Source organism: Nisaea sediminum (assembly GCF_014904705.1).
Taxonomy (GTDB): domain Bacteria; phylum Pseudomonadota; class Alphaproteobacteria; order Thalassobaculales; family Thalassobaculaceae; genus Nisaea; species Nisaea sediminum.
This window is the reverse complement of record NZ_JACZCQ010000006.1, coordinates 1-112,108: the sequence shown is the minus strand read 5'-3', so window position 1 is coordinate 112,108 and position 112,108 is coordinate 1. Positions and strand designations below refer to the sequence as shown.

Annotated in this window: 106 protein-coding genes, 1 other RNA gene and 1 riboswitch (1 of these 108 cut by a window edge); of the genes, 54 read left to right on the top strand and 53 right to left on the bottom strand. The window is 64.7% G+C overall.

Features of this window, described 5'->3' with window-relative positions:
• The 3 genes from ssrS to IG122_RS12500 form a co-directional block, all read left to right on the top strand.
• Window positions 1-117, top strand: a non-coding RNA gene (ssrS, locus tag IG122_RS12510) — 6S RNA; it begins 39 nt to the left of the window's first position.
• Window positions 118-188: 71 nt separating this feature from the next.
• Window positions 189-764: a 5-formyltetrahydrofolate cyclo-ligase gene (locus IG122_RS12505; RefSeq protein ID WP_193183978.1), complete on the top strand. Its 576-nt coding sequence runs from the start codon at window positions 189-191 to the stop codon at window positions 762-764.
• 3 nt (window positions 765-767) lie between these two features.
• On the top strand, window positions 768-1,583 hold the full coding sequence (locus tag IG122_RS12500; protein WP_193183976.1) for a TIGR00282 family metallophosphoesterase: 816 nt from the start codon (window positions 768-770) through the stop codon (window positions 1,581-1,583).
• A 24-nt stretch (window positions 1,584-1,607) separates the two neighbouring features.
• Here IG122_RS12500 and IG122_RS12495 read toward each other — a convergent pair whose 3' ends face one another.
• Window positions 1,608-2,438: an isocitrate lyase/PEP mutase family protein gene (locus tag IG122_RS12495; protein ID WP_193183974.1), complete on the bottom strand. Its 831-nt coding sequence runs from the start codon at window positions 2,436-2,438 to the stop codon at window positions 1,608-1,610.
• Between the two features lie 232 nt (window positions 2,439-2,670).
• On the opposite strand from IG122_RS12495, the gene IG122_RS12490 reads away from it, so the two are divergent.
• The 3 genes from IG122_RS12490 to IG122_RS12480 all read left to right on the top strand — a co-directional run bounded on the left by IG122_RS12490 (window position 2,671) and on the right by IG122_RS12480 (window position 8,482).
• A complete protein-coding gene (locus IG122_RS12490) occupies window positions 2,671-4,092 on the top strand; it encodes a M20 family metallopeptidase (protein ID WP_193183972.1) in 1,422 nt (473 codons plus the stop codon).
• Between the two features lie 131 nt (window positions 4,093-4,223).
• The gene (locus tag IG122_RS12485; protein WP_193183970.1) at window positions 4,224-5,345 is read left to right on the top strand and encodes an efflux RND transporter periplasmic adaptor subunit; all 1,122 of its coding nucleotides are present in this window, start codon (window positions 4,224-4,226) and stop codon (window positions 5,343-5,345) included.
• Window positions 5,342-8,482: an efflux RND transporter permease subunit gene (locus tag IG122_RS12480; protein ID WP_193183968.1), complete on the top strand. Its 3,141-nt coding sequence runs from the start codon at window positions 5,342-5,344 to the stop codon at window positions 8,480-8,482. The genes IG122_RS12485 and IG122_RS12480 overlap by 4 nt, the downstream gene beginning before the upstream one ends.
• Before the next feature lie 4 nt (window positions 8,483-8,486).
• On the opposite strand, the gene IG122_RS12475 is transcribed toward IG122_RS12480, so the two are convergent.
• The 11 genes from IG122_RS12475 to IG122_RS12425 form a co-directional block, all read right to left on the bottom strand.
• Window positions 8,487-9,503: an NAD(P)-dependent oxidoreductase gene (locus tag IG122_RS12475; RefSeq protein WP_193183966.1), complete on the bottom strand. Its 1,017-nt coding sequence runs from the start codon at window positions 9,501-9,503 to the stop codon at window positions 8,487-8,489.
• 92 nt (window positions 9,504-9,595) lie between these two features.
• Complete coding sequence (locus IG122_RS12470; protein WP_193183964.1) at window positions 9,596-10,135, bottom strand: hypothetical protein; 540 nt, start codon at window positions 10,133-10,135, stop codon at window positions 9,596-9,598.
• Window positions 10,136-10,145: 10 nt separating this feature from the next.
• A complete protein-coding gene (locus tag IG122_RS12465; RefSeq protein WP_193183962.1) occupies window positions 10,146-11,360 on the bottom strand; it encodes an agmatinase family protein in 1,215 nt (404 codons plus the stop codon).
• Window positions 11,344-12,108 carry an ABC transporter ATP-binding protein gene (locus IG122_RS12460; protein WP_193183960.1) on the bottom strand — a complete coding sequence of 255 codons (765 nt, stop codon included), beginning with the start codon at window positions 12,106-12,108 and terminating at the stop codon, window positions 11,344-11,346. Before IG122_RS12460 ends, IG122_RS12465 begins: the two co-directional genes overlap by 17 nt.
• On the bottom strand, window positions 12,108-12,929 hold the full coding sequence (locus IG122_RS12455; protein ID WP_193183958.1) for an ABC transporter permease: 822 nt from the start codon (window positions 12,927-12,929) through the stop codon (window positions 12,108-12,110). Before IG122_RS12455 ends, IG122_RS12460 begins: the two co-directional genes overlap by 1 nt.
• A 21-nt stretch (window positions 12,930-12,950) precedes the next feature.
• The gene (locus IG122_RS12450; protein ID WP_193183956.1) at window positions 12,951-14,024 is read right to left on the bottom strand and encodes a putative urea ABC transporter substrate-binding protein; all 1,074 of its coding nucleotides are present in this window, start codon (window positions 14,022-14,024) and stop codon (window positions 12,951-12,953) included.
• A 112-nt stretch (window positions 14,025-14,136) separates the two neighbouring features.
• A riboswitch (guanidine-I (ykkC/yxkD leader) is annotated at window positions 14,137-14,242 on the bottom strand.
• Window positions 14,243-14,392: 150 nt separating this feature from the next.
• Complete coding sequence (locus IG122_RS12445; protein WP_226893615.1) at window positions 14,393-15,265, bottom strand: DMT family transporter; 873 nt, start codon at window positions 15,263-15,265, stop codon at window positions 14,393-14,395.
• Entirely contained in the window at window positions 15,262-16,197 is a 936-nt protein-coding gene (locus IG122_RS12440) for a bifunctional helix-turn-helix transcriptional regulator/GNAT family N-acetyltransferase (RefSeq protein WP_226893547.1), read from the bottom strand. Before IG122_RS12440 ends, IG122_RS12445 begins: the two co-directional genes overlap by 4 nt.
• A 90-nt stretch (window positions 16,198-16,287) precedes the next feature.
• Complete coding sequence (locus IG122_RS12435; protein ID WP_193183952.1) at window positions 16,288-17,739, bottom strand: inorganic phosphate transporter; 1,452 nt, start codon at window positions 17,737-17,739, stop codon at window positions 16,288-16,290.
• Window positions 17,740-17,849: 110 nt separating this feature from the next.
• Entirely contained in the window at window positions 17,850-18,770 is a 921-nt protein-coding gene (locus tag IG122_RS12430) for a sugar kinase (protein WP_193183950.1), read from the bottom strand.
• Window positions 18,767-19,411 carry a bifunctional 4-hydroxy-2-oxoglutarate aldolase/2-dehydro-3-deoxy-phosphogluconate aldolase gene (locus IG122_RS12425; RefSeq protein WP_193183948.1) on the bottom strand — a complete coding sequence of 215 codons (645 nt, stop codon included), beginning with the start codon at window positions 19,409-19,411 and terminating at the stop codon, window positions 18,767-18,769. Before IG122_RS12425 ends, IG122_RS12430 begins: the two co-directional genes overlap by 4 nt.
• Window positions 19,412-19,519: 108 nt before the next feature.
• Here IG122_RS12425 and IG122_RS12420 point away from each other — a divergent pair, with 108 nt between their 5' ends.
• Window positions 19,520-20,278 (top strand): phytanoyl-CoA dioxygenase family protein, encoded by a 759-nt coding sequence (locus IG122_RS12420; protein WP_193183946.1) that lies wholly within the window; start codon window positions 19,520-19,522, stop codon window positions 20,276-20,278.
• 3 nt (window positions 20,279-20,281) lie between these two features.
• Here the strand turns inward: IG122_RS12420 and pcaB are convergent, their stop codons facing one another.
• The 3 genes from pcaB to IG122_RS12405 all read right to left on the bottom strand — a co-directional run bounded on the left by pcaB (window position 20,282) and on the right by IG122_RS12405 (window position 24,501).
• Window positions 20,282-21,631 carry a 3-carboxy-cis,cis-muconate cycloisomerase gene (pcaB, locus tag IG122_RS12415; RefSeq protein ID WP_193183945.1) on the bottom strand — a complete coding sequence of 450 codons (1,350 nt, stop codon included), beginning with the start codon at window positions 21,629-21,631 and terminating at the stop codon, window positions 20,282-20,284.
• 38 nt (window positions 21,632-21,669) lie between these two features.
• Window positions 21,670-23,469, bottom strand: a complete 1,800-nt coding sequence (locus IG122_RS12410) for a TRAP transporter permease (protein ID WP_226893546.1) — start codon at window positions 23,467-23,469, stop codon at window positions 21,670-21,672.
• Between the two features lie 63 nt (window positions 23,470-23,532).
• A complete protein-coding gene (locus IG122_RS12405) occupies window positions 23,533-24,501 on the bottom strand; it encodes a TAXI family TRAP transporter solute-binding subunit (protein WP_193183943.1) in 969 nt (322 codons plus the stop codon).
• A 148-nt stretch (window positions 24,502-24,649) separates the two neighbouring features.
• On the opposite strand from IG122_RS12405, the gene IG122_RS12400 reads away from it, so the two are divergent.
• The gene (locus tag IG122_RS12400) at window positions 24,650-25,558 is read left to right on the top strand and encodes a homocysteine S-methyltransferase family protein (RefSeq protein ID WP_193183941.1); all 909 of its coding nucleotides are present in this window, start codon (window positions 24,650-24,652) and stop codon (window positions 25,556-25,558) included.
• Here the strand turns inward: IG122_RS12400 and IG122_RS12395 are convergent.
• The 6 genes from IG122_RS12395 to IG122_RS12370 all read right to left on the bottom strand — a co-directional run bounded on the left by IG122_RS12395 (window position 25,546) and on the right by IG122_RS12370 (window position 31,222).
• On the bottom strand, window positions 25,546-26,010 hold the full coding sequence (locus IG122_RS12395) for a GNAT family N-acetyltransferase (protein WP_193183939.1): 465 nt from the start codon (window positions 26,008-26,010) through the stop codon (window positions 25,546-25,548). The two genes, IG122_RS12400 and IG122_RS12395, sit on opposite strands and share 13 nt — an antisense overlap.
• Window positions 26,007-26,579, bottom strand: a complete 573-nt coding sequence (locus tag IG122_RS12390) for a nitroreductase family protein (protein ID WP_319024874.1) — start codon at window positions 26,577-26,579, stop codon at window positions 26,007-26,009. Before IG122_RS12390 ends, IG122_RS12395 begins: the two co-directional genes overlap by 4 nt.
• Before the next feature lie 99 nt (window positions 26,580-26,678).
• Window positions 26,679-28,553: a monovalent cation:proton antiporter-2 (CPA2) family protein gene (locus IG122_RS12385; protein WP_193183937.1), complete on the bottom strand. Its 1,875-nt coding sequence runs from the start codon at window positions 28,551-28,553 to the stop codon at window positions 26,679-26,681.
• Window positions 28,553-29,173 (bottom strand): NAD(P)H-dependent oxidoreductase, encoded by a 621-nt coding sequence (locus IG122_RS12380; protein WP_193183935.1) that lies wholly within the window; start codon window positions 29,171-29,173, stop codon window positions 28,553-28,555. The genes IG122_RS12385 and IG122_RS12380 overlap by 1 nt, the downstream gene beginning before the upstream one ends.
• A gap of 98 nt (window positions 29,174-29,271) precedes the next feature.
• The gene (locus IG122_RS12375) at window positions 29,272-30,432 is read right to left on the bottom strand and encodes a M20 family metallopeptidase (RefSeq protein WP_193183933.1); all 1,161 of its coding nucleotides are present in this window, start codon (window positions 30,430-30,432) and stop codon (window positions 29,272-29,274) included.
• 28 nt (window positions 30,433-30,460) lie between these two features.
• Window positions 30,461-31,222, bottom strand: a complete 762-nt coding sequence (locus tag IG122_RS12370) for an SDR family NAD(P)-dependent oxidoreductase (RefSeq protein WP_193183931.1) — start codon at window positions 31,220-31,222, stop codon at window positions 30,461-30,463.
• Window positions 31,223-31,721: 499 nt separating this feature from the next.
• On the opposite strand from IG122_RS12370, the gene IG122_RS12365 reads away from it, so the two are divergent.
• The 4 genes from IG122_RS12365 to can all read left to right on the top strand — a co-directional run bounded on the left by IG122_RS12365 (window position 31,722) and on the right by can (window position 37,423).
• Window positions 31,722-34,196 (top strand): PAS domain S-box protein, encoded by a 2,475-nt coding sequence (locus IG122_RS12365; RefSeq protein ID WP_193183929.1) that lies wholly within the window; start codon window positions 31,722-31,724, stop codon window positions 34,194-34,196.
• The gene (locus IG122_RS12360; protein ID WP_193183927.1) at window positions 34,189-35,754 is read left to right on the top strand and encodes a DUF3369 domain-containing protein; all 1,566 of its coding nucleotides are present in this window, start codon (window positions 34,189-34,191) and stop codon (window positions 35,752-35,754) included. The genes IG122_RS12365 and IG122_RS12360 overlap by 8 nt, the downstream gene beginning before the upstream one ends.
• Window positions 35,755-35,859: 105 nt before the next feature.
• Window positions 35,860-36,693: a sugar phosphate isomerase/epimerase family protein gene (locus IG122_RS12355; RefSeq protein WP_193183925.1), complete on the top strand. Its 834-nt coding sequence runs from the start codon at window positions 35,860-35,862 to the stop codon at window positions 36,691-36,693.
• 79 nt (window positions 36,694-36,772) lie between these two features.
• Complete coding sequence (gene can / locus IG122_RS12350; RefSeq protein ID WP_193183923.1) at window positions 36,773-37,423, top strand: carbonate dehydratase; 651 nt, start codon at window positions 36,773-36,775, stop codon at window positions 37,421-37,423.
• Here the strand turns inward: can and IG122_RS12345 are convergent.
• Window positions 37,420-38,364: a methyltransferase domain-containing protein gene (locus tag IG122_RS12345; RefSeq protein ID WP_226893544.1), complete on the bottom strand. Its 945-nt coding sequence runs from the start codon at window positions 38,362-38,364 to the stop codon at window positions 37,420-37,422. The genes can and IG122_RS12345 overlap by 4 nt on opposite strands.
• 91 nt (window positions 38,365-38,455) lie before the next feature.
• On the opposite strand from IG122_RS12345, the gene IG122_RS12340 reads away from it, so the two are divergent.
• The 3 genes from IG122_RS12340 to IG122_RS12330 all read left to right on the top strand — a co-directional run bounded on the left by IG122_RS12340 (window position 38,456) and on the right by IG122_RS12330 (window position 40,439).
• Window positions 38,456-39,196 (top strand): ComF family protein, encoded by a 741-nt coding sequence (locus IG122_RS12340; protein WP_319024873.1) that lies wholly within the window; start codon window positions 38,456-38,458, stop codon window positions 39,194-39,196.
• Window positions 39,197-39,288: 92 nt separating this feature from the next.
• Window positions 39,289-39,555 carry a glutaredoxin 3 gene (grxC, locus tag IG122_RS12335; RefSeq protein WP_193183921.1) on the top strand — a complete coding sequence of 89 codons (267 nt, stop codon included), beginning with the start codon at window positions 39,289-39,291 and terminating at the stop codon, window positions 39,553-39,555.
• Between the two features lie 23 nt (window positions 39,556-39,578).
• Window positions 39,579-40,439 (top strand): carbon-nitrogen hydrolase family protein, encoded by an 861-nt coding sequence (locus tag IG122_RS12330; RefSeq protein WP_193183919.1) that lies wholly within the window; start codon window positions 39,579-39,581, stop codon window positions 40,437-40,439.
• 12 nt (window positions 40,440-40,451) lie between these two features.
• Here the strand turns inward: IG122_RS12330 and IG122_RS12325 are convergent, their stop codons facing one another.
• From IG122_RS12325 to IG122_RS24060, 7 genes are all read right to left on the bottom strand, one after another.
• Window positions 40,452-41,573 carry an ABC transporter permease gene (locus IG122_RS12325; protein ID WP_193183917.1) on the bottom strand — a complete coding sequence of 374 codons (1,122 nt, stop codon included), beginning with the start codon at window positions 41,571-41,573 and terminating at the stop codon, window positions 40,452-40,454.
• A 5-nt stretch (window positions 41,574-41,578) separates the two neighbouring features.
• Window positions 41,579-44,317, bottom strand: coding sequence for a ribosome-associated ATPase/putative transporter RbbA (gene rbbA, locus IG122_RS12320; protein WP_193183915.1), 2,739 nt, complete (start codon window positions 44,315-44,317; stop codon window positions 41,579-41,581).
• Complete coding sequence (locus IG122_RS12315) at window positions 44,310-45,296, bottom strand: HlyD family secretion protein (protein ID WP_193183913.1); 987 nt, start codon at window positions 45,294-45,296, stop codon at window positions 44,310-44,312. Before IG122_RS12315 ends, rbbA begins: the two co-directional genes overlap by 8 nt.
• Before the next feature lie 113 nt (window positions 45,297-45,409).
• The gene (locus tag IG122_RS12310) at window positions 45,410-46,366 is read right to left on the bottom strand and encodes an acetyl-CoA carboxylase carboxyltransferase subunit alpha (protein ID WP_193183911.1); all 957 of its coding nucleotides are present in this window, start codon (window positions 46,364-46,366) and stop codon (window positions 45,410-45,412) included.
• A gap of 82 nt (window positions 46,367-46,448) precedes the next feature.
• The gene (xerD, locus tag IG122_RS12305) at window positions 46,449-47,369 is read right to left on the bottom strand and encodes a site-specific tyrosine recombinase XerD (RefSeq protein ID WP_193183909.1); all 921 of its coding nucleotides are present in this window, start codon (window positions 47,367-47,369) and stop codon (window positions 46,449-46,451) included.
• Window positions 47,370-47,372: 3 nt separating this feature from the next.
• On the bottom strand, window positions 47,373-49,283 hold the full coding sequence (locus IG122_RS12300; RefSeq protein ID WP_193183907.1) for a hypothetical protein: 1,911 nt from the start codon (window positions 49,281-49,283) through the stop codon (window positions 47,373-47,375).
• Entirely contained in the window at window positions 49,264-49,452 is a 189-nt protein-coding gene (locus IG122_RS24060; RefSeq protein WP_226893543.1) for a hypothetical protein, read from the bottom strand. The genes IG122_RS12300 and IG122_RS24060 overlap by 20 nt, the downstream gene beginning before the upstream one ends.
• A 226-nt stretch (window positions 49,453-49,678) precedes the next feature.
• On the opposite strand from IG122_RS24060, the gene IG122_RS24055 reads away from it, so the two are divergent.
• The 5 genes from IG122_RS24055 to IG122_RS12280 all read left to right on the top strand — a co-directional run bounded on the left by IG122_RS24055 (window position 49,679) and on the right by IG122_RS12280 (window position 53,887).
• The gene (locus tag IG122_RS24055) at window positions 49,679-50,221 is read left to right on the top strand and encodes a shikimate kinase (RefSeq protein WP_264299724.1); all 543 of its coding nucleotides are present in this window, start codon (window positions 49,679-49,681) and stop codon (window positions 50,219-50,221) included.
• Between the two features lie 39 nt (window positions 50,222-50,260).
• Window positions 50,261-51,391: a 3-dehydroquinate synthase gene (gene aroB / locus IG122_RS24050; protein WP_226893541.1), complete on the top strand. Its 1,131-nt coding sequence runs from the start codon at window positions 50,261-50,263 to the stop codon at window positions 51,389-51,391.
• Between the two features lie 22 nt (window positions 51,392-51,413).
• The gene (locus IG122_RS12290; RefSeq protein WP_193183905.1) at window positions 51,414-52,748 is read left to right on the top strand and encodes an HlyC/CorC family transporter; all 1,335 of its coding nucleotides are present in this window, start codon (window positions 51,414-51,416) and stop codon (window positions 52,746-52,748) included.
• A gap of 42 nt (window positions 52,749-52,790) precedes the next feature.
• A complete protein-coding gene (locus IG122_RS12285) occupies window positions 52,791-53,240 on the top strand; it encodes a CBS domain-containing protein (RefSeq protein ID WP_193183904.1) in 450 nt (149 codons plus the stop codon).
• Window positions 53,241-53,320: 80 nt separating this feature from the next.
• Window positions 53,321-53,887 carry a DUF2889 domain-containing protein gene (locus IG122_RS12280; RefSeq protein ID WP_193183903.1) on the top strand — a complete coding sequence of 189 codons (567 nt, stop codon included), beginning with the start codon at window positions 53,321-53,323 and terminating at the stop codon, window positions 53,885-53,887.
• On the opposite strand, the gene IG122_RS12275 is transcribed toward IG122_RS12280, so the two are convergent.
• Together IG122_RS12275 and IG122_RS12270 are read right to left on the bottom strand one after the other, a co-directional pair.
• Entirely contained in the window at window positions 53,869-54,201 is a 333-nt protein-coding gene (locus tag IG122_RS12275) for a ribbon-helix-helix domain-containing protein (protein ID WP_193183902.1), read from the bottom strand. The two genes, IG122_RS12280 and IG122_RS12275, sit on opposite strands and share 19 nt — an antisense overlap.
• Before the next feature lie 142 nt (window positions 54,202-54,343).
• Entirely contained in the window at window positions 54,344-54,610 is a 267-nt protein-coding gene (locus tag IG122_RS12270; RefSeq protein ID WP_193183901.1) for a BolA family protein, read from the bottom strand.
• Between the two features lie 114 nt (window positions 54,611-54,724).
• Here IG122_RS12270 and IG122_RS12265 point away from each other — a divergent pair, with 114 nt between their 5' ends.
• The 6 genes from IG122_RS12265 (at window position 54,725) to IG122_RS12240 (ending at window position 60,906) form a co-directional block, all read left to right on the top strand.
• Window positions 54,725-55,303, top strand: coding sequence for a J domain-containing protein (locus IG122_RS12265; protein ID WP_193183900.1), 579 nt, complete (start codon window positions 54,725-54,727; stop codon window positions 55,301-55,303).
• Between the two features lie 69 nt (window positions 55,304-55,372).
• Complete coding sequence (gene cobS, locus IG122_RS12260) at window positions 55,373-56,374, top strand: cobaltochelatase subunit CobS (protein ID WP_193183899.1); 1,002 nt, start codon at window positions 55,373-55,375, stop codon at window positions 56,372-56,374.
• A 27-nt stretch (window positions 56,375-56,401) separates the two neighbouring features.
• Complete coding sequence (gene cobT, locus IG122_RS12255; protein WP_193183898.1) at window positions 56,402-58,273, top strand: cobaltochelatase subunit CobT; 1,872 nt, start codon at window positions 56,402-56,404, stop codon at window positions 58,271-58,273.
• Between the two features lie 87 nt (window positions 58,274-58,360).
• Window positions 58,361-59,893, top strand: coding sequence for a bifunctional metallophosphatase/5'-nucleotidase (locus IG122_RS12250; protein ID WP_193183897.1), 1,533 nt, complete (start codon window positions 58,361-58,363; stop codon window positions 59,891-59,893).
• A gap of 122 nt (window positions 59,894-60,015) precedes the next feature.
• Window positions 60,016-60,339 (top strand): NIPSNAP family protein, encoded by a 324-nt coding sequence (locus tag IG122_RS12245; RefSeq protein ID WP_193183896.1) that lies wholly within the window; start codon window positions 60,016-60,018, stop codon window positions 60,337-60,339.
• Between the two features lie 126 nt (window positions 60,340-60,465).
• On the top strand, window positions 60,466-60,906 hold the full coding sequence (locus tag IG122_RS12240; protein WP_193183895.1) for a dihydroneopterin aldolase: 441 nt from the start codon (window positions 60,466-60,468) through the stop codon (window positions 60,904-60,906).
• 9 nt (window positions 60,907-60,915) lie between these two features.
• Here IG122_RS12240 and IG122_RS12235 read toward each other — a convergent pair whose 3' ends face one another.
• Window positions 60,916-61,599, bottom strand: coding sequence for a DUF1028 domain-containing protein (locus IG122_RS12235; protein WP_193183894.1), 684 nt, complete (start codon window positions 61,597-61,599; stop codon window positions 60,916-60,918).
• Window positions 61,600-61,612: 13 nt separating this feature from the next.
• Window positions 61,613-62,458, bottom strand: coding sequence for a branched-chain amino acid aminotransferase (locus tag IG122_RS12230; protein ID WP_193183893.1), 846 nt, complete (start codon window positions 62,456-62,458; stop codon window positions 61,613-61,615).
• A gap of 165 nt (window positions 62,459-62,623) precedes the next feature.
• Between IG122_RS12230 and IG122_RS12225 the strand changes: the two genes are divergently transcribed.
• The 4 genes from IG122_RS12225 (at window position 62,624) to IG122_RS12210 (ending at window position 66,205) form a co-directional block, all read left to right on the top strand.
• Window positions 62,624-62,989 carry a DUF952 domain-containing protein gene (locus IG122_RS12225; protein ID WP_193183892.1) on the top strand — a complete coding sequence of 122 codons (366 nt, stop codon included), beginning with the start codon at window positions 62,624-62,626 and terminating at the stop codon, window positions 62,987-62,989.
• A 7-nt stretch (window positions 62,990-62,996) separates the two neighbouring features.
• Window positions 62,997-64,064 carry a quinone-dependent dihydroorotate dehydrogenase gene (locus tag IG122_RS12220; RefSeq protein ID WP_193183891.1) on the top strand — a complete coding sequence of 356 codons (1,068 nt, stop codon included), beginning with the start codon at window positions 62,997-62,999 and terminating at the stop codon, window positions 64,062-64,064.
• 22 nt (window positions 64,065-64,086) lie between these two features.
• The gene (locus tag IG122_RS12215) at window positions 64,087-65,292 is read left to right on the top strand and encodes an EAL domain-containing protein (RefSeq protein ID WP_193183890.1); all 1,206 of its coding nucleotides are present in this window, start codon (window positions 64,087-64,089) and stop codon (window positions 65,290-65,292) included.
• A 61-nt stretch (window positions 65,293-65,353) separates the two neighbouring features.
• The gene (locus IG122_RS12210; RefSeq protein ID WP_193183889.1) at window positions 65,354-66,205 is read left to right on the top strand and encodes a TIGR01459 family HAD-type hydrolase; all 852 of its coding nucleotides are present in this window, start codon (window positions 65,354-65,356) and stop codon (window positions 66,203-66,205) included.
• A 24-nt stretch (window positions 66,206-66,229) separates the two neighbouring features.
• On the opposite strand, the gene IG122_RS12205 is transcribed toward IG122_RS12210, so the two are convergent.
• Window positions 66,230-66,613 (bottom strand): ribbon-helix-helix domain-containing protein, encoded by a 384-nt coding sequence (locus IG122_RS12205; RefSeq protein WP_193183887.1) that lies wholly within the window; start codon window positions 66,611-66,613, stop codon window positions 66,230-66,232.
• Between the two features lie 208 nt (window positions 66,614-66,821).
• On the opposite strand from IG122_RS12205, the gene IG122_RS12200 reads away from it, so the two are divergent.
• The 3 genes from IG122_RS12200 (at window position 66,822) to rpmB (ending at window position 68,040) form a co-directional block, all read left to right on the top strand.
• Window positions 66,822-67,334 carry an Lrp/AsnC family transcriptional regulator gene (locus IG122_RS12200; protein ID WP_193183885.1) on the top strand — a complete coding sequence of 171 codons (513 nt, stop codon included), beginning with the start codon at window positions 66,822-66,824 and terminating at the stop codon, window positions 67,332-67,334.
• Window positions 67,335-67,428: 94 nt separating this feature from the next.
• On the top strand, window positions 67,429-67,623 hold the full coding sequence (locus tag IG122_RS12195; protein WP_193183883.1) for a hypothetical protein: 195 nt from the start codon (window positions 67,429-67,431) through the stop codon (window positions 67,621-67,623).
• 123 nt (window positions 67,624-67,746) lie between these two features.
• Window positions 67,747-68,040, top strand: a complete 294-nt coding sequence (gene rpmB / locus IG122_RS12190) for a 50S ribosomal protein L28 (RefSeq protein ID WP_193183882.1) — start codon at window positions 67,747-67,749, stop codon at window positions 68,038-68,040.
• 85 nt (window positions 68,041-68,125) lie between these two features.
• Here the strand turns inward: rpmB and IG122_RS12185 are convergent, their stop codons facing one another.
• A complete protein-coding gene (locus IG122_RS12185) occupies window positions 68,126-69,406 on the bottom strand; it encodes an ArgE/DapE family deacylase (protein WP_193183881.1) in 1,281 nt (426 codons plus the stop codon).
• Between the two features lie 261 nt (window positions 69,407-69,667).
• On the opposite strand from IG122_RS12185, the gene IG122_RS12180 reads away from it, so the two are divergent.
• Window positions 69,668-72,022 carry a tetratricopeptide repeat protein gene (locus tag IG122_RS12180; protein WP_193183880.1) on the top strand — a complete coding sequence of 785 codons (2,355 nt, stop codon included), beginning with the start codon at window positions 69,668-69,670 and terminating at the stop codon, window positions 72,020-72,022.
• 22 nt (window positions 72,023-72,044) lie between these two features.
• Here IG122_RS12180 and IG122_RS12175 read toward each other — a convergent pair whose 3' ends face one another.
• Both IG122_RS12175 and IG122_RS12170 read right to left on the bottom strand, forming a co-directional pair.
• Window positions 72,045-73,112 (bottom strand): COX15/CtaA family protein, encoded by a 1,068-nt coding sequence (locus tag IG122_RS12175; RefSeq protein ID WP_319024872.1) that lies wholly within the window; start codon window positions 73,110-73,112, stop codon window positions 72,045-72,047.
• A gap of 93 nt (window positions 73,113-73,205) precedes the next feature.
• Window positions 73,206-73,469, bottom strand: a complete 264-nt coding sequence (locus tag IG122_RS12170; protein ID WP_193183879.1) for a Usg family protein — start codon at window positions 73,467-73,469, stop codon at window positions 73,206-73,208.
• A gap of 369 nt (window positions 73,470-73,838) precedes the next feature.
• Here IG122_RS12170 and groES point away from each other — a divergent pair, with 369 nt between their 5' ends.
• From groES to IG122_RS12155, 3 genes are all read left to right on the top strand, one after another.
• Complete coding sequence (gene groES, locus IG122_RS12165; RefSeq protein ID WP_193183878.1) at window positions 73,839-74,129, top strand: co-chaperone GroES; 291 nt, start codon at window positions 73,839-73,841, stop codon at window positions 74,127-74,129.
• A gap of 17 nt (window positions 74,130-74,146) precedes the next feature.
• Complete coding sequence (gene groL / locus IG122_RS12160; protein ID WP_193183877.1) at window positions 74,147-75,793, top strand: chaperonin GroEL; 1,647 nt, start codon at window positions 74,147-74,149, stop codon at window positions 75,791-75,793.
• Between the two features lie 158 nt (window positions 75,794-75,951).
• Window positions 75,952-76,527: a PAS domain-containing protein gene (locus IG122_RS12155; RefSeq protein WP_193183875.1), complete on the top strand. Its 576-nt coding sequence runs from the start codon at window positions 75,952-75,954 to the stop codon at window positions 76,525-76,527.
• Window positions 76,528-76,541: 14 nt separating this feature from the next.
• Here the strand turns inward: IG122_RS12155 and IG122_RS12150 are convergent, their stop codons facing one another.
• Genes IG122_RS12150 through IG122_RS12135 form a run of 4 tightly spaced genes read right to left on the bottom strand, consistent with a single transcriptional unit; the run spans window position 76,542 to window position 79,290 of the window.
• A complete protein-coding gene (locus IG122_RS12150) occupies window positions 76,542-77,291 on the bottom strand; it encodes a sulfite exporter TauE/SafE family protein (protein WP_193183873.1) in 750 nt (249 codons plus the stop codon).
• A gap of 45 nt (window positions 77,292-77,336) precedes the next feature.
• A complete protein-coding gene (locus tag IG122_RS12145) occupies window positions 77,337-77,963 on the bottom strand; it encodes an HAD family hydrolase (RefSeq protein ID WP_193183871.1) in 627 nt (208 codons plus the stop codon).
• Entirely contained in the window at window positions 77,960-78,868 is a 909-nt protein-coding gene (locus IG122_RS12140; RefSeq protein ID WP_193183869.1) for an NAD(P)-dependent oxidoreductase, read from the bottom strand. Before IG122_RS12140 ends, IG122_RS12145 begins: the two co-directional genes overlap by 4 nt.
• A gap of 17 nt (window positions 78,869-78,885) precedes the next feature.
• The gene (locus IG122_RS12135) at window positions 78,886-79,290 is read right to left on the bottom strand and encodes a tellurite resistance TerB family protein (RefSeq protein WP_193183867.1); all 405 of its coding nucleotides are present in this window, start codon (window positions 79,288-79,290) and stop codon (window positions 78,886-78,888) included.
• Between the two features lie 205 nt (window positions 79,291-79,495).
• Between IG122_RS12135 and IG122_RS12130 the strand changes: the two genes are divergently transcribed.
• From IG122_RS12130 to IG122_RS12115, 4 genes are all read left to right on the top strand, one after another.
• Complete coding sequence (locus IG122_RS12130) at window positions 79,496-80,884, top strand: amidase (RefSeq protein ID WP_193183865.1); 1,389 nt, start codon at window positions 79,496-79,498, stop codon at window positions 80,882-80,884.
• 100 nt (window positions 80,885-80,984) lie between these two features.
• Window positions 80,985-81,506, top strand: a complete 522-nt coding sequence (locus IG122_RS12125) for a sigma-70 family RNA polymerase sigma factor (RefSeq protein ID WP_226893538.1) — start codon at window positions 80,985-80,987, stop codon at window positions 81,504-81,506.
• 1 nt (window position 81,507) lies between these two features.
• Window positions 81,508-82,290: an anti-sigma factor family protein gene (locus IG122_RS12120; RefSeq protein ID WP_193183863.1), complete on the top strand. Its 783-nt coding sequence runs from the start codon at window positions 81,508-81,510 to the stop codon at window positions 82,288-82,290.
• Window positions 82,291-82,384: 94 nt separating this feature from the next.
• Window positions 82,385-82,825 carry a nuclear transport factor 2 family protein gene (locus IG122_RS12115; RefSeq protein ID WP_226893537.1) on the top strand — a complete coding sequence of 147 codons (441 nt, stop codon included), beginning with the start codon at window positions 82,385-82,387 and terminating at the stop codon, window positions 82,823-82,825.
• A 35-nt stretch (window positions 82,826-82,860) separates the two neighbouring features.
• Here IG122_RS12115 and IG122_RS12110 read toward each other — a convergent pair whose 3' ends face one another.
• Together IG122_RS12110 and IG122_RS12105 are read right to left on the bottom strand one after the other, a co-directional pair.
• Window positions 82,861-84,462 carry a SulP family inorganic anion transporter gene (locus IG122_RS12110; RefSeq protein WP_193183861.1) on the bottom strand — a complete coding sequence of 534 codons (1,602 nt, stop codon included), beginning with the start codon at window positions 84,460-84,462 and terminating at the stop codon, window positions 82,861-82,863.
• Between the two features lie 302 nt (window positions 84,463-84,764).
• Window positions 84,765-87,062 carry a heavy metal translocating P-type ATPase gene (locus IG122_RS12105; protein ID WP_193183859.1) on the bottom strand — a complete coding sequence of 766 codons (2,298 nt, stop codon included), beginning with the start codon at window positions 87,060-87,062 and terminating at the stop codon, window positions 84,765-84,767.
• An 86-nt stretch (window positions 87,063-87,148) separates the two neighbouring features.
• Here IG122_RS12105 and IG122_RS12100 point away from each other — a divergent pair, with 86 nt between their 5' ends.
• Genes IG122_RS12100 through IG122_RS12090 form a run of 3 tightly spaced genes read left to right on the top strand, consistent with a single transcriptional unit; the run spans window position 87,149 to window position 89,204 of the window.
• Window positions 87,149-87,583 carry a cyclic nucleotide-binding domain-containing protein gene (locus tag IG122_RS12100; RefSeq protein WP_193183857.1) on the top strand — a complete coding sequence of 145 codons (435 nt, stop codon included), beginning with the start codon at window positions 87,149-87,151 and terminating at the stop codon, window positions 87,581-87,583.
• A complete protein-coding gene (locus IG122_RS12095) occupies window positions 87,580-88,455 on the top strand; it encodes a BKACE family enzyme (RefSeq protein WP_193183855.1) in 876 nt (291 codons plus the stop codon). The genes IG122_RS12100 and IG122_RS12095 overlap by 4 nt, the downstream gene beginning before the upstream one ends.
• Window positions 88,452-89,204, top strand: coding sequence for a hypothetical protein (locus IG122_RS12090; protein WP_193183853.1), 753 nt, complete (start codon window positions 88,452-88,454; stop codon window positions 89,202-89,204). Before IG122_RS12095 ends, IG122_RS12090 begins: the two co-directional genes overlap by 4 nt.
• Window positions 89,205-89,420: 216 nt before the next feature.
• Here IG122_RS12090 and IG122_RS12085 read toward each other — a convergent pair whose 3' ends face one another.
• From IG122_RS12085 to IG122_RS12075, 3 genes are all read right to left on the bottom strand, one after another.
• Window positions 89,421-89,828 (bottom strand): RidA family protein, encoded by a 408-nt coding sequence (locus IG122_RS12085; protein WP_193183851.1) that lies wholly within the window; start codon window positions 89,826-89,828, stop codon window positions 89,421-89,423.
• Between the two features lie 300 nt (window positions 89,829-90,128).
• Window positions 90,129-91,931, bottom strand: a complete 1,803-nt coding sequence (gene lepA / locus IG122_RS12080; protein ID WP_193183834.1) for a translation elongation factor 4 — start codon at window positions 91,929-91,931, stop codon at window positions 90,129-90,131.
• A 91-nt stretch (window positions 91,932-92,022) separates the two neighbouring features.
• The gene (locus tag IG122_RS12075) at window positions 92,023-93,024 is read right to left on the bottom strand and encodes a lipid A deacylase LpxR family protein (RefSeq protein WP_193183832.1); all 1,002 of its coding nucleotides are present in this window, start codon (window positions 93,022-93,024) and stop codon (window positions 92,023-92,025) included.
• Window positions 93,025-93,181: 157 nt separating this feature from the next.
• On the opposite strand from IG122_RS12075, the gene pcaD reads away from it, so the two are divergent.
• Window positions 93,182-93,967: a 3-oxoadipate enol-lactonase gene (gene pcaD / locus IG122_RS12070; RefSeq protein WP_193183830.1), complete on the top strand. Its 786-nt coding sequence runs from the start codon at window positions 93,182-93,184 to the stop codon at window positions 93,965-93,967.
• 178 nt (window positions 93,968-94,145) lie between these two features.
• On the opposite strand, the gene IG122_RS12065 is transcribed toward pcaD, so the two are convergent.
• Entirely contained in the window at window positions 94,146-95,348 is a 1,203-nt protein-coding gene (locus IG122_RS12065; protein ID WP_193183828.1) for a pyridoxal phosphate-dependent aminotransferase, read from the bottom strand.
• Between the two features lie 196 nt (window positions 95,349-95,544).
• On the opposite strand from IG122_RS12065, the gene IG122_RS12060 reads away from it, so the two are divergent.
• From IG122_RS12060 to IG122_RS12030, 8 genes are all read left to right on the top strand, one after another.
• Entirely contained in the window at window positions 95,545-96,024 is a 480-nt protein-coding gene (locus IG122_RS12060; RefSeq protein ID WP_193183826.1) for a hypothetical protein, read from the top strand.
• A gap of 45 nt (window positions 96,025-96,069) precedes the next feature.
• On the top strand, window positions 96,070-97,323 hold the full coding sequence (locus IG122_RS24045; RefSeq protein ID WP_226893536.1) for an MFS transporter: 1,254 nt from the start codon (window positions 96,070-96,072) through the stop codon (window positions 97,321-97,323).
• Entirely contained in the window at window positions 97,320-98,219 is a 900-nt protein-coding gene (locus tag IG122_RS12055; protein WP_319024871.1) for a metallophosphoesterase, read from the top strand. Before IG122_RS24045 ends, IG122_RS12055 begins: the two co-directional genes overlap by 4 nt.
• A 13-nt stretch (window positions 98,220-98,232) precedes the next feature.
• A complete protein-coding gene (locus tag IG122_RS12050) occupies window positions 98,233-98,457 on the top strand; it encodes a hypothetical protein (RefSeq protein ID WP_193183822.1) in 225 nt (74 codons plus the stop codon).
• Between the two features lie 177 nt (window positions 98,458-98,634).
• Window positions 98,635-99,168, top strand: coding sequence for an inorganic diphosphatase (gene ppa, locus IG122_RS12045; protein ID WP_193183820.1), 534 nt, complete (start codon window positions 98,635-98,637; stop codon window positions 99,166-99,168).
• A gap of 137 nt (window positions 99,169-99,305) precedes the next feature.
• A complete protein-coding gene (gene glpK, locus IG122_RS12040; protein WP_193183818.1) occupies window positions 99,306-100,817 on the top strand; it encodes a glycerol kinase GlpK in 1,512 nt (503 codons plus the stop codon).
• Window positions 100,814-101,443 carry a DUF2238 domain-containing protein gene (locus tag IG122_RS12035; protein ID WP_319024870.1) on the top strand — a complete coding sequence of 210 codons (630 nt, stop codon included), beginning with the start codon at window positions 100,814-100,816 and terminating at the stop codon, window positions 101,441-101,443. The genes glpK and IG122_RS12035 overlap by 4 nt, the downstream gene beginning before the upstream one ends.
• A gap of 153 nt (window positions 101,444-101,596) precedes the next feature.
• Window positions 101,597-102,745 carry a GGDEF domain-containing protein gene (locus IG122_RS12030; RefSeq protein ID WP_193183814.1) on the top strand — a complete coding sequence of 383 codons (1,149 nt, stop codon included), beginning with the start codon at window positions 101,597-101,599 and terminating at the stop codon, window positions 102,743-102,745.
• Here IG122_RS12030 and IG122_RS12025 read toward each other — a convergent pair.
• From IG122_RS12025 to IG122_RS12000, 6 genes are all read right to left on the bottom strand, one after another.
• Entirely contained in the window at window positions 102,732-105,113 is a 2,382-nt protein-coding gene (locus IG122_RS12025) for an ATP-binding protein (RefSeq protein ID WP_193183812.1), read from the bottom strand. The genes IG122_RS12030 and IG122_RS12025 overlap by 14 nt on opposite strands.
• A 289-nt stretch (window positions 105,114-105,402) precedes the next feature.
• Window positions 105,403-105,783 (bottom strand): sensor histidine kinase, encoded by a 381-nt coding sequence (locus tag IG122_RS12020; protein ID WP_193183810.1) that lies wholly within the window; start codon window positions 105,781-105,783, stop codon window positions 105,403-105,405.
• Window positions 105,738-108,191 carry a histidine kinase dimerization/phospho-acceptor domain-containing protein gene (locus IG122_RS12015; RefSeq protein ID WP_193183808.1) on the bottom strand — a complete coding sequence of 818 codons (2,454 nt, stop codon included), beginning with the start codon at window positions 108,189-108,191 and terminating at the stop codon, window positions 105,738-105,740. The genes IG122_RS12020 and IG122_RS12015 overlap by 46 nt, the downstream gene beginning before the upstream one ends.
• Window positions 108,191-108,454: a hypothetical protein gene (locus tag IG122_RS12010; protein WP_193183806.1), complete on the bottom strand. Its 264-nt coding sequence runs from the start codon at window positions 108,452-108,454 to the stop codon at window positions 108,191-108,193. Before IG122_RS12010 ends, IG122_RS12015 begins: the two co-directional genes overlap by 1 nt.
• A 3-nt stretch (window positions 108,455-108,457) precedes the next feature.
• A complete protein-coding gene (locus IG122_RS12005) occupies window positions 108,458-108,829 on the bottom strand; it encodes a response regulator transcription factor (RefSeq protein WP_193183804.1) in 372 nt (123 codons plus the stop codon).
• A 101-nt stretch (window positions 108,830-108,930) separates the two neighbouring features.
• Complete coding sequence (locus IG122_RS12000; protein ID WP_193183802.1) at window positions 108,931-110,421, bottom strand: helix-turn-helix domain-containing protein; 1,491 nt, start codon at window positions 110,419-110,421, stop codon at window positions 108,931-108,933.
• 246 nt (window positions 110,422-110,667) lie between these two features.
• Between IG122_RS12000 and IG122_RS11995 the strand changes: the two genes are divergently transcribed.
• Window positions 110,668-112,023 (top strand): substrate-binding protein, encoded by a 1,356-nt coding sequence (locus tag IG122_RS11995; RefSeq protein ID WP_193183800.1) that lies wholly within the window; start codon window positions 110,668-110,670, stop codon window positions 112,021-112,023.
• Window positions 112,024-112,108 lie beyond the last annotated feature (85 nt).

The window sequence follows — 112,108 nt, the reverse complement described above, 5'->3', positions numbered from 1 at the left end:
GCTATAAACGATCCTTCGGGAGCTGTCTCTGCCGGGACCGTGGTTCCGGTATGCGGCGCCCACCTGCTTTGCAGGCCACAGAGGATTATTACGGCCAACGGTCGTGGCGGCGCCGTTCAGATTTTTTTCCAGACGAAAGACGGCCCTTGCCGGATCCCGCCTCGAACTCCAGGACATCGACTGACCGCATGGCCGCCGAGAAGGTCGCCCTGCGAAAGATGATCGAGGAGCGCCGGCAGCGGGCGCATGCCGAGCTTTCGGAGCGCGCCGGCAATCTCGTTCGTGACAGTTTCCTCGAAAATTTCGAGCTTTCTCCGGCGTCCGTCGTCGCCGCCTACTGGCCGTTCCGCTCCGAGATCGATCCGCGGCCTCTGATGCTCGCTCTGCATGCGCGGGGACACCGGATCGTGCTGCCGGTCGCGGTGCAGAATGCGGCACCGCTTGCTTTCAGGCTTTGGGGGCCGGGGGCGTCTCTGGTCAAACACGGCTTGGGCGGTCTGGTGCCCGATGTCGGCGCCCCCGAACTCGAGCCGGGCACCCTGCTCGTCCCGATGCTGGCTTTCGACGATGCGGGCTACCGTCTCGGCTATGGTGGCGGATTCTACGACCGGACACTGGAGAAACTCCGCGCGGCGGGTGCCGTCCGCGCGATCGGCCTTGCCTATGAAGCGCAGCGCGTCGCCGCGGTCCCGCGCGAAGCAACCGACCAGCGGCTTGACGCCCTGCTGACCGAGGCCGGCGCCACTCATTTCGGAAAGGGCTGAACCGTGCGCGTACTTTTTCTTGGAGACGTCGTCGGCCGTGTCGGACGCGAGGCGGTGCAGGACCGGCTTCCGGAACTGCGCGAACGGCTTGCCGTCGATTTCGTCATCGTCAACGGCGAGAATTCCGCCGGCGGCTTCGGCATCACGCCGGAAATCGCCGAGGCTTTGTTCGATGCCGGCGCTGATGTCGTCACCACAGGCAATCATGCCTTCGACAAGCGCGAGATCCTCACCTATTTCGACGCCGAGCCGCGCCTGCTGCGCCCTGCGAACTACCCGCCGGAGACCAACGGCAAGGGCAGCGGTCTCTATCCGACGCAGGACGGTCGCCACGTGCTCGTGGCCAACATCGCCCTGCGCCTCTTCATGGACAGCGCCGAGTGCCCCTTCCTCGCCGCGGAGAAGATCGTCGAGGAATGCCCGCTCGGCTACGGCGCGGATTTCATCTTCATCGACATGCATGGCGAGGCGACGTCGGAGAAACTGGCACTCGGGCATTTTCTCGACGGACGGGCGAGCGCGGTCGTCGGCACCCACACCCATGTTCCGACCGCGGATCACATGGTGCTGCCCGGCGGCACCGCCTACATGACCGATGCCGGCATGTGCGGCGCCTATGACGGCGTGATCGGCATGAAGAAGGAAGCCCCGGTGGAGCGCTTTCTCTCGAAGACCGCCCGGCCGCGTCTGGAGCCCGCCGAAGGTCCGGCGTCCGTCTCCGGCGTCCTGATCGTCAGCGACGACGCGACCGGCCTCGCGACGGCGGCGGAGCCGGTGAGGCTGGGCGGCCTGCTCTCCGAGACTATGCCGCAGATCTGACGGGCCGCGTTGTTGAGGGTAGCGTCAGCGCTTTTCCGCTGACATGAGCTGACTGATTTCCCGGTCCGGAATTGCATCGGCGGCGTATGTGAAGGTCCCGTTCCGCAGCACCTCTTCCGCAGCCCGCCGCAATGCGCCGAGTGCCGCTCGGGCGAAAGAGCCGCCGACGCTGATGCGCCGGACACCTGCGTCCGAAAGCTCCGAGACCGTGTAGGTCGCGCCCTGCAGCCCCATGACCACATTCACCGGCTTGTCGACCTCGCGGCAGACCGTCCGGATGGCTTCCAGACCCGGCAGGCCGGGCGCGTAGAGCACGTCCGCCCCGGCCTCGGAAAATGCCTGAAGGCGCTTGATCGTGTCTGCGAGATCAGGCCGTCCCCAAAGGAAATTCTCGGCTCTGGCCGTGAGAAGGAATGACCGCCCTGCCGCGGCTTCGGCCGCCGCACGCACACGATCGGCGGCCTCCGCGGTCTCGAAAATCGGTGCCTCGCTGTCTCCGGTCGCGTCCTCGATGGAGCCGCCAACAAGACCGGCCTCGCAGGCCAGCCGGATGGTTTCGGCGCAGGTTTCCGGAGCAGACCCGAAACCGTCCTCGAGATCCGCCGAGACCGGGAGCCCGGTCGCATCGACGATCATTCGCGCGTTCTCCAGCAGCTCCTCGCGCGTGAGGCCGGCGAAGGAATCGCGCTTGCCGACCGAGAAGGCATAACCCGCGCTGGTCGTCGCCAGCGCCTCGAAGCCGCAATGGGCGAGCAGGCGCGCGGATCCCGCGTCCCACGGGTTCGGCATGACGAACGCGCCATCCCGTTCATGCAGCGCCTTGAAGCGGTCGAATTTCTCTTCACGTGTTTGCATTTCTGCGGCCTCCAGCTCTCAGGAAATGCAGTCTAGCGTATAGAACAAAATAAGAACATATCGGATTGGCGCGTGCCCGGAAAGACGCTCTTCCCGGCCCGGACGGGCCTGTTGCGCTTGACCGCCAATTTCACCGGGCGCATCGTTTCCACCCTTCCTATTCACTCCGCGCGGCTCCGTTTTCCCGCCTGTTCCGCGCCGGTCAAAAAATGCGTCCAGGAGAGAGAACGCCATGTCGAATGCCGAACTGATCTGGGATCTTGTCGACGAGCATCGCGAGGATTTCATCGGCCTGTCGGACCGGATCTGGGGCATGCCCGAGATCGCCTATACCGAATACCGCTCCGCCGAGGAGCACCGGAAGATGCTGGAGCAGTACGGCTTCCGCGTGACGGAGAATGTCGGCGGCATTCCGACGGCGGTCATGGGCGAGGCCGGCGAGGGCGGGCCGGTGATCGCCGTGCTCGGCGAGTACGACGCGCTTCCCGGCCTCAGCCAGGTCGCCAATATCGCCGAACCGAAAGAGGTCGAGGCCGGCGGCCACGGCCATGGCTGCGGTCACAACCTGCTCGGCTCCGCCGCGCTGCTCGCCGCCGCGGGTCTCAAGGACTGGCTGGAGAAGACCGGCACCCCCGGCCGCGTGCGCTATTACGGCTGCCCGGCGGAAGAGGGCGGGGCGGCGAAGGGCTTCATGGTCCGTGCCGGCGCTTTCGACGACGTGGACGCGGCGGTGACCTGGCATCCGGCCGGCGTGACCCGCGTCGGGCTCGCCAACTCGCTCGCCAACACACGGATCGATTTCTCTTTCCACGGCCGCTCCAGCCATGCCTCGAGCGCCCCCCATCTCGGCCGCAGCGCCCTCGACGCGGTGGAGCTGATGAATATCGGCGTCAATTACATGCGTGAGCACATGCCCTCCGACGCCCGCATCCACTACGCCATGCTCGATGGCGGCGGGGTCGCGCCGAACGTGGTGCAGGGCTTCGCCAAGGTGCGTCATGCCGTGCGGGCGCGCGATCTCGCGGGCATGCAGGAACTGGTCGAGCGCGTGAAGAAGGTCGCCGAGGGCGCGGCGCTGATGACCGAGACCAAGATGACCTGGAAGATCGTCAGCGCGGTCTCCAACATGCTTGCCAATTCGCCGCTCGAAAAGGCGCTCTACGAGAACATGCAGCGCCTGGGCCCGGTGCCGTTCGATGCCGAGGACCGGAAATACGCGGCCGAGATCCAGGCGACCCTCACCGAACAGGACATTGCCAACGAATACCGCAAGGCCGGGGTCGAGGCGCGAGAGGACACCCCGCTTTGCGACTTCATCGTCCCGCTCGACGTCAAGGGCGTCTCGATGCCGGGCTCGACCGATGTCTCCGACGTCAGCTGGGTGGTGCCGACAATCGAGGCGCGGGTCGCGACCCAGGCGATCGGCACGCCGGGCCATTCCTGGCAGATGACGGCCCAGGGCATGGCGCCTGCGGCGCACAAGGGCATGATCTATGCGGCGAAGGTCATGGCGGGCACCGCCGTCGACCTGCTGCGCGACGAGGAGCTCATGGCGGCGGCCAAGGCGGATCATGCGGCGAAGACCGCGAAGACACCCTACCGCTGTCCGATCCCGGACGATGTCCAGCCGCCGATCCAGCCGCGTCCGGAATAGAAACCGGGCGGGGTCCGAGGCCCGGCAGGTTTTCCACGATTAATTTTTCGTCCGATAGACTTTGGACGGCGACGGATTACACTCTCTCGAACGTTTCCAGTCTTTGCGGAAGTTTGTGCGGGGCCGTGCCGATGAGTGTCTGGCGTCAGTTGTTTGTGGTGGTCTTGGCTGCCGGTCTTCTGGTCGGAGGCTGGACCTATCTCGGTCCGTATCTCGGCCTGAAGAACGAGGCGGGAGAGGCGCGCGGCAAGGGGCGGGAGCAGTCCGCCGCGGTCGTTGTGGCGGATGTGGATTTCGTGAAGGAACGGCTGCGGACCGAGGCGGTGGGGACGGCCCGCGCCTATCAGTCTGCGCGCCTGCACACGGCTGCCGACGGACGCGTCACCGCGACCGCGCTCAAGACCGATGCCGAGGTTTCCAAGGGGCAGGTTCTGCTTGAGCTTGAACGGAAGAGCGAGCGGCTGGCGGTCGATCTGGCGCGGGTCCGGCTCGAGGCGGCACAGAGGGTTGCCGAACGTCTCGGCAAGCTGCGCGGCAGCGGCGCCTCGACCCAGGCCGCGCTGGACGATGCGCTCACCGCGCTCGATGCGGCCAAGATCGATCTGGAGCAGGCCCAGATCGCGCTTCAGGACCGCGTTCTGCTCGCGCCCTTCTCGGGCCGGATCGGCATGACGGATGTCGAGATCGGCGACCGGGTCGACACCGATACGGAAATCGCCGTGCTCGACGACCGCTCGAGCCTGCTGGTCCGCTTCGAGGTTCCCGAGGGGTTGCTCGGCAGGATCAATGTCGGAGACCCGGTCAAGCTCGCGCTCTGGACCGGCGATACCGCGCCGATCGAGGGCGGCGAGATCTATGATATCGGAAGTCGGATCGACGAAGAGACGCGGACTTTCGTGGTTCGTGCCCGCATTCCCAATTTGGACGACAGTCTCCGTCCCGGCATGAGTTTCCGGGTGACGCTGGATGTCGAGGGGCAGACCCGCGCCAGCATTCCCGAAGTGGCGATCCAGTGGGGCGGGGACGGTTCCTTCGTCTGGGCCGTGTCCGACGGGGTCGCCCGGCGTCAGCCTGTCTCGATCGTACAGCGGCAGGGGGCGACGGTTCTGGTCGATGCCAATTTCGCCGACGGCGACAAGGTGGTCACCCAGGGGCTGCACCGGATGCGTCAGGGCACGAAGGTCGAGATTCTTCCCGACGGCGGTCCGGACCGGGCTCCGGTGAAGGCGCGGAAAGACGCGACCACGTCATGATTCCGGGCAGCGGCGGTTCCGAGAACGACCTTCCGTCTCTCAGCGTCCGGCGCCCGTGGCTGGCGCTGGTTCTCAACCTGCTGATCGCGCTCGCCGGCGTCGCCGCCATTCTGGCGGTCGAGGTCCGCGAACTGCCGAATGTGGACCGGCCGATCGTTTCGGTGCGCGGCATTCTCGACGGCGCCTCGCCGGAGACCATGGACAGCGAGGTGACAAGCCTCGTCGAGGGCGCGGTCGCGCGCGTCAACGGGGTGCAGCGCATCCGTTCCTCCAGCGAGGAGAACAATTTCCGACTGCATGCCGAATTCAGTCCCTCCGCCGATCTCGACGTCGCGGCCTCGGACGTGCGCGAGGCGGTCAGCCGGGTGCAGCGGGAACTGCCGGAGAATGTCGAACAGCTGACGGTGATCAAGGCCGACGCCGACGCGAGCCCGATCATGCAGCTTGCGGTTTCCGGCCATGGGCTCACGGATGACGATCTGACCCGGATCGTCGAGAATGACGTGATCCCGGAACTGATCTCGATCGACGGCGTGGCTGACGTGAACCTTTACGGCGAACGGTCGCGTCTGCTGCGCGTCGTGCTCGACCCGATGCGGCTGAGCGCCTTCGCGCTTTCGATCGCCGACGTCATCGCGGCGCTGAAGAACGCGCCCTTCGACATTCCGGCCGGCAGTTTCGCATCGCTCGACCAGGAATTGCTGGTCCGTGCCAACGCGACGGTGGAATCGGCGAAGGAGGTCGAGGATATCATCATCCGGGGCGCCGTCCGCGTCGGCGACGTGGCGCAGGTCTTTTTCGGGCCGGAGGATCCGGAAAGCCTCGTCCGGGTCAACGGCGAGGAAACCATCGGTCTCGGCATCGTGCGGCAGGCGCAGTCCAACACGATCGAGATCTCGAAGGCCGTGCACAAGGCGGTCGCCACCCTGAACAAGCGTTTCGACAATCTTGAGGTGATGGTCACCTCCGACGATGCGCTCTTCATCGAGGGATCGGTTTCAGAGGTTCTCTTTACCCTGCTGCTGGCGGTGCTCATCGTCATCGTCACGCTCTGGGTCTTTCTCGGCTCGCCGGCGGCGACGCTTGTGCCCTGCATCGCCATTCCGGTCGCTCTGATCGGCTCCGTCGCGGCGATCTGGGCCTTCGGCTTCTCGATCAACATCCTGACCCTGCTCGCCCTCGTTCTGGCGACCGGCCTGATCGTCGACGACAGCATCGTCGTGCTTGAAAACATCCAGCGCCGGCGCGCCCAAGGCCTTGGCGGAAGGGCAGCCGCGGTGCTCGGCACCCGTCAGGTGTTTTTCGCCGTCGTCGCGACCACGGCGACCCTGATTTCCGTCTTCGTGCCGATCTCCTTCCTGCCGAGCACGGCGGGGCGGCTGTTCCGCGAATTCGGTTTCGTGCTGGCCATCGCGGTGCTGATCTCCTCTTTCGTCGCGCTCACGCTGGTGCCCGCGCTCTCGGCCCGGCTCGCGGCTGCCGGCGAGGACCGGATCGGGCTGCGCACCTTCATGGGGCGGATCGGAGACATGCTGGCGCGGGTCTACGGGGCGACGCTGAGGGCGACACTGTCGGTTCCGGTCATCGTCATCGCGGTGTCGCTCGCGGTGGCAGCTGGTGCCTGGGTTACCTTCAAGGCGCTCGATCAGGAGCTTCTGCCCTCCGAAGACCGAGGCCGGATCTACATCTTGGGAACCGGTCCGGACGGCGTCGGTCTCGAATACAGCAACAAGCAGGCCGACCTCATGGAGGCGGTCCTGCAGCCCTATGTCGACAGCGGCGAGATCACATCGGTCTATACCGTCGTCGGACGCTGGGACCTGAACCGGGTCTATATCTCGGCCCCGCTCGCGTCCTGGGAGGCGCGGTCGCGCTCGCAGCAGGAGATCATGTCGGAGATCCGGCGCAAGCTGAACCAGATCCCCGGCATGCGGATGCGGGTCTATAGTCCGAACAGCCTGAACCTGCGTTCCGCCGGCGGCGGCCTCGAGGTCGCACTGGTCGGCAACGATTATCTGCGCCTCTTCGAAGTGGCGCAAAAGCTGGCGCGGGCGATCGAGGACCGGCTGCCGAACCTGTCCGATGTCCGGATCTCCTACCAGCCGACCCAGCCGCAGCTCTCGGTCAAGATCGACCGTCGGCGGGCTTCAGACCTTGGGGTCGATCTCGACGATCTGGCCGACGTGTTGCAGGTCAATATCGACGGGCTCGAAGTCGCCGATCTCAACGTCCGCGACGAGACCATTCCGATCCGGCTCGAGGCGATCGGCGGAGCGATCAACGATCCGACCGATTTGATCAATCTCTATGTGCGCACGGACCGGGGAAAGCTGATCCCGATCTCCAGCCTCGTCACCCTGAAGGAAGAGGGCGTCGCCGCAGAGCTCGATCGCCACGTCCAGCGCCGTGCGGTGGAGATCGACGCGGACCTGAAGCCCGGCATGCCGCTCGGCGATGCCGTGCGGGCGGTCGAGGCGCTCGCGGACGAGATCCTGCCCGGCGATGTCAGCCTGATCCTGCTTGGCGAGGCCGAGGCGCTCGAGGAGACGTCGCACGAGGTCGCGATCACCTACGGCATCGCGATCATCGTGGTCTTCCTCGTGCTCGTCGCCCAGTTCGAGAGCGTGACCAGCGCCGCCATCGTCGTGCTGACCGTGCCGTTCGGGATCGCCGCGGCGATCTATGCCCTGCTGCTGACCGGGACCTCGGTGAATATCTACAGCCAGATCGGTCTCGTCATGATGATCGGGCTGATGGCGAAGAACGGCATCCTCATGGTCGAGTTCGCCGACCAGCTGCGCGATCGCGGTTTCTCCGTCCGGCAGGCGGCCGAGCGTGCCGCGCTGGTTCGCCTGCGTCCGATCGCCATGACCATGGTCTCCACCGTTCTCGGCGGCCTGCCGCTGATCCTCAGCTCCGGTCCCGGTGCGGAGGCGCGGAGCGCGATCGGCTGGGTCGTGTTCGGCGGTCTGGGCCTGGCGGCGGTCTTCACGCTCTATCTGACGCCGGTGCTCTATGTCGTTCTGGCACGGCTTTCCTCCGCCCGGGCGGATGCGGCCGGCAAGCTGGAGAGGGAAATGTCCGAGGCGAAGCACATCCCGGACATCGCCGAGGCCGAGGAGCAGCCGGCCGAGTAGAGCGTCAGCCGCCCGAGAGCAATCTCATGGCGCGCTGTTTCGCCGGCTCCCAGGCCGCCGGGTTGACGATGTCTTCCGGACGTTCTCCGGAAAGCGCCTGCAGCATCTTCGTCGCCACGGCCATCGCGCTGCCGGACATGAAGCTCTGCGTCAGCCCGCCGACATGCGGCGAGAGCAGAAGATTGTCCAGCGACAGCAGCGGATTGTCCGGGCCGACCGGTTCGACCTCGTAGACATCCAGCGCGGCGGCGCGGATCCAGCCCTCGGTCAGCGCCTTCAGGAGCGCGTCCTGGGAGACGATCTTGCCGCGCGCGGTGTTGACCAGACAGGCATGCGGCTGCATCTGCCGGATTGTCGTCTCGTTGAACATGTGCCGGGTCTCGTCGTTGAGCTCGGCATGGACCGACACATAGTCCGCGCGCGACAGGACCTCTTCGAGTGTCGGGCAGAGTTTCGCGCCGACGCCGGCGGCATGCTCCTCGGACACATAGGGGTCGTAGGCCAGCACCGTCATGTTGAAGGCGGCGGCGCATTTACGTGCCATCTCGGTCCCGATCTGTCCAAGGCCGACGATCCCCAGAACGCCGTCCTGCAGATCGCGGATCGTGTTGTGTTTCTGCAGCCGCTCCTGCCAGCCGCGCCCCGCGCGCATCATCGCGTCGTGCTCGCGTCCGTGCCGGGAGAGGCCGAGCAGCATGAAGAGCGCGTGTTCCGAAACCGGCACCTTGCCGAAGCCCGGATTGTTGCAGACGATGACGCCGCGCGCGGTCGCCGCCTCGACATCGACCGCATCGGTGCCGCGCCCGGACGTGTGGATGATGACCAGGTCCTCCGCCGCCTCGATCACTTCGGCGTCGGCAAGGTTCGGGTAGCGCGGACTGATCGCCTGCGCGGACCGTGCCGCTTCGAGGAGTGCGCGGCGATCCGGCGCGGGCAGCACCGTAAGCTCGCTCCGCGACGCCAGATGCGACTCTCCATCGGGGTGGTAGAGGTGACCGATCAGAAGGACTTTGGGCGGCATGGACTGTGAACTCCGGGACGCGCGGCGAACTTGCCGTGTCCCATGATTCCCAGAAACGCCGCCCGGTACAAGCGACCCTGCGGTGCGGCCGTTCAGTGCCCGCCGGCAGCGTCCGTGTCGTCCGCTTCCAGTGCCTTGGCTTCCGTCAGTGTCAACGTCACGATCCGGTCGCCGGCAAGATAGACGAAATCGAGGCGGTCCCGCCGCGAGGTCATGCGCGCCGGAAGCGGAGCGTAGCGGAAGCTATCGCCGCCGAGATGCGGCGTCACCGTGCCGATATCCGTGCCCTGGTGCTGCTCGACGCGGAGCAGGTGCAGGCGTGTTCCGTCCGCCCGCTTCCCGGTGAAGGGAACGTTGGCGAGACGGAGGAAACTGGTCGGATCGCTGGCCGCGCCGAAGCCCTCGGCGAAGGCCTTCTCGACCAGATCGAGATCCTTCTGCTCGTCGCTGATCGCCTCGCCATGTCCGTGATCGTGGGCGCCGTGGGGCAGGTGCGGTGTTTGCCACTGGGACGCGCCCTGCGGCGGGCTGTTGTGCCCGTGCCCGTGCTGGTGGTCAGGATCATGCGAATGGTTGTGATCGTGGGGATGGTCGTGAGGATGATGGTGATGGCTGTGCGGATGCTTGTGCATGGCGTCCTCCTCAGAACGAGACCGGCTTGTCGATGATCGCCTTGTGGGCGCCCATCTTGCCGTGCGCGACGAGCGAGCCCATCGCCTCGACCGCGACCCGGCAGCCGAGCAGCGCGGTGATGTCGGAGGTGTCGTAGGGCGGGCTGACTTCGACGACTTCAAGGCCGCAGATGCCCTCCGCCGCGATCAGGCCGAGCAGCTTCAGGGCCTCGCGGGGGAGGAAACCGCCGGGCTCCGGCCAGCCGGTGCCAGGAACGAAGCCGCAATCCACGCTGTCGATATCGAAGGAGAGATAGACTGCGTCCGCGTCCTTCCAGGCGAGCTCCAGTGCGATCTCCGCCGTGCGCTCCAGGCCGAGCTGCTCGATATCGTTGATGGTCAACACGTTGGTGTTCTTCTTGAAGGCCTGCTTGACGCCGGGGCGCGGCACCTGCCAGCCGCCGATGCCGAGCTGCACCAGGTTGGTCGCCGGCACGTTGTCCATCTCGGTCGCCCAGTACCAGGGCGTGGTGTGCATGCGCTCGTCGAGATCCTTTTCCTGGATGTCGATATGGCGGTCGAAATGGATGATGCCGATCCGCTTGGAGGTGCATTGCGCGATGCCGCGGACGCACGGAAAGCCGATCGAATGGTCGCCGCCGAGCATGATCGGCAGGGCACCGGAGGAGAAGATGTGCGAGACGCCCCTTGTGATCTGGTCGAAGCTCTTCTCCAGGTTCGCCGGGATGGTGAAGACGTCGCCCGCGTCACAGAGCGTCATCTGCTCGCGAAGATCGACGCCCATCTCGTAGTTGTAGGGCGTGTAGAGCGCCGAGATCCGCCGGATGCCCTGCGGTCCGAAGCGGGTTCCCGGCCTGTAGGTGGTCCCGGAATCGAAGGGAATGCCGACGACGGCCGCGTCGTATTTCGCCACGTCGCGGACATTCTCTACGTAGGGGGCCTTCAGGAAGGTGTTGATGCCGGCGAAATGGGGCAACTCACCGCGGGCGAAGGTCGGAATCGACTTGTCGGTCAGACTGTCCGAGCCGGGTAGACCCATCTCCAGCGCCCATTTCTGCTCCTGGCGCCAGCCGTCTGCCGAGAGTTCGGCTTCGGCTACCAGGGCCTTCCAGCCCTGCATCTCGCGCTTGTTGAAATCCGGGTGGTGAAAGCGCCGGTCGTTCCGTACGGGATCGGAGGCACCGGCACGGCGTGCGCATCTGCGTCCGTTACTGGATGTCAGCATCGGGGTCTTCCTTTGGCAGGTTGTCGGGAAAGGCGGAACCGTCGGCGGCCAGGTCGTAGGTGATCGTGGCGCCGTAGGCGTTGGGGAATTGCGGGTCGATCCGGACCTTGTCGAAGGCCAGCACCCTTGTGCCGAGCTTGAAGGCTTCGGATAGGTCGTGGGTCACCATGAAGATCGTCATGCCGTGTTCGCGCCAGAGCTCGAGCAGCAGCTCGTGCATCTCGACGCGGACGCCGGGATCGAGGGCGCCGAAGGGCTCGTCGAGCAGGAGCAGGCGGGGCCGTTTCATCAGGGCCTGGGCGATCGCGAGGCGCTGCTGCATGCCGCCCGAGAGCTGCGCCGGGTAGCGGTCGCGGGCGGGGGCGAGGCCGGTGCGCTCCAGCAATCCGTCGGCCATGCGTTCGGCCGCTATGCGCCGCTCGCCGACGGCCCGCGCCAGAACCGGGCTGGCCTCGAAATCGTGGGCGAGGAGCAGGTTTTCCCGTGCGGTCAGGTGCGGGAAGACGGAGTAGCGCTGGAAGACGATGCCGCGCTCCGGCGTCGGTTCCGGCGGCAGCGCCTCGCCGTCGAGCAGGATCTCGCCGCGGCTCGGCGCTTCCTGGCCGAGCAGCAGGCGCAGGAAAGTGGACTTCCCGCAGCCCGAGGCGCCGACGATGGCGCAGAAGGCGCCCTCCTCGACCTCGAGATTGACGCGCTCGAGCACCGGCAGGTCGCCGTAATCTTTCTCGAGCCCCCGCACCGCCAGCATCAGAAGGATTCCCCGGAAAGATGGGCCCAGCGGAACAGTCGCTTCGAGCTCTTCAGCAGGGCCCGGTCGAGGAGGAAGGCGATCAGCGTGATCCAGGCGACATAGGGCAGGATCACGTCCATCGCGAGATAGCGCCGGACGAGGAAGATCCGGTAGCCGAGCCCCTCGGTCGAGGCGATGGCTTCGGCGGAGATCAGGAAGATCCAGGCCGGCACCAGACCAAGCCGGATCGCGGTGAAGAGCTTCGGCCAGATCTGCGGCAGCACCACGCGCAGGATGATCTGCCATGTCGAGGCGCCGAGAGTCTGGGCCTTCACCAGCAGCTCGGCCGGCAGTTCGGCGACGGCGAGCGCGATGGCCCTGATCATCACCGGCGCGGTGCCGATGATGATCAGGGCCACCTTCGAGACCTCCCCCAGCCCGGCGGCGATGAAAAGGATCGGCAGCACGGTGATCGGCGGGATGAGGGAGAAGGTGGCGATGAAGGAGGAGAGCAGGGCGCGCACATTCGGGATCAGCCCGATCGGCACGCCGAGCAGGAGGGCGAGCAGGGCCGAGATCCCGATCCCGACGCCAAGCCTCGAGAGGCTCGCCGCCGTGTCCTTCCAGAGCAGCAAATCGCCGGACCGGCGGTCGGGCTCCGCCGCCATGCGCCAGAAGGCATCGCCCATGCTGGCGAGAGAGGGCAGCAGCTTGTCCTGCGGATTTTCCGCCAGCCGCACCTCGCTCGCCGAGACATAGAGAATGAGGATCGCCACGAAGGGCAGGGCGGCCAGCAGGAAGCCGGCCGGCCGCGAGACCTTCTGGTTGATCAGGCGCATGGCAGGGCGACCCGGGGCGGCCTAGAGCTTCCCGGCGGCGGCCATCGCCATATAGGATGGATCGAAGCGGAGCTTGATGTTGCCCGTGTCACCGAGGGTCTTGCCCCCGGGGAATGCGATCCCGACGAAATCGACACTGGTCGCGCCCTCTCCGAGGATGCCCTTCTCGAACAGGAACTTGCGCACGAAGTCCATGGTCGTGATCAGCGCAGGGGCCTCGGTGAAGGCGACGGCCTCCGCGGGGGAGAAGAACATCGCGGTGGAGGCGAGCTGGTCGTCATAGCCCGCGAGATCGGTCCCGGAGGCCTTGGCCATCGCGGTCCGCATGTCCACGCCGGCGGAATCGCTCTTCGACATGATGGACATCATCTCGTACCAGGCGCCCACCAGCGCCTTGCCGAAGTCCGGGTTGTCCTTCAGGACCTCGGTATTGACCATCATGATGTCGATGATCTCGCCCGGGGTCTGGCTGCTGTCGAACACCTTGGTGCTTTCCGGCATGCCGGCGATCTCGGAGAGCAGCGGGTTCCAGGTGACGACGGCGGAAACGTCCGGCGTGCCGTAGGCGGCGATCATGTCGGCGTCGGAGGTATTGACGACGGTGAGGTCCCTCTCCGCGAGGCCGATGCTGTCGAGCGCCCGCACCAGCAGGTAATGGGAGACGGAGAGCTCGACCAGGTTGACGGTCTGGCCCTTGATGTCGGCGAGCTCTTTCTTGCCCTTCAGCACGATGCCGTCATTGCCGTTGGAATAGTCGCCGACGATCAGTGCGGTGGTGTCGACACCGCCGCCCGACGGGATCGAGAGCGCGTCCATGTTGGTCATGGTGCAGCCGTCGAACTCGCCCGCCGTGTACTGGTTGATCGACTCGATATAGTCGTTGATCTGCACGATATCGACGGAGATGCCGTATTTGTCGGCCCATTTCTTCATCAGACCGGAATTCTGGATCTCGCCCCAGGGCATCCAGCCGACATAGATCGACCAGCAGACCTTGAACTCCTTCTTCGGCGCGGCCTCGGCGCCCGGCGCTGTCAGCAGGACCGAAACGGCGAAGGCGGCGGAAAGCATCTTCAGAAACGAATGGCGAAACATGTGACGGCTCCTTTCAAAGCGATTGGTCAAAGGCTCCCCCAAGGAGCCGCTGTCGCCTGGGCCGCCGAGCACATAACCGGGAGAGATTTGCGCTCGGCAAACCTGTGCAGTGATCTCCCGGGATTTTGCCCCGCCGTGTCTCCGGCCCTGTCACCTCGCCGGAGTGCGTCTCTCGGACCAGCGCCGCGATTGCGGCCGGAACCCTAGACGCGCTGCACAATCTCCATGCTGCACGGGCCGTGCCAGATGGTCGCCTTAAGGTAATTGTCTGGAATCAAACACTTTCAATGCGTGTGGCGGGCAATGCGAATTTCCCGCGGCGCCGCATTTTTGGTCAGGCTCATGCTGCAGTGCTCAATATCCGGGCATCACCTTGTGGCGACGATGAGCCCGAGAACGACCGTCGCCGTGCCGAGCGCGGTGGCGGGCGTGAGCGGCTCGCCGAGCAGCAGGACGCCAAGAACTGCGGCCGTCACCGGACTGAGCGAGAGGAAGACCGTCACCTTCGTCGGCGAGGCATGTTTGAGGGCGCCGAGCCAGAGCAGATAGCCGGCGCCGCTGGAGAGCCCGATGAAAAGCACCGATGCCCAGCCGAGCCCGTCGAGCACGGGTGGCGCGCTGAAAAGTCCCTCCGGCCAGGAAAGCGGAGCCAGGAAGAGGACCGAGGCGGACATGGCGATGGCGCCGACCCAGAGGGTCGGGCATCGCCCGAGATAGGGGCGGTAGAGGACGGAGCAGACCGCGCCGCAGAGCGCCGAGCCGAGCACCGCAAGAGCACCGATCCATTCTTCCTCGCCGGCGGGCGAGAAGATCGCCTCGCCGAGCGCGATCCCGACACCGGCGAGGGCCAGCAGCACGCCGGCCGACTTCCGTCTGGTCAGGCTTTCGCGGCCGAGCGCGGCGGCGACCAGCATGGTGAGCAGGGGGAAGGTCGCGAAGAGCAGCGCCGCCCGCGTCGCCGACATGTGGCGGAGGCCGAAATTGAGCAGCGCGATGAGCAGGCCGAACTGGACGATGCCGAGCAGGGCCACGGCCAGGGCATCCCGTGGCGCGATCCGCGGGCGGCCGGAGGCGATCAGGAACGGGACGAGGCAGAGCACGGCGAGCGCGTAGCGCATGCAGGCGAGCGAGGCGGGGCCGACCTCGCCCGCGACGTAGCGGGTCGCCACCATGGCGGCACCCACCTGCACCCCCGTCACCGCCGCGGCGGCGAGGGCCCACCCGGAACGGTCGGTACTCAGAGCTTCAGATCCCAGTTCTGGCCGACCAGATCCTTGCCGAAGGAGTGGTGGCGCTCCTCCTCGACCAGCTTGAAGCCGGCGGCCTGGTAGATGCGGCGGGCGGAGACGAGGATGTCGTTGGTCCAGAGCGTCAGCGTCCTGTAGCCCTTGGCGCGGGCGAAGAGGATGCATTCCTCGACCAGCTTGCGGCCGATCCCGAGGCCGCGCGCGGAGGCCTCGACGAAGAGCATGCGCAGCTTCGCTACCTCTTCGTCCTGGCGCACGACGAATACGCTGCCGACGACCTCGCCGTTCCGCTCGGCGATCCAGCAGCGCTCCTTCGCCGGGTCGTACTTCTCGATGAAATCGGCGGCGATGCGCGCCACCAGGGCCTCGAAGGTGATGTCCCAGCCGTATTCCTGGCTGTAGATCTCGGCCTGGCGCCGGATCACCTGACCCATGTCGCCCGGCCGCGGGTCGCGCAGGATGAAGGGCGCATCAGTCGGGGAGAGGCCGCCGAGTGTCGCCTGGATGCGGGTCATGGATTTCAGCAGAGCCGTGCGCTCGCTCGTCGGCAGCGGTTCGATCAGGGCGCGGATCTCGTCGCGTGAGGCCTGCTCGAAGGGACGGAAGACGGTGTGGCCCTCGTCCGTCATGGAGAGGATGCTCTGACGGGCATCGTTGTCGGAAGGTCGCCGCCGGATCAGGCCGCGCTTCTCGAACTTCTTCAGCATCCGGCTGAGGTAGCCATTGTCGAGCCCGAGATCGCGGGCGAGTTCCGTCGCAGTTACCTCGTCGCGGTGCGCCAGCTCGTAGATCACCCGCATCTCGGAGAGAGAATAATCGCTTTTCAACAGCCCTTCGTTCAGCAGGCCGATCTGCCGCGTGTAGAATCGGTTGAAGGCCCGGACGGCATCGATCTGGGGCAGCAGGTCATCCGTCGCATCAGGCATGGCAATCCTCCATTTGATTGCCACCGTCATCTATTTATTTGACTTTGTCAACTAAATGAAAATTTAGGCGAGGCCCGCACTTCGTGCAGGTCAGAGATCGAGCAGGAAGGAAACCAGGGCGAAGAGCGCGCCGGATATCAGCGCGGCTGCCGGGAAGGTGACCGCCCAGGCAATGAGGATGCGGGCAACGTCGCCGCGCCGGATCAGCAGCCGGCGGCGCTTCAGCTTGGCGCCCTCCTGCAGGACGGCTTTCTCGGCATCCTTCCGGGCCCGGAATTCTCGGTAGATGCCGATCCCGAAGATCGCGCCGACGGCGATCTGCGTGGTGCTGACTGGCAGGTCGATCCACGACGCCATCGTCACCGTCGCTGCGGTCGCCATGGCGACGGAATAGGCACGCACCGGGTTGATCTTGGTGATCCGCATCGCGACGATCCGGACCATCGGGCTGCCGAAGAGCAGCAGGCCGAAGGCGAGGCCGAGCGCGCCGACCAGGAAGATCCAGAGGGGAATACCGGGGGCGATCGCGAGGTCGGAGGTCGCCTGGACATGCAGGATCGCGGTCATTGGCCCCGCGATATTCGCGATGTCGTTGGCGCCGTGGGCGAAGGCGAGAAAGGCGGCGGCTGCGATCAGCGGTACGCGGAACAGCTTGCGCACGGTCTGCGGACGGTTCGCAAGGCCCATCGACGTGCGGCGGATGTAGGGGCCGGCGAGCGCGAGAGTCGCGATCGAGGCGGCCAGCACCGTCGTGACCAGCACCGGCTTCGTCGGCTGCCAGAGATTGCCCAGCCCCTTGTTGATCAGGAAGAGTGTGAAGAGGGCCGACATGGCCGCGACCAGGATCGGGATCCAGGTCCGTGCCGCGCGGACCTTGTCCTGCACGCTGAGCATTTCGCGCTTGATGAAGGCGAGAATGACGATGGCGACGAGGCCGCTCGCCACGGGGGAGACGAACCAGCCGAGCGTGATGGCGACAATCTCGCCCCAGTTGATCGCATGCACGCCGAGGGCGAAGAGACCGACTCCGACGATGCCGCCGATGATGGCATGGGTGGTGGAGATCGGAGCGTGCAGCAGGTTCGCGGCATTAACCCAGAGCGCGGCGCCGGCGAGTGCCGCCGCCATGCCGAAGACGAAGCCGGTCGGGTCGCGCACCATGTCCGGATCGACGATGCGGAAGGCGATCCGTCCGACGATATGGTCGCCGGCGAGGAGCGCGCCGGCGATCTCTGCGCCTGCCGCAAGCAGCAGGGCGGCGCCGAGTGGCAGCGCGCGGGCGCCGACCAGCGGGCCGACGGAGTTCGCCACGTCGTTCGCGCCGACATTGGCCGCCATGTATCCGCCGAGCAGGGCGACGGCGCCGGTGAGGACGGCGTCCTCCGGCGTTCCGTTCACGTAACCGATCAATGCCGCAGTGCAGGCGAGCGCGATCGTCACCAGAAAGAGCTGGATCGGCGGGAGAACGGACGGGTGACGCGGGCCGCCGAGAAGCAGCATCCGTCCGAGAGGCGCTTCGGGCGCTGTGCTGTCGCCTTGCATGTCCATGATCCGTAATGCGTGCTGATCAACAACCGCAAAGCGGGACTGATCGGATCTGATTGTAACGGAAGCGGACCGGCGCCGTGTAGACCTAATCGTCTATACAAATTTCAGCTTTGGTCGAGCAGGGTCTCGACTTTTTCGCGTCTCGGCATCGGCTCGACCGCGCCGTAACCCTGGGTCGCGAGCGCCGCCGCCGCATTGGCATAGAGCGCCGCACGGAACGGATCGCCGGTGCGCAGGTACTCCGCGAGAAAGCTGCCGTCGAAGGTGTCGCCCGCGCCGGTCGCGTCCCTTGCCGCGACCGGACGTCCCGGGATCCGCTGTCGTCCGTCTGCCGTTGCCACAAGGCACCCTTCCGCCCCGAGAGTCAGCGCGACGATGCCGGCGCCGAGTTCGAGATAGAAATCCGCGATCTCGTCCGGTTTCTCCTTGCCGGTCAGTGCGACGGCGTCGTCGAGCCCCGGCAGGGCGATGTGCGCCTCGGCCATTGCTGCATGTATCACCGCGCGGGCGCGGTCCAGCGGCCAGAGCTTCAGGCGCAGATTGGGGTCGAAGGAGACTTTCACGCCGGCCTCCTTCGCCAGCGCGATGGCTGCGAAGACGGTGTCGGCGGCGCTCGCGGAGATCGCCTGGCTGATCCCGGACATGTGCAGGATCTTCGCGGCGCCGATCATCTCGCGCGGGAGGAAATCCGGTGTCATCCGGCTTGCGGCGGAGCCGGCACGGAAATAGCTGAACTGGTGCCCGTCGGGACCGTGGGTGACGAAATAGATCCCGGTATGCCCGTCCTCCGCCGCCTCGACGCCGCGCATGTCGACGCCCTCTGTCTCCCAGAGCTCCCGGAAGCTCTCGCCGAAGGGATCGCGTCCGATGCGGGTGAGGTAGCCGACCGAGGCGCCCTGCCGGGCCGCCGCGATGGCGGCGTTCGAGGTGTCGCCGCCATGGCCCGCGAGATAGCGTCCATCCCGCTGCTGGTTGAATTCCAGCAGCGGCTCGCCGAGGCAGAGCAGGTCGGGATAAGCGCTCATGAGGCGACCGCGGCGAAGGCGCGGGCGACGGCATCGCGGATCGGCGCCGGGTCGTTCGCCTTCAGGGCCGCGACCGAAACCAGCTCACCGCCCATGCCGAGGCAGAGCGCGCCGGCCTCGAGATAGGATTTCGCGGTTTCGGGAGAGACGCCGCCGGTCGGCATCAGCGGGATCTCCGGATAGACCGACTTCACCGCCTTCAGGAAACCGGGTCCGCCGCATTCGCGGGCTGGGAAGATCTTCACCAAAGTCGCGCCCTCGGCCCAGCGGGCCTCGACCTCGCTCGGCGTGGCGGCTCCGGGCAGATACGGGATACCGAATGCCCTGGCGGCTTCGGCAACTCCGGCGGCGGCACCGGGCGAAACCAGGAAAGCGGCACCGGCATCGGCCGCCGCTTTCGCCTGCTCCGCCGTGCGCACCGTGCCGGCGCCGATCAGCGCGTCCGGTGCGGTGCGGGCGAAGGTCTCGATGACGCGGTGCGCATCGGGCGTGGTGAAGGTCAATTCCAGCGTCTGCATACCCGCGTCCAGCAGCCATTCGCAGGCGCGGATCGCGAGATCCGAGGTTGGCGTCCGGATCACCGGCACCACCTTCAAGGCCGCAAGGCGCGTCCGGAGCGCTTCGCCACGATCAATCGTCATTGTCAGTTCCCCCACTCGAATCCCGCAGACTCTCCATCATTCCGCGCGCCGGGACAAGCATGGCGGTAGGCGCTAAGCTCGTGGAAAAAGGTATCAGGGGAGGATGCCATGCTGACCAAAGACCAGGTCGCCCGCTACCACGAGGATGGCTATGTCATCCCGGATTTCCGTCTCTCGCCGGACAAGCTGGAGCGGATCAAGCAGCTCCATGCTGCCCTGCTGGAGCGCCATCCCGAATTCAAGGATTACTGCAACGCCCTGCTCGACTACGAGCCGAGCTTCCGGGAGTTCGCCGAGGATCCGGAAATTCTCGACATGATCGCGCAGGTGATCGGCCCTGACATCGCGCTCTGGAACATGAGCTTCTTCGCCAAGCCGGCGCATGGCGGCAAGCGCACGCCCTGGCACCAGGACGGCGAATACTGGCCGATCCGTCCGCTCGCGACCTGCACGGTCTGGCTCGCGGTGGATGCGGCGACGCCGGAGAACGGCTGCCTGAAATTCATCCGCGGCTCGCACAAGGACCAGCGGCTGAAGGCGCACAACCGGACCGACGCGACGGACGTGACGTTGAACCAGGAACTCGATCCCTCGACCTACGACGAGGCGGAAGCGGTCGATCTCGTGCTGGAACCCGGGCAGATCTCGCTGCACGACGTCTATCTGCTGCACGGCTCCGAGGCGAACCATTCGGACAAGCCGCGCCGCGGCATGACCATGCGCTTCATGCCGACGACGAGCCTCTTTGACCGCGATCTCGCGAAACAGAAGGCCGAGGCCCAGAAGGTCCGCGACCAGTCGAAGCAGAAGGTGTTCCTGATGCGCGGCTCTGACCGGACAGGCCGGAACCTGTTCGAGAATGCCTGAGCCTCAGCCGCGCCGTTTCAGCAGTAGGCGGCGCACCATTTCCGGCGCCTCGCCGAGATAGTTCTCCGGCTTCGTCAGCGCCTCGACCGTTCCCCGGTCGAGCGTGTCGGAAATCGCCTTTTCCTCCATCAGCGCGTCGAGGAACGTCGCCTCTCCGGCGAGCGCCTTGCGGCAGCAATCGTAGACCACGTCATGGGCGACCTGGCGGCCGATATGGGGGGCGAGGCCCATCATCACCGCTTCTGCGACGATCAGGCCCCTGGTGGTGTCGAGCACCTTGCGCATGGCGTCCGGGCGCACTTCCAGGCCCTCCAGCACTTCCGCCGCGGCGGCGAGCCCGCCGGAGGCGACGATGAAGGCGGTCGGCAGGGCGTGCCATTCGACGTGCCATTGGCCGGTGGCTCGCTCGTGGTCCTGCACCATGGCGTCGAGCATGGCGCTGTGCTGCTCGCGCACGATCTTGGAGGAGGCGAGCATCATCTCCGAGGAGATCGGGTTGCGTTTCTGCGGCATGGTCGAGGAGGCGCCGCGTCCGGCGACGAAGGGCTCCAGCACTTCGCCCGTTTCCGTCTGCATCATCAGCATGATGTCGTAGCCGATCTTGCCGATGGTCCCGGTGACGAGCGCGAGGAAGCCGGTGACTTCGGCGAGCCCGTCGCGGATCGTGTGCCAGGTGATGTCCGGCACACCGAGGCCGAGCTCCTCCGCCAGCGCCGCCTGGGTCGCGAGTCCGTTGCCGGAGAGCGAGGCCAGCGTCCCGGCGGCGCCGGAGAACTGCACCACCTCGACCCGGGGACGCAGTTCCTTCAGCCGCTGCAGGTGCCGGTCGATGGCGGAAAGCCAGGTTGCCGCCTTGAAGCCGAAGCTGACGGGGAGGGCATGCTGCAGATGGGTGCGCCCCGCCATCGGGGTTTCCGCATGCGCCTCTGCGAGTTTCGCCAGCGCGGCCGCGATCCGCTCCAGATATTCCTCGACGATATCGAGCCCGGCGCGGACCTGCAGCACGTCGGCCGTGTCCATGATGTCCTGCGTCGTCGCGCCCCAGTGGCAATATTGCCCGAGCCCGTCCGGTGCCCAGTTCGAAAGCTGTTCGACGAGCGGCAGGATCGGGTAGCCGACGATCTGGGTGCGGGCGGAGAGCCGCTCCATGTCGATCCTGTCGACGTCGGCGGCCTCGGTGATCGCCTTCGCCGCGTTCTCGGGGATCAGCCCGAGTTTCGCCTGTGCCCGCGCCAGGGCGGTCTCGACGTCGAGATAGAGGCCGAGGATGGTGCTGTCGGCGAAGAGGCCGCGCATGTCGGCGGTGCCGAACATGTCGCCGTAGATGGCGGATTTCACGACGATCGAGGACATGGGAGAGGCTCCGTTTGCTTGGACGGGAGGAGACTAGATCAGATACCGAAGGCGAAGACCACCGCCACACCTGCGGCGAAGGCGGCGAGGGCGCGCAGGCCGGCTTTGATGTTTACGAGCCCCCAGCTCATCAGCGCGAGACCGACGCCGAGCTTGAGGAAGGCGCCGAGGGCGAAAACCGGCGTTTCGGTCAGCGCGATCAGCGCCGGGTTCGCGACAATGCCGAGCGGGACGATATAGAGCCCGATCCCGAGCCGCATGGAATGGCCGGCGACCTGCAGCCAGGGCGCGTCCGCCATCCCTGCGGCGATGAAGACCGTGCCGCAGACCGGCGGCGTGATGGTCGAGAGCAGGGCGTACCAGAAGACGAAGAGATGCGCCGTCAGCGGCGGCAGCCCGAGTTCCTGCAGGGCCGGACCCGCGACCGAGATGCAGATAACATAGGCCGCCGTCGTCGGCACCTCCATGCCGAGGATCAGGCAGGCGAGCGCGGTCAGAAGCAGCGCCGCCCAGAGCTGGCCGCCGGAGAAGGAGAGGATCGCCGAGGTCACCTTCACGCCGAGCCCGGTCATGTTCAGCACGCCGATGATGATCCCGGCGCAGAGGATGATTGAGGCGATCATGGCGATCTGCCGGGCGGCGTCGATGCTGGCGGTGGTGACGCGCTCCCAGGTGACGCGGAGCCCGGCGAAACCGTCGGTGTTCAGCGGCAGCATGGCGGCGGCGGTGAAGATCGCGATGCCGGCCGCATATTGCGGCGTGTAGCCGGTGCCGAAGAGCACGATCAGCAGCGCGCCGAACGGAATGGCGAAGAAGGGCAGCGTGGTCAGCACGGCGCGGCGGTCCGGGATTTCGGTCTCGTCCATCGGCCGTAGGCCGTTGCGCGCGGCGAACCAATCGATGCCGAACCAGACGGCGAGGAAGAAGAGGAGGGCCGGCAGGATCGCGGCGGCGACGATGACGTCGTAGGTGGTCGAGAGCAGCTCGACCATGACGAAGGCGCCGGCGCCCATCAGCGGCGGCATGATCTGCCCGCCGGAGGAGGCGACCGCTTCGACCGCGGCGGCGAGCGAGCGGGGATAGCCGAGCCGCTTCATGGTCGGGATGGTGAAGGCGCCGGTCGAGGCGACGTTGGCCGAGGCCGAGCCGCTGATCGAGCCGAAGAGGGCCGAGGCGAGCACGGAGACCTTGGCCGCCCCGCCCTTGAGGCGCCCTGCGAGCCGCGTCGCCACATTCATGAAGCCGGTGCCTCCATGGCCCGCGCCAACCACGGCTCCGAGCACGATGAAGACGGCGACGACGTTGACCGAGACGCCGGTGAGCGGGCCCCAGAGCCCGCCTTCGGCGATGGTCAGGGTCCCGAGCAGGCTGTCGAAGGGCAGGCCCGGATGGCCGAACTCTCCCGGCAGATGCTGACCGAAGAGGCCGTAGAGCAGGGCGATCACCGCCAGCGACGGGAGCGCGAGCTTGACCGCGCGGCGGGCCATCTCGAGCACCATCAGGAGGATCAGGATGCCGCCGAGCCGCTGTATCCAGCCCTCGGTATAGCCGTACTGGTCGCCGAGCGCGTCCGCATGGAGCGCGATATAGAGGCAGATCGCGATGCCGGCTCCGGCGCAGAGCCATCCGGTGGCGCGCTCGAACAGGCTGCCGCGCGCGCCGATCACGAAAACCCAGGGCAGCGCGAGCGCAAGGTGCAGCGGCCGGACGACGAGGTTCGGCAGCAGTCCGGTGAAGATCAGGGTGACGTGAAAGCCGACCGAGAGGAAGGCGAGTAGGGTGACGACGGCGGTCGCGATGCGCGGCGCGGCGCTCCGGTCGTCTGCGGGCATGGACATTTGCGGGGACCCGGTCGGGTGGGAAGATCGGCGGAAGGCGCCGGAGCGCCTTCCGCCAGAATGTTATTTGATCGCGTCGGGAACCGCGATTCCGGCTTCGGCGTAGTAGCGCGCCGCGCCCGGATGCAGCTTGCCGATTACGTTGGCGAGCATCTCCGGCTTGACGCCGTTCCACCACTTGGCGCTGTTGGCCATGTCCGCCTTGGCTTCCCAGAAGGCCTTGGTCAGGGTGTAGGCGTCATCGTCGCTCATGTTGGTGGTGCTGTAGGCGACCACCGGCAGCGAGGTGGTGGTCACGTCGTAATCGACGCCCGGATAGGTCCCGGCCGGGATCACCAGCTTGGTGCGCTTGGTCATCTTGACCTGATCGTCCGTCATCGAGAGCAGGCGCACCTCGGTGCCGGCGGCGGCCTCGATCACGTTCGGGGCCGGATAGGAACCGGCGGTGGCGAAGCCGTCGACCTGGCGGTTTTTCAGGGCGGGGACGGCGGAGTTGAGTTCCGCGTCGACCAGCTGGACCTTGCCGGTCAGGCCGAACTGCTCGAAGTTCGCGGCCGCTTCCTTGGCGCCGAAGCTGCCCTTGCCGATGATGAAGCTCTTGCCGTCGAGGCCTTCGAAGCTCTCGACGCCGCTGTCGGCGCGGACGACGAAATGCATGGTCAGCGACGGGATTGGGAAGAGCGCGCGGATGCCGGAATAGTCGCCGTCACCCTCGAACATCTTCTGGTTGCCGGTGGCCAGCTTGACCAGCGCCGGCGGGGTGGTGAAGACGTAGTTGCCCGGGCGGCGTGCCGCTTCCTTGACGTTCTGCACCGAACCCTGGCTTTCCTCGACGGTCAGCACCATGTTGCCGCCGGTCGCCTTCTTGACCGCTTCGGCGACCTGCACCGCCATCTGATAGTAGGACGAGGTCGATTTCGCGGACTTGTAGGTCACGCGGGTTTCGGCCGTTGCCTCCGGCGCGAAAAAGGCCGGCGACACGATCGCGGCGGCGAGCAGGCCGGAGCAGAGCAGCTTTCCGAATTTGGTCATTTTTCCTCCCGGGAGATCAGCTTCGTTAGGTCGAGTGGTAAGCATCTTGCGGGTCCCGGGCAATAGGCTTATCGGGATGGGTGCCGTGCCGCGCGCAACTGCGACGGAAAGGCCGACTACCCGGATATGACAGCAGGCGAGGGCCCCCATGATGCAGGAGGATATCGTCATTCTCGACGGCGGCATGTCGCGCGAGCTAGAGCGGCTCGGCGCGCCGTTCCGCCAGCCCGAATGGTCGGCGCTCGCCCTGATCGAGACGCCTGAGATCGTCGAACGCGTCCACGCCGAATTCATCGATGCCGGCGCCGAGGTGATCACGACCAACAATTACGCGGTCGTGCCCTTTCATATCGGGGAGGAGCGGTTCGCCGCCGAAGGGGGCCGGCTGATCGAATTGTCGGGGCGGTTGGCGCGGTCGGCCGCGGATCGGAAGACGGGAACCCGCGTCGCGGGCTCGATTCCGCCGGTCTTTGGTTCCTACCTGCCGCAGGATTTCGATCCGGCCCACGCGCCTGCGCTACTCGGCAAGATCGTCTCCGGCCTCGCGCGCCATGTCGATCTCTGGCTGATCGAGACGACGAGCAGCATCGAGGAGATGAAGGCTGCCGCAAAGGCAACCTCGGCGGCACCGAAGCCGTTATGGGTGTCCTATACGCTGGAGGACGGCCATGCGGATTCGCAGATCCCGACGCTGCGCTCCGGCGAGCCAGTCCGCGCGGCGGTCGAGGCCGCCGTTGCGTCAGGTGCCGAGGCAGTGCTGTTCAACTGCAGTGCGCCCGAAGTGATGGAGGCTGCGGTGAAGGTGGCCGTTGCCGCGGTACCGGAAGGTGTCCGGATCGGTGTCTATGCCAACGCCTTCGCGAAGCCCGCCGACGAGATACCGGCGAATGACGGCGTCGACGAGATCCGCCACGACCTCGATCCTGCCGCCTATGCCGCATGGGCGCGGCGCTGGAAGGCGCTGGGCGCGACGCTCATCGGCGGTTGCTGCGGGATCGGCTGCGGCCATATCGCGGCCCTTCGCCGGACGCTGAAACCGGCGGATCAGTCCTCGTAGACGAAGCGGTGGGCGGGATAGACGTTGCCGAAGATGACCTGGTCGACATCTTCCGCCTGACGCATCCCGGCCTTGCGGTAGAACCCGATCGCGCGGTCGTTTCCGGCGAGGCAGTACAGCTCCATTCCCGGTCCGGCGTGCCGGCGGCAGAAGGCGAGGAAGCTGCGGCCGATGCCGCCGCCATGTGCCGCCGGATCGACATGCAGGGATTCGAGCTTCCTTCCCTCCATGATGGCCATGGCGACGATGCGGCCGCCGTGTTCGGCGACGAAGAAGGAGACCGCCGGGTCGGTGAGCAGTTCCTGCCATTTCGGCCGGTCGGGGGCGGCGCTGGCGATTACGTCCGCGTCGGGGACGATGCCGCCATAGGCCAGCAGCCGCGCATCCCGGTAGATCTCGGCGATGCGCGGGATGTCCGCTGCTTCAGCTTTGCGGATATTGAGATCGCTCACGCCCCGGTCCATTCGGAGACCACGGTCGCGAGGTCGGGCCGGACGCGCTCCTGCGGTGCCGCGGCGGCGCTGCCGATATAGATGAAGCCGATGATGTCGGTCTCTGGCGTATGGCCGAGAGCCTGTTTCACGCCCGCGTCGAAGGCCGGCCACTCGGTCAGCCACTGGGCGACATAGCCGAGCGCATGGGCTGCGTTCAGCAGGTTCATGCAGACCGCGCCGCCGGACATCTGCTGCTCGATCAGCGGCACCTTGTGGTCCGGATGCAGGTCGGCGGTCACCACGAGGAGAACCGGCGCACGGCTCGGGCGGGCGCGCTCGAAGGCGATCATATTCTCGGTCGCGTCCTCGCCCCAGATCTCCGCGAAGCGGCTAGCGAAGACCTCGCCGAGCGCCGCCTGACCCTTATCGTGCAGCACCTGGATGCGCCACGGGCCGATCTTGCCGTGATCCGGGACCCGGATCCCGGCGGTCAGGATTTTCTCCAGTTCCGCCGCGTCGGGGCCCGGCCCGACCATGTCCTTGACGACGACGGAACGGCGGGTCAGCAGAAGGTCGATGGCTTCCACGGGTAATGTCCTCTGAGTGGGTGGAATTAATAGAGACCAGATTGGTTCTATTTTATTTCGAGCAAGCTGAAAAGTCTCAGGAGGGAACGAAATGCCGTTTCAACGTTCGGAGTCCTCTGCCGGCGGCGGGGTCCATTCCCGGTCCGGCATGTTCCGGCCCGCGATCCTGTCCGAGCGCATGACCTGCATCAGTTCGTCGAGCCGCTCGCGCACCGCGTTCAGGTATTTCTTCCCCATGCCGCCGGTCCAGTAGTCCCGGAGCACGTCGACCGTTTGCATGTCGTGGCGGCGGAAGGCGCGGACCTTCTGCTCCGCGCGGAACGGGTGCAGGCCGAGTTCCCGCAAAGTGCGCTTGCCGAGCGAGAGAGCACCCTCGAAGGCTTCGCGCTCGATCGCATGCGCGCCGGCTTTTTCCAGTTCGTAGAGGTGGTGACGGTCGTAGGCACGGGCGACGATGCGGCATTTCGGATAATGCTCCGCCACATGCCGGACCATGGCGGTCTGCTGGTCCTGGTCGTCGAGCGCGGCGACGAAGACCTGCGCTTCGGCAAGGCCGGCGGCTTCGAGCAGGTCCGGCCGGGTCGCGTCGCCGTAATAGCTGTGGACGCCGGTCTGCCGCATTCGGTCGACGAGGTTGGGGTCGTGGTCGAGCACCACGATCTTGTAACCCTCCGCCATCATGAGGCGGGCGATGATCTGGCCGACACGGCCGACGCCGGCGATGACCACGGTGCCCGGTTCCGGGATCTCGTCCGCCGGGCGCGAGACGGAGCTGACGGTCCTTGGCACGACATAGCGCTCGAACAGGATGAAGAGCAGCGGTGTCAGCAGCATGGTGAAGGAAACCGCGAGGATCAGGATCTCGACGAGACTTCCCGCAAGCGCGCCACTGGAGCCGGCAAAGCCGAACAGCACGAAGGCGAATTCGCCGGACTGGGCGAGGCCGAGCCCGAACATCCAGGTGTCCTGCCACGGCAGGCGGAAAATGCCGGCAAGCGCGAGGAGCACCAGCGCCTTGACGAGAATGATCCCGAGCGCGATGCCGATGATCAGGAGGAATTCGGAGAACAGCAGGCCGAAATCGATCCCGGCGCCGACCGAGATGAAGAAGAGGCCGAGCAACAGGCCCTTGAACGGGTCGATGTCGCTCTCGATCGCGTGGCGGTATTCGCTGGTCGAGAGCACCACGCCGGCGAGAAAGGCGCCGAGCGCGGCGGAGACCCCGACCAGATCCATCAGCAGCGCAGTCGAGACCACGATCAGTAGGGCGGCGGCGGTGAAGAGCTCGCGCATCCGGGCGGCGGCGATGAGACGGAAGGCCGGCCTGACGAGGAACCGTCCCGCGAGAATGATCGCGGCGATGGTGGCGACGATGACGAGCGTCTGGAACCAGCCGGGGAAACCGTCGAGCATGTTCCCGTGCGCGCCGGGTGCGGCGGCTCCGTCGACCGGGACAGGCGCCCCTACCGCGAGCAGCGGCAGGATGGCCAGCATCGGAATGACGGCGATGTCCTGGAAGAGCAGGACCGAGAAGGAGGATTGCCCGCCTCTCGATCGCATCCAGCCTTTCTCGTTGAGCGTCTGGAGGACGATGGCGGTCGAGGAGAGGGCGAGCGTCATGCCGATGACGAGCGCGGCCTGCCACGAGAACCCGATCGCCATCACCGCGGCGGTGAGCGCCGCCGTCGTCAGCAGCACCTGGAGTCCGCCGAGCCCGAGAAGCTGCCAGCGCATCCGCCAGATCATCTGAGGCTCGAGCTCGAGGCCGATCAGGAACAGCATGATGACCACGCCGAACTCGGCGAAATGCTTCACCGACTCCGTTTCCGAGCCGCCCACATAGCCGAGTACCGGTCCGATCGCGATGCCGGCGAAGAGATAGCCGAGCACCGAGCCGAGGCCGAGCCGGTGCGAGGCTGTCACGGCGACGACTGCGGCGAGGAGATAGATGAAGGCGTCCTGGAAAAAACCCATTATTCGGCCGCCGCTTCCGAGGCGATTGCCTCGTCCAGAGCGTCATTCAGGAGCACGGCGGCTTCGGCTTTCTCCAGGTCGAGCGTGCCGTCCCTGAGGGCGCCGAGAAGGCGCCGGTAATCGGCGACGATGGCGTCGAGCCGTCCCTCTGCAGCCGCATCCTCGGCGGAAAAGACCCCGAAGGGAGCGAGATAGCGCATGCCGCAGAATTTCGCCGTCTGCTCGAAGGGAGAAAACAGGGTGCGCAGCTCGTTCTCGTATTTGCCTTTCTTGCGGTAGGCCTCCCGGGCCGTGCCGCAGGTCGCAATCTGCAGCAGCGGCTTGTCGACCAGCGCGGTACCCTCGGAGCCGTAGGCGAAGTCGTATTCGAGCACCAGATCCTGCCATTCCTTCAGCAGGGCCGGGCAGGAGTACCAGTACACCGGATGCTGCAGGACAATGCTGTCCGCCGCGACCAGCCGCTCTTGCTCCCGGTCGATATCGATGTCGAAATCGGGATATTCGCCGTAGAGGTCGACGAGTTCGATGCCTTCCATGGCTCGCGCCGCCGCAACCAGAGCGGTATTGGCGACGGAACGATCGGTTCTCGGATGCGCGAAGAGAACCAGAACGTGCGCCATGACAGGAATCTCCCCCGATAAGCCAAACCCTTATAGAGAAATGCGGTGTGCGGCCGGGAAAGTCCAGACGAACCCGCGCCGGGTTTGGTTCGGTACTGTCAGGCGTTGAGCCGGGAAATCGCCAGGGCGACGGCCTTCGCCCGGGGGACCATGGTGTCGAGGCGGCAATATTCCTTGATGCTGTGCGCGCCGCCGCCGACGGGCCCGGTGGAGCAGAGCGTCGGGGTCCCGACCTGCGCGGTGAAGCCGCTGTCCGCGCTGCCGCCGGAATATTCCCCGTCGATTTTCATGCCGAGTTCGGCCGCGCCGTCGACATAGAGCTTGAAGATATCCTGGCTGTCTCCGGACATGGTCAGCGGCAGGAAGCCGCGTTCCTGGACGACGCGGGTCTCGGTGCCCTTCAGGTGCGTGGTGTCGAGGATCGCCTGGATGTCCTTCCAGACCTGCTCGCGCTGCTCCATGGTTTTGAAGCGGACATCGACCTCGGCCGTGCAGTGCGGGGCGACGGTATTGACCGAACTGCCGCCGGAGATCAGGCCGACATTCACCGTGACCCCGGTCTCGAAATTCGTCAGCGCGTGCAGGGCCTGGATCTTGCGCGCCATCTCCTCGATCGCGCTGACGCCGCGTTCGGGCTGGCCGCCGGAATGGGCGGCGATGCCCGTGATCTCGAACTTGAAGAAGGACGCGCCCTTGCGCCCGGTCACGACGTTGCCGGTCTCGCGGCCGGGCTCGGCATTGAACACCGCCCGCGCGCCGCGCGCGGTCGACTCGATCACCGGGCGGCCGGAGGGCGAACCGATCTCCTCGTCGCCGGTATAGAGCGCGACCAGCGGGAAGGGCGCGCCGCCGAACTTGTGGAAGGCCTCGATGATGAAGGTGTTCATCACCAGGCCGGACTTCATGTCGGCGACGCCAGGCCCGTAGGCGATGTCGCCGTCGCGGGTGAAGGGGCGGTCGGCGACGGTGCCGTCCGGGAAGACGGTGTCGCGATGACCCATCAGCACGATGTGCCGGTTTGCGCCGCCCGGCGCGGCCGAGATCTCCGCCCGGATGCAATCGCCGAAATCATCGGCACCGACGCGCTCGGTCTTGATTCCGGCGGCGTTCAGATGCGCCTCGATCTTCGCTCCGACCGCATCGACACCGGCCTTGTTGTAGGAGCCGGACTCGGTGTTCACCAGCTCTTCCAGCAGGTCGGTCATCGCCTCGCGCTGGCCGTCGAGCCAGTTCAGGACCTCGTCAATATTGGCTGTCATTTCAGTTCCTCGGGATTCGGAGAATGGGTCAGATATTCACGGAGAAGCCGCCATCGACCGGGATGGCCGTGCCGGTGACGAAGTCGGAAGCAGGGCTCGCGAGGAAGGCGGCGATGCCGGAAAGATCATCGGGGTTGCCCCAGCGGCCCGCCGGCGTGCGGCTTTCGATACGTTCATGCAGCCCGTCGACGTCAATGCGTGCCTGCCGGGTCAGGTCGGTATTGATCCATCCGGGCAGGATCGCGTTCGCCTGGATATTGTCCGGCGCCCAGGCGATCGCCTGTGACTTGGTGAGCTGTACGATGCCGCCCTTGCTGGCGGCATAGGCCGCCCCGTAGCTCGACCCGAAGATCGAGAGCATGGAGCCGATATTGATGATTTTGCCGCCCTCGGCCGAGAGCAGCGGATAGGCGGCGTTGCTGCAGATGAAGGCACTGGTGAGGTTGGTGGAGATCACCGTCTGCCAGTCCGCGAGGGAGAGCTTGTGTGGCACGTTGCGGATATTGGTGCCCGCATTGTTCACCAGGATGTCGAGACGGCCGAATCGCTCCTTTGCGGCCGCCATGGCCGCCGCGCAATCTTCCTCGCTGGTGACGTCGGCGGCCACCGAGGCGGCCTCCACCCCATGCTTCCTCAGTGTCTCTTCAGCGTTCCGGTTTTTTTCCGCGTTCCGTCCGATGACAAGAATGCTGGCGCCGGATGCGGCCAGACCTTCCGCCATCGCCAGCCCGATACCGCCGTTGCCGCCGGTCACCGCGGCGACCCGGCCGCTCAGATCAAACATACCCATCCCTGCCCCCAAATTCATTTTATGGCCATTCGGTTGATCGGGACACTCTGAGTGTGGCCGGCGCAAAGCACAATATCCGCTGCGGAAGGAGAGCGGTGCAGCCCGGAAGATTGTTCGGCACGGAGGATAATCTGGTGCCGTCGGACAGATTGTTCGCGGAGCCTTGCAGAAACGAATGTCTTCAACGCATTCGTCGCCGTTGCCTGCCGATCTTTTACGGCTTCTTAACGACCGGACCGTTAGCGTCCGGTTTCGGTGCCGTTCGGGGATTAGAGATCGGATGCAGCGCGCGGCGTGCGTGAGAAACTGGCGCAGATTGGGTGTGGGGCTCGCCGGTGCGGCCGCCACTCTTTGCTTGAGCCTTCTCTGTTTTCTCTGGTTTACGCCGGACCAGGCAGCTGTTTTCGTGGGTCTGCCGCGGGACGAGGCTTGGATCGCTGCCGTTTCCGCCGGTGTTGCCGCACCTTTCTTTGTCTTTTTTGGATCCACCCAGGGCCGAATGACACCTCCGCCGGACGGAACCGGTGTCCGCAAGAGTCTGCCGGATCAGATCGCCCAGCGCCACGCGGAGAGGATCGGGCAGATCGGATCCTGGTACTGGATTCTCGAAACCGACGAGATCGTCTGGTCGGAAGAAGCCTATCGCATCCTCGGCCTCAGCCAATCCGACACCGTACCCAAATGGGCCGAGTTCATAAAAATCGTCCATCCGGACGATCGTGCTGTGGTGGACGAATGGTTCCGGCGCGTATGGAAGACTGACGACGAGAACGCGATCGAGTGCCGCATCGTGATTGCCGATGGAACCGCCCGCTGGGTGGAGGCCCGCGAGGGACCGGTTTTCGAAGGCGGAAAAAAGACCGCAATCTTCGGCACCCTGAGGGATGTCACCGAACGCGTGGAGCAATTGGCCGAAATCCAGGCACTCGGTTCGCATCAGGAAGAACTCGTTGCCATCCGGACAGCCGAGCTCGAGGCTGAGATCGCCAAGCGCAAAGCGGTACAGGCCGAGCTTGAACTGAGCGAGGCGGTGCATCGCAATATCGTCGACGGCGCGGCCGAAGCGATCATAACGGTTGATATAGACGGCAAAATCATCTCCGCGAACAGGGCGGTACGGACGATGTTCGGTTATGAACCGGATGCGCTCGTGGGAGAGCCTGTCGCCGTCCTGATGGAACGCAGTGTCGCCACGGAACACCAGCGTTTCATCAGCAACTATCTCCTGACCGGGAAGAGCCGGATTCTGGGGGGCACCTCGGAACTGTCGGCGCAGCGCGCGGACGGAGAAGTCTTTCCGATCGAACTGTCCGTTAACGAGGTGAATGTACCCGGCCAGAAGTTCTTCTGCGCGATCGTGCGCGATATCAGCGAGCGGAGTGCCGCCGAACTGGCGCTCAGGCAGACTGCCGAGCGTCTGAAGGAAAGCGAGCGCAACCTCAAGCAGTTGCTGGATCTCAGCCCTGTCGGAATCACGATCGTCGAATCGGATGTCGAAAGCCGGCTCTACGCGAACGAGGCAATGGCCAGAATGTTTGGTATTCCTCCGGGCATGCCGCTTGCGGAATGGGGGGCGGCGGAAACCTTCGCCGATCCGGAAGCTCTTGAATACGTCCGCAGCATAGATTTCGCGAGAAACCCGGTTTCGGATCTGGAACTGCTGCGCAGACGCCACGATGGAACGACTTGGTGGTGCCTTCACTATTCCCGCCCGATTGTCTTTGCCGGTAAGGAGGTCGCCATCGTCTGGCATCTCGACATTTCCAACCGAAAGGCGATCGAGGCGGAGTTGTCACGCAAGGAGGCGCAGCTCCGTTCCACCATCGACAATGCGCCGGCGGGCATCGTGTTGACCGACAAGGATCAGAACATCGTTCTGCTTAACGAGGAGCTTCGTGAAATCCTCGATGTCCCCGATGGAATGCTCGAACCCGGCAAATTCTACGGCGATGTGCTGCGCTACATGGCGGAGCGCGGCGACTTCGGCGTCGGAGATATCGAGCGGAAATATCAGCGTGCGTTTCATGCCCTGCGCAATCCAAGTTCCGGGATTTACGAATACAGCTCCATCTCCGGGAAAGTCTTCGGTGTGCGCCGGCATGAAATCGGCGACGGGAGCGTGGTGACGATCGCGGTCGACGTTACGGAGCAGAAAGAAGGCGAGGAGCGCCTGCGGCAGGCGTTGTGGGACCTCGAGCTCGCGCAGGACGAACTTGTCCATTCGGAGAAGATGGCGTCTCTCGGAGGGCTCGTCGCGGGCGTCGCGCACGAGATCAACACGCCCGTCGGGACGGCGGTGACGGCCGCCAGCCATGTCCGCGAGGAGACGGTGAAAATCAGGGAGGCGTTCGCCCGCAACGAGGTGAAACGCTCGCAGTTCGATAATTATCTTTCGGCCGCGGATGAGGGGACACGGATCATCGAGAGTAACCTGAACCGCGCGGCGCAGCTGATACGCAGCTTCAAGCAGGTTGCCGTGGATCAGTCCAGCGAACTGCGCCGGAGCTTTAATATCGATGCCTATGTCCGGGAAACCGTCGACAGCCTGATGCCGCAGCTCAAGCATTATCCGAAAGTCGAGCTGCAGTTGGAAATGGATGCCGATGTTTCCATCAACAGCTATCCCGGCGCGTTCGCGCAGATACTCTCCAACCTCGTCGTCAACGCGCTGTCACACGGGTTTGGCCAGGACAGGAGCGGAAGCATTCTGATCCGCACCGTGACATTGGACAAACAGGTGAAAATCACCTTCGAGGACGACGGGGCCGGAATGGACGCCGACACCCGGACCCGCATATTCGAACCGTTTTTCACGACCAAACGCGGCTCCGGCGGCAGCGGTCTCGGCATGCATATCGTGTACAATCTGGTAACGACCCAGCTTTCCGGAACAATTCGCTGTTTCAGCAATCACGGGGAGGGAACGCGCTTTGACATAACGATCCCGCTGACCCCGGAGACGGAAAATGAGTGAGAATGATGAGCTGATGTTCGCGGAAGAGGACGAAGGTCAGATCGAGCCTTCGCGCGACGGCGCTCCGAAGCCCAAATGGAAGGTCGTGATCGTCGACGACGATCCGGGAATTCACGATGTCACCAAGCTGACCCTGGCAGACTTCGAGTTCGCCGGCCGAGGCCTCAGTTTCATCAGCTGCTATTCGGGCGCGGAGGCGTGCGAGGTTCTGGCGGATCATCTCGATGCCGCCCTCATCATCCTGGATGTGGTGATGGAGAGCGAGCATGCCGGTCTGGACGTCGCCCGCTATATCCGCGAGGAGCTGAAGAACTGGCAGTCGCGCATCGTGCTCCGGACCGGGCAGCCGGGACAGGCGCCGGAACGGCAAGTCATCGCCGACTACGATATCAACGATTACAAGGAAAAGACGGACCTTACGGCAACCAAGCTCTATACCTTGCTCTGCAGCTCGCTTCGGTCCTACCGCGATATCGTGACCATCGAGCAGAACCGCCACGGTCTGGAACAGGTGATCAAGGCTTCGGCGAACATCTTCGAACTCAGATCCATGAACAGGTTCGCCAAAGGCACGCTTGAGCAGCTCACGGCGCTGCTGCATTTCGACCCGAGTGCGGTCTACCTGCAGGACGGTGCGGCCCGGGGTGGGCTCTCGGCCACTCTTGCGGGCGAGAAACTCCGGATTCTTGCGGGAACCGGTATTTTCAACGATCTGAGCAGCGACGATGCCCGCGAGGTCCTGCCGGCTCCGGTGGTTGCGCGCCTCGACAAGGCGGTCGCCGCAGAGGCGAGTTCCTTCGAGGGCGGCGATTTTGTCGGCTATTTCAAGGACCGGAACGGGGCGACGAACCTGACTTACATGTCCGGCATCGGAGCGATCGATCCCGTCGACCGTCATCTGCTGGAAATGTTCATCCAGAATGTCGCGATCGCTTTCGAGAACGCGCAATTGCACGAGGATGTCGCCTCTACCCAGCGCGAGATTGTCTACATGCTTGGCGAAGCGGTGGAAACCCGGTCCCAAGAAACCGGCAATCATGTGAAAAGAGTGGCCGAAATCAGCCGGATCCTCGCCGAGGCCTATGGGCTTGACGCAGAGGAGGTGGAGCTGGTGAAGCTGGCGTCGCCGCTGCACGATATCGGAAAAATCGGCATTCCCGATGCGATCCTCAACAAGCCGGGCAAGCTCGATCCGGAGGAATGGGAGGTGATGAAATCCCATGCCCGGCTCGGCTACAACATGCTTGCCGGATCGAACCGGAAGATCCTGAGGGCGGCGGCGATCATCGCGCTCGAGCATCACGAGAAGTGGGACGGCACGGGTTATCCGCACGGCACGGCCGGCGAGGAGATCCATATCTTCGGGCGCCTCACCGCGATCGCGGATGTCTTCGATGCGCTGGGCAGCGACCGTGTCTACAAGAAAGCCTGGCCGATGGACCGGATCGTCGAGCACATGCAGCAGGAAAGCGGCCGTCACTTCGATCCGCGCGGGATCCAGTTGTTCATGGAGAAGCTGAGCGAGATCACGGCCGTTCGGGACCAATACAAGGACTAGCCTGTCCGGAACAGTTTCTCGAAAATTTCTTTGTTCCGGAAAAGCCGCTGGCGGCACACTCGGGTCCATCGATTTCCCGACTGACCTGCAACCGGAGTTCCGCCGATGACGACCACATCAACCACGCCTTTGCCCACGCTGGGAGCGGCCATGCCTGCCCGCATGCTGGAGACCTATCGGGATTGGCTGATCGAGGGGCGGCGTGATCTCGAGCTCCAGGATTTCTTCAAGGCGGACGTGCTGAACGGCGACTCGAAACCGCTTGCGACAGAGATCAGAAAACAGCTCGACGGGCATAAGGGGCGGCTCGGTATCCACGGCCCGTTCTGGGGCTTCAGCATTGCCTCTGTGGACCCCGACGTGCGGCAGGTCGTCCGCAAGCGGATGATGCAGGCGCTCGATGCCTGCGAGGAGATCGGCGCCACGCAGATGGTGGTGCACAGTCCCTTCACGACCTGGGACTACAATAATTTCGACAACAGGCCGGGCTATCTGGAAGACGCCTTTTCGCAAGTGCATGCCACGCTCGACGACGTGGTGGCGCGCGCCGAGCAGGTCGGCGTGACTTTGGTGATCGAGAATATCGAGGATATCGATCCGCGCTGGCGCGTCCGCCTTGCCGAGTCCTTCGCCAGCGAGCGGGTACGGGTCTCGATCGACACCGGTCACGCGCATTATGCGCATGGATCCACCGGTGCGCCGCCGGTCGATTACTATGTCGTTGCCGCCGGAAACATGCTGGAGCACGTGCATCTGCAGGATGCGGACGGGTATGCCGACCGCCACTGGGTGCCTGGCGAGGGAACGGTGCGCTGGCCATCGGTGTTCCGCGCGCTTTCGGCCTTGAGCTCGAACCCGCGGCTGATCATCGAGATCCGCGACCACAGCCGTATCTTCGAGGCGGCTGAGTTTCTGACGAAAGCTGGACTGGCCCGCTAGGCGGCGCTTTTTCTTTCGGTTTATGCGGTAAGCTCCTATACCCATCCGATCCGGAGCCGAACGGATTGGAGGGTAAACGATGCGCGATCTATCGAGTCTTCTGCAGCACAATGTGGCGTGGGCGGAAGGCAAGTTGCGCGAGGATCCCGCCTATTTCGACAAGCTGTCGGGACTGCAGTCACCGGAGTTTCTCTGGATCGGCTGCTCCGACAGCCGGGTGCCGGCGAACGTGATCACCGGGCTCGAGCCGGGTGAGGTCTTCGTGCATCGCAATGTCGCGAATCTGGTCCATCCGGGCGACCTGAACATGCTGTCGGTGCTCGAATTCGCCATCGAGGTTCTCGGCGTGAAGCATGTGATCGTCTGCGGCCATTATGGCTGCGGCGGTGTGCATGCCGCTGTCGACGGCGAGGAGCACGGTATCGTCGACCACTGGCTGCAGCCGATCCGCGATGTCGCCGAACGTTACGGGCACGAACTCGACGAACTTACCGACCCCGAGGCGCGGCACAAGAAACTCTGCGAGCTGAATGTCCGCTCGCAGGTGCAGACCCTGGGGCGGACCCCGATCGTGCAGACGACCTGGAAGACCGGCAAGTCCCTCCAGCTGCATGGTTGGGCCTACGGTCTCGAGGATGGCCGGATCCGTGATCTCGACTGCACCATCAGCGGTCCGGAGGGGCTGATCTCGCGCCGGGTTGCGCTGCCGGGAACCGAAATCGGCTTCTAGTGCGGTTTGCGTCCGGGGGCGGCGGGATCGCCCGCCGGCAATTCCGTGGCTCCGAGCGCGTCTGCAAGCCTGTGTGCCGCGCTCCCCGGCCGGAGCGGTTTCTGCTGCGAGGCGTGCGGCGCCCAGCCGGTCAGGTAGAGGATCTGGAAGCTCGCGGGAATGCGGCCGTCCGGACCCGCGTGGCGGTCGTGATAGATCTCCGCCGCGCGCAGGAAGACGGATTTCGGCGTCATGCCCTTGCGCCGGGCAGCGATGGCATTGCCCTCGCCCATGCCGCGGAGTTCGTGCATCAGCAGGAAGACATTCTCGTAGGTAACTGTCAGCAGGTCGCTGTCGACGACGGGCAGGGCGAATCCCGCCCGCTGCATCAGACCCGCGGCGTCCTGCAGCTCGGCGAAGGGGGAGACGCGCGGTCCGGCGCCGCCGAGGACTTCGGTCTCGGCTGCGGTGAGCGCCGCCCGGAGTTCGTGCAGGGTCTCCCCGCCGAGCATGGCGCCGAGAAAGAGGCCGTCCGGCTTCAGGCATTGTCGCGCCTGCACGAGGGCGCCCGGCAGATCGTTCACCCAATGCAGCGAGAGCGTGCTGACGATGGCGTCGAAGCTTGCAGGCGCGAAGGGCAGCAGCTCTTCCTCGGCGGCGACGGACGGCCCGGTGGATGCCGCGGTCCCGGCGAAACGTTCTGACGGATCGAGGCTGACGATCCACTCGACGCCGAGTTTCGGGTCCAGCTCCCGCCGCGGCAATCCGCCGTGGCTGCCGAGATCGAGCAGGCGCGGAAACCGCCGCTGGATGTCGCCCATCCGGTCGAGGACGCGCTCCCGGATTTCCCGCTTCAGGAAATCGTGCGCGGCATAGCCCGGGGCGGCACGGTCACGGTTGCGCCGGACCTGCTTGCGATCGAAGACGAGCATCTGATCCATCATGGCGCTGGTATAGGCCATCGCGCGGTTCCGGGAAAAGCGCCAATCCGTTCCATTGTCCCGGGGCCAGGGGCTTGGAACCTGGCCTGACCGGAGGAGGCGCGGCGGCGGCGTGATCGGCGGACTCGGAACATTCGCCCTTGAGAGCGGACGACGGCTGTTCGATCTCGTCCTGCCGCCGCGCTGCAAGAAATGCGGCGCGCTGGTGGTGGCGGACGACGCGCTCTGCGCATCCTGCTGGACGGCCCTGACTTTTCTCGGCCCGCCCTGGTGCGCTTGTTGCGGCCGTCCGTTCGAATTCGATATCGGCGGTGATGCGCTCTGCGGCACCTGCATCGCAGAACCGCCGCTTTACGGCCGCGCGCGGGCGGCGCTCGCCTATGACGATGCCAGTCGGGAGATGATCCTCCGCTTTAAGCATGGCGGCGACGAGAGCCTGACAAGGCTGTTCGCCCGCTGGATGGTGCAGTCGGGGGAGGAGCTGTTTGCCTCTGAGCCGCTGATCCTGCCCGTGCCGTTGCATCTCTGGCGGCGGGTGCGGCGGCGCTTCAACCAGTCGGCTCTGATCGCCTCTGATCTGGCACGGGCGACCGGACTTTCGTGGGACCCGCTCTCGCTGGAGCGCGCGCGCCGGACCCCCAGCCAGGGAGGTCTCGGAAAGACCGCGCGGCGCGATAATGTCCGGGGCGCTTTCCAGGTGAGGGCCGACCGCCGGGAGCGCCTGAAAGGACGGCATCTGCTTCTGGTCGACGATGTCTGGACCTCCGGCGCGACGGCGGAGGCCTGCATCCGGGCCTGCCGCAAGGCGGGGGCAGCGCAGATCGATCTGCTCACACTCGCGCGCGTGCTCTAGTCGGGGGCTTGCATCCGCTCCGGCGCCATGCTGGATTTGCGGCGGTCGCGCACCATCTATGGGCAATACAGCATCGAGGGAGAGTTGCCTCCATGGCCGAGGTCGAAATCTACACAACCATGTTCTGCCCCTTCTGCGTGCGAGCAAAGAAGCTGCTCGACAGCAAAAGCGTCGCCTACACCGAGATCGACGTCACCATGAGCAGCTCGAAGCGGGCGGCGATGGAAGAGCGCGCCGACGGACGCTACACCGTGCCGCAGATCTTCATCGACGGCGTCGGCATCGGCGGCTCGGATGATTTGGCGGCGCTTGAGGCAAGTGGTAAGCTCGACGAAATGCTGGCCGCACAAGCCTCCTGAAACGCCGACCGGGGATCCGTCAGATGAGCAAATTCACCGTTGCCTGCGTGCAGACCAATTCGAAGCCGGACCCGGCCGTGAACATCGCCGAGGTCTCGCCGATGATCCGCGAGGCGAAGGCGCGGGGCGCCGATTTCATCACCACGCCGGAAATCGTCGGCATGTTCGAGCCGGACAAGCCGGCCGCCCGCGCCAAGGCCAAGGTGGAGGAGGAGCACGAGGTGCTCACCGCCTTCCGCGGCCTTGCCGCCGAGCTCGGCATCTGGCTCCATGCAGGCTCCCTCTCGGTCAAGCTGACGGACGACGAGCGGCTGGCGAACCGCAGCTTCCTGATCGCGCCGGACGGCTCGATCGCGGCGCGTTACACCAAGATCCACATGTTCGACGTGCAGGTCGGCGACGGTCAGACCTACCGGGAGTCGGCGTCCTACAAGCCCGGCGAGGAAGGTGTGCTGGCGGAGACGCCGTGGGGCACCTTCGGGCTGACGATCTGCTACGACATCCGCTTCCCCTATCTCTATCGTTCACTCGCCAAGGCGGGCGCCAAGGTGCTGTTCGCGCCGGCCGCTTTCACCAAGGTGACGGGCGAGGCGCACTGGCATGTGTTGCAGCGCGCCCGGGCGATAGAGAACGGTTGTTTTGTGATCTCCGCCGCGCAGTGCGGCACCCATGCGGGCGGCCGCCAGACTTACGGCCATTCGGTCATTGTCGCCCCGTGGGGCGAGGTGCTGGCGGATGCCGGCGAGGAGCCGGGCGTGATCACCGCCGAGATAGATCTCGCCCTGGTGGACGAGGCGCGCGGCAAGGTGCCGTCTCTGACCCATGACCGCGAGTTTGCTGGGCCGAACCTCTACAGCGCCGCCATGCGCGAGGCCGGGGAGTAATCCCCGCCCGTTCTAGCGCGCCGCCATCGAGGCTCGGAACCGAACGAAAGCGAACGCGAAAAACACGCAGCCGATCAAGAGCATGATCGCGAGCTCCGGCCAGACGATCCCGAGCGTCGCGTCGCGGTAGATCACCGCCTGCGAGAAGCGGATGAAGTGCGTCGACGGGGAGACCTGCATCACCGTCTGCAGGATCTCCGGCATGCTCTCGAGCGGCGTATGTCCGCCGGAGAGCAGGTTGATCACGACGAAGACCGGGATGCAGAGCAAAGCGAATTGCGGCATCGAATGGGTGAAGGTCGCCAGCATGATGCCGAGCGCAGTGACGCAGAAGAGGAAGATGCAGGCCCCGGCTGCGAACAGCTCGATCGAGCCGTAAAGCGGCACGCCGAGCCCGCGCCGGACCACGAATTCGAGCGAGAGCAGGACCGCCGCGAGGATCACCAGGCCGTTCGCCCAGATCTTCGAGATCATGATCTCGACGGCGCTGACCGGCATCACCAGCAGATGTTCGATGGTGCCGTGCTCGCGCTCCCTGATCACCGCGGCTCCGGTCAGGATGATGGCCATGACGACGATGTTGTTGATCACCTCCATCACCGCGTTGAAGCGCACGGCCTCCAGGTTGGGATTGTATTTCACCCGGACCTTGAGGAGCGCCGGAGGCTCCGTGTCCGGTTCCGCCCGGCTCACGAATTTGGCTATCTCGTTTGTCAGGATTTCCGAAATATATCCGGCGCCGTTGCCCGCGATGGACATCGCCGTCGCATCGACGCTGAGCTGGATGACCGGCTCCCGCCCGCGCTGGATGTCGGCCTCCAGGTCCGCCGGGATGTCGACCACGAAGGTGTAGAGCCCCTTGTCGAGCGCCCGGTCGACCTCGTTGATGCCGATGATCGCAGGCGGTTTGAAATAGGGCGGCAGGAAAGCGCCGCGCAGCCGGTGGGAGAGCGCGGAATCGTCCTCGTCGACGATGGCGACCGCGGCGTCGCGAAGCTCCGTCTCCACCCCGTCCGCGACTGTGTAGACGCTGATGCTGAAGGTGTAGACGATCAGCCCCATCAGGACCGGGTCGCGGGCGAGGCTGTAGATCTCCTTGATCCCGAGCCGGAGGATGATGAGCAGGGCGCGCATGGTCGCTACCTTGCCTGTTTCGGCAGGGCGGCCGAGGAGAGCGCCCAGTAGACGAGACAGAAGAGAGCGAGCGCGCCGAGGTTTGGAAGCAGATCGGCGGCGCTCAGGCCCTTGTTGAAGACGCCCGCGCTGATCTCCTGGAAATAGGCGCCGGGGAACGAGCGGCCGATGGTGCGTCCGGTCGTGTCGAGCGTGGCGACCGGATGCAGCATGCCCGAGAAGTTGATGGTCGGGATCAGCACGATGATCGCGGTGGCGAAGATTGCCGCGACCTGCGAGGTCACGACGGTCGAGACCAGCAGGCCGAACCCGGTCGTCGCGATCGCGTAGAGCACGGCGCCGAGGAAAAGCATCGGCAGGCTCGCTTTCGGAGTGAGGCCGAACAGCAGGATCATCATCGCCAGCATGGTGAGGAAGCTGATCAGCGCCACCGCCACATAGGGCAGCTGCTTGCCGGCCAGGAACTCGAAGCGGGTCGCCGGAGCCGCATGCAGGTTGGTGATCGAACCGAGTTCCTTTTCACGCACCACGCCCAGCGCCGTCAGCATCGATGGGATCATGATCATGAGCATCATCAGGATGCCCGGCGGGATCGCCTCGAGGGAGGTGAAGCCCTGGTTGTAGCGGAAGCGGGTCTCGATCGTGGCGAGCGCGGGACTGCTTTCCGCCGTGCCGTCCTCTCTTGCCAGTTCCGCGAGGAAGGACTGGAACGCGCCCTCGACATAGCCGCGCGTCGTCTCGGCGCGGCTGGTCATGGCGCCGTCGAGCCAGGCCGACAGCTCCGGGCGGTGTCCGGCGGCGAGATCGCGTCCGAAACCGGGCGGGATCACCAGCGCGAGGCCGATCTCTCCCCGCTGCATCCGTTCCTCGAGCGATGCCATGCTTGATAGTTCCGGCGCGGCGGAGAAATAGCGCGAGCCTTCGAACTGGCGCAGCAGCGCCCGGCTTTCCCGGCTGCGGTCCTGGTCGAACGCGGCATAGCGCATGTCCTCGACGTCGAACGTGATGCCGTATCCCATAGCGAGCATGAGAATGAGGGGGCCGAACAGGGCGAAGGCGAGACGGATCGGGTCGCGTACCAGCTCGAAACTCTCGCGCCGGGCAACGGCCCAGAGTCGTGCCGCGGAGAACCAGGCCGGGGCGCCGATCGGGGCGGCTTTGCCGTCGAGTACCGGGGTACTGTCGGTCGCGGCCTCGGGTCCGTCCTCCGTCTCCGCTTCGAGAAGGCGGATGAAGGTCTCCTCAAGGGTCTCGCAGCCTGAGTCGGCGACGAGCGCTTTCGGTTCGCCCATGGCCAGCACCTTGCCCGCATGCATCAGCGAGATCCGGTCGCAGCGCTCGGCCTCGTTCATGAAGTGGGTGGAGATGAAGATCGTGACACCTTCGTCCCGCGAGAGCTCCGTCAGCAGGTTCCAGAATTCGTCTCGGGCGACTGGATCGACGCCGCTGGTCGGCTCGTCCAGGATCAGCATTTCCGGCCGGTGCAGCACCGCCACTGCAAGCTGCAGACGCTGACGGATGCCGAGCGGCAGCGCGTCCGGCCGCATGTCCATAACGTTCGCGAGTTCAAAGCGGTCCGCGAGCTCGCGGATACGGTCGCGCTTGGCGGCGCCCTCGACACGGAACAGGCCCGCATGCAGGTCGAGGTTCTGTCCGACCGTGAGTTCGGAATAGAGTGAGAAGGACTGGGACATATAGCCGACGCGGCGGCGCATCTCCATCCCGCCACCATTCATCCGTTCACCGAAGATGCGGGCCTCGCCTTCGGTCGGGGTGAGGAGGCCGGTCAGCATCTTCATCGTCGTGGTCTTGCCGCATCCGTTCGAGCCGAGAAATCCGAAGATCTCGCCCTGTTCGATGCGGAAGTCGACGGCATCGACCGCGGTGAAATCGCCGAACCGCATCACCAGGCCATGGGCCTCGATCGCGGCGATATCCGCCTCCGCGGCTCCGCGCTCGGGTTTCGGTCGCGGCGTGAAGCGGGTCTTGTCGCGGCCTTCGGGAAGCAGGGCGAGGAAGGCATCCTCGAGGTTGTCGGTCCCGGTCTGGCGTTTCAGGTCCTCCGCCGTGCCGTCGGCCAGGATCGCCCCGTCGTTCATCGCGATCAGGCGGTCGAAATGCTCGGCCTCGGACATGTAGGCGGTGGCGGTGATCACGGTCATCCAGGGCCGCCGGGCCCGGATGCGGTCGATCAGCTCCCAGAACTGGCGGCGGGAGAGCGGATCGACGCCGGTGGTCGGCTCGTCGAGGATCAGCAGGTCCGGGTCGTGCACCAGGGCGCAGCAGAGCGCCAGTTTCTGCTTCATGCCGCCGGACAGCTTCTCCGCCGGGCGATCACGGAAGGGCGCGAGACCGGTTGCCCGGAGCAGTTCATCCGCACGGCGCTGCCGTTCGCCTTCGTCCTGACCGTATAGCCGGGCGAAGAAGTCGAGGTTCTCGGCGACGGACAATGTCGGATAGAGGTTCTTGCCGAGACCCTGCGGCATGTAAGCGATGCGGCCGCAGACCCGGCGCCGGTGGCCGCTCTGCCGGAGGTCGCCGCCGAGCACCTCCACGCTCCCGCTCTGGATCTTCTTGGTGCCGGAGATCAGGGCCAGAAGAGTGGACTTGCCGACACCGTCGGGGCCGATCACCGCGATCGCGCTGCCAGGGGCAATTTCCAGCGTGATGTCGCGGAGGGCGGCGGTCCGGCCATAGCGATGGCCGACGCCGGCGAGACGGATCGGCGTGCCGCCGTCAGCCATTGCGCGCCGGCAGATTGATCGCGAATTCCTCCGGCCAGGGCAGCTCCGCCGCCGTCCGGACGATGGCGATGCCGGGCAGGCCGGCCTTCACGATGCGCTCGTAGCCGTCGAGGATCTCCGGCGGGATCGAGACCTTGATCCGGAACATCAGCTTGTCGCGCTCGCTCTCCGTTTCGACATAGCGCGGGGTGAACTGCGCTTCGGAAGCGACGAAGGTGACCCGCGCCGGGATCACGTATTCGGGCGCGGCATCGAAGATCAGCCGCGCCTCGGCGCCATAGGCGATCCGGCCGGCATCGCGTGTCGGCAGATAGATCGTCATGTAGACGCGGGTCAAATCGAGCATGGTGACGATCTTGCCGCCGGCGCCGACGATCTCTCCCGGTTCGGCGAGACGGTACTGCACGCGGCCGGAAACCGGCGCGGAGATCTCATATTCCTGCAGGTCGGCGCGGATGCGTGCGACCGTTGCCTTGCGGGCCTCGATTGCTGCTTTGGCGCGTGCGATCCCCGCTTCGGCGGAGGTAAGCGCGGCCATCGCCGTGGCGCGCTCGGTCCGCCGCCGATCCAGCGTCTCGCCACTGGCGAAACCCTTCGCGCCGAGAGCCTCGGCGCGCTTCATCTCCAGATCGGCGAGAGAAAGTTCGCTTTTGCGCTGGCTCTGCAATGCGAGGGCTTCGTTCAGGGCCTCCTCGGCCTGGATGACGGCGGCTTCGGCTTCGCGCAGCTGCGCGGTGATTTCGGTCGCATCCAGCCGGGCGACGACGGTCCCCGCCTCGATATGCGCACCCTCGGAGACCAGAACCTCGCTGATCCGGCCGGAGAACTTGCTGGCGATATCGACCCGCTCGGCCTCAAGCCGCCCGTTGCCGCGGGCAAAACCGTCCGGCGGGCCGTCCTCGCGGTGCGTGTACCAGTAAGCACCGCCCGCGAGGGCCGCGAGCAGGAGCGCGATGAGAAGGGTGCGATAGCCGAGCATTCTGCGGTCCCCTGGATCCTGTCCGGTCGTCCGGTGCCGGAGCGGGTCCGCAATCACCTAGCGCGAAACGGGAGCAAGCGTCACGTAACTTTGCTGCGGCGCGGCGAAGGGCCTCAGGCGAGACCCTTCTTGCCGATCTCGAGGAACTTGCGCCGCCGGTCGGCCTTCAGCCTGCCACCGTCGGTCCCGACCAGTTTCCGGAGCGAGGCCTCGACCGCGTCGCCGAGGGCCGTGAGGGCCGTTTCGGCGTCCCGGTGTGCGGCGCCGAGCGGCTCCGGCACGATCTCGTCGATCACGCCGAGCTTCTTCAGGTCCTGCGCCGTCAGCTTCAGCGCTTCCGCGGCATCCTTCGTATGTTCGCCGCTGCGCCAGAGGATCGAGGCACAGCCTTCCGGCGAGATCACCGAATAGATCGCGTGTTCGAACATCAGTACCCGGTTCGCCGCCGCCAGTGCGACCGCGCCGCCGGAGCCGCCTTCGCCCACGATCGAGGCGATTACGGGTACCTGAAGAGAGAGGCAGGCTTCGATCGACTTGGCGATGGCTTCCGCCTGGCCGCGTTCCTCGGCGCCAATGCCGGGATAGGCACCGGCGGTGTCGACGAAGGTGAGAACCGGGAGGTTGAAGCGTTCGGCCATTTCCATCAGCCGGCGCGCCTTGCGGTAGCCCTCGGGCTTCGCCATGCCGAAATTATGCCGGATCCGCTCCTCGGTGGTGCCGCCCTTCTCGTTGCCGATGATGACGGCGGAGAAACCCCGGAAGCGGCCGATGCCGCCGATGATGGCCTGATCCTCGCCGAAGGCACGGTCGCCCGCGAGCGGGGTGAAATCCTCGACCAGATGCGAGAGAACCTGCTTGAAATGCGGCCGGTCCGGATGCCGGGCGACCTGCACTTTCTGCCACGGGGTCAACTTCTGATAGGACTGCTTGAGCTGCCGCTCGACCTTGCTTTGCAGCTTGCCGACCTCTTCGGCGATATTGATATCGCCCTCGGAGGAGAGGTGCCGCAGTTCTTCGATCTTGCCCTCAAGGTCGGCGATCGGCTTTTCGAAGTCCAGAAAGACGCGCATATCCGTCGAATCACTGTGTTTGGGAGCGCCGCACCATAAACGTCCGGGCGGCGGGTTACAACGGCTGGATTACGCTTCCGCGTCAGCTTTTTGCCGAGGCTTTCGCCAGCGGATGATGTTCGGTAACCAGCGATTTCAGGCGTTCTGCCAGGACGTGCGTGTAGATCTGCGTCGTCGAGATATCCGCGTGTCCGAGCATCTGCTGGACGCTGCGGAGATCCGCGCCATGGTCGAGTAGATGGGTGGCGAAGGCATGGCGTAGCACGTGCGGCGAGACCGAGGCAGGGCGCAGGCCGCATTCGGCGGCGAGTTCCTTCAGAAGCTGCCCCATGCGCCGCCGGGTCAGATGACCCTCGCTGCCGCGCGATGGGAACAGAAACGGCGAGGTCGCGCCTTCCGGCAGATAGCTGGCGCGCACCTCCTTGAAGGCGGCGATCGCCTCGCGCGCGGCCTCGGTCAGCGGCACCATGCGCTCCTTGCCGCCCTTGCCCCGGACGATCAGCACGCGCGGGTCGCGGGCGACCGAAGCGAGCGGCAGGGAGACGAGCTCGGAGACCCGGAGCCCGCTCGCATAGAGAATTTCCAGCAGGCAGGTCAGGCGGATCCCGTCGGGACCGCCGCGGCCTCTGGCAGCGGCGAGCAGAAGATCGACATCGCCTTCACTCAGGATCTTTGGCAGCGGCCTGCCTTGGCGCGGGCTGTCGATCACGGTCGAGGGATCGTCCGTCCGGTCACCTTCGCTGAAGAGGAAGCGATAGAACTGCCGGATCGCCGAGAGCCGCCGGGCTGCGGTCCGCGGCGCCATGCCCGCCGACTCGAGTCCGGCCAGGTACGCCCGGATATCATCGCTCCCGGCATCTGTCAGGGTCCGCTTACGGGCCTTGAGGGTCGCGGCGAAGTCGGTCAGATCGCGGCGATAGGCCTCGATCGTGTTGGCCGAGGCGCCGCGCTCGGCGAGCAGCATTTCAAGAAACCGTTCGACCGATCCGGCGTCCCGGCCCATGCGCTACTCGTTCGCCGGAGCTGCCGGAGCCGAGGGCGCCGACGCGAGGTAAATGTCGAGCGCGAGGCGGTAGGCATCCTGTTCGAGCCCGAGTTGCGAAAGCGTGCGGACGCAGCTCGTCAGATGGGCGGGATCGAATTCGGTCAGCTCCGCGCCGGAGAGAGAGAGGACGGTGAGCAAGGCGCCTTCACCGAGCTGCCCCCCGGCCGCGGCGGCCCGCCGGGCCCATTCGAGCGCCGGCGGGGGCGATTTGTAGGCGAGGGGCAGGGCCCGGTCGACCAGTCCGCGCCAGACGGTGCCCGGCGTCTCCGCGCCGGTCGCCTCCAGAAGCCCGAACAGCAGAGCCGCACGGGCCGGGGCCTGCTCGCCAGCGGCGCCGCGCAATCCGTCCCACCAGCTTTTCAGGAACCCGTTGTCCAGCGGCACGCGTTCTCCCGCCGCGAGACGGGCCATGATGACGGCTTCGCGCCAGGCCGTTGCCTGCTCTTCACCGAGCCGTGCTTCCCGTTCGGCAAGCGCGAGCCAGGGATCCGCAGCCTCGGTCATGCCGGCCGCGATATACGCTCCCGCCGCGTCCGCGGCGAACCAGGAGTGCGGTGAGGTCGTCGGGATCTCGTTGATCAGCGGCGCGTAGAGCCGTGCGGTCTGCGCGTAGAGGCCATCGCGCCGGGCGAGCTTCAGGGCTTCCTGGATCGCCTGGGCCCGAGACAGCGGCAGGGTCTGGCTCGCGGTTGCACGATAGAGCAGGGCGCGGCCGTTGGCGCTAGGGTCCGCGGCGGCGACGCTCAGCGCGTTGGCCATCTGCGAGGGGGCGATCTCCACCAGCTCGTAGAGCGAGATCAAATCCTTCCGCGCGACCAGACCCAGCCGTTCGCCGCGCTCGGCAAGACGGAGGCGATCCTCGAAGCTGATCGCCTGGAACTTGATCAGCACCGGAATCAGAGCCGCTGGGACGGCTTCCGTGTCGGGCATCGCCGGGGCTATGCCCGAGACTCGCATCATCGCGATGTCGAGCGGGCGCAGCTGGGCAGCTTCCGGCATCTGCGGCAAGGTCGAGGCGGTGCCGCTGACGGCGCGCATCAGCTCAAAGAAGCGTTTGTCCTCTTCGCCGAGTTCCAGCATCAGGCGGAGATTGAACTCGACGCTCTCCCATTCGTCCGCCAGTGCGAGGCAGAAGGTGCCCGCTTTCTGCCAGTAGCGGTCCTCCGGCACCGAGAGCATCGCGTCGCGGGCGATGGCGCAGCCGGTATCGGTATCGCCGGTGAGAAAGCCGGCATCGGCCATCAGACGCGCGCGGAGGGCCGGCGGCAGCACGGTGTCGGTGCCTTCCGGACCGGCGGCGGGCGCGACGTTGAGGAGGCGGACATAGTGATCCCAGGCGCCGATCCGCTCGAGGGCGTCGATCCGGGCGTTGACGATTGATCCGTGGTCGGCCGGGTCTTCCGCTTCCGGAACCGCGGCCGGGCTCAGAAGCACGCGCTCAAGCAGGTTCCGCACCGTCGCATTCGCCGGCGGCGCGCCGACCAGCGTCAGCATGCGTTTGATCGCCGAACGCGGGGTACCTTCCCACATGCTTGCGGGGAGCGCGTTCTCGTCCGGGCCGATGGTGCCGACAGTCTCGACGGAAACCGCGTCCAGAGTGTCGACGGCGATGCCTTCCTTCAGCGGGTCCTCGTCCGTGGCGGGAGCGCTTCCGGTGGCCGGAAACGGTTGCTCGGGCGTGCCCTCGGCCGGTGCGGCCGGCTGTGGCTGGACCAGCAAGGGTTTCGGCGCACCGAGCGCGGGCAAGAGCGGTTTCGGCGCGCCTTGCGCCAAGCTTTCCGGGGCGTTGAAGGAAAGACCGAGAAGCAGCGCCGCGGCGGCGAGCGCCGCCCGCGTTCCCCGCGCCGGGCGATCAGCGGGGGAATTGTTCATTCGGGAGAACCTGTTCGATCTGGCTGGTCGGTGCCGGGATATCCCAAGTGGAGAGAAACGCGAAGCCGCCGCCGAAGAACAATGCTATGACGACCACAACCCAGAGCGTCAATTTCATGCCGTGGACCCATGGAATTACTGTTTCGCGCGCCCCCGGTCCTGCCGGCATGCACGCACCTGACCCAAGGCGTTTGCAACGCCATATACGGAAAGTTATGCTACCGGCGGATTATGACGCGTTTGCGGCAGCATACCGGCCGCATGGAGCGAGTTCAACGAGGGAGAGGTAAAGAGAGGTACCGGATGTATCAGACAAGCGACCTTTGCTTGCCATCCGGTGCCGCGGCCTGCTTCCCATGGTGATTCACTCCGATCTGGCGCATTCCCCGGAACAAATGACGAAAAGCATCGTTCTGGTCGGCCTCATGGGCGCCGGCAAGAGCAGCGTCGGCCGCCGGCTTGCGCAAAAGCTGCAGATGCCTTTCATCGACGCCGATCAGGAGATCGAACGCGCCGCAGGCTGCACCATTCCCGAATTCTTCGAGCGATTCGGCGAGGAGGAATTCCGGCGCGGCGAGCGACGGGTGATCCAGCGCATTCTGGACGGACCGCCCGTGGTGCTTGCGACCGGCGGCGGGGCCTTCATGGCCGAAGACACGCGGGCCGCGATCGCGGCACACGCGGTCTCGGTCTGGCTGAAAGCCGATCTCGACGTCCTTTACGAGCGTGTGAGCCGGCGGCAGGGCCGGCCCCTTCTCGCGAAGAATAATCCGCGTGAGGTACTGAGGAAGCTGATGGAAGAACGCTACCCGGTCTATGCGCTGGCAGACCTCGAAGTGGAGTCCCGCCGCGGGCCGATCGAAGCCACCGTCGAGCGGGCGTGCGAGGTATTGGCGGATTATCTCGACGGCGTGACCGACACCGTTCCCGCGGAATGAGAACCGCGACCGCCGCTCTCGATAGGACAGGACATTGAAATGACAACCATCCAGACGGTCCCCGTAGCCCTCGGAGAGCGCAGCTACGATATCCGGGTCGGACCGCATCTGATCGAGAATGCGGGAGCGGAGATCGGCGCGGTCCTGCGTGGAAAGAAGGTTTTCATCGTCACCGATTCCTCGGTTTCGGGCTTCTGGCTGGAGCCGCTGATCGCGTCGCTGAAAGCCGCTGGCATATCCTCCACCACGATCGCCGTGCCGCCGGGCGAAGGGTCGAAGAGCTTCGAAAGCTACGAGCATGTGGTGACGAAGATGCTCGAGAGCGGCGTCGACCGGCGTACCGGGGTCGTGGCCCTCGGTGGCGGGGTGGTCGGTGACCTTGCCGGATTTTGCGCCGCGTCGGTCCTGCGGGGACTCGATTTCATCCAGATTCCGACGACCCTGCTGGCGCAGGTCGACAGTTCGGTCGGCGGCAAGACCGGGATCAACACGGCTCAGGGCAAGAATCTGGTCGGCGCCTTCCATCAGCCGCGCCTGGTGCTCGCCGACACCGGCGCGCTCGCGACGCTGCCGAAGCGTGAGATCCTCGCCGGCTATGCCGAGGTGGTGAAGTACGGACTGATCCGCGACGTGGCTTTCTTCGAATGGCTTGAGCAGCACGGTGCCGCGCTCATCGCGGGCGACGAGGCGGCGCGGATCACGGCGGTGGTCGAGAGCTGCAAGGCGAAAGCGGCCGTTGTGGCTGCAGACGAACACGAGGCGGGGCTGCGGGAACTGCTGAATTTCGGCCATACCTTCGGGCATGCGCTGGAAGCGGCGGCGGGCTATGACGGCTCGTTGCTGCATGGCGAGGCGGTTTCCATCGGCATGGTCCAGGCGCTGGAGCTGTCGCGCCGTCTCGGCCTCTGTCCGGGTCAGGACACGGAGCGCGCGCGCAGCCATCTGGCCGGCATGGGACTGATGGCGCGGGTCCGCGACATTCCGGGAGCGGAAAAATGGAAGGCCGGGGATCTGCTGGCCTCCATGCGCAGGGACAAAAAAGCGCGGGACGGAACCATCCGTTTCGTGCTGGCCCGCGGGATCGGCGAGGCTTTCACCAGCGACGATGTCGCGCCCGACGCGGTCCAGGGCATGCTTGAAGAAGACCTGTCGGCAGCGGCCGGCGCCTAGAGTCAGGGAGAAATAGCGGATAATGGACGCCGAATTGCTGCTGACCATTGGCAGTATCTTGCTGCTGATCGTGTTCTCGGCCTTTTTCTCCGGCTCGGAGACCGCTTTGACCGGTGCCTCCTATGCCCGGATGCACCAGCTCGATCGCAAGGGCGAGAAGCGCGCACATCGCGTGCTCGCGCTGCGCGAACACAGCGAGACCATGATCGGGGCGATCCTGATCGGCAACAACATCACCAATATTCTGAGCTCGGTGCTCGCGACCACGATCTTCCTGCATTTCTTCGGGGAGACCGGAGTCGCCTACGCGACGCTGGTGATGACCGTGATCGTCGTGATCTTTGCCGAGGTCCTGCCGAAGACCTACGCGCTGAACAATTCGGACCGCGTGGCGCTCGTGGTGGCCCCGCTGGTCAATGTCATCGTCTTTATCCTTAGTCCGATCGCAAAGGCGGTCCGGTGGATCGTCCGCGGCATCCTCGCGCTGTTCGGGGTCAAGATCTCCGAGGAGTTCGGTCACTCCGAGCAGGAGGAGGAGCTTCGCGGGCTGATCGAGCTGCACGGTCATCGGGTCGAGGTCGACGAGGAGGAGGTCCGCGAGGAGCGCGCCATGCTGCGCTCCATTCTCGATCTGAGCGAGGTCTGGGTCGAGGAAATCATGACCCACCGTCGCCGGGTGGAGATGCTGGATGCGGACGACACCCTGGACAACCTGATCTCGCAGATCATGAAGAGCCCCTATACCCGCCTGCCTCTCTTCAAGGGGGACCATGAGGAAATCGTCGGCGTGCTGCACGCCAAGGCGGTTCTGCGTGCCGTCAAGGGACTGAGCGCCGAGGAACTCGAGAAGCTCGATATCAGGGACATCGCTGCCGACCCGTGGTTCATCCCCTCGACCACCACTCTGCTCGACCAGTTGCAGGCCTTCCGGGCCCGGCGCGAGCATTTTGCCCTGGTGATCGACGAATACGGCGCGTTCCAGGGGATCGTGACCCTGGAAGACATCATTGAGGAGATCGTCGGGGACATCAGCGACGAGCACGATGTGGCGGTCGCGGGCGTGCGTCCCCAGCCGGACGGTTCCTACGTGATCGACGGCACCGTGACGCTGCGGGACCTCAACCGGGAATTCGACTGGAACCTGCCCGACGAGGAGGCCTCGACCATCGCCGGACTGGTACTGCACGAGGCCAGGACCATTCCGAACGTCTCCCAGGAGTTCGTGTTCCACGGATTCCGCTTCAAGATCCTGCGCCGACACCGGAACCAGATCACCCTGCTCAGGATATCGCCGGAGACGCGCGTCGAGGCGGGAAAGGAAGCCGCCGAAACGAGGCAGCTACCAGACGCGTCCTGATTTGGTATATCCTGATAGAAATAACCTATCGGGGAGAATGCCATGTCCAGACACATCGTACCCGACGTGGTCGATAAGCAGGATCTCTCGTCGCTCAGTCCAAGCGATACGGTTCTTGCCGCCGCCAAACTGATGACCAGCCGCAAGATCGGCGCGCTGCTTATTCTCGAGGGCGAGGAACTGGTCGGCATTCTTTCGGAACGCGACATCGCGGGACGGCTCGTCGCCCAGGAACTGCCGGCGGCGGAGACGAAGATTTCGGCGATTATGACGGCGAATCCCGAAACCATCGGACCCAAGGCGTCGGTGATGGACGCCTTGCAGCGAATGCAGCAAGGCAAGTTCCGGCATCTTCCCGTGGAGGAGGATGGAAAAATCATCGGCATGGTATCGATCCGGGACATCTACGCGGCCGTCCGCGAGGACCTGGAGGAAGCCGTCCTGGAGCGCGAGGCCTTCATTTCGGGATCCGGAATGGCCGGCCTGCCGTAAACCGGCGGTGCCGAGGGAATTGACTTCCGCGCGGCCCGGACTGATTTTTGCTGCAAAGCAATATCACTCCGGAGAGTTCCATGCCCTTGTCAGATCCGGCGCCGCGCCGGAAAGTCCACACGCGCCGTGTCACCTGCGAGGGCTTCCGGCGGGATGACGGCCTGCTCGATATCGAGGGCCGCATCACGGACGTGAAGACATACGAGGTTCCGAACAAGTTCCGGGGCGGGATTCAGCCGGGCGAGCCGATCCACGACATGTCGATCCGCTTGACGGTCGACGACGATCTCACAATTCACGCGGTCGAGGCGGTGACGGATAACGGGCCGTTCGAGATCTGTCCGGCCATAACGGGCAACTTCCAGCGCCTTAAAGGCGTGCGCATCGGTCCCGGCTGGCGCAAGAAGGTGCTGTCGTCGCTCGGCGGTGCGGAAGGCTGCACCCATCTCGTCGAACTGCTCTGGCCGATGGCGACGACGGCCTATCAGACGCTCTACGGCGAGCGGGCTCGTCTCCGGCGGGAGCGCGGCGAGAAGGAGCCGGAACGAGAAGGCACCCCGCCGCTGCTCAATTCCTGTCACGCGTTCGGAGAAAGCAGCCCGGTGGTGAAGGAGATCTGGCCGGATTACTACAAGGAGCCGGCGTAACGCCCAAGTTGCGGCGAGTTCCGGAACTCTTCCGTCTGGCGGAACACCATATGGATGATCGATTCCTCGGAGCCGACCGCAGGCCTTCGTTCCAGGTTATCCGCAAGGATCCGAAAGTAACCCAGTATGAAGACGCGGATCGCGGAGGTGAGCGACGTGTTCATCCGGTGCCGGTTCACGATCCCGCAGATCTGATGAACGGTAAGATTTTCGCGCGCGGCGATCTGGCCGAGGGCGTCCCACATCGCCGGCTCGAGCCGCATGCTGGTGCGGCGTCCGTCGACCAGAACATTCTTGCTTATGAGCGTTGACAAACCGATACCCGCATATTCAGACCGTACTGCCGTTCTGGAGCACGTGCTCCGATGTATCAGCGTATGTAATTTTTACGCAACTAAAAAACGATTCAGTCATAAGAAATCCCTTTTTGATTGCATCGCTTGGGTCTCACTCCGGTTACTCGGCCGGTGACTTGGCCTTGATCGACAAGGCATGCACGCGATCGGCCAGTTCGGCCGCGAGGATTTCATGGACCATCCTCTGCCGCTCGATACGCGACTTTCCCGCGAAGGCGTCGGAGACGATTTCGACATTGAAATGGGTCTCTCCACCCTCGCGCCAACCGCCATGTCCGCGATGACGGTGGGAGTCATCAACCACCTCGAGATGCGCTGGAGCGAGGGCTGCGGTTAATTTCACTTTGATCGTCTCGGTCACGGACATTAATTTAACTCCTTTGGCCGCTCGCGCGGCCTTTCCGGATTTTGTGCGGGGCGATAACCCCCAGTTTCGAACGACCTGCAAATGCGGGGCCAGAGCTAATTTGGAAACCACGGTATGCGGAAGGCGCAAAGCGATTCCCTGAAAATCGACAGCTACGCTGCCGAATCCGGATTCCGCCGGTGCGATGCGCCCGGCTGCCGCGAGCGGGGAGAGCACCGGGCACCGAAGGCGCGCGACCGTCTGGAGGACTATTATTGGTTCTGCCTCGATCACGTGCGCTCATATAATAAGCAATGGAACTATTACGAAGGCGTATCGCCTGAAGAACTCGAACAGGCGATCCGCCGCTCAACCACCTGGGACCGGCCGACCTGGCCGCTCGGTGCCGCGGCGGCTTATCGCAAGTTTGTTGCCGGGGATTACAGAGACCCGTTCGGCGCGCTCAATGGTGACGAGGAAATGGGGGCAGCCTCCGGTGCCGGTCCGACCCGTCCTGGAGCCGAGACGGCGGAAGGAAAAGCTTTCGCAATCATGGGGTTGGAGCCGCCGGTTTCGGAAGTGGAGCTGAAGGCCCGGTATAAGCAGCTCGTAAAAAAGCATCATCCGGATGCGAATGGCGGCGACAAGCAGGCCGAAGAACGGTTGAAAATCATCAACGAGGCCTATACGACTTTGAAGAAGTTTCTATCTTGAACGCGTGGGAACCTCGCTGACGACGTTCCGGCGCCGGAGAGTCACCCACATCACTTGGGAATGAAGGCCATGGCGGCAGCACATGTTTACGAGCGCAAGCCCGCGCACCATATCGAAGCGCCGGACACGGAAGTGTCGGTCCGCGAGACCTTTGGCATCGATGTCGACATGATGGTTCCGGCGTTCAGCGAGGCGAGCGACTACGTTCCGACGCTGGACCCGACCTATCTCTTCGACAAGCAGACGACGCTCGCCATTCTCGCAGGCTTCGCCCACAATCGGCGGGTCATGATCCAGGGCTATCACGGCACCGGCAAGTCGACCCATATCGAACAGGTCGCGGCCCGCCTGAACTGGCCCTGCGTGCGCGTCAACCTCGACAGCCACATCAGCCGTATCGACCTGATCGGCAAGGACGCCATTGTCCTGCGCGACGGCAAGCAGGTCACCGAGTTCCGCGAAGGCATCCTGCCCTGGGCGCTGCAGAATTGTGTCGCGCTCGTGTTCGACGAATACGATGCCGGCCGCGCGGACGTGATGTTCGTGATCCAGCGCGTGCTGGAGACGGACGGCAAGATGACCCTGCTGGACACCAACAAGGTGATCCACCCGAACAAGTATTTCCGCCTCTTCGCGACCGCCAACACGGTCGGTCTCGGCGACACGACCGGCCTCTATCACGGCACGCAGCAGATCAACCAGGGTCAGATGGACCGCTGGAGCATCGTCACCACGCTGAACTATCTGCCGCACGATCGCGAGGTCGACATCATTCTCGCCAAGCTGCCGAGCTACGACACGCCGGAAGGCCGCGAGACCGTCGCCAACATGGTGTCTCTGGCGGATCTGACGCGGGCCGGTTTCATGTCGGGCGATATCTCGACCGTCATGTCGCCGCGTACCGTCATCACCTGGGCCGAGAACGCGAATATCTTCGGCGATGTCGCGACCGCTTTCCGCCTGACCTTCCTCAACAAGTGCGACGAGGTCGAGCGGAGCACGGTGTCCGAGTTCTACCAGCGTTGTTTCGGCGACGACCTGCCGGAAACCAGCATTCGCGCGGCGGAATAACAGGCCGTACGGCTCGGAAGACCTGACATGGCATCATCGGCGGACGACGACCGGCTTGAGGATTTCAAGCGTGCGACAGCTTCCTGCGTGCGTGCGATGGCGCACGAGAAGGAGCTGGAGGTCACCTATGGGGCGGACACGGCGAGCGCTTCCGGCGACCGCGTGCGTCTGCCCTCGCCGCCGCGCGGCCTCAAGGCCGAGGATGTCGCCCGGGTCCGGGGCGAGGCTGACGGTCTTGCTCTGAAACTCCGCTACCACGATGCCGCGACCCATGCCCGGCGGCAGCCGACGGGGCAGGCCGCGCTGGAGATCTTCGACGCGGCCGAACAGGCGCGGGTCGAGGCGCTCGGCTCGATGCGGATGTCCGGCGTTGCCCGGAACCTCGAAGCCGCGATGGAGCAGCGCTACGAGAAGCAGGGCCTTGCCAACGTCACCGAGAAGGAAGACGTGGCATTGTCGGAAGTGGTCCGACTGATGGCGCGCGAGGCGATCACCGGCGAGGCGCCTCCGGAATGCGCGCGCGGTGCGGTCGATCTTTGGCGGCCCTGGGTCACCTCGAAGATCGGCGAGACGCTGACCGAGCTTTCCCGGCACATCGACGACCAGGAAGCCTACGCGAAACTTTCCCGTCAGCTGATCAGCGATCTCGATCTGGAGATCGGGGAAGAGGGCATGACGGAGGAATCCGAGTCGGATTCGGAGGCCGAGGACGATGGCGGCGAAGGTGAGGAGCTGAACGACAGCGGGACCCGCGGCACCGCCGAGGACAGCACCTCCTCCGAGATGGTTCCGTCCGACATGGAAGCGGGCGACGAGGCCGGCGAGGGCGAGGACAGCGAGGACGGCGATTTCGAGCCCGGCGAGGGTGACGATCAGCCGGCCAATCCGGGTACGCCGCCGCCGATGCACAACGCCGACGACGCCAACCGCATGCAGAAGGCCTATCACGCCTTCACGACCGAATATGACGAGGTCGTCCTGGCCGAAGAGCTCTGCGATGCCGAGGAACTGGCGCGGCTCCGTGCCCTTCTGGACCAGCAGCTCAGTCACCTCCAGGGCATGATCGGAAAGCTCGCCAACCGGATGCAGCGCAAGCTGCTGGCGAAGCAGAACCGGTCCTGGAACTTCGACCTCGAGGAAGGCATCCTCGATGCCGCGCGGCTCGCCCGCGTCGTGGTCATGCCGGAAAGCCCGCTCTCCTACAAGATGGAGAAGGACACCGACTTCCGCGATACCGTGGTCACGCTGCTGATCGACAATTCAGGTTCCATGCGCGGCCGGCCGATCTCGATCGCCGCGATGAGCGCGGACATCCTCGCGCGGACGCTCGAGCGCTGCGGCGTGAAGGTCGAGGTGCTCGGCTTCACCACGCGCGCCTGGAAGGGCGGGATGTCGCGCGAGAACTGGATCCAGGGCGGCAAGCCGGTCAATCCGGGCCGTCTTAACGATCTCCGCCACATCATCTACAAGTCCGCCGACGCGCCGTGGCGCCATGCCCGCAAGTCGCTCGGCCTGATGCTGCGCGAAGGCATCCTGAAAGAGAATATCGACGGCGAGGCCCTGCTCTGGGCGCATCAGCGCCTGCTGGCCCGGCCGGAAGAACGCCGCATCCTGATGGTGATCTCCGACGGTGCGCCGGTCGACGATTCAACGCTGTCGGTCAATCCGGGGAACTATCTCGAGCGCCATCTGCGCGAGGTGATCCAGTATATCGAGACCCGGTCCCCGGTGGAGCTGATCGCGATCGGCATCGGCCACGACGTGACCCGCTACTATCGCCGTGCGGTGACGATCGTGGATGCGGAACAGCTCGGCGGTACGATGATGGATCAGCTGACCAACCTCTTTGACGAGGACACGCCGAAGGCCCGCCGTTCCGGCATGCGTCGCGCCGGATAAGCGGAAGAATCGTTCTTTCATACGGGATTAGGTGAAATTTACCGAAAAAGCGGCTAGGCTTGGCCGTTATCTATTCGGAGAGATTTCATGCGTGTGCTGCTCCGCACGGTTTTACCCGCTTTGCTCCTTGCGACCTTCGCGTCTCTCGCGGGATTCTCGGTATTTGCGGAGCCGCTCCGGCTCTCCATCGTTCATGTAAACGACTGGGACCGTCTCGATCCGAAGGATCGGGCCGGCGGGGCGGCGAAAATCGCCAGCATCGCCCGCTACGAACGGGATCGGGTCGAAGCCGAAGGCGGGCAGGTTCTGCTGACCTTCGGTGGCGACATGATCTCGCCCTCGCTCCTCTCCGGGTTCGACAAGGGCGCGCACATGGTGGCGCTCGCCAACGCCATCGGCTTCAACGCGGCGGTCCTCGGCAACCATGAATTCGACTTCGGGCCAGAGGTCCTGATCGACCGGCTGAAGGAGGCGAAATACCCGGTCCTCGGCAGCAACATCTCCTACAAGGGCAAGCCCGGATTTCCGGGTGCCGACCGTTCGCTTCTGATCGAGGCGGGGGAATACAGGATCGGCCTGCTCGGGCTGACGACCACAGACACACCGAGCCTGTCGAGTTCCGGTCCGGACGTTGCCTTTACGCCACTCGCAGAGACGGCAAAGGAGACGACAGAAGCGCTCCGCGGACAGGGGGCGGATCTGGTGGTTGCGCTGACCCACGCGGTCTATCAGGAGGATCTCGAGACTCTGCGCCAGGTTGCCGGCATTGACATCGTGCTCGGCGGTCACGATCACCTGGTGCTGATCCTCTACGACGGCAAGCAGGCGATCCTGAAGTCCGGCAGCCAGGGCAATTTCGTCGGCATCATGGACATCGTGATCGACCGGGTCGAAGGCCGGGGCGGGCCGCAACTGGTCTGGCAGCCGAGTTTCTCCATGGTCAACACGCTCGATGTCGAGGAGGACCCGGAAATCGCGCAGCGGGTCGCCGGATACATGGCGGAACTCGACAAGGAACTCGCTGTCGACATCGGTCCGACCGAGGTTGCGCTCGATACCAGGCGGTCCTCGGTGCGCAGCGGGGAGAACGCCTTCGGCAATCTCGTCGCCGACGCGATGCGGGCGGCGACGAGGGCGGACGCCGCGCTGACCAACGGCGGCGGGATCCGGGGCGATACGACCTATGTCGAAGGCCGCGTGCTGACCCGCAAGGACGTCCTCACGGAACTGCCCTTCGGCAACAAGACGGTGACGATGCGCCTGAAGGGATCGGACCTGAAGGCGGCGCTCGAGAATGGGGTCTCCAAAGTCGAGGAGGCCGCGGGCCGGTTCCCGCATGTGTCGGGGATCAGCTTTGCCTATAGCGGAAACAAACCGGCCGGATCGCGGGTCTCCGACGTCAAAGTCGGTGGATTGCCGCTTGATCTCGGTAAGGTCTATGTCGTCGCTGTGAACGATTTCGTCGCGCGTGGCGGTGACGGATACACATCCCTCGAGAACGGCGAACCGGTCGTCGATGCCAGCTCCGCCCGGTTGATGGCGAACCAGGTGATCGATTTCATTCAGGCCAAGGGTGGCGTCAAGATCGGTGTTGAAGGACGGGTTCGCCGCCTCGACTGATCTCCCGGAGCGGGCCGGACTGCCGCGGCTTCGGCCAGTAATCTCTTTCTCGTTCGGCGCTGGAGAGGGCTTCGCCCTCCGCCTATGCTGCCTCCATCAGTATTCCAATGGGAGGAGAAATCATGCTGCTCGACGTGCGCACCTATACCTGCCGGCCCGGCACCATCAAGAAACATCTCGAGATCTACGAGAAATACGGCAAGGCGCCGCAGACCAAGCATCTGGGCCAGCCGCTTGCCTACATGGTGACGGAGACCGGCAACCCGAACACCTACATCCATATCTGGGTCTACGAGAGTGCGGGTGATCGCGAAGCCAAGCGTGCGGCCATGTGGGCCGACCCGGACTGGCTCGAATACACGAAGAAAAGTGCCGAGCTGGGCGGCCTGGTCGAGCAGCAGAACTGCCTGATGAAGCCGGTCGATTTCTTCAAGATCAAGACCTGAGCTGTCGTTCCCGCAGAGAGCAACCGGCCGCGATCGACGGCAAAATGACGCTTTTCGGATGTTCCGACGCGGCCGGATGCGTTACCCATGGGGCTCGGAGCCGCTCGAGAGGAAGGGAGAGTCCCCGTGGCCAGAGAACGGATCGGCGATAATGTGACGCCGCTCGACGTCGTGCGCGAGAGCGCGGCGCAACGGCAGCGCCAGCCGAGCTACACGGTCAGGATCCGCGATCTCGTGCTCAACATGTTCATCGGTGTGCACGAGTTCGAAAAGGCGAAGCCGCAGCGGGTGAAGATCTGCGTCGACCTGACTCTCGATTACCCCGAAGAGGGGATCGGCAACCATTACAGCCGGGTGTTCTGTTACGAGACCTTCATCGGCCGCATCCGGATGATCGCCGAGGCCGGCCACGTCCTGCTGGTCGAGGGTTTCGCGGAACGGATCGCCGATCTTGCGTTCGACGACCGGCGCGTCAACGCGGTCAAGGTCGAGGTAGAGAAGCTCGATATCTTCAGCGACGCCGCGGGTGTCGGCACCCTGATCGAGAAGTTCCGCCCGCAGGACTGAGCCGGGGCCTTAATTTTTCGAGTGCCCTTCGAGGTCTTCCGTTGCCGGCGCAGTCGCCGGCGAGAGGGCACGCTCGATATAGCCGGGCATGATCGGCTCCCATTCCTTCCAGGCTTCCCTGAGATCGGCGACCGGCTCTTCCGAGCGGTCGATCCGCAGGTCCACCATGGCAAAGCCGTTGCGGCCATGTACACCGAGCGCGGCCGAGCGGAGCGGATCGAGCTCGCCGCCGGCGGCGACCGCGTCCTCAATGGCGCGCAGCAGCCTTTCGGCGAGCGGCAGGAACGGATCCTGGCCGAACCCCGAGACCATCGCGGCGACCACCGTTTCGTCCTTCACCCAGTTGCCCGCCGCCACGCAATGCTTGGCGGTGATGGCATCGGCCGGCGCGGAGACCCGCTGACCTGTGTGGAAGGCGCCATTGCCGTCCTTGTCCAGCACGGCCAGTTGGCGCCAGTCGCGGTCCGGACTGGAGGCGACGAGAGAGGCCACGGTCTCCTCCGCATTGTGACCGCTCCGAAGCAGGGCGAGACCCTGCGGACCGAGCCGGGGATCGGTCCGCGCTTGGGTCAGCACGACCCCGACACCCCAATGGGCGAAGGCGACGCGCCCGCCGGCCGCGATGCTGGAGGTCGCGAGCGCGCAGCCGATCTGGCCGGTCTCGGCACAGTATCCCGCGATGGAGAAGGTCACGGGGGACGGCGCCCTAGAAGGAGGCGCCGGTCTTGGCGTAGGCCCAGTAGAGTTCGCGGGCCTTGGTCGCCATCGGGCCCGGCTGCATCTCGCGCTCCTCGAAGCGGGTCACCGGCATCACCTTGGCGTGGTTGCCGGTCGACCAGATCTCGTCCGCGGCACGCAGGTCCGCCGGCGTCACGGTCGCTTCCTCGACGGTCACGCCCTCGGCACGGAGCAGCTTGATCACACGCTGGCGGGTGATGCCGTTGAGGAAGGTGCCGTTCGGCGTCGGGGTCTTCACCACGCCGTCCTTGGCCATGAAGATGTTCGCCGTGGCGAACTCGGCGACATTGCCGATCGGGTCCAGCATGACCGCATTGTCGAAACCGGCCAGGTTCGCCTCGCGGAGCGCGCGGCCCGCATTCGGATAGAGGCAGGCGGCCTTGGCGTCGGTCGGCGCCTGGTCGGGCGCCGGACGGCGGTGCGAGGAGACGTGCGCGGAGAAACCTTTCGGCTCCGGCAGCGGCGACTCGAAGATATGCAGCATGAAGCGGGTGGTTTCCGGATTCGGATAGATCCACCCGTCCTCCGCCCACATGACCGGCTTGATATAGAGCGCGACGTCGCTCGGGAACTTCTTGATCCCCTCGATCGCGAGCTTCTCGAGCTCGGCCGCGGAGATCGGGGACTTCATCCCCATCTTCTCGGCCGAGGCGCAGGCGCGCTGGCAATGCAGGTCGAGGTCCGGCGCGACGCCTTCGAAAGCCCGTGCGCCGTCGAAAATGACTGCACCCAGCCAGGTCGCCAGGGTGGCCGGACCGAGCACGGCCGGATTGCCTTCGTGCCATTCTCCGTCGAGATAGGTCAGCGATTTCATCGCATTGCTCCAAACTTTTGCATTAGATTACTCGGGGGTCTGCGGACGCGCCCCGGATTTCGGGCAAGCTTAGCCCGCAGGCTCCACGGATGCCAATGTCGCAATTGTCACACTTGCGAGCGGAACAATTTGAGATCGCGCGGGGCGGCGGCTACTCTCCCGGCCATGACAGACACAGCACCCTTCCGGTGGATCTACCACCTTTCCCGGCGCGCCGACTGGGACCGCGCCAAGGCCGACGGCAGCTACGCGGGGTCGCGCGAGGATAATGCCGACGGTTTCCTGCATTTCTCGACCGCGCTGCAGGTCGCGGCCAGTGCCGCAAAGCACCGCGCGGGGGAGGCCGGTCTCGTTCTGCTGGAAGTCGACGTCGACAAGCTCGGGGACGCGCTCAAATGGGAGCCGGCCCGGGGCGGCGATCTCTTCCCGCATCTCTACGGTCCTCTGCCCGTCGCCGCCGTCGCCGCCGAGTTCGATCTTCCGCTCGGCGCGGACGGTCTCCACCAGTTTCCCGACATGAAGGCGGAATAAGACGCCGATGCTCGCCGATCTCGCGCTCCCCCTGTTGCGCTGTCTCGATCCGGAGACCGCGCACCGTCTCACCGTTAGGGTTCTTGGATCGGGCTTCATGCCGGTCGGCACAAGCTGGAAGCCGGATCCGCGTCTGGCGCAGGACCTTTTCGGCCTGCATTTTGCGCACCCTGTCGGGATTGCCGCCGGGTTCGACAAGGACGCCGAGGCCTATGCCGGCGCGCTCCGGCTCGGCGCCGCCTTCGTCGAGGTCGGGACCATGACGCCGAAGGCCCAGCCGGGCAATCCGCGCCCGCGCCTGTTCCGCCTGCCGGAGGACGAAGCGGTGATCAACCGCAACGGCTTCAATAACAATGGGTTGGCATCGGGCGCTGCCCGTCTTTCCGGCCGTGTCAGAGCGGAGGGGATCGTCGGCGCCAATGTGGGTGCCAACAAGGGCGTCGAGACGCCGGAGAGCGACTATGCGGCCGGTGTCGCCGCGATGGCGCCGCTCGCCGATTACATCACCATCAACGTCTCCTCCCCGAACACGCCGGGTCTCCGCGACCTGCAGGCGCCGGGACCGCTGCGCGACCTCCTCAGGGCTGCCAAGACGGCGCGCGCGGAGGTGGTGCCGGAGAACGCGCCCGCCATCCTTCTGAAGATCGCGCCGGACCTCGGAGATGAGCAGCTCGAAGGCATCGTCGGCGTAGTACTGGAGGAGGAGATCGACGGCATGATCGTCTCCAATACGACGATCGCGCGCCCCGAGAGCCTGAGGAATCCGAACCGGTCCGAGACGGGCGGCCTGAGCGGCGCGCCGCTGTTCGGCCCCTCGACCGAGATCCTGCGCAAGACCTATTGCCTGACTGGCGGAAAGATTCCGCTGATCGGCGTCGGCGGTGTCGATTCGGGCGCGGCGGCCTATGCCAAGATCAAGGCCGGTGCCTCCCTCGTTCAGCTCTACACCGCTTTGATATATAAAGGACCCGGTCTCGTCAGACGCATCGCCGACGAACTTGGCACGTTGCTTGAACGGGACGGATGTTCCTCCCTCGCGGAGGCTGTCGGCGTGGAAACCGGGACCGCGCCCTGAACCTGGGAAGGGGACCGCGCCATTGCGTAACGTCCTGATCGCAAGCTTCTACATTCTGCCGGCCATCGCGCTTGCCGTTCTGCTGCCCGAAGTCCCCGTGCTGGCGATCCCCGGCTGGGGTGCCGGACTGGCGCTGCTGACGGTCGGCGGGCTGGTGCAGACCGGCCTTTCGCTCGGCGCGGCGCGTGCCTCCTCGGAACGGCAGCTCGAGGTGCTGGCGCACGAACTCGCGGTCACGCGGCAGGACCTGGACGCCGCGCGAGAGGAGCTCTCCCGAATCCGCGAGGCGATCGAGGAAATGCCGGACAGCGGCCATGTGGTGGCCGAATTGAAGGTCCTGCAGGGCCTGCTCGGGCAGCTCTCCGCAAAGACGCCGGAAAAGCCCAAGGCGAAAGCCGCGGCGGCGAAAAAGGTGGACGATATCGGCCTGCCGGCGGTGGCGGCGGCCGAAAGCCATGGCGAGCCGCTGCTGCTGATCGACGACGCGGAGGTTCTGACCATCGTCGAACAGGCGCTGCGCGAGGACCGGGTCGACCTCTATCTGCAGCCGATCGTGAAGCTGCCGTCGCGCAAGCGGCAATTCTACGAATGCTTCTCGCGCATCGTCGACGACCGCGGACGGGTCATCACGCCGGAGCAGTATATTCCGCTCGCCGAGGAAGCCGGGCTGGTCGCGGTGATCGACAATATGCTGCTGTTCCGCTGCATCCAGCTGGTCCGTCGCGCGGTGCGCGGACAGCCGGATCTCGCCTTCTTCTGCAACATCTCGAACGGCTCGCTGACCGATGTCGATTTCTTCACCGACTTCATCGAGTTCCTCGCGGACAACCAGAAGCTGATTCCGAACCTCTTTTTCGAATTCGAACAGGAAGCGATCGTCAATCCGAGCTACGAGACCCAGGTCAACCTGCAGCGCTTGCAGAATCTCGGCTTCCACTTCTCGCTCGATCAGGTCCGTTCACTCGACGTGGACCTCCCGCATCTGGCGAGTCTCGGCTTCAAATACATCAAGGTTGGCGCCCACATGCTGCACGAGCTTGCCCGGGGGGACGATCCGCAGCTCGATATGCGGCGCTTCAAGGGCGCTCTCGATCGTTGCGCCATGGATCTCATCGTCGAGAAGATCGAGACCGAGGACATGCTGCTCGACCTGCTCGACCTTAAAATCGACTACGGTCAGGGCTATCTCTTCGGGGAACCGCGGCCGACGACGCAGCCCGCCAAGTAAGGCGTCGCCGGACGCCACCCCATCTCAATCTTGAACCGTATTCCGACCGGGAGCCCGTTGAATGCCCGCCACGCTGTCCGCCTTTTCCGAAATCGCCGAGCGTTATGACGGTTTCATCTTCGATGTCTGGGGCACGCTCTATGACGGCGGCAAAGCCTTCCCGGACGCGCTCTCGACCGTTCGGGCGCTGGCGGAGCGGAAGAAGAAACTGCTGGTGCTCTCGAACTCCCCGCGCGTCCCGTCGGTGGTCGCGGAACGGCTGACGGGGATCGGTTTCGAGCTTTCCTGGTTCACGGACATCGTGACTTCGGGCGGTATGGTCGCTGACATCGTGGGCGGCAGGAATGACGCCGAGGCGCGGAGTCTCGGCGAGCGGGTGCTCTGGCTCGGGCGGGCGCGCTTTCCGGACACGCTTCCGGCTGGTGCCTTCACCGAGGTCGCGGAGGTCGGCGAGGCGGACTGGATCCTCAACGCCGGACCGGAGAACCCGGACTCCCGCATCGAGGAGGTCGAGCCGTTGCTCGCCGAAGGTGCCGGCCGCGGTCTGCCGATGGTCTGTGCCAATCCGGACAAATCGGTGTTCCAACTGGGCGTTAGGCAGATCTGTGCCGGCGCGATGGCGGAGCGCTATGAAAGTCTGGGCGGCCGGGTGCGCCATTTCGGCAAGCCGTTCCCGGAGATCTTCACACACTGCCTGGAGCGGATCGCACTCCCTGCGGAGCGGGTGCTCGTCGTCGGGGACAATCTGGAAACGGATATTCTCGGCGCCAACCGGGCCGGCATCGACAGCCTGTTGCTCGGCGGCGGCATCCACGCGGGGGAACTCGCCGGAGATCCGGTGCAGAAGCTCCCGGCCCTGATCGCGGAGCACGGTGCGCGGCCGGCCTATTTCGCCGGATCGCTCGCCTGGTAGGTCCCGACCCGAACCTTCGGAGAGCTAGTGCGCGGCCTGCGCCTGCTCGCTCGTGGCATATTGTTCCTGTTCCAGCGCAAAGCGCTGCAGGGCGGTATCGAGAAAACCGGGGATTGGCGGCTGGACATCTTCTCCCATGCCGCCTTGCGGGGCGGCGCTGAGGCTCTGCTCGATATTCTCCACGACAAGCCTGAAATAGGTCAGCAGGAAGACGCGCAAGGCGGAGGACATGCTGGATTCCTTGCGGCGCTCCGCGACGCGCGTGCAGAGTGCGTCTATGCCGATCTCTTCTCTTTTGCAGATATCGGACAGTCCATTCCAAACCTGTGCTTCCAGACTTACGCTTGTACGCCGATTGCCGATCGTGACGTTCTTTCTGATACGGTCGCTACCGATAACGCGTGCCACTCTTAACGCTCCCAAAACCCCAGCACACAACTGTATGGTTAACGTGCCGCAATTCTACTGGTAGTGCAATAATCAACGCAATCTTCGCGCGTGAGGCGTCTGAACGTCAGGTTCATGCCGCTATCCTTCCGCATTTGCCAGAGGTGCTTTGCAGGAACGGGTCCGGCACACTATCATGCGCGGGTATTGCGGTTATGGGGGACAGCCCATGAGTAGTAACGGCGAAGGTCAACTGGATAAGGTCGGCTGGCAGCTCCTTCGGGTGTTGCAGGAAGACGCGCGCCTCTCCTTCAGCGAACTCGGGCGCCGGGTCGGCCTGTCGTCTCCCGCCGTCGCCGAGCGTGTGCGCCGGATGGAGGATCTCGGGATCATCAACGGCTACCGGACCATCGTGAATCCGGAAAAGCTGGGATACCCGACCACGGCCTTCATCCATCTGAAGACCTCCGGCGAGCACTACAACAAGATCGCGACGGTCGCGCACACCCTGAGTGAAGTCCTCGAGTGCCATCACGTGACTGGTCAGGACAGCTACATGATCAAGGTCATCGTCTCCTCGATGGTGCATCTCGAGCATGTCATCTCCCAGATGCGGAAATACGGAGAGACGACGACCTCGATCGTTCTCTCCTCGCCGGTGAAGGGCAAGATGATCGCGGCAGGGCCGAGCGTCCGGATGGGACCGGCGACGCCGCCGATGTTCCTCGTCGAGAACGAATAGCTCTGCGGCCGTGATCGGCGCGATGCGTTGAAATCCGGCATATCCGCCCGATATGAGATAGGCAGTAGTCAATCCATACCGGAGGAGGAATCGCATGCGTAAGCAGATGACAGAAACCCGGCCGTCGGTAGTGGAGCTCGACCGCGCACGCAGGTCGATCCAGGCGAAAAGACGGACCGGCCTCGACAAGTTGAGGCTGGCCGCCCGCAAGCCTGGTGAAACGACGGGTGGCACGACCATGACGGAGATCTTCGACCGCGCGGTCAGAGGCTTCGAAAAGCAGGTCTGAAGGCTCGAAAAATCCCCGGAATCCCCTTGACGGGAAAAAGGGCCTCGCGTATATGCCCTGCTTCCTCGTGCGGCCTCGGCTGCGCGAAAAGCAATTCTATCGAGTTGACCGAGGATTAGAGAAATGGCGCGTCGTTGCGAAATCACCGGTAAGGGTGTCCAGACCGGCAACAATGTGAGCCACGCGAACAACAGGTCGCGCCGCCGGTTTCTTCCGAACCTGCAGCAGACCTCGCTGATGAGCGATGCGCTCGGCAAGATGGTCCGCCTGCGTCTCACCACGCATGCGATCCGCTCCATCGAGCATAATGGCGGTCTCGACGAATTCCTGATGAAAGCCAAGACTGCGCAGCTCGGCGTCGACGCCCGCGCGCTGAAGCGGCGCATCGAGAAGGCCGTTGCCGCGAAAGCCGCCTAAGGCTTTCCCGTCTTTCAGACTTATGAGAACGCCCGCTTCAAGCGGGCGTTTTTCTTTTGTGCGGATATCGAGGGCCGGGACCCGGCTAGATCTTCTCCAGTCCGCACCAGTCGGCGATGAAAAGCGCCATTGCCGCGGTCACGCGCCGGACCGACGGCAGGTTCACCCGCTCGTCGAAGCCGTGCACATTCTCCGCGATCGCCCCGTAAACATAGGCCGGGGTCTTGTTGTAGATCCCGTGGAAGCGCGAGTCGGTCAGCGCGGTCGAGGCGCGGCGGCCCGCCTGGTTGGCGAACACCGTCTCGTGACATTGGTCGAGCAGCGCCTCGCCCGGCGTGCCCTCAGGCAATACGTAGCCCGGCGACAGGAAGCCCTGCCATTCGATTTCGGGCGGGTTGTTCGCGAGAAAGGTATGGGACCTGGAGGCGGTGGCGATCGTCTCGGTCAGCCGCTTCTGGATCGTCGCCGGATCGACCCCGGGATAGAGGCCGACGCGCACCTCGAAGGTGCACCAGGCGGGCACGCTGGAGGTCCAGTCACCGCCCTTGATCTGCGAGATCACCACATTGACCGGGTGCGGGTTGTCGGCGAAGGCCGGGTGTTTGTTTTCCGGCAGGTTGAACTCTTCCTCCAGCTCGTGCAGTGCGTTCCAGAGCGGCACGCAGGCCTCGATCGCGTTCTGTCCGCTGCCGGCATGGGCGACATGCACCGGGATCCCGGCGACCTTCACCCGCATCCAGACGACGCCGACCTGCGCCGAGGTCAGGCGCTCCCCGGTCGGCTCCGGGATCAGCACCGCGTCCGCCTTGTAGCCCCGCACCAGGGTCGAGAGCGCGCCGTTGCCGGTGCATTCCTCCTCGATCACGGACTCGAAATGCACCGGCGCCGCCGGCCTGTAACCGGCGCGCCTCAATCCTTCGAGGGCATAGAGGGCACTCACCGTGCCGGTCTTCATGTCGCCGGCGCCGCGGCCATACATCCAGTCGCCGTCGATCTCGCCGCCGAAGGGCGCCCGGGTCCACATCTTCTCCGGGCCGATCGGAACCACGTCGACATGTCCGTTCAGGATCAGCGAGCGGCCCTTCGGGGTCTCCGGCCGCCAGGAGGCGACGACCGTATAGGCGTTCTCGTAGGACACATCGACCGGCGAGAAACCCGGATGTTTCGAGATTTCGTCCGGGTCGATCCGCCACATGTCGACCGCGTAGCCGAAGTCCCGGGCGGCGCGCGCCATCAGATCCTGCGCAGTCGCTTCCTGACCCCGCGTGGAAGGGCAGCGCACCAGTTCCTGGCTCAGTTGAAGCTGTTCGTCGAATCCATCATCTACCGCCCGCAGGATAGCGGTCGCAACGCTCTGGTCTGGCATGCTCAATCCTTCAACTGGTCTTGCGATCGGCCTCGTCCGGTTCGGTCTGCCGTCGCAGGTCGAACAGGGAGAGCCATCGCCGGTGGGAAGTCGCTTACGTGTGGGTTGCAATCGGACGATCACCGTTCGATCCTGTCGCATCGTTTGCGCTGTGGCAAATGTCTCGATTCATAATCAAGCATGGCGAGCACGGATTTGACGGCTGGAAATTCCCCGATTCACGCTTCGGATGATTCCCGGAAGGCCCTCCGTGAAACCTACTTGCGGGCCGTCCGCGCCTACCGGGCGAACGATCTGGCGGCGGCCGCCAGGCTTCTGCAGGACGTTCTCGCCGCCGATCCGAACAATATCGACGCCCATGAATTGACCGGTATCGTACTGCTCGCCGGCGGGAACCATGCATCGGCCTTCCAGATCCTGAAGGCGGTGGCAGGTGCCAAGCCGGCGGATGAGTTGGCGCAGTTCCGGCTCGCCGAGGCGGCCGAGAATGTGGGGCAGGCCGATGTAGCGGATCGCGCTCTGCGCCGAGCCGCCCTGGCGCATCCGCAATCCGGCGGTGCGCAGCTCAGGATTCTGAAATTCCTGGCGGCGCGCGGCGCGGCGACGAATGCTCTCGTTCATGCCCGGCGGAACGTCATCCTCGGTGATTTCTCCAGCCAGGCATTTTCCATCCGCGCGAAGATCCAGTTCGGTCAAAGCGATGTTGGGTCCGCGCGCAGCGATCTGAAGCGGTCGCTTGTCGTGTCGCCGGAACTTTCCGGAGATATGCTGCCGCTGGCTCAACTTTATCAGAATGCAAACGACGTCAACGGCGCCGAGAAGCTTTACCGGCGGTTCAGCAAGATCCTGCAGCCGAGGGATCCGCAGGGCTGGATCGCCTACCAGGACCTCTTGTGGAGCCGGCGGCGCGGCGGCGAGGCGACGCCCATGCTGAAACGGGCACTGATCCTGGCGCCTGCGGAGCCGATCCTGTGGCAGCGGATGGTCGACGCCGAATGGAAGCACGAGGACCCCAGTTTCGCGGCCACTGCGGCGGCGATGTGCGGCCGGGAAAATCCGCGCGCCTGGATGCTGGTGATCCAGTTGCTGGCGGGGCACCGTCGGGGACGCGAATTCGCCGCGCGGGCGGTCGAGGCCTTGCGCCGCGTCCGGCTCGGGGCAGGGCGCTCTCCGCAGATGCGGTTCTTCCTCGCGGAGATGGCCTTTGCGATGGGGGATCTGGGAGCGACAGAGGTCGAGCTGCTGCGTTTTTTCCGGGAGGTCAGGGACGGCCTCGAGCGACGCGACCCCTCTATGGAGCACGATATCGGGTGTCTGTTGTTCCTGTATTTCCTGCTGTTCCAGGGAGAAATCGAGGACTGCGCCCGGTTCGCGGACTTGCTCGATCCGGCGCTCGGCGGCGATCCGGACAGCCAGTTCAATTTCAGGAAGCTGAAGCTGCTTCTCGGTCTGCTGACCGCTTACAAGGAACAGCCTCACAGCTGGAGCTCAAGCAAGCGGCGCATTATTTCGTTGCCCGTCTGGGGGGCGAAATATGTCGACATGTGGCTGAAATACAGCCTGCCGTCGCTGTTCGGGGCGCGGAACCGCAAGCTCTGGGAGACCGGCGAGACGGTATTCCATTTCTTCACCACGCCGGAAGACTGGAAGCGGTTGCAGGCCGATCCGGTGTTCCGGAGTTTTTGCGGCCGGCACCGGACGGTCTTCCTCAATGTGAGCCCGATCCTGCAATCGGGTCTCCAGGCAAGTTCCTATCAGGCGCTGTCCCTCAGTCACTGGGCGTCCATGTTTCTGGCACGCGACGAGGGCGCGGACTTCATCGGTCTCGTGGCCGACTATATCTTCTCCGACGGCTCGATGGCCTACCTCTTGGAACGGGCGGAGACAGCCGGTCTGAAAGCGGCCTTCACCGTCGATCTCTGGGTTGCCGGGGAGGCGGCGGAACCAGTTTTCGACGGCATGATCGCCGCCGACGGGTCTCTCAGCATATCGCCGGAGGAGATGGTCCGGGTCTTCGCGGGGAACAGTTCCGCGCGGATCTATTTCAACGCGGCAGGCCCGACGCTTGATTCCATCCCGTCCGATCCGTCACGGCTGTTCACGCGTCTGCCAAACGGGCTTCGGATCGATAATCTGCAGCCGCAGCTGTTCTTCGCGACGGCGGATGTGTTGAAAGGCTTCTGGTTTCCGCGTCTGCCGATGACGGACAACGGGCTGGTGGATTTCGTCCTCATGTCGACCGGCAGTCTGGATGACAGCGAGGTTCTGGTGGATCCGCAGAGGTTCGGCTGCATCGTTCTCGACTACAACGAGGAAGAGCGCGCGAAAACGGGTCATTACCCGGCCCGGCTGAAGAGCCGGAACAGCGTTCGGGATCTTGCGGAGCAGATCGTTCGCAGCAGGCTCTGGAGCCCGGGCAGGCAGTGGGCCCTGCGCAATCCGCTCTATGTCTCCTTCGACGGCGAGCCTCCGCAAACGCAGGATGCCGATCGTTTCATGGAGGCCGTTCTGTCCTACCTGCCCGAACCGCGGTCCTTCGATCAGGTCGATATGGTCGCGAAGGTCGGGCGCGACGCGTTCCGGCGCTTCCTTGCGGAATGGAAGAGCACGGACTGAGGTCCGCCGGCGGAGGCGTCGCTCAGCGGGCGCCGCGCGGACCCGACAATTCGAAAAGCACCCAGACCGCGGCTGCGAAGGTTAGCGCCGCGCCGCCCTGATGCGCCGCGCCGAGCCATACCGGGACCTGGGCGAGCAGGGTTGAGATCCCGAGTGCGACCTGTATCGCACCCATCCCCGCAAGCGCGTGAACGGCAAGCCGGGTGCGGGGCGCAAGGTCTTCGGAACGCATGGCCCGCACCAGGAGCCAGACGATCGCGGCAAAGGTGAGGATGGCAATGACGCGGTGATTGAATTGCACCGTCGCGGGATTCTCGAAGATGTTGATCCAGAACGGCTCGGCGAAGGCGTAGTCCGGCGGGACGACATGCCCGTTCATCAGCGGGAAGGTGTTGTAGATCAGGCCCGCATCGAGCCCGGCGACGAAGGCGCCCGCGATCACCGTCAGGGCGATCAGATGCAGCACCGCGACGGCATGGCGCCTGAGGTGCCTGTCCCCTTCACCGGGGAGACGGAGCAGGCCGAGTACGGTCCAGAGCAGCACGCCGAGAATGGCGAAGGCGACGCCGAGATGGATCGCGAGCCGGTACTGGCTGACCGCCGGATTGTCGACCAGGCCGCTCTTCACCATCCACCAGCCGATCGCGCCCTGCAGGGCGCCGAGCAGGAAGAGCAGGCCGAGCCGCGGGTAGAGCGCGCGGCGGATCTTGCCAAAGACGGCGAGGATCAGGAACGGGGCGGCGAAGGCGATTCCGATCAGCCGCCCCCAGACGCGGTGCAGATATTCCCAGAAGAAGATCTGCTTGAAGTCCTCGATGGTCATCCAGGAATTGACCTTCTGGAATTCCGGCGTGTCCTGATAAAGCGAGAAGACCCGATACCATTCCGCCTCGCTCAGGGGCGGGATCCAGCCGATGAAGGGGCGCCATTCGGCCATCGATAGGCCGGACTCGGTCAGCCGCGTGATGCCGCCGATCACGATCATCAGAAACACCATGACGGCGACCCCGGCGAGCCAGTAGGCGACGGACCGGTCGGCTGCGGCGTGTTCCGGCAGGGCGGGGCTGTAGGACGGGCTGGACGGGTTCACGCCACTCTCCGTTTGGACAAAACGACCGGCGGAATGTGGCGTCGGGTGCGGCGGAGGTCAAATGGATGCAATGCCGCACCCGCGCGGGTGGTGTCAGTGAAGCCGGAATTCGATGTCCGCGGCGTTGAAGTTGGCCGTCCCGGTCAGGGAGCCGGCGCAGATCTGAACAGAGTGAATCTGCGCTTCGATATTGAGCCGCCAATGATCGAGGAAGCGCCTCAGACGCGGGAATTTCGGAACGACGTCGTGTGTCTGCCAGACGAAGCTTTGCAGCAGATCCGGATAGTCCGGCATGCGGTAGAGAATTTCCGCGGTCGTCACGCGGCGCTCGAACAGGACGACAGGCTCAATCGACATTCATGAACTCCATCAATTGTGATTGCGGAAATTTTGATGTAGAACAGCGGCGCCTCGCAATAACTAAATAAAATCAATTGATTAGCAGCAAATCGGTTTGATTGCTGCTAGGGGTCTCTCACCGCTATTCCGCAAGATTCCGTTTGGAAATCCTCCCCGGCGGCCCCATCTGCCGGTCTCGTGTGGACCGCGTCCCGCCTCTTCTCGGTCCGAAAATTTTTCCAGACTCGCTTGGCTATTCCTTGACAGTGGTTTCGCGCTTCCCTACATCGTCAGCACTCGCCGTTGGTGAGTGCTAATAATTAGGTTCGCCACGGCGAGCGCTCAGTTAGAAAACGTCACTCAGACGAGTTTTTCGGAGGTTATGGCATGAAGTTCAGGCCATTGCATGACCGGGTTGTTGTCCGTCGCACTGAAGGCGAGGAGAAGACAGCCGGGGGCATCATTATTCCCGATTCCGCCAAGGAAAAGCCGATGCAGGGCGAAGTTGTCGCCGCTGGCTCCGGCGCGCGCGACGAGACCGGTAAGGTCCAGCCGCTCGACGTCAAGGCCGGCGACAAGGTTCTGTTCGGCAAATGGTCGGGCACCGAGGTCAAGATCAACGGTGAAGAACTGCTGATCATGAAAGAGTCCGACATCATGGGCGTTCTGGAATCCTAAGAAAGGACTGATCCATCATGGCTGCTAAAGACGTCAAGTTCGGCACCGATGCACGCGCCCGCCTTCTCAAGGGCGTGGATGTGCTCGCGGATGCCGTCAAGGTTACCCTGGGCCCGAAAGGCCGCAACGTCGTTCTCGACAAGTCCTTCGGTGCCCCGCGCATCTCCAAGGACGGCGTGACCGTTGCCAAGGAAATCGAACTGTCCGACAAGTTCGAGAACATGGGCGCACAGATGGTGCGCGAAGTCGCCTCCAAGGCGAACGACATCGCCGGTGACGGCACCACCACCGCTACGGTTCTGGCTCAGGCCATCGTGCGCGAAGGCTCCAAGGCCGTCGCCGCCGGCATGAACCCGATGGACCTGAAGCGCGGCATCGACACCGCCATCGAGGCCGTCGTTGCCGATATCCAGAAGCGCGCCAAGAAGATCTCCACCTCCGGTGAGGTCGCTCAGGTCGGCACCATCTCCGCCAACGGCGAAGCCGAAATCGGCGAAATGATCGCCAAGGCGATGGAGAAGGTCGGCAACGAGGGCGTGATCACGGTCGAGGAAGCCAAGTCCCTGCACACCGAACTCGACGTTGTCGAGGGCATGCAGTTCGACCGCGGCTATCTCTCCCCGTACTTCGTCACCAACGCCGACAAGATGACCTGCGAGCTGGAAAGCCCGTACATCCTGCTGCACGAAAAGAAGCTCTCCAACCTGCAGGCGATGCTGCCGGTTCTCGAGCAGGTCGTGCAGTCCGGCAAGCCGCTCCTCATCATTGCTGAGGACGTCGAAGGCGAAGCGCTCGCCACGCTCGTCGTCAACAAGCTGCGTGGCGGCCTGAAGGTTGCCGCCGTCAAGGCTCCGGGCTTCGGCGATCGCCGCAAGGCCATGCTGGAAGACATTGCCATCCTGACCGGTGGCACCGTCGTCAGCGAAGACCTCGGCATCCAGCTCGAGAACGTTACCGTCGACATGCTCGGCACCGCCAAGCGCGTCCAGATCTCCAAGGACGAGACGACGGTCGTCGACGGCGCCGGCAAGAAGAAGGACATCGAGGCCCGCTGCAACCAGATCCGGGCGCAGATCGAGGAAACCTCCTCCGACTACGACCGTGAGAAGCTCCAGGAGCGTCTCGCGAAGCTGGCTGGCGGCGTCGCGGTGATCCGCGTCGGCGGCGCCACCGAGATCGAGGTGAAGGAACGCAAGGATCGTGTCGACGACGCGATGCACGCGACCCGCGCCGCGGTCGAGGAAGGCATCGTTCCGGGCGGCGGTACCGCCCTGCTCTATGCCGTCAAGGCTCTCGACAAGATCAAGCTGGAAAACGAAGACCAGAAGATCGGTGTCAACATCGTGCGCAAGGCCATCCAGGTCCCGGCACGTCAGATCGCCGAGAACGCTGGTGAAGATGGTTCCGTCATCGTCGGCAAGATGCTCGAGTCCAAGGACACCGACTGGGGCTTCGATGCGCAGAAGGGCAAATTCACCAATCTGGTGAAGGCCGGCATCATCGACCCGGCCAAGGTCGTTCGTTCCGCGCTGCAGAACGCCGGCTCCGTTGCGGGTCTGCTGATCACCACGGAAGCGATGGTCGCCGAGAAGCCGGAACCGAAAGGTGCCGGCGGCGGCATGCCGGGTGGCGGCATGCCGGACATGGGCGGCATGGGCTTCTAAGTCAGCCTTCCGCATAAATCCAAGAAACCCTCCAGGGAGCTCCCTGGAGGGTTTTTTGTCGTTCTCTGGCAAAAATTTGCGTCAGATCAAAATTTTGGTAGGGTGGTCGGGCTGCATTCCGTGACTTGAACTTTCTCTTTCGGGATTGGTCGCTGGATATGGAGGGTGACGCGTCTGCAGGGCGTCTGGAAGAGATCGTTCCTCCGATCGAGGATCGGATCGAACGGCTGATCGCTTACTGGCGGAGCAAGAAGTCTGCAGGTGGATTGCCGGGACGGCGGGACATCGATCCGACGGAGATCCCGGATCTGCTCCCCCATATAGGCCTCATTGACGTGCTCGAAGGCGGACAGGCGTTTCGCTACCGGCTTCTCGGCACTCACCTGAACAACATCTTCGGTGAGGATTTCACGGGCAAGGATGTCGGGGAAATCAAGCTCGGCGACTACGGTGCCTTCCTCCTGGATCTTTACCGCTCCGTCTTGACCGCCACGAGTCCGGTCGTCAGTGACAGTGTGTTCGAGTTTCGGGACAAGAATTTCCTGAAGGTGCGGCGCGTCCTCTTTCCTCTCGCGGCGGACGGCAGGACGGTCGATATGATCCTCTTCATAAACGTCTTCCGCAGCAGGTATGAGGAGGAGGTTGAGCCCCGGAAGGCCGGCGAGCCCAGGGGCCCGATGTTCGACCAGACCCTCATCTCGAGCGGCCGGGAACTCTGGCGCCGCCACGTTTGAGCTATGTGTCGGGGTCAGAGCTCTATCGCGCGCGCGGCGATGTAGAGACCGAGCACGAAAATTCCGAGATAGAAGACCCGTCTGAACCGATCCTCGGAAAGACGGCTGCGGATCTTCTGCCCCAGCACCATGCCGAGGAGCGCCGGCACCAGCCCCAATGCCGAGACCATGCCGAGTTCGGCGCTCACGAGGCCGTTCTGCCCGAGCGCGAGGGCGAGGGCCGCGGTCGACAGGAGGAAGAGCATTCCCATTGCCTGCACCAGCATGTCGCGGGTGAGGCCCAGCGCCTGCAGATAGAGGACGCCGGGGACCATGAAGGATCCGGTCATTCCGGTCAGGATGCCGTTGACCGTTCCGAACAGCGGGCCGCTCCAGCGTGCTCTCCTTGGCGAGAGGGAAAGCCGGAACCCCGCGAGGCCGCTGGCCGCATAGGCGACCAGCAGCAGGCCGAGCAGGGCGGAGAGATAGGAGAGATCGACGCGGCTCAGCGCCTGGGCGCCGATCCAGATCGTCAGTGTCGCGGTGGCGAGGAACGGCCAGATCCTTGCGAGGATGGCCCGCGCGTTCCCGCCGACGGAGGCTTGCCAGATATTGGTGGCAAGAGAAGGCACGACCAGAAGCGCCATGGCGCTCGGCAGATCGAGCAGCAGGGTCATGAGGCCAAGCGTGACGGTCGGCAGACCGAGGCCGATCACGCCCTTGACGGTCCCTGCGAGCAGAAATGTTCCGGTGATGGCCGCGAGAAGGGCCGGATCGTATTGCATGGGCGGCAGTCTACCCGCTCCGGGGGACACCGCAATCGGCAGACCCTAGATAAGCGCGCATTTCCTGAAGGCTTCGAGGCACGCGCTCTCGCTGACGAAGTGATGGGTCCGAAAGCCGAGTTCGTCCGCCGCCGCGATGTTACGCGACGAATCGTCGACGAAGAGCGTGCGTTCCGGAACGAGGCCGAAGCGCGAGATGCAAAGTTCGAAGATCCGTGGATCCGGCTTGATGATGCCTTCCTCGCCGGAGACCGCCACGCCGTCGAAATCCTTGAGGAAGCCGAAACGTTCGCGCGTCTCGCGGAAGGTCTCCGCGCCGAAATTGGTCAGGCCGTAGACCGGGATCCCGGCTGTCCTCATCCTTTGCTTGGCCGCGACGATACCGTCGAGCGGGCCCGGGATCATCTCCTGGAAACGGCCATAGAAGGCCTCGATTTCCGTCCGGTGCTCAGGATGAAGCCGGATCAGGTCGGCGATCTGTTCCTCCGGTGGCCGTCCGAGATCGTGCCGGATATGCCACGGGGTGGTGCAAATCGCGCCGAGGAACCACTCCATGCGCGCCTCGTCGGGAGCACCGTCCGGCGTCCTGAAGATCTTTCGATAGAGATGGCGCGGGTCCCAGTGGATCAGAACATTGCCGATATCGAACAGAACGGCCCCGACGGCGCTCATTCCAGGTCCTTCGGCGCTTCGGCGATCTCGAGGATCAGCGAGGAAATGTCGAGTTCGCCCTGCCCCCCGTCGACCAGGGTTTCCCAATGCGCGGCATTGCTGTCGAGGCCGCCGAGCGTGAGGCCCGCGGCGCGGGCGAGGTCCTTGGCTTGCGCGGTCAGTTCCGCCTGCATCCGGACGGTGCGGCCGGCGCGGAATTCGCGGTCCGCCATCCTGCGGCCGGTCTCGTTGAGGACGGCGCCGCCGACCGCGCTGTCGGCAAGGGCGGCGAGCAACGCCTCGGCTTCGACACCGGAGGCGGCGGCGAGCGCCAGACCCTCCGCGAGAGCCTGTACCATCTGGCCGTGGATCGCGGCCCCGCAAGTCCGGATCGCCTGGCCGGAGCCGATCGGGCCTGCATGGAGAACCTTTTTCGAAAGCACGTGGAGGACCGGCCAGATCCGGGCGAAGGCCGTATCCTGACCACCGACGGAGAGCGTGCCGCCGAGAGCCGCCTCGGTAATCGGCGCGTCGATCCAGAGGCGTCCGCTCTGACGCACCCTATCCGCGAATGTCCGTGTGATCTTGGGGCCGGTTTCGCCGATATCGACAATCAGCCCTTCCGGAGGTGTGCCGTGCAAAACCCCGTAACGGTCCTCATCCGGGTCGAAGATCACCCGTTCGAGCGCCTTGTCGCTATTGACCGCGACCAGCGTCGCCTCGGTATAGCGCGCGACATCCCGGGGGCAGGGTTCGACCTCGATCAGCGGATGCGCCTCCGCCAGTCCCACCGCTTTCGCCGTGTTCCGGGTCCAGACATGGAGACGCGCACCGTTTTCGGTCAGTTTGCGCGCAACCGCGAGGCCGCGCCGGCCGAGGCCGATCAGACCGATCCGTCTTCCGTCGAGTGGTTTCTGGGCCGACATGGCGCGGCCCCCTCCGCTTAAGATCTCGCGTAGCGCGCGGCCGAACCGCGCTCGATGGCAGCCGCGGTCAGACGGTCGACATTCAGCTCGTGGCGCAGGATCTCAAGGAACCGCAGTTCTTCCTGCGTGGCCGTGCCGTCGGCGGCGACAACGTCGCAGGCGAGCGCATAGGCGGTCGCTCCGAGATGGTCCGGCAGTGTGCGCTTGATCTGGTCGACCGCCGCGTCGAGCCCATCCGGCTCGCTCAACAGGTCGATGCAGGAGCCTGCGATCTGGCCGAAATTGCCGATCTCGAAATCCTGGAAGATCGGCAGCACATTGATGATTTCGCTGATCGTCTCCAGTTCCTCGTCGTCGACGCTGCCGTCTGCAGCCGCGCTCAGAACCATGGCGTAAATCAGTGCGGAGTGAGTGGTGATCATCGCTCGCCCGGGCTTTCCATTTGCGTTACCTCCCAAGGATATAGCCGCTCGGGAGCGCCAGCGATAGCCTCGAGTGGAGGCAGGCGGCGAATCCCGGATCGCACGGACGGCTCTCTTGCCATGTCCGCGCTTTTGTCCTGACGGCAAGGGACGCTAATCTGCAGACCATTCACGTCAGGAATATGGCAGGCAGGGGGTGAGGGCGATGGCAAGAATTCCGGAAGATCCGTTTGAAAATGGTGGGCTCGCGGGCTTTGCGCGCGACCTGCGCGCGGGGCGAACCAGCAGCGAGGCGGTGACGTTGGCCTGTCTTGAGCGCATCGATGCGCTCGACGGAAAACTCGGTGCCTTTCAGCATGTTGCCGCCGAAACCGCGTTGCAGACCGCGCAGGCGATGGACGGGCTTCTGCGCGCCGGGACCGACCTCGGCCCGCTGATGGGGGTGCCGATCGGGGTCAAGGATATCTACGCGGTGGACGGCATGCCGACGACCAACGGCTCGCTCATCGAGTCCGCCGAAATCACCGGCCCCGAGGGCACCTACGTCCAGCGTCTCAAGAAAGCCGGCGTCGTCATTCTCGGCAAGACCAAGACGGTCGAGTTCGCGCTCGGCGGGACGGGCCAGAACGAGGCCCGCGGCATGCCCTGGAATCCCTGGGATCTCGAAACCAAGCGCATTCCGGGCGGATCCTCCAGCGGCTCGGGTGTGGCGACGGCGGCGGGCTTGTGCGGCTTCGCGCTCGGCTCCGATACCGGCGGGTCGATCCGGATCCCCGCGTCCTTCTGTGGCCTGTCCGGCCTCAAGACCAGTATCGGCCTGATCCCGACGGACGGGGTGTTTCCGCTCTCGCCGACCCTCGATACCGTCGGCGCGCTCTGCCGTTCGGCGGAGGACTCGGCCATCGTGCATGCGGCGACTATGGGCATCCAGGTTCCGGAAGCGGTCTCGCCCGACACGCTTCGCCTCGGTCTGCTGCGCGAGTTCTTCTTCGAGGATCTCGATCCGGAGGTCGAAGACTGCATGGACAAGGCACTGCGGGCGCTGGTTGAGGTCGGGATCACGATCGTCGAACTCGACAAGAGCGACCTGCCGGACCCGAAGGAGCGGGAAACGATCTTCCCGCCGATCGTGGGCACCGAGATCCTGGCGAGCCTCGGCGTCGACCGTTTCAAGGCGGGCCGCAACGGCATGGACAGCGTCACCGCGGCGCGGGCGTCGGTTGGCCTGGATGTCTCCGCGATCGACTACGCGCTGGCGCTGCGCCGCCACGAGACGCTGAAGAAGCTGGCGGACGAAGCGCTGCGTCCGCTGGATGGGCTGATCGCGCCGACTACCCCCATGGTAACGCTGCCGGCGGAGGCGCTGAAGACCGAGGAAGGCGGCGCGCGCGGCATGGCCGCCTCGCGCAATACGCAACCGGGTAATCTCTGGGGCATGTGCGGCATCTCGATCCCGATCCAGCAGTTCGGCTCGGCGCTGCCGGTTGGCCTTCAGGTGCTGTGCCGGCGCGGAATGGACGCGCACGCGCTCTCCATCGGTCTCGCGATCGAGGGCATCGTCGGACGTCCGATGCGCCCCTCTCTCGCGCTCTGAAAAAATTTCCGGTGCCGCGGGAATAAAATGCGCGACGCGCTGTATTCCCCTTATCAGAGCCAGTCTCCGGACCGGCCGGAGATTGGTGGAGGACGCCGCGTTGACGCACCAGAAGGATGCCCGTCTCCTGCTGACGGAGGAGATACCCCATCTCAGGCGATACGCGCGCGTCCTGACCCGTGGGGGGGACGGCGCCGACGATCTGGTGCAGAGTTGCCTTGAGCGGGCGTTGAGCCGGTTCCATCTCTGGCAGCAGGACAGACGGCTGAGGCCGTGGCTGTTTACCATCATGCACAACATCTTCGTCAATCAGGTGCGGAGCCGGGCCGTCCGCCCGGATCTGGTGTCCATCGATGCCGGAACGGTGCAATTGTCCTCCGCCGCGGAGCAGGAACAGCGCGCCGAGGTGCGGCAGGTTCTGGCTGCTCTCGATAGCCTGAACGATGATCAGCGCGAGGCGGTCATGCTCGTCGCCGTCGAGGGGCTGAGCTACGAGGAAGCGGCCCAGATCCTCGGTGTGCGGACGGGCACGTTGATGTCGAGATTGCACAGGGGGCGGGAACGGTTGCGCGAACTCTGTTTCCGCGCGGCCGCGACGCCGGCCATCAGACAGGTGAAGTGACATGCCGACGAACCACGACGACGACCTTCCGATCACCACCGACGACTTTCACGCCTACGCGGACGACAGGCTATCGCCCGCACGCGCGGCGGCGGTCGAAGCCTATCTCTCGGAGCATCCGGACGCGGCGCGACAGGTCGCGGAATACAGATCGCTCAACGAGACGCTGCGCGAAGCTCTGGATCCGGCCCTTGGCGAACCGGCGACGGAGATCGAGTCCGGTTTTCTCGTTCCGCCCCGGCGCCCCCGTTTCCACGTCCGTTTCGCGGCCGCCGCTGCCATTGCGGGCCTTCTGGTCGGCGGAGCATCCGGCTGGTTTGCCAATGGGTATCTGGGAGGTCCGTCGAGTGATGCCGCCCGGATCGCCGACCGGGCCGCGACTGCCTATACGGTCTACGCTCCCGAAGTCCGGCATCCGGTCGAGGTCAGCGGGACGGATGCCGACCATCTCTCGGCATGGCTGTCGAACCGGATGGGCATGTCCTTCGAGATCCCGCGGCTCGAGACCATCGGTTTCACCCTCGTGGGTGGACGTTTGCTGATGGGCGAGGCCGCGCCGGCGGCTCTTCTGATGTACGAAAACGGGCAGGGGCGCCGCATGGTCGTCTATGTCAGGAACGACCTCGCGGGCGCGCGTCGGACTCCGATGCAATACCGGCGCAATGCCGGGGCCGGCGTGGTCTATTGGGTGGACGGCCACAAGGGGTTCGGCCTCTCCGGCGGTTTCTCCGAGCAGGAACTCTCCGGAGCCGCCCGGATTGTACGGGCCCTCTACGAATCGTGACGGGGAGATGGGAAAAAGCCGCAGCGCGAGGGAATAAATTCGATCTCGCGGCGTAGATGCTTTCATTCGCAACCGGTCACTGGAGGGCCAGATAATGAAAGCATTCAAGAAATCCGCACTTCTCGTCGCCGTCGGACTGATGTCCGTTTCGGCTTTCGCGGCGGACGCGTTCGCCGCTTCCGCGCGGGACAGGGCGACGGGTCATTTCGAGGCCATCGGCAAGGGCGCCGTCGAAGCGATCCTCGCCGACTACGCGGACAATGCGACGCTCTACTGGATCGGGGGGCCGCTCGACGGTGTCCATGCGGGCAAGGCCAGTATCGAAACGGTCTGGCGCAAGTTCACCGGCGCCCAGGGGCCGCTGAAGGTCGAGGTGTCCGATGTCGCGGAGCACGCCAATCCGAAAGGCAGCACGGTCTCCGCGAACGTGAAGTTCCTCGGCAAGGGAACCGTGCCGGTGCATTACGTCCTGACCTATCACGGCGACCGTCTGGTCAGCGAGATCTGGCAGATCGACCCCAAGCTCGCGAAATAACCCCGACCGGAAGGGGTGGGTCGGCATTCGGGTAATCAGTGCCCCGTGCCGACCTGACCGATGCGGAGGTCGTAGTCGCTGGCGACCCCGTAGACCGGATCCTCGTCGTCGCGCTCTTCCACGAGCTGTCCCGCCTTGCCGAGGAGTACCTTGCAGTCGCGGCTCAGATGGCGGAGCTGCAGGCGCTTGCCGAGTTCGTCATATCGTTTGGCGAGGCTCTCGATCGCCTGCAGGCCGGAATGGTCGACCACCCGTGAATTCATGAAGTCGATGACGACGCGGTCCGGGTCTTCCTTCGGCGTGAACTGGGCGAGGAAGCTCTCGGTCGAGCCGAAGAAGAGCGGGCCGTCGAGGCTGTAGATCTTGGCGCCGGAGACGTCGATGCCGGAGACGGCATGCATCCGCGTCGCCGCGTTCCAGGCGTAGAACAGGGCGGCCAGGATCACGCCGATCACGACCGCGATGGCGAGATCGGTAAAGACGGTGACGATGGTGACGAGCACGATCAGCAGCGCGTCCTTGCGCGGGATCCGGCGCATGATGGTCAGGCTGCGCCAGGCGAAGGTGCCGATCACCACCATGAACATGACGCCGACCAGCGCCGCGAGCGGGATCTGCTCGATCAGGCTGGAGGCGAAGAGAATGAAGCTCAGCAGGAAGAGCGCGGCGGAAATGCCGGAGAGCCGGGTGCGGCCGCCGGATTTCACGTTGATCACGCTCTGCCCGATCATCGCGCAGCCGCCCATGCCGCCGAAGAAACCGGTGACCGTGTTGGCCATGCCCTGGGCGAGGCATTCCCTGGAGGCGCCGCCCTTGGTCTCGGTCATGTCGGCGACGACGTTCAGGGTCAGGAGGCTCTCGATCAGGCCGATGGCGGCGAGGATCAGCGAATAGGGCAGGATCACTTCGAAGGTCTCGAGCGTCAGCGGCACCATCGGAATGTGGAAGGCGGGCAACCCGCCCTCGATGCTGGCGAGATCGCCGACGCGCGGCAGGTCCAGATCGAAGCCGATGACCACCAGCGAGACGATGCCGACCGCGGCGAGCGGGGCCGGGATGAACTTGGTGATCCTTGGCACGACATAGATCAGCGCCATCGTCACGGCGGTGAAGCCGAGCATCAGATAGAGCGGCTCTCCGCTCATCCAAGTGGTTCCGCCTTCCGGTGTCTTCACCTTGAACTGGCCGAGTTGGGCGAGGAAGATGACGATCGCAAGCCCGTTCACGAAGCCGAGCATGACCGGATGCGGCACCATCCGGATGAATTTGCCCCAGCGCATCACGCCGGCGAAGATCTGCAATAGGCCCATCAGGACGACGGTGGCGAACAGATATTCGACCCCGTGCCTTGTGACGAGATCGACCATGACGACGGCGAGCGCGCCGGTCGCGCCGGAGATCATGCCCGGCCGGCCGCCGAAGACGGCGGTGATCAGGCCGACGATAAAGGCGGCATAGAGGCCGACCAGCGGATGCACATGGGCGACGAAGGCGAAGGCGACCGCTTCCGGAACTAGAGCGAGGGCGACGGTGAGGCCGGAGAGGATGTCCGTCTTGATCTGGCCGGGGGTCAGCTTGTGCTCTTGATTGGTTCCGTCCGTCGCGGATGACAAACGCGTTTTCATCGCCTGCAGCATGGGTGCGCATCTCTCTCGAAATCGATGGATGTCCCGGGATTTCCCGCCCACTCTTCCGACCCCCGTGCGGTTTCGCCGGGAGACGCACGAGAAGGCGTCCGTTCGCGCCTCATAATACAGTAATGCTGACCTATCTCAATATTATTGTGCAGCGCAGCATTGCATGCGTGATGCGCGCGAGGTGGGAGGCTGTTCACGAAACTACAGGGATTTGCTCGCTTTTTCAGCTCCGACGGCGCACACGCGGAAGAAAGGCACCTGTGCTCTACCTGCAGCCGCGTTGCGGAGCTCCGTGTCCGGGTCTAGCCCGCCGCGTAGTCGAAGATGTCCTCTTCCTGGGCGTTGTGGATGCGCACCAGGGCGTCTACGGACTCGATGATGCGCTGGGCGTCGCGGATCAGGTAGCGGTCCGCCTCGTCCTCGCCGACGCCGCTCACCAGCCGGTCGAGCAGGCGGCCGAGGTGCTGGATCTCTCGGTGCGCCCGGCTCATCGCCGCGAGCCCGTGCGCGTTGCCGAGATGGGGCACCAGCTTCGGGTAGACATTGACCTCGTCCTCGCGCTCGTGCGGGACGATATCCTCGTTGATGATCCGGTTCGCCTCGGCGATATGCGCCAGAGCTTCCGCACCCTCCGCATCGTCGAGCGCGTCCGCATGGGCCCGGAGCTGGTCGAGCCAGGCTTCCACTTCCTCATGCTCGTCGCGCAGCCGCTGGGCGGCCTCTTCCGGCAGGCTCGGCTTCATCCCGAGGCCCGGCGGCACCAGGGCGCGGAGCGCGTTCAGGATCACCGCGACATCGATCCCTTCCTGCAGGATGGCACCGGCGACCGGTGTCAGGTAGCCGGCGGCCGCGAACGCCATCGCGACGAGCGACATGACCATGCCGGCGACGATGCTTTCCATCGCGATGCGGCGTGAGCGCTTGGCGATCGCAAGCGCGTCCGCCACCCGGTCGAGCCGGTCGATCAGCACCACGGCGTCGGCAGCCTCCGAGCTGGCGCTGGCGCCGCGCGCGCCCATGGCGATCCCCATGTCGGCGGCGGCGAGGGCCGGTGCATCGTTGATGCCGTCGCCGACCATCAGGGTCGGATGACGCTTCTTCTCGAATTCGACCGCATCGACCTTGTCCGCCGGAACCCGGTTGGCGAGCACCGCGTCGAGATCGAGCGCGGCGCCGATGGTTTCGGCCGCGTCCGCATGGTCGCCCGTCACCATGACGATGCGGCCGATCCCGGCCTCGCGCAGCGCGCGGATGGCGCGTGGCGCTTCCCGCCGGAGGGAGTCGCCGAGCAGAAGGGCGCCGACGAGTGCACCGTCGACCGTCACGAAGACCGACAGCGCGGAGCGCCAGGAGGCCCGGCGCTGGGCGCGGTCGACCCAGGCGGCGCGCTGGTTGCCGCCGGTGGTCATGGTCAGGCTGCCGGCGGCGACCCGCTTGCCGTCTACCGTGCCGGTGAGGCCGGCGCCGAGTTCCTCGCGCACGTCGGTCGGCGGCACGAGCGTCAGGCCGCGGGATTCGGCCGCCCCCACGATCGCCTGGGCAATCACATGATGCGACGCCTGCTCAAGGCAGGCGGCGAGGCGCAGCACCTCGACCGGATCGTGACCCGGCGCGGTCTCTACCGCGACGAGGCGGGCGCCGCCGATGGTCAGCGTGCCGGTCTTGTCGAAGAGGATCGTATGCGCGCGGGCGAGTGCCTCGAGCGCCATTCCTCCCTTCACCAGCACCCCGCGCCGGGCCGCGAGCGAGACGCCGGAAATGAAGGCGACGGGAGCGGCGAGGATCAGCGGGCAGGGCGTGGCGACGACCAGCACCGCGAGGCCTCGCACTGGGTCTCCCGAGAGGAACCATGCGGCGCCGGCGACCGTCACGGCGAGCGGCAACAGCAGCAGGGCGAAACGGTCGGCCATGCGGATGAAGGGGGCCTGTGCGGTCTGCGCGGCGGCGACCATCGCGACGATGCCGGCATAGGTGCTCTCGCTTGCCGTCGCGGTCGCCTGCAGGCTGAAAGGGACACCCGAATTCACCGCGCCGCTCCGCACGGGCTCGCCGGCATGGCGCTCGACCGGGATCGGCTCGCCGGTCAGCGCCGACTCGTCGATGGTGGCCGTCCTGTCGGCCCCGGTCTCGAGGATCACGCCGTCGACGGGAATGACCTCGCCGGTGCGCACCAGCAGGCGGTCCCGCTCCGCGACCTGCTCGACGCCGATATCCTCCAGCGTTCCGTCGACATAGCGGTGCGCGGTACGCGGCGCACGGTCCGTCAGGCTCTTCAGGTTGCGTTCTGCCCGGGAGACGGCGAAATCCTCGAGAACGTTTCCGCCCGCATACATCACCGCGACGACGACGCCGGCGAGGGTCTCCCCGAGGGCAAGCGCGGCCGACATGGAAAGCAGCGCGACGGCATCCACGCCCATGCGCCCGGCAAGCAATGCGCGGGTCATGGAAATGGCGAGCGAGACGACGACCGGTAGCGTGGCGAGGCCCCAGATCCAGATCGAGGCGGTATCATGCCCGGTCTGCCAGGCGATCAGTCCGGCGATCAGCCCGGCGGTCGCGACCGCAATAAGCAAGCGGCCGAGAAGGCGTTCCGATATCATGTTTGTCCCCGACCTCCCGTTGCGCTCTCGTCGAGCTTATCGCAAAAAAGAACAGGGGCGGGAAGCGGCCTGGAGGTGCCTGCGACATGCAGTACAAGGAAGCCAAGACCCGGCGCTACAAAAAGGGGCAGCTTGTCTTCGCCGAGGGTGACGAGGCCTTCGAGGCCTTTATCGTGCTTCTCGGCTCGGTCGAGATCTCGATCGGGGTCGGCAAGAGCCGCAAGGTGCTCGACGTCATCACCGAGAATCAGATGTTTGGCGAGATGGGCGTGATTGCCGATATTCCCCGCACCGCAACGGGCCGATGCCTGGAAGATACCGAGCTCGTCGTCGTCGACCGCTCCCTGATCGAGCCGAAGATCAGGGAGATGGATCCCTATATCCGCTACCTGATGGACTCGCTGATCTCCCGCCTCGTCCGGACGTCCCACGGCATTCGCCCGGAGCGCAAGGGCGTGCCGGGTGAACTGCCTGAGGACGACAGCGCTCTCGATCCTCGGGATGAAGGAGAGAGCAAATGACCAAGGTTTGGCTTGAGGCCGCCGTGAACGGCCCCTGGACCCGGTCGCGGCAACCGTCGATCCCGGTCTCCCCGGAGGACATTGCCGCGGATTGTATCGCCTGCGCGAAGGCGGGCGCGGCGATCCTGCATTTCCATCCCTACGACGTCGCGACAGGCCTGCAGGTCGACACCACCGAGGCCTATGCCGAGGTGATCGAGCGGGTGCGCGAGGTGAACGAGGAGGTGATCATCTACGGCACTCTCCCGATGGCGGGCCTGCCCAACGTCTCCGACACCATGAGCCCCGCCCAGCGCTTCGCCCATGTGAAAGGTCTCGCCGAGCGCCGCCTGATCGAGTGGAGCGTGGTCGATCCCGGCAGCACCAACATCACTCACGATGCCTGGATCGCCGAGGGCCGTGAGGGCTTCACCTATTTCAATCCCGAAAGCCACGTCCGGCACGGGCTCGAGCTCTGCCGGGAGAAGGGGCTGCATCCGAGCTACGCGATCTACGAGCCTGGCTTCATCCGCCAGGGCGCGGCCCTGCATCGGGCCTTTCCGGGATGCCCCAAGCCGCTCTACCGCTACATGTTCTCCGACCGCCTGACCTTCAGCTTTCCGCCGGAGCTCTATGCTCTGGAAGCCTACAACACCCTGCGCGAAGAGGAGGCGCCCGGCGCTCCCTGGATGGTCGCCGGTCTCGCCGTCGACATCCGCCCGCTGATCGCGCCGGCGGTGGAGCGCGGCGGCCATGTCCGGGTCGGGCTGGAGGACCAGCCGTTCGGGGTCGATGTGGGCAACGTCGCTCTGGTCGAGGAGGCGCTGAAGCTGATCGAGGCGGCGGGCGGCACACTCGCGACGCCTGACGAGGTCAGGGCTGGTTTGGTATGATCGGCTCTTCTCATCATCATCATGGCTCCAGAACCGTCAGCCCTAACAAGGTGTGCGAGATAAGGTGGGTTGGGCAGAAGATTGCGGTATTGATGCTTCTGGCTTTCTCCAGCTGCACACTAAACCCGCAACTTGTGGAGCATGGTTCCTGGCTTTCTGCCGGTACGAAAACAGTGCGGGAAAGGGCCGAGGCCTTCGTGGCGATGGACACGCTCTTCGCCTGTGTGCGCGTCGCCCATCCGGATAGGATCGGATGGATCAGCGAGGATACGAGGCTCTATTCTGCCGATCTAAGCACGCGGGATGAACGACAGGTCAGCGTGGTCGGCCTGCGGGACCCGCACCAAGCTATTGATCGTGTCTCCTGGCACAATGGGCGCGCTTACATTGCAGTAGAAAGTGGTCATGTCGCTTCAGAAAGTGTCGTCGGCGACTGCAGGACGCGTGATCCTGTCGGAGAGGATATCAGGCGCAAGTTACTCCGCATGGAGGATGCTGCTGTGGAGCGTCGGACTATCGAGGCCGACGGCCTGGTCCTCGATGTCGCACATGTCCAAACACGGGGTGGACGGGGCAATTGCGTGCTCATCCACGAAGAATTTGCGCGCATCTTCTATGGCCGGCCCGAGAAGTTGACGATCGCGCTCGCCGATTGCGCACCTGCGTTTGGCAAACAAGGCCTGACTCACTCGGGTCTTCTGACTGTCGTCGAAAAAGTTCGGCTCAATGTTGAAAACGTAGTCCGCTGAGGGGCCAGGTAAAGCCTTCAGACGTCGGTTGCGTACGATGTGGCAATGCCGTTTTGGTGACGCCGGATGAGGTCAGAGCGGGGATGCGCTAATCCGCATTGCGCCTATCCGTCATTCCGGCGCAGGCCGGAACCCAGGGATCGAGGGCGATGTTCCACGTTCCCTGGGCCCCGGCCGTCGCCGGGGTGACGACAGAGCTGGTTTTTGGGCCAGCGCTCAATTCACCGCGACGGCCTCGATCTCGATCAGATAGTCTGACCGCGCCAGAGCGGAGACGGTCAGCACGGTCACGGCCGGCGCCCGGCCCTTGCCCCATTTCTCCGTCCGCAGCTTGACCAGATCCGGGGCATCGCCGCTGCGGGTGAGGAAGAAGGTCAGCTTGGCGACATTGGCGAAGGACATGCGGGAGGCGGCGAGCAGCGCTTCGACATTCGCCATCGCCTGCGCCGCCTGGCTGGTGAAATCCTCCGGCAGGCTACCGTCCGGGCGTACGCCGAACTGGCCGGAGACGAAGAGCATTTTCTGGCCGTCCGTCACTTCCGTTGCGTGGGCATAGACCGGTGTGAAGGCCTCCGGAACCTGCCAGAGGGTATCGGGATTGAGCGTGGTGAAACTTGCGGTCATGGGATCGATCCTTTGAATCCGGGCATTAAAAAACCGCGCCGGGGGCGCGGTCGGTGAAACGGTCTGGGAAAAGGCACGGATCATCGTCGTCGCGCGAATGCGAATGTCGGGCTGCGGCGTCGGCGATAGGTCGAAATGATCATGACTACACGTTAGACGTGCGGAACTGGGCGGTCAACCGCGTTCTATTTTAACCGCCGATCCGTCATCCCGGCCGAAGAGCCGGGACCTTTCGGAACGCGAGACCCGACCAAGCTTCGCAAGATCCCGGATCGAAGTCCGGGATGACGATCAACTTCTTTAATTGTCGCCCATCTTGAGGGCTTCGATGAAGGCGCTCTGCGGGATGTCGACATTGCCGAACTGCCGCATCTTCTTTTTGCCTTCCTTCTGCTTCTCCAGCAGCTTCTTCTTCCGCGTGATGTCGCCGCCGTAGCATTTCGCGGTCACGTCCTTGCGCATGGCGCTGACGGTCTCGCGGGCGATGACCTTGCCGCCGATCGCCGCCTGGATGGCGATCTTGAAGAGCTGCCGCGGGATCAGGTCCTTCAGGCGTGCGCACATGGCGCGACCACGGAAGTCGGCCTGGCTGCGATGGACGATCATCGAGAGCGCGTCCATCGGCTCGGCGTTGACCAGGATGGACAGCTTCACCAGGTCGCCTTCCTCGTAGCTTTCCAGCGCATAGTCGAAGCTGGCATAGCCGCGCGAGATGCTCTTCAGACGGTCGTAGAAATCGAACACAACCTCGTTCAGCGGAAGCTTGTAGACGGCCATGGCCCGGCTGCCGACATAGGTCAGCTCGAGCTGCTCGCCGCGGCGCTCGGTGCAGAGCGCGAGCACAGGGCCGAGATACTCGTCCGGCACCATGATGGTCGCCTTGATCCAGGGCTCCTCGATGGAGTCGATCTTCATTACATCCGGCATGTCCGCCGGATTGTGCAGCTCGATCTGTTTGCCGTTGGTCAGGTTGATCCGGTAGACGACGCTCGGCGCGGTGGTGATCAGGTCGAGATTGAATTCCCGCTCCAGCCGCTCCTGGATGATCTCCAGATGGAGCAGGCCGAGGAAGCCGCAACGGAAGCCGAAGCCGAGCGCGGCGGAACTCTCCGCCTCGAAGCTGAAGCTGGCATCGTTCAGGCGCAGCTTCTCGAGGCTGTCGCGCAGATCCGGGTAGTCGTTGGCATCGACCGGAAAAAGACCGCAGAACACCACCGGGATGCTTGGTTTGAAGCCCGGCAGCGGGGCGTCGCAGGGGCGCTTTTCCTCGGTGATGGTGTCGCCGACCTGGCAGTCGGCGACGGTCTTGATCGAGGCGCTCATGAAACCGAGCTCGCCCGGGCCGAGCTCCTTGAATTCCGTCAGCTTCGGCGTGAAAGCGCCGACCTGTTCGACCAGATGCACCGCACCGGTTTGCATCAGCTTGATCTTCTGGCCCTTTTTCAGCACGCCCTGACGCACCCGGACCAGTGCCATGACGCCGAGATAGCTGTCGTACCAGCTGTCGACCAGCATCGCCTGCAGCGGCTTCTCGCGGTCGCCGGTCGGGGCCGGCAGGCGCTGCACCAGCGCCTCCAGAACGGCCTTGATGTTGAGCCCGGTCTTGGCCGAGACCTCGATCGCATCGGAGGCGTCGATTCCGATCACGTCCTCGATCTGTTCCTTCACCCGCGGCACGTCGGCGGCGGGGAGGTCGACCTTGTTCAGTACCGGGATGATCTCGTGATCCTGCTCGATGGCCTGGTAGACGTTGGCGAGGGTCTGCGCCTCGACGCCCTGGCTGGCATCGACGACAAGAATGGACCCCTCGCAGGCCGCGAGCGAACGGCTCACCTCGTAGGCGAAGTCGACATGGCCCGGCGTGTCCATCAGGTTGATCTGATAGGTCTCGCCGTCGTCGGCCTTGTACATCAGACGCACGGTCTGCGCCTTGATGGTGATGCCGCGCTCGCGCTCGATATCCATGCTGTCGAGCACCTGCTCCTTCATCTCGCGGTCGGTGAGACCGCCGCAGAGCTGGATCAGGCGATCCGCCAGCGTGGATTTGCCGTGGTCGATATGGGCGATGATCGCGAAGTTACGGATATGGCTGAGGTCGGTCATATGGGCCGATTGCTGTCATGAGGGTGCTGGCGGGGGAAAATAGGGCCCGCGAGGTCAACTGGCAATCGTGAAACGCTAGCGGCGACCCTGCTCAGAACGCATAGGTCACGCCGAGCGAGCCGAAGGTCGAGAAGTCGTCGTCGCCGCTGAATTCCGGCGTGCGCACGACCTGGGTCAGCGAGACCCGGGCGCGGCCGACATTGAAGACGATCCCGTAGGTGAAATCGCCGACCATGACCTTCTTGTCGACCGAGGGGCTGTCGGTGAAGGTGTTGCCGTCGAGGAAGATGTTGCGCCCGACCAGCCGCCCCTCGATCCCGGCGAAGAGATACCAGCCGAAATCGTCCGCCGGCTCGAAATAGCCGGAGCCCGGAGTACTCGGCTGGATCCGTGGCGGGCCGTAGTCGCCCTGCGGAAGATCCTCGCCGAAGCGCAGCATCATGCCGCCGTTGACATGGGTGAAGACGTTGCCGAGGGCGCCGCCGACATAGGGCGCCGCGTCGATCTGGTAACCGTAGGGCGCGCCGAGTAGCCGTTCGTTCCATTTCTTCTCGAAGGTCAGCAAGAGGGCCGGCTCGTTCTTGATCTGGCTGTCCCAGCCGCGCGGCTCGCGGGTATCGATCACGCTGTGGACGAAGCTCTGCACCGGTTCGCCGAGCGCGGCCGGACCGACCATTCCGAGGCTGAGCTGCAGCGAGGTGACCGTGTCTTCCGTATCAGCGAGAACGCCGACCGCACCATAGAGCCAGGCGCCATACGGCCGGTCGTTCGGGTCCGGGATCTTCCGCTCGATATCCTGCGGCGTGTAGAGGTTCTGGCCGAGCTGGTAGGTGACGCGGATGTCGGCGCTCGGATCGATGAAGGGGGCTGCTGCCGCGCGCACGCTCCAGGGAACCCGGTTCAGCGTATCGGTGTATTGCAGCGCCGCCCCGTTCGTGTAATTCCGGTCGGTACCGTTCACCATGTCGTTTTCGATGGTGAAGTTGAAGGCGCCGGTGACGGGCTCCTTCTTCTCGTCGGCGAATGCCGGGCAGGCGGACGCGCCTGTCGCGGCAAGGACGGCGGCCATGGCCGCGAGGCGGAGAGTCTTCATCTGATGCCGGCTACTCTTTGCAAAGAGCGGGACACTCGCGCCCGCGCGAAAACGATAACGCATGACATTGCCATTGGTTCCCTCTCCCGCGCAAACTGCCTCCTTCTAACGGCCGGTCATCTCCGGCCGCAAAGCAAAAAAACCAGGGGAGGCACCCATGCCGCATATCGACGCCAACGGGATCAGGCTGCATTACCGTATCGACGGGCCGGACAGCGGCCGCCCGCTTCTGCTGTCCAACTCGCTCGCCTCCAATCTCTACATGTGGGACCCGCAGATCGACGCCCTGACCGGCGCGGGTTTCCGCGTGATCCGCTACGACAGCCGGGGGCATGGCCAGTCCGATGCGCCGGAAGGGCCCTATACGATCGAGATGCTGGCCGAGGACGCGGTCGCCCTGCTCGACGGTCTCGGCGTCGCCAAAGCCGATTTCTGCGGCCTCTCCAAGGGCGGCATGGTCGGCCAGATGCTCGGCGTCCGGCATGCGGACCGGGTCTCGAAACTGATCCTCGCCGATACCGGCGCCTACATGCCGACGAAGGAAATGTGGGACGGCCGGATCAAGACGGTGGAGAAGGGCGGCATGGAGGCGGTGGCTGACGCCACGCTGGAGCGCTGGTTCACCCCGGCCAGCCATCAGACACGTCCCAGCGACCTCGAGAAGGTGCGCGCTATGATCCTCGGCACGCCGCCGCAGGGGTTCATCGGCTGCAGCCGTGCCATCCAGGCGATGGACCAGCGCGGCACGATCGGGGCGATCACCAACCCGACCCTCGTCATCGTCGGTGCCGAGGACCCGGCCACCACGCCGGCCCATGCCAAGGAGATCCACGGCCTGATCAAGGGTTCGTCCTATGTCGAGATCCCGGAGGCGGCCCATTTCGCCAATTTCGAACAGCCGGAACTGTTCACGAAGGCGGTGCTGGATTTTCTGGATGGGTGATCGTCATCAAAAAAACTTCCGTCATCCCGGACTTGATCCGGGACCTTGCGAAAGGCAGGGCTCGGTGTTCGAGAAGGTCCCGGCTCTCTGGCCGGGATGACGGATATGATTGTGGGAAAACAAAAAGCGCCGCCCGGATCAACGGGCGGCGCTTCTCGTTGAAGCGGTTCGTGAAAGCTCAGCGCAAAGCGGCGCAGGCGCGCTGGATGCGGGCGCAGGCGTCTTCCAACACCTCATCGGAAGTCGCGTAGGAGATGCGGAAATGCGGGCTGAGGCCGAACGCCTCGCCATGCACCGCCGCGACGCCTTCGGCCTCAAGCATGTAGGTGCAGAAATCCTCGTCGTTCTCGATCACCTTGCCGTCCGGCGTCTTCTTGCCGATCACGCCGGCGCAGGACGGGTAGACGTAGAAGGCGCCGTCCGGGGTCGGGCAGTTGAGGCCGCTGGCCTGGTTCAGCATGGAGACCACGAGATCGCGGCGCGCCTTGAAGGACTCGTTGTGCTTCTCGATGAAGTCCTGCGGACCGTCGAGCGCGGCGATCGAGGCCGCCTGGCTGATCGAGGATGGGTTGGAGGTCGACTGCGACTGGATCTTGCGGATCGCGGTGATCAGCTCGACCGGGCCGGCGGCGAAACCGATGCGCCAGCCGGTCATGCAGAAGGCCTTGGACATCCCGTTGACCGTCAGCGTGCGGTCATAAAGGCCGGGCTCGACCTCCGCCGGGGTGCAGAACTTGAAGTCGTCGAAGACCAGCTTCTCGTACATGTCGTCGGTCATGACATAGACGTGCGGATGCTTCATCAGCACGTCGGTGACCTTCTTCATGTCCTCCCAGCTGTAGCCGGCGCCGGTCGGGTTGGACGGGCTGTTCAGGATGATCCACTTGGTCTTCGGCGTGATCGCCTTCTCGAGATCCTCCGGCTGCAGCTTGAACCCCATCTCCTGCGGGCAGGGGATGATCACCGGCTCGCCTTCGGCCAGCAGCACCATGTCCGGATAGGAGACCCAGTAGGGTGCCGGGATGATGACTTCGTCACCCGGATTGAGGGTCGCCATCAGGGCGTTGTAGAGCACCTGCTTGCCGCCGGTGCCGACGGTCACCTGATTGCGCTTGTAGTCGAGATTGTTGTCGCGCTTGAACTTGCGGCAGATCGCGTCCTTCAGCTCCGGCGTGCCGTCCGGATCGGTGTAGCGGGTATCGCCCCGTTTCATGGCCTCGATGGCAGCCTCGACGATATGCGCCGGAGTGTCGAAATCCGGCTCGCCTGCGGAAAGGCCGATCACATCGCCGCCCGCGGCTTTCAGCTCGCGCGCCTTGGTGCTGATGGCAATGGTGGGGGACGGCTTGATGCGGCCGAGACGGTCAGCGATGAAGCTCATTTTTTCCTCGGAAAGGCTGGCTTGTCAGATGTGCGGCAGAGCCTACGCCCGTGTCCCGCGTGGTTCAAGAACAGGAAGGCGATGCGCGGAGTATTTCACGGCGCTGCATATTGCGGGCTGGAGATTGTTTGAAATTCGCGTTAAATCCGTCCGGTCATTCATGACTGGTTAAAATTAAGGCCGTAAGAACAACGCCATGGACCCGCTGCGCCGCACCGAACACAAGATTCCCCGCATCGGCACGCTCGACCGTGACGTGTGGGTGCGCGAGATCGTGCGCTCCATGTGCGATGCGGTGATCGATATCGACGAGGTGGAGATGCGCCGCCTCGAGCAGTTCCTCTGCGGGCTGATGCATTACCTTCTCGGCAAGGTGCACGACCGGATCGAGTTCAAGCGCGAGGAGGCGGTCTGGCGCGGCAGGCACGGGTTGCTGCCCCTCATGGGCGGGATGATGGACCGGTGCCGCGCGCAGGCGCGCGGGGCCGGGCAGGAGCCCATGCGCGACTGGCTGAAGGAAATGCATCGCGAGGCCGAAGACTCGAAGTACAACCCTGTTTGCGTGAAGGCCTTCCGTCTGTTGATCCGGCTCGAGAACGCGGAGCTCGAGAACATTCTGCACAACGCGTCCTGCGTCGTACTGATCGCCCTCGGGCACAAAATCTCCGCCAACTGACGCTCCGGGATTCCCAACCCGGCCGCTTTGGCCTAGATATCTTTCATGTCCCTCGCCACTTCGGCGGCACGCTTCTGTCAGGCGTTCCGCAACCGCGATTACTCGATCTATTGCATCGGCAGCTCCCTGACCGTCATCGGTCTGTGGATGCAGCGGATCGCGATCGGCTGGGTAACCTGGAAACTGACCGAAAGCCCGACCTGGCTCGGCATCATCTCTTTCGCCGAGCTTTTTCCGGTGGTGCTGTTGAGCCCCTTCGCGGGCGCGCTCGCGGACCGGCTCGACCGTATTCAGATCGCCCGCGTCGCCCAATGCCTCAACATGATCCAGGCGACGATCCTGACCGCGCTGACCCTGAGCGGGACGCTGACCATCTGGTCGCTCTGCGCTCTGGCGCTCTGGACAGGGATCGTCGTTTCCTTCTGGCAGCCGGCCCGGATGGCGCTGATCCCCAACCTGGTCCAGCGCGAGGATCTCGCTTCCGCGGTGGCGATCAATTCGGTGATCTTCAACGCGGCTCGTTTCGTCGGGCCGGCGATTGCCGGACTGGTGATCGTCGGCTACGGCGCGGGCTATGCGTTTCTTGCCAATGCGATCAGCTATCTTCCCTTCATCGCCGCCCTCTTCATGATCCGGCCCCGTCCGGACCTCACCCCGCGCAAGAGCCACGGCGGCCTCTTCGCCCAGATGGTCGAGGGTTACAGCTATTCTCTCAGGCATCCCGGCATCGGGCCGACCCTGGTGCTGATGCTGGTCGCCTGCATCTGCATGCGTCCGGTCTTTGAGCTGTTGCCGGGCTATGCGGTGGAGATCTTCGCCCGCGGCGCCGAAGGGCTTTCCATGATGGCAACGGTCACCGGGATCGGTGCCGTCCTCGGCGGCATCTATCTCGGGCAGCGTGCCGGGCTGGAAGGACTGGTGCAGCTCTCGCTCTTCAGCGTCGCGGCGATGATCGTCTCCCTGCTGGTGTTCAGCCTGACTTCGAATTTCTGGATCGGTCTCTTTGCGCTCGCCGTTGCCGGCGGGGCGATGGTGACGCACGGCGCCGGGGCGCAGACCCTGATCCAGTCCGCGGTCGACGAAGGAATGCGCGGCCGGGTCATCGCGCTCTACGGCATGATGTTCCGGGGAGGGCCCGCGGTCGGCGCGCTCGCCATGGGATGGGTCTCCGACTGGGCCGGGTTGCGCTGGCCTTTGGTCGTCGGCTGCGGACTGACCGCGCTGGCGCTGTTCTGGATGATCTCGCGCCGGGCCGCGATCCGCGAGGCGCTGGAGGCGCGCGGGGGGATCGGATCGTGACGGACGCCGGCTCCGGCAGGCGTCTCTGGGCGATCTCGGATCTGCATCTCGCGTCCGAGGTCAACCGGGCCGCGCTCCGGGAGCTGCCGGACCATGGTGACGACTGGTTGATCCTCGCCGGCGATATCGCGGAGCGCGAGGAACTCTTCGTCGAGGCCCTTGAGCTGCTCTCCGGCCGCTTCGGCACGATCGTCTGGGTTCCCGGGAATCACGATCTCTGGACCGATCGGCGGCCCGGAGCCGTTTCCCGCCGCGGAGAAGCACGCTATCTCCATCTGGTCGAACTCGCGCGGTCGGCGGGCGCCGTTACGCCAGAAGATCCCTATTCGCGCTGGCCGGAAGATCTGGACGGTGCGCCGGTCTTCATCGCGCCGCTCTTCCTGCTCTACGATTACAGCTTCAGGCCAGAGGGCATCGCGCTCGAGAACCTGAAGGACTGGGTGCGGCAAAAGCACGCGGTGCCGGCGGACGAACTGCTGCTGGATCCCGCGCCCTACGACAGCCGGGCCGACTGGTGTGCCGCGCGCTGCGAGGAGACGGAAACCCGCCTCGCGGCGCTGCCTGCGGATGCGCGGACCGTGCTTGTCAATCACTGGCCGCTCCGCGAGGATCTGATTCGTATCCCCCGTGTGCCGCGGTTTTCGCCCTGGTGCGGGACCCGCCGCACGCATGACTGGCACCGCCGGTTCCGCTCCGTCGAGGTGATCACAGGGCATCTCCATACGCGCCGGACCGACGTCATCGACGGCACGCGCTTCCATGAGGTGTCCCTCGGATATCCCCGGCAATGGGAACAAAGCCGCGGCATGGCGGATTACCTGAAGGACGTGACGCCCGGGCGGGAATTGGTTGTGAGCCGGGAAAGCCGTTACGATGTCCGGGGAGCACAATCATGAAAGGAGCGAGGCCATGAGCGACGTCACTCTCAAGTTCAAGATGGACGAGGCGGAGAGCCTGCAGCAGTTCCTGAACGGAACCAAGATTCCTGACGAAACGAGAAGCCGGATCGCCCGGCTGGTTGAGAGCGGGATCCGGGAGGCCTCCATGCGGGAACCGGAAGTCGAGCCGCGCTATGTCGGCGAGCACGGGGAGCACAATCCCAATACGCTCGGGAAATCCGGCGGGTCGAAGTAATCCGGGCGTCGGTTTCCGGCTCCTGTATCGGTTCTGTCTCCAATCGGGACTTGACGTTCGGTCCGCATTGCCGCAAATGCTGCGCTGCAAAACCGAATGCAATCGCCAATCCGATAAAGCGCGGGAATACTATCTGCCGGGAAACCGGCCAGAGTCCCGTCCGAATGGAGCTAGACTTTGGACGTTAGCAAGATCACGACCGGCCCGAACCCGCCCTACGAGGTGCATGCCGTCATCGAGATCCCCCAGGGCGGGGTGCCGGTCAAATACGAACTGGACAAGGACTCCGGTGCCATGATGGTCGACCGGTTCCTGCACACGGCCATGTTCTACCCGGCAAATTACGGTTTCATTCCCAACACGCTGTCCGACGACGGTGATCCGGCCGATATCCTGGTCGTCACCGGCTCCGGCGTGGTTCCGGGTGCCGTGATTCCGTGCCGCCCGATCGGCGTCGTCCATCTCGAGGACGAGGCGGGTATGGACGAGAAGATCCTCGCCGTGCCGGTCGAGAAGCTGCACCCCTACTATGCCAACGTGAAGAGCTATCGTGACCTGCCGGAGATCCTGATCCAGCAGATCGTCCACTTCTTCGAGCACTACAAGGATCTCGAGCAGGACAAGTGGGTGAAGTTCATCGAGATGGGCGACGAGGAATCGGCGCGCAAGACCATTCTCGAGGCGATCGAGCGGGCCAAGACGGCGAAGTAAGCCTCCGCTCACTCCCGACGCGTTTCCAACCGCGCCGCCCCTTCCGGGCGGCGCGGTTTGCGTTTGTGCTGGAACCTCTCCCTGCCGGCACGGTATTCAACGCAGGCGAAGCGGAACGACGCTCGAGGGAGGAAAGAATGAACGCAGTCGCAAAGGCCGCAGACAACCGGCTCATTCTCGCGCTGGACCAAGGCACGACGTCCAGCCGCGCCATCATCTTCGACGCCAATACGCGCGTCGCGGCCGTCGCGCAGCAGGAGTTCCCGCAGCATTTCCCGCAATCCGGATGGGTCGAGCACGATCCGGAGGATCTCTGGCGCAGCACGGTGGAAACCGCGCGCGCGGCGATCGCGAAAGTCGGCGGAGCCGAGCGGATCGCGGCCATCGGCATCACCAACCAGCGCGAGACCACGGTGGTCTGGGACCGGCGCACCGGCGCACCGGTCTCGAATGCCATCGTCTGGCAGGACCGGCGGACAGCTTCCTTCTGCTCCAGGCTGAAGGATGCCGGGCACGAGGAACTCTTCACCAGCCGTACCGGCCTCCTCCTCGATCCCTATTTCAGCGGCACCAAGATCGCCTGGATTCTCGACCATGTGGAGGGCGCGCGGGCGAAGGCCGAAGCGGGAGATCTCGCCTTCGGCACCGTCGACAGCTGGCTGATCTGGCGCCTGACCGGCGGCAAGGTTCATGCGACCGACGCGACCAACGCCTCGCGCACGCTGGTCTATGACATTCACAAGGGCGACTGGGACGACGAGCTGCTCGGCATTCTCGGCATCCCGCGCTCGATGCTGCCGGAAGTGAAGGACTCCGCCGACGATTTCGGCACCACCGAGGCCGATATCCTCGGTGCCGCCATTCCGATTTCCGGCGTCGCGGGGGATCAGCAGGCGGCGACGGTCGGGCAGGCCTGCTTCGAGGCGGGGATGCTGAAATCGACTTACGGCACGGGCTGCTTCGCCCTGCTCAATACCGGCGCCGCACCCGTACGTTCACGCAACCGGCTGCTGACGACGATCGCTTATCGTCTGGGCGGCAAGCCGGCTTACGCGCTGGAAGGTTCGATCTTCGTCGCCGGGGCGGCGGTGCAATGGCTGCGCGACGGGCTCGGCATGATCGGGCAGGCGGCGGAGAGCAGCACGCTTGCGGCGCAGGCTGATACGGCGCACCGGGTTTACCTCGTGCCCGCCTTCACCGGGCTTGGTGCGCCCTACTGGGATGCCGAGGCGCGCGGCGCGATGTTCGGCCTGACCCGCGCATCGGGTCCCGCCGATTTTGCCCGTGCCGCGCTGGAGAGCGTCGGCTATCAGACCCGCGACCTTCTGGAGGCGATGCACAGTGACTGGAGCGCGGGCGGAGACGACACCGTGCTCCGGGTCGACGGCGGCATGGTCGCCTCCGACTGGGCCATGCAATTCCTTGCCGACATTCTCGGCGCGCCGGTCGACCGTCCGGTGGTGGCGGAGACCACGGCACTCGGCGCGGCCTACCTCGCCGGCCTCCGGCACGATTATTACCCGGACCCGCAGGCGATGGCAGCGCAATGGGCGCTCGAACGACGTTTCGAGCCGCGCATGGAAACCGCGATGCGGGACGAACTCTACCGGGGCTGGCGCGACGCTGTCCGGCGGACGGTTTCCGCGTGAACGCCGCCGGGCTCGATGGCGCAAGGCTGCTCGCGGCGACAACCATCGCCGTGGCGCTGGTCTGCCTCTGGTCCTATGTCGGTGCGGCCGACCGGCTGACCTGGTGGATGGAGGCCCTGCCGGTTCTGATCGTCTATCCGCTGCTCTGGTCCGTCCGCCGGCGGTTTCCGCTGACGCCGCTCCTCTCGCTTCTCATCGCGCTGCATGCCGTAATCCTGCTGGTCGGCGCGCATTACACCTATGCCGAGGTTCCGCTCTTTCACTGGATCCGCGAGGCTTTCGATCTCTCGCGCAATCACTATGACCGCGTCGGCCATCTGGCGCAGGGCTTCATTCCGGCGATCGCGATCCGCGAACTGCTGCTCCGGACCTCGCCGCTCCGGCCCGGGCGCTGGCTTTTCGCGATTATCCTGTTCTCCGTGCTCGGCGTAAGTGCGAGCTATGAGCTGCTCGAGTGGCTGGCCGCGGTGCTGGTCGGAGGAGACGCCGATGCCTTCCTGGCGACCCAGGGTGACGTCTGGGATACTCAGAAGGACATGGCGCTGGCCGGAACCGGAGCGATCCTCGCTCAGCTTCTTCTCGCCCGTTTTCATGACCGACAGATCGCGGCACTCCCTGGTATTTAGGTGATAGCCATCCGTGACTGGACCGCGCCGCTGCCCGCGTCGTAGGGTCTCGACAGCCCCGGGGCGTCCTTGCCGGAGCTTTCATTGTAATCCCAGGGTTGAGGGATCGGGTGTCGGTCGTGGGCTTGGCTTTTCTTCTCCGGAAGTGCGCAGATGGATGAAACCGCAGGCTCGGGCGAAGCAGACCGTGCCAGGATCGGCCGCGAATATTTCTCCTATGTGCGGGGGCTCTGCGCTGCCGCCTCGATATCCACGATCACCGAACTGATCGTCAATTTCGACTGGTTCCTGTCGGTTCCGTGGTGGATGAAGGTGGTGCGAATCTCGATCACGCTGCTTGCGGTCGGGTACTGGTGGGCGCTGCCGCGGTACGACCCGCAGCTCCGCCATGCCTTCACCGTCGGGATCTCGTTCTTCATCCTGAGATCGGTGACGTTGGCCCAGGTCGCCGAGCCGCACAACGCCGCGTTCTTCTATTCGATCGCGCTCGTCGCCGTGACGACGCTGGCTCAGACGCGGCGCGACATCCTGATCACGCTCGTCGTCGGCGCGCTGGCGTTCCTTATCGCGCGTGACGGGCTGATCCCGCCCAAAGCCTATCTCGGATTTGGCATCGCGACACTCTTCGCGGGCTATTTCGGAATGTCCTTCCTGAGCTTCCGCGGTCGTCTGTTCGAACTCCTGTCTCGTCTGAAAGGGCAGACCCGGACGGACCAGATGACCGGCCTGAAGAACCGCCGCGCGCTGCATGACGACCTCGAGGAGGATTTCCGGCGGCTGCAGCGGAACGGCACGCTGTTCAGCCTGTTGCTGATCGACGTCGACCATTTCAAGAAGGTGAACGACCGCTACGGCCATGCCGCGGGAGACGCGCTGCTGAAGGCACTGGCGGCGGACCTCCGGGCAGGTATCAGGAACCTGGACCGGTTCGGCGCAGGCGAGGACAGGGTCTACCGGTTCGGAGGAGAGGAGTTCGCTGTCATTGTCCCGAATGCGGATATGGACGCTGCGGCGAAGGTGGCGGACAGGCTGCGCCGCCGCATCGAGTCGACACGGTTCGACGCCGATCCGGATGCGGGACCGCTTCCCGGTGCCGGCATGACGATATCCGCCGGCATTGCCACGGCGACTCGCGGAATGCACTGGAGCGAGCTTTACAATGCCGCCGATCTTGCGCTCTACCGGGCCAAGAACCTCGGGCGCAACCGGGTCGAACGTGCCGATCGCGCGGCGCCGGGTGTTGTGGCTCCGGACGCGGTCGCTTCGGCAATGCCCGCCCGGGCGGATGCTAATTCAGGGTGATCTCGAACGTGCTTCCCTCGCCGGGCGCGCTCCTGCATTCGATCTGACCGCCGAGGCGCTGGGTCACAAGGTTGAAGACGATGTGCAACCCGAGGCCCGTGCCGCCGTTGGCGCGCTTGGTCGTGAAAAAGGGATCGAAGATCTGTGAGCGGACAGCCCTGTCCATGCCCTTGCCGTAATCGCGCACGGAAATGCGGTCCGATCCGTTGGCGAGACGCTCGACCTCGATCCGGAGATCGCCTCCGTTTCCGTCATAGGCATGGATGCCCGCGTTTATGACAAGGTTGGTGACGATCTGGACCAGCGCGCCGGGATAGGTATGGCGCATGATTTTCGTCTTCGGCCGGACCAGTTCGACCTTGAGTTTGCTCCGTTTGGTTTCGGCCGTCAGGCTCTGGAGCGTATCGCGGATATAATCGCCGAGTTCGATTTCCCGGGAATCGTCCGCCGCCTGATCGACCGAGACCATCTTGAAGCTCTTGATCAGTCCGGCAGCCCTGTTCAGGTTTTGCTCGACGATGGCCAGGCCCTCACCGGTCTTGTCGAGTGTCTCGATGGCGAGTTTGCGGGAAAGGCCTCCGGTCGGGCTCATGACCTGCTGGCGAAAGTCCCGGATGATCGCCGAGACGTGCGAGGCTGCGGTCACGCAGATCCCGAGGGGCGTGTTCACTTCGTGCGCGACACCGGCGACAAGACCACCCAGCGCGGCCATCTTCTCCTGTCGCACCAGGTCGTTCTGCGCGTTCTTGAGGTCGGTGATGTCGGTGTTGGTGATGATGCATCCAACCCCGTCGACGAAGCGGCGTTCGACTTTGTGAAAAGACCCGTCGGGCAAGACGTCCTCGAAGACGCCGCTCTCGCGGCGATCCAGCAAGACCGTCCGCTCAGCGAGGATCCGCTTCAGTGCCTCCGGGCTTCTTTGGGAGGTGCGTGTGCTGCTCAGAATGAAGCTTAGTACCTCGACGTAATCCGAACCGGGTCTGCAAAGTGCGTCCGGCAAATGGTGCGCCGCCCGGATCCAGTTGTTGATAAGAAGGACGCGATGATCGGTATCCAGAAGGATCATCCCGATAGGGGCATGATCCACCACGGCTTCCAGTGTGCGCTGCGCAGTCACGAGCGCTTCTTCGGTGTCGCGCCGCGCGACGATTTCGCGCTGCAGTTCCTTGGTCCGTATGCACACCATACGCTCGAGTTCTTGTGTCATATCCTGACGCAACTGTTCCGCTTCCTTCCGCGAACTGATGTCCCGGATGATCAACTGGACGATTTTCTTGCCGTCAGGGCCGACAAATGCCGCGACCGTGCATTCTGTCGGGAACGTCGTTCCGTCGGAGTGGGCGATGCTCCACTCGAATGTTTGCGGTTCTCCCTGGAGCGCCGCATTCACGTGCCCCAGGAACATCCCGGTGAGCTGCTCCAGGCTATGGTCCGACAAGTCGGCGAAAGCGCCGAGCCTGTAATCTCGGATCCTCTTCGCATTGATGCCAAGCATCCGCTCGGCCTGCTTGTTCGCGGCGACATATTCGCCGTCCTCCATGACAAGGATCGCATCGCCGGCACTCTCGAAAAGGTGCCGGAGCTGGGCTTCGTTCTTCTCCCGCACCGAGATCTCGTCCATCAGGAGTCCGAGCACACCCTCGAAGAAGGCGATTGAACGGGTGAGGGCTCCGAGTTCGTCTTTGCGCGATTTCTTTTCCGGATCGAAGTTGGAAGTCTTGCCGTTGGCCAGGTTCGTGAGCGCCTGGATGGCGCCTCCGAGGTCGTATGCATAGCGTGCGGAGATCAGCCATGAGGCGACCAGCGACAATGCCGCGCAAAGCGCAAGGCCAATGGCCAGGCTCCGAATGATCTGCTTGTCATATGCGGAGATGGCCTCCGAGGCCGCCGCATGGTCCTTGAGTGCGATTTGTGTGAGGCGCCCGAGCAAAGTCAGCGTCGCCAGATAGGACGCGTTTGTCGCGCGCATTTCCTGATCGAATCGGTCGGTATCAAAGGAAACCCTGACGACGGAGGAAACATACTGGCGCCGCAGCTCTTCAAACGCGTCCGACAGTGAGGAAAGTGCGGCATCCGCTTCGGATCCGCTCGCCAGGAGCGCCCGCGACCGTTCGAGATCGTGTTTGACCTTGAACGCGCTCTTCAGCGTGGGCTTGGTCAGGTCGTAGAGCTCGCCTTTGTCGAGATCGTAGGCCTTGCCCAGGTGACTCGTGATGGCCAGATGGACCTCGGCAACATTTCTGCCGACGATGGAGATCGCTTCGACCTTCTCCTGGGCCAGGGATTGTGCCGCCGAGAGTTCCGCGTTTTGGGTACGAGATCTCTCGAGTACGACAAGGAACAGTGCGGTGAAGATGAGGATGGTCATCACGGGAGTCGCGAAGAACCACGCCCGGAGCCCCGGTTGAAAATGGAGTCTCGGCCTGTCGATGTTGAAGGCCATGTAACTGCCCCGATATTCAATGCGTCCGGCTGGGATATACCGCCGGAAGCTGGTTTCGAGCGTCGTTGCAGCGGGTTTCCGGATGTTCGCCGGCGAGGCTCGCAGGGGATGAAAATCCGGACGAGTCTCCAGCGTGATACGGCTGTACAAACGCTACTCCACTGACTCGGAGCATTGCCTCAATTGGTCACGAATTCGTTAATTCGCTAAAATTTTAGCTAATCGAATGAGCCTGGGATTGAGACGCGGATTTGATGGCCTTGGCGTTCAGGGTGATCTGGAACCGGGTTCCGGGGCCGTCGTCCTCGTCCAATACGAGCCTGCCGCCGAGCCGCTTCATGATCTCCTTGCTGATCGCAAGTCCGAGGCCGATCCCGCCTGTCGATGACTGGGCGGCGCCGCGCTGGAACTTCTCGAAGATGAAGGGGCGGAGGTGGTTCGGGATCCCCGGGCCGTTGTCGGTAATCTCGATCACGTATTCTCCACCGCTCAGCCTGCCTTCAACCCTGACCATCGGGTTCGCTGAAGTATTGTGCTTGATCGCATTGGTCAGGATGTTGATGACCACCTGCTGCAGGCGGTCCGGATCGGCCACGACGATCGCGCTGGCCGGTTCCTCCCCCCCTCGGGCGGGCGGCCCGAACCGCCCCCGCCACCGGCGCGGGCGGGTCCCAGGAAGTGAATGCCGGCGCCCGGGGAGCGGGCGAGGCCGCGGCAGGTCTCGACCGCGCGGGACAGCGGCACCGAAGCGTCCAGTTCATGCAGGTTCCACGATGCCTCGCCCCGGTCCATCAGGTTCATGTCGAGGATCTCGTCGAGCAGACGCGTGAGACGCAGGCTCTCCTCGTGGATGATGGAGAGGAAACGCTGCGCCTGCGGGCTGGTCAGGTCCCTGGTCTCGAGGAGGATTTCCGAGAAGGAGCGGATCGAGGTCATCGGCGTCCGGACCTCGTGACTCACCTGGCTGAGGAAATCGTCCTTCTGTGCATCGAGCAGGGTCAGTCTCTGGTTCGCTCGCCGGAGTTCCCGCGCGGTCGCCTCGAGCTGTATCGATTTCTTCTCGACCTCCTGGCTGTACTCCATCAGTTGCGCGGTTTCGTCCGCGATCTTCATCAGCTCGTCGAGGCTGATGGTTTCGCCGCTGGCGATCTGCGAGACCATGGCCCGGGCCGATGCGGCGCCGATGGAGCCGGCGAGCCGTCGCTCGAGGTGGGCGATGAAGGCATCCGTCGGTTGCGGAAAGTCGCTGTCGCTCCCCTGGCCGGCGGCAAACTCCCGGAACAGGCGCTGGGCCTCGTCCGCGCCGAGAATCCGCTGCGCCAGAATGAAGAGATCCTCGGCCGAGGCGGACCGCCGGATGAAGCGGTGCTCGTCGCCGGCCGGCGTGCGGAAGACATCGACGAACAAGGTCCCCTGCAAACGCTCCAGCGGTTTCGGTTCGACCAGGAGAGAGCAGAAAACGAACAGCACCACATTGGCGCTGAGACTCCAGAACAGCGCATGCACCAGCGGATCGAGGCCGGTCAGGCCGAACAGCGCCTGCGGGCGCAGCAAATCTATGCCCAGGGGACCGTATTCGATCGTGCTGGCCGACAGTAGCAGGTCGCCCTCGAAGCTCGGCAGGAAGAGCGTGTATCCCCAGAGGATAAAGCCGGTGGCAAGACCGATCTTGGCACCGGTCGCGGTCGCCCTCTTCCAGTAGATCCCGCCGAGCAGGGGCGGCAGGAATTGGGCGACCCCGGCAAAGGCGATCAGGCCGATCGCGGCCAGCGCGTCCGATTTACCGCTGAGCCGGAAATAGACGTAACCGAGCAGCAGGATGACGCCGATGCTGATCCGCCGGCTGACCAGCAGCAGCCGGCGCACGTCGCCGCTGCGCTCGATCGATGTCCAGGGCGTGCGCAACATCACCGGCATGACGATATGGTTCGAAATCATGGTCGAAAGCGCGATCGAAGCGACGATGACCATCGAGGTGGCCGAGGAGAAGCCGCCGAGGAAGGCCAGAAGGACGAGCAGGTCCTGGCCGACGGACATCGGTACGGTGAGCACGAACATATCCGGATTGGCGCCCTCCGGCAGCACGCTGAGCCCGCCGATCGCGATCGGCAGCACGAAGAGGCTCATCAGCATCAGATAGAGCGGGAACAGCCAGGAGGCCATGCGCAGCTGGTCCTCCCCGGTATTCTCCACCACGGTCACCTGGAATTGCCGCGGCAGGCAGATGATCGCGACGCCGGAGAGGAAAGTGAGGGCGACCCAGCGGGCGTCGAACATATCCTCGGTCTGCAGCACCTTCGCGGCCTCGCGGCTGAAGATGTCCGCCGGTCCGTCGGCGAGCGCGAAGACCACGAACAGGCCGACGGCGATCAGGGCCAGCAGCTTGACCAGCGCCTCGAGCGCGATGGCGGCGACCACGCCGTGATGGCGCTCGTTCGCATCGATCGTGCGGGTGCCGAAGATGATGGTGAAGAGCGCCATGCCGGCCGCGATCCAGAAGGCGATCTCCGAGGCCGGATCGTCGCTAGGCGGATTGGCGAGATTGCCGGGATCGGAGGACACGATGACCTGGATGCTCGTTGTCACCGCCTTCAGCTGCAGCGCGATGTAGGGCGTGGTGCCGATCACCGCGATGAGTGTCACCAGCACGGCGAGGCTCGTGCTCTTGCCGTAGCGCGAGGAGATCAGGTCGGCGATCGAGGTGATGCGATGGACGTGTCCGATCCGAACCAGCTTTCGCAGCAGGAACCACCAGCCGATGAAGACAAGGGTCGGCCCGAGATAGATGGTGGCGAACTCGAGCCCGCTGCGGGCCGCGGAGCCGACCGCGCCGTAGAAGGTCCAGGAGGTGCAATAGACCGAGATCGAGAGCGTGTAGACGACCGGGGACTGGATCCAGGAGGATTGTCCCGTGCGGGCCTGCCGGTCGCCGACGAACGCGACCATGAAGAGCAGAGCCACATAGGCCAGCGAGATGGTGAAGATCAGGTTGGCGGACAGCATCAGCGGCCTGGCGAGCTGATGTCCGGCGGCGACGGCGCATGATGTTCCGGATCGCTCAGCCGGTGCGAGAACCAGAAGGCAATGAGAATCATCGCGCTCCAGAGCCCGAAGAGGTATGCGACGATCAGCGGGATGCCGAACAGCGTCTCGTGCACGGCGAACAGATCGATAAAGGGCGGCATCAGCAGGAACAGCCCCGCCAGCGGCAGCAGAAACGCAGCGTCACGGTACTTGGCGGCCGTACTGGGAGAAGAGGGGCGCATCGCCTACAGCCCGGCCAGTTTCTTGACCTGCTCGATCACGTCGCGGTTGGAGAACGGCTTGGTGACGAAGGCGTCGGCGCCGATCTCCTGTGCGGTCTTGCGGTCCTTTTCCTGGCCCTTTGCGGTCAGCACGATGACCGGCAGTTTGCTGGTGCGCGGCGAGGCGCGAAGCTGGCGCAGGATCTCGAAGCCATTGCGGTGCGGCAGCATGATGTCGAGGATCACGACATCCGGCAGGGCCTGGTTATTGAGTTGTTCGAGGGCGGCGTCGCCGTCGAGGGCGCTGGTCACCTCCCATCCCTCCCGCCCGAGCAGAAAGCTCAGCGACTCGAGGATGTTCGGCTCGTCCTCCGCGATAAAGACGCGTGTTGTCACGCTGTTTCCCCCAATGCCTCCTTGTTTTCCCGGTCATTAACTGTTTGCCGGTTTTCCGGAGTTTAACCGAGGTTGAGGGTGACGCAAGCGCGACGCGCGGCCTAGCTCCCGGTGATCGGATGTTCCTGGCGGTGCCGGCAGTCCTCGCGCGGGCAGACGCGGCAGGCCGAGCCGACGGGTTCGGCCGCGGACTTCGACGAGAGGTCGAGACCGTCGCCGTAGACCAGATCCGGTGCATAGAGCGCATCGCACCCGAGCATGATCGAGACGAGATGCTGCGGGCGGTCGAATCCGGTGGCCTGTTTGGCGACGGTCCTGGCGATGAACAGAAACCGGCTGCGGTCGGCGAATTCAACCAGGTGGCGGAACACCCGGTCCGGGGTCTGGAAGGCCCTGTAGATCGCCCAGAGCGGGCAGGCGCCGCCATAGCGCGGAAGCGGCAGATCCCGGAGCGGCAGTCGCTTCGTGATGTAGCCCGCGGGGTCCGAGCGCATGAAGGCGAAGGGAACGCCCTCCGCGCCGGGGCGGCGGAGCGAGGCGAGCCGGTGGCAAACCTGTTCGAGACTCACCCCGAAGCGGTACTGCAGCTTGTCGACGTCGTAGCGCGATGCGACGGCCGCATCGCGGATCCGGTCGTAGGGCATCAGAAGAGCCGCCGCGGCGTAAGACTGCAGCGCACGCCGGGCTCTCACGAGGGCGGCGTCGCTCGTGAGCAGGTCTGCCGAGGCGACGATTTCCTCGATATCCTCGCGCAGGGCCGGAAGGAGCAGGGCGCGGGCGACCGCGAAGCGCCGGCTCGGCGCCGGAAGGGTGGCAGCGCCCGCATTCAGCGCGTCGAGGGAGCCGGCGCCGGCCTTTTCCAGATACGTCCGCGCGACGCTCTCGAATTCCGGCGCCACGGGGTCGCAGCCGAGGCCGGCGGCGAAATCGCTCACTGCGTCTTCGATGGCGGCAAAGTAGTTCTGGTTCTCAAGCAGGAAATCGTCCACCTCCTCCGCCGGCGTGACCGAGCCGAGCCTTGACGGCGCGCGGTCGAAATAGCCGGCCATCGCCTGCGCGATATCGGAGAGCCGTGCGCTCTCGTCCGCGAGGTTGCGATGAAAACGTGCCTGCTGGTCCTCCGGAATGTCGCTGACGCTTGCCAGGATCTCCGAGGTCGAGCGGATGGCGGCGATGTTGGACAGCATCCCGTGCACCGCGTCGGAGAGGAACGGGTCCTGGCTCAACCTCTCGGAGAGGGCCCTGAGCGCCGCGGTCTGGTCGAGATGGTCGCGGTGCAGCTTGACGATCAGGCTGGCCCAGGGCCGGTGACGGGCCACCAGGTCCGTGGCGCTGTCCGGGTCGATGTCGAGATCCCCGTGGGCCGGGTCGGCGGCGATTTCGTCCAGATCCTGGATCAGCCGCCGTTCCGCGGCTCCGTCGAGATAATCGATGCCGACTTCGAGCGCCTCGCCGAGGCGCAGCAGCAGCGCGCCGCTGACCTGCCGCTTGTTATGCTCGATCAGGTTCAGATAAGACGCGGAGATCCCGACAGCGGCCGCAAGTTCCGCTTGCGTGCGGCCGAGACTTTTGCGCCTGTCGCGCAGTCGCATTCCAATTGGCGCCCGGGCCATTTCCAACACCTTGATTTGGTTCGAGTTGTTGCGCCGCAGCGTAAATTATTTACAAATCGATGTTTTTTAGAATGGTAATATTTACAAAAAAATACGCATATTTCAAATACTTATTCGCAAGTTAACTGACAGTGCGTAGTCTCGTTGACGGAGCGACCATTTAGCTCAAATTCGGGGAAGCGCGTTGGGGACGGTGCGCTCCCTAAGAAATAACGGGAGGAATTAATGGCAAAGTTCGACACCGGCGTGAGCCGGCGTAATCTGCTCAAGGGCGGCCTCGCGCTGTCCGGTGCCCTTGCCGCGCCGACGTTTTTCACGCGTCACGCCTTTGGTGCTGAGTTTCTGAACAATCCGGGCAACGCTGCGAGCATCAAGCTCGGCTTCAACGTGCCGCAGACCGGTGCGTATGCCGACGAAGGCGCGGACGAACTCCGTGCGTTCCAGTTGGCCGTCAAGCACCTGAACGGTGAAGGTGACGGCGGCATGCTGAACACCTTCTCGTCCAAGGCCCTCAAGGGCAACGGCGTGCTCGGTAAGAAGGTCGAGTATGTCACGGGCGATACGCAGACCAAGTCCGACGCCGCGCGCGCGTCCGCCAAGCGCATGATCGAAAAGGACGGCGCTCTGATGATCTCCGGCGGGTCGTCCTCCGGTGTGGCCATCGCGGTCCAGGGTCTGTGCCAGGATGCGGGCATCATGTTCATGGCCGGCCTGACCCACTCCAACGACACCACCGGTAAGGACCGCCGTCGCAACGGCTTCCGCCACTTCTTCAACGCCTATCAGTCCGGCGCCGCTCTGGCCCCGGTGCTGAAGGCGAACTACGGCACCGACCGCGTCGCCTACCACCTGACCGCCGACTACACCTGGGGCTGGACCCAGGAAGAGTCGATCAAGAACGCGACCGAGGCGGTCGGCTGGAAGACCGCCGCCGCGGTGAAGACCCCGCTCGGCGCCGGTGACTTCTCGCAGTACATCACCCCGGTTCTGAACTCGGGCGCGGATGTGCTGGTGCTGAACCACTACGGCAAGGACATGGTGAACTCGCTGACTCAGGCGGTTCAGTTCGGTCTGCGCGACAAGAAGGTGAACGGCAAGGACTTCGCGATCGTGGTTCCGCTCTACAGCCGCCTGATGGCTCAGGGTGCGGGCGCGAACGTGAAGGGCATCTTCGGTTCCACCAACTGGCACTGGTCGCTGAAGGACGAAGGCTCGCAGGCTTTCGTGAAGTCCTTCGGTGCCGAATACGGCTTCCCGCCGAGCCAGGCCGCGCACACCTGCTATGTGCAGACCCTGCTCTATGCCGATGCCTGCGAACGTGCCGGCACCTTCGCTCCGTGCGAAGTCGTCAAGGCCCTCGAAGGCTTCGAGTTCGACGGCATGGGCAACGGTCCGACCCTCTACCGTGCGGACGATCACCAGTGCTTCAAGAAGGTGCTGGTCGTGAAGGGTAACGAAAACCCGACTTCCCAGTTCGACCTTCTCGAGGTCGTGCAGGAAGTGCCGCGCGAGCAGGTGACCTACGATCCGAACATCCCGCAGTTCGCGGGCGATCTCGGGCCGTGCAACAACGGCGCCTGATTACTACCATAACGGTGTCCGGCCGGCGCCTCCGCGGCGGGCGGCGCCTTCTGGGTTTTGGGTGGGGGGGGGGCCGGGCCGGGAA

Excerpts from the sequence above, each read along its gene's own strand:
- IG122_RS12505 (WP_193183978.1), top strand. The coding sequence starts at position 189 with ATGGCCGCCGAGAAGGTCGCCCTGCGAAAGATGATCGAGGAGCGCCGG.
- IG122_RS12495 (WP_193183974.1), bottom strand. The coding sequence starts at position 2,438 with ATGCAAACACGTGAAGAGAAATTCGACCGCTTCAAGGCGCTGCATGAA.
- IG122_RS12490 (WP_193183972.1), top strand. The coding sequence starts at position 2,671 with ATGTCGAATGCCGAACTGATCTGGGATCTTGTCGACGAGCATCGCGAG.
- IG122_RS12485 (WP_193183970.1), top strand. The coding sequence starts at position 4,224 with ATGAGTGTCTGGCGTCAGTTGTTTGTGGTGGTCTTGGCTGCCGGTCTT.
- IG122_RS12480 (WP_193183968.1), top strand. The coding sequence starts at position 5,342 with ATGATTCCGGGCAGCGGCGGTTCCGAGAACGACCTTCCGTCTCTCAGC.
- IG122_RS12475 (WP_193183966.1), bottom strand. The coding sequence starts at position 9,503 with ATGCCGCCCAAAGTCCTTCTGATCGGTCACCTCTACCACCCCGATGGA.
- IG122_RS12470 (WP_193183964.1), bottom strand. The coding sequence starts at position 10,135 with ATGCACAAGCATCCGCACAGCCATCACCATCATCCTCACGACCATCCC.
- IG122_RS12465 (WP_193183962.1), bottom strand. The coding sequence starts at position 11,360 with ATGCTGACATCCAGTAACGGACGCAGATGCGCACGCCGTGCCGGTGCC.
- IG122_RS12460 (WP_193183960.1), bottom strand. The coding sequence starts at position 12,108 with ATGCTGGCGGTGCGGGGGCTCGAGAAAGATTACGGCGACCTGCCGGTG.
- IG122_RS12455 (WP_193183958.1), bottom strand. The coding sequence starts at position 12,929 with ATGCGCCTGATCAACCAGAAGGTCTCGCGGCCGGCCGGCTTCCTGCTG.
- IG122_RS12450 (WP_193183956.1), bottom strand. The coding sequence starts at position 14,024 with ATGTTTCGCCATTCGTTTCTGAAGATGCTTTCCGCCGCCTTCGCCGTT.
- IG122_RS12440 (WP_226893547.1), bottom strand. The coding sequence starts at position 16,197 with ATGCCTGATGCGACGGATGACCTGCTGCCCCAGATCGATGCCGTCCGG.
- IG122_RS12435 (WP_193183952.1), bottom strand. The coding sequence starts at position 17,739 with ATGCAAGGCGACAGCACAGCGCCCGAAGCGCCTCTCGGACGGATGCTG.
- IG122_RS12430 (WP_193183950.1), bottom strand. The coding sequence starts at position 18,770 with ATGAGCGCTTATCCCGACCTGCTCTGCCTCGGCGAGCCGCTGCTGGAA.
- IG122_RS12425 (WP_193183948.1), bottom strand. The coding sequence starts at position 19,411 with ATGACGATTGATCGTGGCGAAGCGCTCCGGACGCGCCTTGCGGCCTTG.
- IG122_RS12420 (WP_193183946.1), top strand. The coding sequence starts at position 19,520 with ATGCTGACCAAAGACCAGGTCGCCCGCTACCACGAGGATGGCTATGTC.
- pcaB (WP_193183945.1), bottom strand. The coding sequence starts at position 21,631 with ATGTCCTCGATCGTCGTGAAATCCGCCATCTACGGCGACATGTTCGGC.
- IG122_RS12410 (WP_226893546.1), bottom strand. The coding sequence starts at position 23,469 with ATGTCCATGCCCGCAGACGACCGGAGCGCCGCGCCGCGCATCGCGACC.
- IG122_RS12405 (WP_193183943.1), bottom strand. The coding sequence starts at position 24,501 with ATGACCAAATTCGGAAAGCTGCTCTGCTCCGGCCTGCTCGCCGCCGCG.
- IG122_RS12400 (WP_193183941.1), top strand. The coding sequence starts at position 24,650 with ATGATGCAGGAGGATATCGTCATTCTCGACGGCGGCATGTCGCGCGAG.
- IG122_RS12385 (WP_193183937.1), bottom strand. The coding sequence starts at position 28,553 with ATGGGTTTTTTCCAGGACGCCTTCATCTATCTCCTCGCCGCAGTCGTC.
- IG122_RS12380 (WP_193183935.1), bottom strand. The coding sequence starts at position 29,173 with ATGGCGCACGTTCTGGTTCTCTTCGCGCATCCGAGAACCGATCGTTCC.
- IG122_RS12375 (WP_193183933.1), bottom strand. The coding sequence starts at position 30,432 with ATGACAGCCAATATTGACGAGGTCCTGAACTGGCTCGACGGCCAGCGC.
- IG122_RS12370 (WP_193183931.1), bottom strand. The coding sequence starts at position 31,222 with ATGGGTATGTTTGATCTGAGCGGCCGGGTCGCCGCGGTGACCGGCGGC.
- IG122_RS12365 (WP_193183929.1), top strand. The coding sequence starts at position 31,722 with ATGACACCTCCGCCGGACGGAACCGGTGTCCGCAAGAGTCTGCCGGAT.
- IG122_RS12360 (WP_193183927.1), top strand. The coding sequence starts at position 34,189 with ATGAGTGAGAATGATGAGCTGATGTTCGCGGAAGAGGACGAAGGTCAG.
- IG122_RS12355 (WP_193183925.1), top strand. The coding sequence starts at position 35,860 with ATGACGACCACATCAACCACGCCTTTGCCCACGCTGGGAGCGGCCATG.
- can (WP_193183923.1), top strand. The coding sequence starts at position 36,773 with ATGCGCGATCTATCGAGTCTTCTGCAGCACAATGTGGCGTGGGCGGAA.
- IG122_RS12345 (WP_226893544.1), bottom strand. The coding sequence starts at position 38,364 with ATGGCCTATACCAGCGCCATGATGGATCAGATGCTCGTCTTCGATCGC.
- grxC (WP_193183921.1), top strand. The coding sequence starts at position 39,289 with ATGGCCGAGGTCGAAATCTACACAACCATGTTCTGCCCCTTCTGCGTG.
- IG122_RS12330 (WP_193183919.1), top strand. The coding sequence starts at position 39,579 with ATGAGCAAATTCACCGTTGCCTGCGTGCAGACCAATTCGAAGCCGGAC.
- IG122_RS12325 (WP_193183917.1), bottom strand. The coding sequence starts at position 41,573 with ATGCGCGCCCTGCTCATCATCCTCCGGCTCGGGATCAAGGAGATCTAC.
- rbbA (WP_193183915.1), bottom strand. The coding sequence starts at position 44,317 with ATGGCTGACGGCGGCACGCCGATCCGTCTCGCCGGCGTCGGCCATCGC.
- IG122_RS12315 (WP_193183913.1), bottom strand. The coding sequence starts at position 45,296 with ATGCTCGGCTATCGCACCCTTCTCATCGCGCTCCTGCTCGCGGCCCTC.
- IG122_RS12310 (WP_193183911.1), bottom strand. The coding sequence starts at position 46,366 with ATGCGCGTCTTTCTGGACTTCGAAAAGCCGATCGCCGACCTTGAGGGC.
- xerD (WP_193183909.1), bottom strand. The coding sequence starts at position 47,369 with ATGGGCCGGGACGCCGGATCGGTCGAACGGTTTCTTGAAATGCTGCTC.
- IG122_RS12300 (WP_193183907.1), bottom strand. The coding sequence starts at position 49,283 with ATGAACAATTCCCCCGCTGATCGCCCGGCGCGGGGAACGCGGGCGGCG.
- IG122_RS24060 (WP_226893543.1), bottom strand. The coding sequence starts at position 49,452 with ATGCCGGCAGGACCGGGGGCGCGCGAAACAGTAATTCCATGGGTCCAC.
- IG122_RS24055 (WP_264299724.1), top strand. The coding sequence starts at position 49,679 with ATGACGAAAAGCATCGTTCTGGTCGGCCTCATGGGCGCCGGCAAGAGC.
- aroB (WP_226893541.1), top strand. The coding sequence starts at position 50,261 with ATGACAACCATCCAGACGGTCCCCGTAGCCCTCGGAGAGCGCAGCTAC.
- IG122_RS12290 (WP_193183905.1), top strand. The coding sequence starts at position 51,414 with ATGGACGCCGAATTGCTGCTGACCATTGGCAGTATCTTGCTGCTGATC.
- IG122_RS12285 (WP_193183904.1), top strand. The coding sequence starts at position 52,791 with ATGTCCAGACACATCGTACCCGACGTGGTCGATAAGCAGGATCTCTCG.
- IG122_RS12280 (WP_193183903.1), top strand. The coding sequence starts at position 53,321 with ATGCCCTTGTCAGATCCGGCGCCGCGCCGGAAAGTCCACACGCGCCGT.
- IG122_RS12270 (WP_193183901.1), bottom strand. The coding sequence starts at position 54,610 with ATGTCCGTGACCGAGACGATCAAAGTGAAATTAACCGCAGCCCTCGCT.
- IG122_RS12265 (WP_193183900.1), top strand. The coding sequence starts at position 54,725 with ATGCGGAAGGCGCAAAGCGATTCCCTGAAAATCGACAGCTACGCTGCC.
- cobS (WP_193183899.1), top strand. The coding sequence starts at position 55,373 with ATGGCGGCAGCACATGTTTACGAGCGCAAGCCCGCGCACCATATCGAA.
- cobT (WP_193183898.1), top strand. The coding sequence starts at position 56,402 with ATGGCATCATCGGCGGACGACGACCGGCTTGAGGATTTCAAGCGTGCG.
- IG122_RS12250 (WP_193183897.1), top strand. The coding sequence starts at position 58,361 with ATGCGTGTGCTGCTCCGCACGGTTTTACCCGCTTTGCTCCTTGCGACC.
- IG122_RS12245 (WP_193183896.1), top strand. The coding sequence starts at position 60,016 with ATGCTGCTCGACGTGCGCACCTATACCTGCCGGCCCGGCACCATCAAG.
- IG122_RS12230 (WP_193183893.1), bottom strand. The coding sequence starts at position 62,458 with ATGAAATCGCTGACCTATCTCGACGGAGAATGGCACGAAGGCAATCCG.
- IG122_RS12225 (WP_193183892.1), top strand. The coding sequence starts at position 62,624 with ATGACAGACACAGCACCCTTCCGGTGGATCTACCACCTTTCCCGGCGC.
- IG122_RS12220 (WP_193183891.1), top strand. The coding sequence starts at position 62,997 with ATGCTCGCCGATCTCGCGCTCCCCCTGTTGCGCTGTCTCGATCCGGAG.
- IG122_RS12210 (WP_193183889.1), top strand. The coding sequence starts at position 65,354 with ATGCCCGCCACGCTGTCCGCCTTTTCCGAAATCGCCGAGCGTTATGAC.
- IG122_RS12200 (WP_193183885.1), top strand. The coding sequence starts at position 66,822 with ATGAGTAGTAACGGCGAAGGTCAACTGGATAAGGTCGGCTGGCAGCTC.
- IG122_RS12195 (WP_193183883.1), top strand. The coding sequence starts at position 67,429 with ATGCGTAAGCAGATGACAGAAACCCGGCCGTCGGTAGTGGAGCTCGAC.
- rpmB (WP_193183882.1), top strand. The coding sequence starts at position 67,747 with ATGGCGCGTCGTTGCGAAATCACCGGTAAGGGTGTCCAGACCGGCAAC.
- IG122_RS12185 (WP_193183881.1), bottom strand. The coding sequence starts at position 69,406 with ATGCCAGACCAGAGCGTTGCGACCGCTATCCTGCGGGCGGTAGATGAT.
- IG122_RS12170 (WP_193183879.1), bottom strand. The coding sequence starts at position 73,469 with ATGTCGATTGAGCCTGTCGTCCTGTTCGAGCGCCGCGTGACGACCGCG.
- groES (WP_193183878.1), top strand. The coding sequence starts at position 73,839 with ATGAAGTTCAGGCCATTGCATGACCGGGTTGTTGTCCGTCGCACTGAA.
- groL (WP_193183877.1), top strand. The coding sequence starts at position 74,147 with ATGGCTGCTAAAGACGTCAAGTTCGGCACCGATGCACGCGCCCGCCTT.
- IG122_RS12155 (WP_193183875.1), top strand. The coding sequence starts at position 75,952 with ATGGAGGGTGACGCGTCTGCAGGGCGTCTGGAAGAGATCGTTCCTCCG.
- IG122_RS12150 (WP_193183873.1), bottom strand. The coding sequence starts at position 77,291 with ATGCAATACGATCCGGCCCTTCTCGCGGCCATCACCGGAACATTTCTG.
- IG122_RS12145 (WP_193183871.1), bottom strand. The coding sequence starts at position 77,963 with ATGAGCGCCGTCGGGGCCGTTCTGTTCGATATCGGCAATGTTCTGATC.
- IG122_RS12140 (WP_193183869.1), bottom strand. The coding sequence starts at position 78,868 with ATGTCGGCCCAGAAACCACTCGACGGAAGACGGATCGGTCTGATCGGC.
- IG122_RS12135 (WP_193183867.1), bottom strand. The coding sequence starts at position 79,290 with ATGATCACCACTCACTCCGCACTGATTTACGCCATGGTTCTGAGCGCG.
- IG122_RS12130 (WP_193183865.1), top strand. The coding sequence starts at position 79,496 with ATGGCAAGAATTCCGGAAGATCCGTTTGAAAATGGTGGGCTCGCGGGC.
- IG122_RS12120 (WP_193183863.1), top strand. The coding sequence starts at position 81,508 with ATGCCGACGAACCACGACGACGACCTTCCGATCACCACCGACGACTTT.
- IG122_RS12115 (WP_226893537.1), top strand. The coding sequence starts at position 82,385 with ATGAAAGCATTCAAGAAATCCGCACTTCTCGTCGCCGTCGGACTGATG.
- IG122_RS12110 (WP_193183861.1), bottom strand. The coding sequence starts at position 84,462 with ATGCTGCAGGCGATGAAAACGCGTTTGTCATCCGCGACGGACGGAACC.
- IG122_RS12105 (WP_193183859.1), bottom strand. The coding sequence starts at position 87,062 with ATGATATCGGAACGCCTTCTCGGCCGCTTGCTTATTGCGGTCGCGACC.
- IG122_RS12100 (WP_193183857.1), top strand. The coding sequence starts at position 87,149 with ATGCAGTACAAGGAAGCCAAGACCCGGCGCTACAAAAAGGGGCAGCTT.
- IG122_RS12095 (WP_193183855.1), top strand. The coding sequence starts at position 87,580 with ATGACCAAGGTTTGGCTTGAGGCCGCCGTGAACGGCCCCTGGACCCGG.
- IG122_RS12090 (WP_193183853.1), top strand. The coding sequence starts at position 88,452 with ATGATCGGCTCTTCTCATCATCATCATGGCTCCAGAACCGTCAGCCCT.
- IG122_RS12085 (WP_193183851.1), bottom strand. The coding sequence starts at position 89,828 with ATGACCGCAAGTTTCACCACGCTCAATCCCGATACCCTCTGGCAGGTT.
- lepA (WP_193183834.1), bottom strand. The coding sequence starts at position 91,931 with ATGACCGACCTCAGCCATATCCGTAACTTCGCGATCATCGCCCATATC.
- IG122_RS12075 (WP_193183832.1), bottom strand. The coding sequence starts at position 93,024 with ATGAAGACTCTCCGCCTCGCGGCCATGGCCGCCGTCCTTGCCGCGACA.
- pcaD (WP_193183830.1), top strand. The coding sequence starts at position 93,182 with ATGCCGCATATCGACGCCAACGGGATCAGGCTGCATTACCGTATCGAC.
- IG122_RS12065 (WP_193183828.1), bottom strand. The coding sequence starts at position 95,348 with ATGAGCTTCATCGCTGACCGTCTCGGCCGCATCAAGCCGTCCCCCACC.
- IG122_RS12060 (WP_193183826.1), top strand. The coding sequence starts at position 95,545 with ATGGACCCGCTGCGCCGCACCGAACACAAGATTCCCCGCATCGGCACG.
- IG122_RS24045 (WP_226893536.1), top strand. The coding sequence starts at position 96,070 with ATGTCCCTCGCCACTTCGGCGGCACGCTTCTGTCAGGCGTTCCGCAAC.
- IG122_RS12050 (WP_193183822.1), top strand. The coding sequence starts at position 98,233 with ATGAGCGACGTCACTCTCAAGTTCAAGATGGACGAGGCGGAGAGCCTG.
- glpK (WP_193183818.1), top strand. The coding sequence starts at position 99,306 with ATGAACGCAGTCGCAAAGGCCGCAGACAACCGGCTCATTCTCGCGCTG.
- IG122_RS12030 (WP_193183814.1), top strand. The coding sequence starts at position 101,597 with ATGGATGAAACCGCAGGCTCGGGCGAAGCAGACCGTGCCAGGATCGGC.
- IG122_RS12025 (WP_193183812.1), bottom strand. The coding sequence starts at position 105,113 with ATGACCATCCTCATCTTCACCGCACTGTTCCTTGTCGTACTCGAGAGA.
- IG122_RS12015 (WP_193183808.1), bottom strand. The coding sequence starts at position 108,191 with ATGCTGTCCGCCAACCTGATCTTCACCATCTCGCTGGCCTATGTGGCT.
- IG122_RS12010 (WP_193183806.1), bottom strand. The coding sequence starts at position 108,454 with ATGCGCCCCTCTTCTCCCAGTACGGCCGCCAAGTACCGTGACGCTGCG.
- IG122_RS12000 (WP_193183802.1), bottom strand. The coding sequence starts at position 110,421 with ATGCGACTGCGCGACAGGCGCAAAAGTCTCGGCCGCACGCAAGCGGAA.
- IG122_RS11995 (WP_193183800.1), top strand. The coding sequence starts at position 110,668 with ATGGCAAAGTTCGACACCGGCGTGAGCCGGCGTAATCTGCTCAAGGGC.